Below are 112,298 nucleotides of genomic sequence, written 5' to 3' on the forward strand. Positions count from 1 at the left end.
GTCCGCGCGCGGACGACCCGCGCGCGGCAAATGGAGCCTCACGCAAGCTTTCCGTCCAGGACGGTCGGCCTGCCGCGCAGGAAGGTCGCCACGACGCGACCGGGCAGGGTCCTGCCCTCGTAGGGCGTGTTGCGGCTCTTCGACGCGTAGGCCGCCGGATCGACCTCGGCGCGCGCGGACGCGTCGTAGAGGGTGATGTTGGCCGGGGCGCCGACCTGGATCGGCTGCCCGTGGTCGGTGACCCGGCCGATCCTGGCCGGGGCGAAGGACATCCGCTCGGCGACGCCCGCCCAGTCGAGCAGCCCGGTCTCGACCATGGCCTCCTGCACGACCGAGAGCGCGGTCTCCAGGCCGATCATGCCCATGGCCGCGGCGCCCCACTCGGTCTCCTTGTCCTCGACCGGGTGCGGGGCGTGGTCGGTGGCGACACAGTCGATCGTGCCGTCGGCCAGGGCCGCGCGCAGCGCCTCCACGTCCGCGCGGGTGCGCAGCGGCGGGTTCACCTTGTAGATCGGGTTGTAGGAGCCGACCGGGGAGTCCTCGACGAGGTCGTCGGTCAGGAGCAGGTGGTGCGGGGTCACCTCGGCGGTGACGTCCCAGCCCTTCGACTTGGCCCAGCGGACGATCTCGACGGAGCCCGCGGTCGACAGGTGGCAGATGTGCAGGCGGGAGCCGACGTGCGCGGCGAGCAGGCAGTCGCGGGAGATGATCGCCTCCTCGGCGACCGCGGGCCAGCCGGTCAGGCCGAGCCTGCCGGAGACCGCCCCCTCGTTCATCTGCGCGTCCTTGGTCAGGCGCGGCTCCTGGGCGTGCTGGGCGACCACGCCGTCGAAGGCCTTGACGTACTCAAGGGCGCGGCGCATGAGCACCGCGTCCGAGACGCACTTGCCGTCGTCGGAGAAGACGCGGACCTGCGCCGCCGAGTCGGCCATCGCGCCCAGCTCGGCCAGGCGCTCGCCCTCCAGGCCGACGGTGACGGCGCCGACGGGGCGGACGTCGCAGTGGCCCGCCTCCTGACCGAGGCGCCAGACCTGCTCGACGACGCCCGCGGTGTCGGCGACCGGGTCGGTGTTGGCCATGGCGTGCACCGCGGTGTAGCCGCCGAGGGCGGCGGCGCGGGTGCCGGTCTCGACGGTCTCGGCGTCCTCGCGGCCCGGCTCGCGCAGGTGGGTGTGCAGGTCGACCAGGCCCGGCAGGGCGATGAGGCCATCGGCGTCGATCGTCTCGTCGCCGCTCAGCCCCTGGCCGATCTCGGCGAAGACGCCGTCGCGGATCAGGATGTCGACCGGCTCGCCGCCGAGGATCCTGGCGCCCTTGATGACGATGGTCTTCACTGGATCTCTCCTCCGAGGTCGGCGCCGCCGAGCAGTAGGTAAAGGACGGCCATGCGGGTGGTCACCCCGTTGGCGACCTGCTCGACGATCGTCGAGCGCGGCGAGTCGGCCACCTCGGCCGCGATCTCCATGCCCCGGTTCATCGGGCCCGGGTGCATCACGATGGCGTCGTCGTGCAGCTTGGCGACGCGGTCGCGGTCGAGACCGTAGCGGCGGCTGTACTCCCGCTCCGTGGGGAAGAACGCGGCGTTCATCCGCTCGCGCTGTACGCGCAGCATCATCACCACGTCGGACTTGGGCAGCACGGCGTCGAGGTCGTAGGAGACCTCGCACGGCCAGGAGTCGACGGTCACCGGCAGCAGGGTCGGCGGGGCGACCAGGGTCACCTCGGCGCCGAGCGTGGCCAGCAGCAGCACGTTGGAGCGGGCGACCCGGCTGTGCAGGATGTCGCCGACGATCGTGACCTTCCTGCCGTCGAGCGGGCCGAGGCGGCGGCGCATGGTGAAGGCGTCGAGCAGGGCCTGGGTCGGGTGCTCGTGGGTGCCGTCGCCGGCGTTGACGACGCTGCCCCGGACCCAGGTGGCCAGGCGGTGCGGCGCGCCCGAGGCGCCGTGCCTGATGACGACGGCGTCCGCGCCCATCGCCTCCAGGGTGAGCGCGGTGTCCTTCAGCGACTCGCCCTTGGAGACGCTCGAGCCCTTGGCGGAGAAGTTGATGACGTCGGCGGACAGGCGCTTGGCCGCGGCCTCGAAGGAGATGCGGGTGCGGGTCGAATCCTCGAAGAAGAGGTTGACCACCGTACGGCCGCGCAGGGTCGGCAGCTTCTTGATGGAACGTTCCGAGATCTTCGCCAGTTCGTCGGCGGTGTCCAGGATCAGCAGGGCGTCGTCGCGGCTCAGGTCGGCCGCCGAGAGCAGATGCCGCTTCACTTGTCGTCTTCCTTCAGCAGCAGGACGGCGTCGCGGCCGTCGTTCTCCTCCAGGTAGACCTTGACGATCTCGGACTTGGAGGTCGGGAGGTTCTTGCCGACGTAGTCGGCCCTGATGGGCAGCTCTCTGTGACCCCGGTCCACCAGGGCGGCGAGCTGGACGGCCTGCGGGCGGCCCAGGTCGTTGAGCGCGTCGAGCGCGGAGCGGACCGTGCGGCCCGAGTAGAGGACGTCGTCGACGAGGACGACGATCCTGCCGTCTATGCCGTCGGCGGGCAGCTCGGTGCGGCCGAGCGCGCGGGCCGGGCGCAGGCGCAGGTCGTCGCGGTACATCGTGACGTCGAGAGACCCGACGGGCACGGAACGGCCCTCGAACTGCTTGATGTAGGCGCCGAGACGGCGGGCCAGGTGGACCCCCCTGGTCGGGATCCCGAGCAGGACGATGTCCTCGGCACCCTTGGTGCGCTCGAGGATCTCGTGGGAGATGCGGATCAGCGCACGGTTGATGTCCGGTCCCTCGAGGACCGCGTGCGCGCTGCCGTGGGCATGCGAAACGGCATCAGCCAAAGAAAACACCACCTTTCCCGCCTCACAGGACGGGTCTTAAAGGAAGTCGACGTCCTCACGTTAGCAGCCGGACGACGATGCCCCAGAACCAGCCCCTTGGTTCCTTAACGGGAACAAAACATGACATAAGGAGCATAAGCCCCTAACTGTGTGTTAATGAGCAAAACCTGGCAGCTCTCCGGCCGTAGCGACAGGCTGTCCCGGGCAGGGCCGCGAAGAGGGCATCCCCGCCCGCAGGAACATCCGGGGGACAGCATGGGCGCAGAACTCCGCGCGATCCGCGCGCGCATCCGGTCCGTCACATCGACGGCCAAGATCACTCGGGCTCAGGAGCTCATCGCGTCCTCACGGATTCCCAAGGCCCGCCAGCGCCTGGAGGCCGCGAGGCCGTACGCCGCGGAGATCACCAGAGTGACCTCCATCCTGGTCAGCCACGGCATCCACATGAACCACGCACTGCTCAACCAGCGGCCGGACACCTCCCGCGTGGCCGTACTGGTGATGACCAGCGACCGGGGTTTCTGCGGCGCCTTCAACAACAACGCGCTGCGCCAGGGCGACGCCCTGGCCGCACTCCTGCGCGAGCAGGGCAAGGAGCCGACGTTCTACCTGTGCGGCCGCAAGGCGGTCGGCTTCTACGGCTTCAGGCACAGGAAGACCGAGCGCGAGTGGACCGGCCTGTCCGACCACCCGACCTACGAGGTGGCCGCGGAGATCGGGCAGACCCTGATCGAGGCCTTCGACATGCCGACCAGGGAGGGCGGGGTCGGCGAGGTGCATGTCGTGTTCACCGAGTTCGTGTCCATGCTGACCCAGCAGACCAGGGTGCACAGGATCCTGCCCATCGAGGTCGAGGAGCGGGAGGTCGGTGGTGGGGGTGCGAGCGAGGGCTCCCTGGAGCTCCCGCTGCCGCCATATGAGTTCGAGCCGTCTCCGGGGGACGCACTCGACCTGCTGCTGCGGCAGTACGTCAGGGGGCGGATCTGGCGCATGCTGCTGGAGTCCAGCGCCTCCGAACATGCCTCAAGGCGGCAGGCGATGATGTCGGCGACGGAGAACGCCCACGAGCTCATCGGGCAGCTCACCCGGAGGGCCAACTCCGCACGCCAGGGCGAGATCACCACCGAGCTCACCGAGATCACGGGCGGGGCCGAGGCGCTGGCCCACGGGAAAGCCGAGGACTAGCGGCGAAGATCTACCTCTCCGGCTTGGCAAAACCCGACAAAGTGGCATTAAAATCCTTCGCGTCATCGTCAGCCACCGGGGGATCGAAAACATGAGCCTGTCCGCTCGCGAAAAGCGCACCCTCGACGGGATCGCCGACCGGCTCTACACGGAGGACCCGCTCCTGGCGGAGTCCCTGTCGTCCTTCGCGACCGGCGCGGTCACCGCCGAGCCCCTGCCCGCCCGCCGCAGCCCGTTCCCCGCGGTCCTGATCCCCGTCGCGGTGCTGGCCGCGATCATGGCGATCATGGCCTTGGTGCTGCCCCCGATCTCGGGCACGCAGGCGGACCTGGCTCCCGTCTCCCACACGCTGACCCGCGGCTGACCCGCGACCTCCGCGACCGAAGCGCGTCCGAGGCACGTCCGAGGCGCCCCCGAAGCACGACTGAGGCGCGACTGAAGCGCGACCGAGGCGGGCATCTCAGGGTCTTCCCTTCACCTCGCCTCGACCAGCCGAGCATGGGACCCGTTCGCCCTGGCAGGGCGGGTTTCATTCTTTCTGTCCTTGGGGACCTCATTGGGTATTGCTCCTAAAAACGAGCGATACGGGGGATTTCTGCCGGGGGGCGTGAGATGGGAGATTCCTTTGGCGACCGTCCGCGAGGACGTACCGCCGCAGAAGAAGGAGTGATCCGCGACGAAGCCGCCGAGGCGATCGCCGAGGAACACGGCAAACTCGGCCTGCCCGCGGCGATCTCCCTGATCGTCGGCAACATCGTGGGCACGGGCGTGTTCCTGCTGCCCGCCTCGCTCGCCGCGTTCGGCACCATCAGCATCCTGGCCATGGCCCTGGTGTCGATCGGCGCCATCGCGCTCGCCATGGTGTTCGGCAGACTCGGCGCGCGCCTGCCCACCGGCGGCGGTCCCTACGCCTACGCGAAGGACGCATTCGGCGAGTTCCCCGGCTTCTGGAACGCCTGGTCGTTCTGGCTGACCGCCTGGATCGGCAACGCCGCCATCGCCGTCGTCTGGGTCAACTACGTCAACTACTTCCTCAACTGGCGCTCCCCCGCCGCCCAGATCGCGCTCGCGCTCGTCGCGCTGTGGATCCCGGCGCTGATCAACCTGAGCGGCGTGAAGAACATCGGCGTCTTCGCCCTTGTCACCGCGGTGCTGAAGTTCATCCCGCTGATCTTCGTCGCGGTGGTCGGCCTGTTCTTCGTCCAGGGCGGAAACTTCGGTCCGTTCGTCGCGACCGGCGGCAGCTGGATCGCCGCCCTGTCCACCGCGGGGGCGCTGGCGCTGTTCATCTACTCGGGCGTCGAGAGCGTCACCATCGTGGCCGAGAAGGTCAAGGACCCCGCGCGCAACATCGGCAGGGCCAGCGTCTACGGCGTGCTGATCTGCGCCGCGATGTACATGCTCAGCACGGTCGCCATCTTCGGCACCGTCCCGCACGACCAGCTCGTCAAGTCGACCGCCCCCTTCGCCGACGCGATCAACAACATGTTCGGCGGCGGCGTCGGCGGCGGCATCATGGCCGCCTGCGCGATCGTCTCCGGCATCGGCGCCATCAACGGCTGGACCATGCTGGTCGCGGAGATGCCGATGGCCGCGGCCAGGGACGGCCTGTTCCCGAGCGTCTTCGCCAAGGAGTCGCGCCGTGGCGTGCCCTGGGTCGGCATCGTCGCCGGCACCGCACTGACCTCTCTGGTCGCGGTCTACAACTACTTCGGCACCGAGAACGGGTTCAACAAGATCCTGCTGATCGCCACCTTCACCACGGTCATCCCCTACTTCTTCTCCGCGTGCGCCCAGCTCTTCTGGCTGGTCACCGGAGCCCGCAGGGTCAAGGGCGCCCGCCTGGGCCGCGACCTCGCCGTCACCGCGGTCGCGATCCTGTTCGCGTTCTGGATGACGTACGGCGCGGGCACCGAGGCGATCTTCGTCGGCTTCCTGATGCTCCTGGCGGGTATCCCCGTCTACATCTGGACCAAGGCCAAGCGCGGCGAGTACGGCCCGGGAGGTGAGATCCCCGCGTCGGCCCCCGGACGGCCCGGTCGGTGAAACCCCACAGCGAAAACCCCGTCAGCCACGACAAAGGAAGAGAAATGGCTTTTCACGTCGACTCCGAAGTTGGCCGGCTCCACCAGGTCCTGCTCCACAAGCCCGAACTGTCCCTGAAGCGGCTCACCCCGTCGAACAAGGACGAGTTCCTCTTCGACGACGTGCTGTGGGTACAGCGCGCGGTCGAGGAGCACGAGGAGTTCCAGCAGGTGCTGCGCGACCGCGGGATCACCGTCTACATGCTCGCCGACCTGCTGCGCGAGACGATCGACATCCCCGACGCCCGCAAGTACATCCTCGACAACGTCATCGACGAGCGGTTCTTCGGGCCGATGGCCGTCGACGCCCTGCGCAACGCGCTGGACGCGATGGACTCGGCCGACCTCCAGCTCTACCTCACCGGCGGGATCACCAAACAGGAACTCGTGGACAGGGGCACCGACCCCAAGGGCCTGGCCTTCCACACCCTCGCCCCCGACGACTTCGTCCTGCCGCCGCTGCCCAACCACCTGTTCACCCGCGACACCTCCTGCTGGATCTACGACGGCGTCTCCATCAACGCGATGAAGAAGAAGGCACGCCAGCGCGAGACCGTGAACTACGAGGCCATCTACCGGTTCCACCCGCTGTTCGCCCGAGGGTTCAACAGACCCGACGAGGGGGGCTTCAACCTGTGGATGCCGGGCATGGCCGCCGCGCCCGCGACCATCGAGGGCGGCGACGTGCTCGTGCTTGGCAGGGGGGCCGTACTGATCGGGATGAGCGAGCGCACCCAGCCCCAGGCCGTCGAGATGCTCGCCAGGAGCATGTTCTCCAAGGGCGCCGCGAAGAAGATCGTCGCCCTGAACATGCCGAAGGCACGGGCGTTCATGCACCTGGACACCGTCATGACCAACGTGGACGTCGGGGTGTTCACCAAGTTCGCCGGGCTCGGCATGCTGCCTTCGTACACCGTCGAGCCCGGTGAGACGGAGAAGGAACTCAAGATCACCGATCATGCCCCCGAGGACATGCACCGGGCCATCGCCTGGGCCATGGACATGGACGAGATCAGGATCCTCACCCCGACGCAGGACGTCTACGCGGCCGAGCGGGAGCAGTGGGACGACGGCTGCAACGTGCTGGCCATCAGCCCCGGCGTGGTCGTCGCGTACGAGCGCAACACCACCACGAACAACTACCTGCGCGACAACGGCATCGAGGTGATCACCATCAGGGGCAGCGAGCTGGGCAGAGGACGAGGCGGCCCTCGGTGCATGAGCTGCCCGCTTGAGCGCGACGGCATCTGATCCCATCTCACGAGGGACACGCACATGGCATTCAACCTGCGCAACCGCAGCTTCCTCAGGGAGCTCGACTTCACCCCGGACGAGTTCAAGTTCCTGATCAAGCTGTCGGCCGACCTCAAGACCGCCAAGTACGCCGGGAGCGAGGAGCCGCGCCTGAAGGGCAGGAACATCGCCCTGATCTTCGAGAAGACCTCGACCCGCACCCGGTGCGCCTTCGAGGTGGGCGCGCACGACCAGGGCGCCCACGTCACCTATCTCGACCCCAGCGGCTCCCAGATGGGCCACAAGGAGTCGGTGAAGGACACCGCGCGGGTGCTCGGCCGGATGTTCGACGGCATCGAGTACCGAGGCAGCAGGCAGGCCTACGTCGAGGAACTCGCCGCCTACGCCGGCGTCCCGGTCTGGAACGGTCTCACCGACGAGTGGCACCCGACGCAGATGCTCGCCGACATGCTCACCATGCAGGAGCACAGCGACAAACCCCTGCACGAGATCTCCTACGCCTACCTCGGCGACGCCCGCAACAACATGGGCCACTCGCTGCTGGTCACCGGCGCGATGATGGGGATGGACGTGCGGATCGTGGCCCCCAGGGAGCTGTGGCCCGACGAGAAGACGGTCGTCGAGCCCGCCGGGGACCTCGCGAAGGAGACCGGGGCCAGGATCACCATCACCGACGACGTGGCCGAGGGCGTCAGGGGCGTCGACTTCCTCTACACCGACGTGTGGGTGTCCATGGGCGAGCCGAAGGAGGTGTGGGACCAGCGCATCAAGCTGCTCATGCCGTACCAGGTGAACAGCGGGGTGGTCGAGGCCACCGGCAACCCGAGGGTGAAGTTCATGCACTGCCTGCCCGCCTTCCACAACCGGGAGACCAAGGTCGGCGAGGACCTGTTCGAGAAGACCGGCCACGAGGCGCTCGAGGTCACCGAGGAGGTCTTCGAGTCGCCGCGCTCGATCGTCTTCGACCAGGCGGAGAACCGGCTCCACACCATCAAGGCCATCATGGTCGCCACCCTGGGAGACTGAGCATGCGAGCAACCACACCTGCCGGGACATTCGCCCCCCACGCGGCCGGGGGAGGCTGAGAATGCGCGTCCTGGTCGCCCTGGGGGGCAACGCGCTGCTGCGCAGGGGACAGAAACCCGACGCGGACACCCAGCGGGAGAACGTCCGGATCGCCGCCGCGTCGCTGGCCCGACTGGCGGAGCGGCACGAGCTGATCATCACGCACGGAAACGGCCCGCAGGTGGGCGTGCTGGCGCTGGAGAGCACCAGCGACCCCAACCTGACCAGGCCGTACCCGCTCGACACGATCGGCGCGGAGACCCAGGGCATGATCGGCTACTGGATGCTGCAGGCCCTGCAGAACGCGCTGCCGGGACGGCAGATCGCCGCCACGGTCAACCAGACGCTCGTCTCCGCGGTCGACCCCGCCTTCGACAACCCGACGAAGTTCGTCGGCCAGGTCTACGACCAGGCGGAGGCGGAGAAACTGGCCGTGGAGTACGGCTGGACGGTCAAACCGGACGGGCAGTACTGGCGCAGGGTCGTGCCCTCGCCCGTCCCGCAACGCGTCGTCGAGACCCGGCTGCTACGCCGCCTTGTCCGTGACGGTGTCGTCACCGTCTGTGCGGGCGGTGGCGGAATACCGGTCATCCGTAACGACAAGGGTCAGCTCCAGGGAATCGAGGCGGTCATCGACAAGGATCTGACCGCCTCCGTGCTGGCCGAGGCGCTGGAGGCCGACGTCCTCATGGTCCTCACCGACGTGCCGCGGGTCGCCAGGAACTTCGGCACCCCGCAGCAGCAGGAGATCGCCCACACCACGCCCCACCAGCTCCGTGCCGAGCACTTCCCCGCCGGCTCCATGGGCCCCAAGGTCGAGGCCGTCTGCCGGTTCGTCGAGACCACCGGCGACATGGCCGCGATCGGCAAACTGGACGAGGCCGAGCTGATCCTGGAGGGCGAGGCGGGCACCATCGTCACCCCGAACGCGACCTGGCCGCTGGCCAGCACCCTGTAACCGGGGGGCTCCGCGCGCCTCGGCGGGCGGAGCCCGGCCAGGCCCCCCGACACAACGGATCATCGGCAGCACCGGCCCGTCGAGGGGGGACCACATGGTTTCGGTGGCACAGCGGCTCTTCCGCACCAAACCCGCCGAGCAGATCGTCGCGGAGGGAGGCCACGGCGAGGGCGGTGAGCTGCGCCGGACCATGACCCTGTGGCAGCTCACCCTCTTCAGCGTTGGCGCCACGCTCGGCACCGGCATCTTCGTCATCCTCGGCCAGGCCGTGCCGAAGGCGGGACCCGCCGTGATCGCCTCCTTCCTGCTGGCGGCGATCACGGCCCTGTTCTCCGCCCTGTCCTACGCCGAACTGGCCGGGACCATCCCGGTCTCCGGATCGTCCTACTCCTACGCCTACGCGACGCTGGGCGAGCTGGTTGCGTGGGTGTGCGGCTGGTGCCTGATGCTGGAGTACGCCGTCTCCGTCGCCGCGGTCGCGGTCGGCTGGGGCGAGTACCTCAACCACTTCTTCCGCGACCTGTTCGGCTGGCAGCTCCCCAACGCCATCACCCACTCCCCCGGTGTCCAGGGCGGGGTGATCAACCTCACCGCGATCCTGATCGTCCTGCTGGCCACCTGGCTGCTGCTGCGCGGCGCCTCGGAGAGCGCGACCGCGAACGCGATCTTCGTGCTGATCAAGATCGCGGTGCTGGCGTTCTTCTGCGTGGTGGCCTTCACCGCCTTCGAGAGCGGCAACCTGACGCCCTTCGCCCCGCTGGGCATCGCGGGCATCACCGCCGCCGCCTCGCAGGTCTTCTTCTCCTACATCGGTTTCGACGCGGCCTCGACCGCCGGTGAGGAGGCCAAGAACCCCAAGCGCGACCTGCCTCTGGCGATCATCTTCTCCCTGGCCATCGTCACGGTCATCTACGTGCTGGTCGCGCTGGCCGCCGTGGGCGCCATGCCGTGGCAGCAGTTCAACCCGGAGACCACCGAGGCCAGCCTCGCCCTGATCGCCGACCAGGCGACCGGATCGACCTGGGCAGGCGTGATCGTCTCCTTCGGCGCGGTCATCGCCATCGCCAGCGTCGTCCTCACCGTGCTGTACGGCCAGACCCGCATCCTGTTCGCGATGTCGCGCGACGGCCTGATCCCGAAGATCTTCGAGAAGGTCAACCCGCGTCGCCAGGTCCCGGTCGCCAACACCCTCATCGTCGCCACGTTCGTCTCCGTGCTCGCCGGGTTCATCCCGCTGGGCCAGCTCGCCGAGGCCACCAGCATCGGCACCCTGTTCGCCTTCGCCATCGTCAACGTCGGCGTGCTCGTGCTCCGCTACACCCAGCCCGGCCTGCCCCGCAGCTTCAGGACCCCGTTCTTCCCGGTGACGCCGATCCTTGGAGTGATCTTCTGCATCATCGTGATGCTGGGGCTCGCCGGGGTCACCTGGCTGGCCTTCGCGATCTGGCTGGCCGTCGGCCTGCTCGCCTACTTCCTGTACGGCTTCCGCCACTCGCGCCTCAACAGGAGCCTCTGATGAAGATCGAGCACATCCTCGCCGGGTTCGTCCCCGGGGCCCGCGGCCGGGACGGGCTGACGCTGGCCCTACTGGCCGCCAGGCAGGCGGGAGCCCGGCTGACGGTCGCGCACGTGCACGTGCCCGCGTGGCCGACACCGGGACCCGGCAAGATCGACGCCGAGTGGCAGGCCTACGTGGCCGAACAGACGGCCGCGACCCTGGAGCAGGCCCGCAGGCTCCTGACGGACGTGCGGGACGTGCCGATCGACTACGTCTCGCACGCCCACCGGGGCAGCGGGCGCGGCCTGGTCCAGCTCGCAGGCAAGGTCGAAGCCGACATGGTCGTCATCGGATCGGCCCCCGGAGGCGGCCGGGGCCGCATCCGCATCGGCAGCACCGCCGACCAGCTCCTGCACACCTCGCCCGTGCCGGTCGCCCTTGCTCCCCGTGGATACGGCGACGAGCCCCCACCGAGGCTCCAGAGGCTGACCGTGGCCTACCGGCGCGACCCCGCCTCGGACGAGGCCGTACGGCAGGCCTTCGAACTGGCCGCGCAGATGGGCACCCCGCTGCGCCTGATCACCCTCGTTCTGCGCGCCGGACGGCAGGTGAAGGTCGAGGAGGAGATGCTCGGCCGGATCAGGGAGAGGGTCACGGCCGACCTCGAGGCGATCACCCAGGAGCGCGGGCGCGTTCAGGTGGGCGTGGAGGTGCTCGAGGGTAAGGACGTGGCGACGGCACTGGCGCACACCGACTGCGAAGGTTCGATGCTCATCTGCGCCTCCAGCGAAACCGGGCCTCTGCGCCGGGTCTTCCTCGGCGACGTCTCGCTGAAGATCATACGCTCGGCCCCGTGCCCTGTGATGATGTTGCCCAGGAATCCCCCCAAGAAGTCAGGGACCGCTGGGAAGCACGAGAAACCGTGATGATTCACTATCCGCCATGGGACAAGCACGGCGTTTGAGGCGGACCACATCGGATCGGATTCGACATCTTTTTTCCAATCAGCTTGACCTTAGGCGCCCACAGCTTTACCGTCACTGTCCGTAACCACACCTCGCGGCGTTATCGGGTAAACCCTGACGCTTCAGTCACCGAAGGTGCCTGCCCCGGGCGCCAACCCGGTGGTTGGGGCATAAGTTGCGAGGGAGCACAATCAAGTGAAAGCAGTACATAACAGAGCCGGGGGGCCACACGATGCCGTCTGAATACGCCAAGTCGCTGGGTGCAAGACTCCGCGCGATTCGCACCCAGCAGGGCTTGTCCCTGCACGGAGTCGAAGAGAAGTCCCGCGGCCGCTGGAAGGCCGTCGTCGTCGGCTCCTACGAGCGAGGGGACCGCGCGGTCACGGTGCAGAAGCTGGCCGAACTGGCGGACTTCTACGGGGTTCCGGTCAATGAGCTTCTGCCGGGAGGCAGTGCCCCGAGCCCGTTGGGCCCGACACCGAAGCTTGTGATCGATCTTGAGCGTCTTGCCCAGCTCCCCAAGGAGAAGGCAGGTGCGCTCGCGCGCTACGCGGCCACCATCCAGAGCCAGCGTGGCGACTACAACGGCAAGGTGCTGTCCATCCGCCAGGAGGACCTGCGCTCCCTTGCCGTGATCTACGACAAGTCCCCCAGTGAGCTGACCGAGGAGCTCATCACCTGGGGCGTCCTGGACCCGGAGGCCCGCAGGGCCGTCGAGTCCTTCTGACGGGTTGCCCGGTCGTGGGCGCGCCGCGGTCAGGCGTGCCCGCGAGCCGGAAATCTTGCTCTCTCGTTAGAACATGACCTGCACGCCGCCACGGGTCCCGATCGCTGTGGTAGGAAAAGGCAAACATGGCATTTAACGAGATGTGGTGGACATGGCCCGGGGAGAGGATCGGCACGATCACTCTCAATCGCGCCCGAAAACCCGGCTGGACGCCGTCAAGGCGGCGCTCGGGTCGACCAAGACCCGTGCCTTCCTGCGGCTGCTGACCTCCGTCGGAGGCAGCAGGACCCAGGACACGCTCAAGCTGCTGCCCTTCGTCGTCATGGCCGTGGTCGCGTTGATCGACTTCGGCTCGGGGCCGACGTCGGGACTGCTGCCGCTGCTGGCCCTCGGGCCCGCCTTCGCCAGCGTGGCCTGCGGTCTGGCCAGGACCACGGTGGTCGGCGTGATCGCCCTGGCGCTGTGCGTCGCGCTCGGCCTCTACAACGACATCCTCTGGATGCCCCGCACCAACATCACCATGGCGGCCATCCTCGGCGTCACGGTGGCCAGCGTGCTGGCCAGCGCCGGACGACTCCGGCACGAACGCCAGCTCGCCGACGTCCGCTCGGTGGCGGAGGCCGCCCAGAGGGTTCTGCTGCGGCCGGTGCCGCGCAGGGCGGGCCCGGGGATCGGGGTGGCCGTCTCCTATACCTCGGCCACGGCCGAGGCCCGCATCGGCGGCGACCTGTACGAGGTGGTGACCACGCCGCACGGGGTGCGGATCATCGTGGGAGACGTCCAAGGCAAGGGCCTGGAGGCCGTTGAGACGGCCGCTGTGGTGCTCGGGGCCTTCAGGGAGGCTGCACACGACGAGGCCAAGCTGCAGGGCGTGGTGGCCCGTCTGGAGAACGCGCTGACCCGGGAGCTGTCCGGCGAGCAGTTCGTCACCGCCATCCTGGCCGAGATCACCGAGATGGCCGACCTCGCCGAGCTGACGGAGGGCACCTCCATCACCGTCATCAACTGCGGCCATCCGGCGCCGATGGTGCTGACCGCGGACGGCAGGCGCTGGTTCGCCGACCCCCCTGACGAGGCGCTCCCGCTGGGCATGGCGTCGCTGAAGGCGAGCGAGGCCGTGCCGTACCAGATTCCGTTCGAACCCGGCGACCAGGTCCTCTTCTACACCGACGGGGTCATCGAGGCGCGTAATGGAACGGGACAGTTCTACCCGCTGCCTGCCAGGGCGCACCTGCTGAACGGCACCGACCCGCAACTCGCCCTCGACGCCCTACGCGCCGACCTGCTGCGTCATGTGGGCAGGCCGCTGGGTGACGACGCCGCCATGCTCCTGCTTCGCCACCGCGCCGTCCGCCCGGCGGCCTCCTCTGCCGCCTGACCCGTGAGGGCCGGCCGGCCACGTCACACGCCCCGCGAGCCCCTCGACCACGCGACAGGGGAAGAGACATCCGGCTGACCGGACGAGGAGCAGCCGAACACACCACTCGACCAGGATCTTCCCCAGGCCGAGCGGTGGAAGGATCAGGTGAAGAGACGTCCACCTGACCGGACAAGGGGCAGCCGAACACACCACTCGGCCAGGACCTTCCCTGGCCGAGCGGTGGGACGAGGGTCATCCGGCCATGGGGACCCTGGTCGGCAGTGTGGGCTGGGCGGGCACGCCGAGCAGGTTCTCCACCGTGACGACGAACCGCTCCGCCTCGGAGATCAACTCCTCGGCATCCCTGGCCGAAACCATGCGGGTCATCCCCGCCTCGGCCGCCGCCCGCTTGGTCGCGCTGATCTCGAAGTAGGGGGCCCACTCGGCGAGCCTGGGCTCGGCCTCGGGCAGCAACTCCCAGGCACTGCGCAGGCGACGCCTGCGACCGTCCATGGGACGTGGCCGTGCGGCCAGGACGGCGGCGGCCGCCCTGAGCGCCGCCAGGTGGGCGGCGACGTATCGGGTGGCGGGGGTTCGGGCGGTGCCTGCCTCTTCGAGGCAGTCGCGTGCGTCGGTCAGATGCGCCCGCACCGTGGGTGAGAGCCGGGGCCCATCGGAATCGCTGAGCCGAGGGGTCATGTGCTTCAGCCTCCTTGGTCGCAAGCGGCTCCCGGCGTTTTCGCCGGTCAGGTCAACGATCGCAGACCCCACCGACAAATCCGCCGGGCGGTTGGACGAGGAGCTTCCCCTCTCCCCGTCCGCCCCGGCCTGGCCGATCGCCGTCGCCGACGATCCGAGCAAAGCCGACCACCCTGGACGTGAGCCGCGAGTCTCACGTCATTACATCGAACATAAATTCGACCACCCATAGTGTCAAGCAAACGCACGAACAAAAGTTCGATCTTTCACGAAACGCCAAAGACCAGGCAGTTCTCCTGCCCGGGTCGCCCCTTCCGGCCCCGACGACCACCCAGGGGTCCGGGACGCGTCCCGGACCCAACGAAGGGCCGCGACCTGCCAGAGGACAGCCCTTCTCACCACCTCGGGGCGAGGGAAGGCGCCTCCGGGACCCTGCGCGCGGGACCGGGGCGCGTCATACGGCCCTCAGGCGGGTCCGGCAGCGCGAGACGGATCGGAAAGGAGGCGAGACGGCCGGGAAGGAAACACACATGACGTTCGCCACAGCCCCGCCAGCCGCCAGCCGCACCGCCCCGCGTGTTCGACGACGGCATTCGACGGGTTTTCCGCCGACGAAGGCGATGCCGGGTGGGGCGAGTCTCACTGGAACGCTCCAGACACAGACAAGCGCGCGGCGGTGCCCTGCGGCTTTCCCCATTGCCCTGGAGGATTCATATATCTATGACCGCTTTAAATAGGCGACACACACTTTGAGCGCTGTGCGGTTTTCGGCGTAGAAAGCCGTTGGCCGTAGCCCGAGACGGCCTGCCCGCACCGGTCACGGGCGGCGGGATCCGCGCGCCGTTCCCCCTCTTTCCCCCTCTTTTCCACCTGGCCAGGCCGTCGGCACCTGGCATCGCCCTGGCCGGCTACCTCTGGGCGAAGAAGCTGTTCAACCGCGATCCCTCACGCTAACCGGCCCGCGGGCCGGCATCCGCCCCCGCGGATGCCGGTCGAGGTGATCGGGCGAAGCCGACGCCAGAGCCTCCGACGCCAAGGCCGCCGGTGGGGCAGAGCCTCGGTGGCAGAGCCTCGGTTTCAGGGCTCCGACGCCAGGGCCTCCGGTGGCAGGGACCTACCGGACGAACTTGCCGCGCACGTGCACCGGCACCCCGGTGCCCAGCAGTCCGGGCAGGATCGCCGCCACGTGCATCGGCAGCCGCACACAACCGTGGGAGGCCGGGGCCAGCGGCACCGACAGCGCCCCATGGAAGGCGATGCCGCCGTTGAAGAAGATCGGGTTGTACAGCTGGCCCAGGTAGGACTTGTGCCAGCCGCTCCTGCGCCAGGTCGTCTTGAAGTCGCCCGTCGGCGTGCGGGCGCTACCGCAGAACTTCTGGGTCTTGCCCTGCCAGGTGGCCGTCTCGCAGTACGGGATCCCGCTGCCCGACGAGGTGTGGCTGATCAGCTTCACCTGACCATCGACGTAGAGGACCATCACCTGCTGGGTGAGGTTGACCTCGACCCTGGTCGGCTTGCCGTTCGGCACCAGCACCTTCGGGGCGCGGGGAGCCTCTAGAGCGTTCCAGGTCCTCCTCGTCACGGTGCTGGTCGGCGAGATGCCGTTGACTTTCTGGAAGGCCCAGAGCGCGGTCAGGGTCGTCCCGCCGTACTGCCCGTCGAGCGTGCCGGGCTGATAGCCGAGTTCCTTCAACCTGGTCTGGAGCGTCTTGACCGCGCTGCCCTTCGCCCCGAGCCTGAGCGTCTGCCCCGGCGAGACGAACGCGGGTGCCGCCGCCTTCACCGCGGCGGCGGGCGCCGCAGCGGTGACGACCTGGGCGTTCGCGACGCCGAGAGACGACAGGAACACGGCCCCCGCCGTCGTCAGCGCGGCCACTCCAAGCTGCCGTCCAACCCCCACTAAAATCATCCCCTCATATCACTGAAGCCCAGACCACGGACCATAGCGCACCAACCTCTCACGCCCCGCCAACGGTTATGAAGCGGTAATCAATGGTCAACCTGTTTAGAGTGACCGCGTGCCAGAAAAGTTGCATCCAAACATCGAGAAGGTGGCCGCCGCCCTGAGAGAGCACGGCGTCACCGGCGAGATCGTCGTGTTCGCCGAGGCGGTCCCGACCGCGGCGGCCGCGGCCGCGCAGCTCGGCTGCGAGGTCGGCGCCATCGCCAACAGCCTGATCTTCAACGCGGACGGGGAACCGCTCCTCGTGCTCACCAGCGGCGACCACCGGGTGGACACCGGCCTGGTCGCGGAGACGATCGGCGCGGCGAAGGTGAAGCGGGCCACCCCCGACTTCGTCCGCGAGGCCACCGGCCAGGTCATCGGCGGAGTCGCCCCGCTGGGCCATCCCGCTCCGATCAGGACACTGGTCGACGTCTGGCTCGACAGGTACGAGGTGGTCTGGGCCGCCGCCGGTCACCCGCACACCGTCTTCCCGACCTCCTTCACCGAGCTCGTCCGCGTCACAGGCGGGATCCCGGCCAAGGTCGAGCGGTGAGCGTCGCCTGACAAGCCCGCGACAAACCCGCGACGGGGCCGCGCGGCCCGCGGCTCCGTCGGCGAGGGCGCAAGAAAACCCCGTCAACAGGCATGAAAAGTGCTAAACGTGTAAAAAATCCCGCAGGTCACTTCGGCACCTTTGGGCAGCCCTCACGATGTCGGCCCTGCTAGGGTGCGTTTCGTGATCGGACTGAGACGGGTGGGCCCCGCCGAGTTCACCGCGGGGCTCGACGCGGTCCTCGACATCTACACCGCGGCCATGCATCCGCCTGCCGATCAGCTCACGGGCCGGAAGGCGATCATGGGAAACCACGCCACCTACCCCGGGTTCACCTGCCTGTTCGCCGAGCGTGCCGACGGGAAGCCGGTTGGCGTCGCCTACGGCTTCCACGGCGAGCCCGGACAGTGGTGGCACGACGTCGTCCGCCGGGCCGTCACCGAACACAACGGGGTGCCCTGGGCGCGCGGCTGGCTCGGCGACGCCTTCGAGCTGGCCGAGATCCACGTCCATCCCGACTACCAGGACAAGGGCATCGGCCGGGCGATGGTCACCGGCCTGTGCGAGGGCCGCAGGGAGCGCACCGCCGTACTGTCGACTCGCGACCAGGCGACGGCGGCCCGCCACCTCTACCGCAGCGTCGGCTTCGTCGACCTGCTCACCCAGTTCGTCTTCCCCGGCGGCTACGAGCGCTATGCGATCGTCGGAGCCGTGCTCCCACTGGCGGGCGCCCCCGCCGCCGGGTAGAGCGGCGGATCAGGCCGTCAGCGAGGCCGCCCTCGGCGCGACGTCGAGGGCCTGGAAGACCTCGCGGGTCGCGCTGGAACGGTTGAAGGTGATGAAGTGGATGCCGGGCGCGCCCTCGTCGAGCAGGGTCTGGCAGAGCTCGGCGGCGTGCTCGATGCCCAGGCTGCGCACCGCGGCGGGATCGTCGGCGACGGCCTCGAACCTGGCCGCGACCTCTGGCGGGAACGGCGCACCCGACAGCTGCTCGGACCTGGCGATCGTGCTCATCTGGGTGACGGGCATGATGCCGGGGATGATCGGGGTCTCACAGCCCCTGGCGGCAACCCGGTCGCGCAGCCTGAGGTAGTCCTCGGCGCGGAAGAACATCTGCGTGATCGCGTAGTCGGCGCCCGCGCGGCACTTGCGCACGAAGTACTCGGTGTCGGCCTCGACCGAGATCGAGCGGGGATGCTTGTAGGGGAAGGCGGCGACGCCGACGCAGAAGTCACCGGACTGGCGGATGAGCCGGACCAGCTCCTCGGCGTAGAGCACGCCCTCGGGGTGGCGGACCCACTCCCCCATCACGTCGCCGGGCGGGTCGCCCCGCACGGCGAGGATGTTGCGCACACCCGCGCCGGCGAACCTACCGACCAGGTGGCGCAGCTCGCGCAGGGAGTGGTTGACGGCGGTGAAGTGGGCGACCGGGGTCAGCGTGGTCTCGTGGGCGAGCCGCTCGACGATCTCGACCGTGCGGTCACGGGTGCCGCCGCCCGCGCCGTAGGTGACCGAGACGAACGTGGGGCGCAGTGCCTCGAGCTCCCGGATGGCACGCCAGAGCTGCCGCTCTCCCTCGTCGGTCTTCGGGGGAAAGAACTCGAACGAGAACGACCGGCCACCGGCGGCGAGAAGCTCGCGGACGGTGGGCACGCGATCAGGAAAGATTGACGAGCGACCCAGAGCCATGTCCCTAGAGTACTGGCCGCTCCACGGAGCGCCACAACCGTGATCGACGTATTGTCGTCGCCTTCGGCATCCACGGGATCTCCGCGCGGCCTCCGCGGGACCTCCACTGGACCTCCACGAGGCCTCCACAGGCGGGTCCCTCTCGCCGGGCCGATAATCTCGGTGCATGACCGCTTCCGCAGCCGCCCTCGACACCATACGTTCCGAAGTGGATCGCTCTCTCAGGGAGTTCGTCGACCGGCAGCGTCCCCTGATCAGCGCGCCCGAGCTGGCCCCGCTGGTCGCCGCGGCCGAGGAGTTCCTCGCGGGCGGCAAACGGCTGCGGCCCGCGTTCTGCTACTGGGGCTGGCACGGCGCGGGCGGCGGCGACGACCCCGCCCTCTTCGCCGCCGCCGCCTCACTGGAGCTGCTTCAGGCCAGCGCCCTCGTGCACGACGACGTGATGGACGCCAGCGACCTGCGCAGGGGCATGCCGTCGGCGCACCGAAGGTTCCAGGCGATGCACGAGAAGGCGGGCTGGCGCGGCTCGGCGGAGCAGTTCGGGGAGGGGGCCGCCATCCTGCTGGGCAACCTGCTGCTCATCTGGTCAGGCGAGATGTGGCGCGGCAGCGGCCTGCCCCCCGCCTCGCTGGTCGCGGCCCAGCAGGTCCACGACCACATGCGCACCGAGCTGATGTGCGGGCAGTACCTCGACCTGCTGGAGCAGGCACACGGCGAGAACACCTTCGAGAGCGCGCTGCGGGTCGCCCTCTTCAAGAGCGGCAAGTACTCGGTCGAGCAGCCACTCAGGCTCGGCCTCGTGCTGGCGGCGCGGGCGCACGAGCCGTGGATCGACCGGCTCTGCGAGGAGTACGGCCGGTCCGTCGGCATCGCCTTCCAGCTCCGTGACGACATCCTCGGGGTGTTCGGCGACCCCGCGGAAACAGGGAAACCCGCGGGGGACGACCTTCGGGAGGGCAAGCGGACGATGCTCATCGCCCGCACGCTCGCTGCGGCCTCCCCCGTCCAGGCCAGGACGGTGAACGACACGCTCGGCGACCCCGACCTGAACGCGACCGGAGTCGACAGGCTGCGCCTGATCATCGAGGAGACCGGAGCGCTCACGGCGTGCGAGGACATGATCAAGAACTATGTCGACGACGCCCTGAGCTCACTGAGCGACGCCCCGATCACCCCGCAGGCCCGTACGGCCCTGGCCGAGCTGGCCGTGGCCGCGACGTCCCGCCGCACCTAGGTCCTGGCGGGACGTCCCGTCAGGACCTAGGTGCGGCCGGACCGGCCCGGCGGCCGGACATCGGTGCTCCGGCCACAGGCGAGAGGTCCGGCGACCGGCCGCCGGGGCCTCACCGCCCTGGTTGGACGGGCCCGGCGGCCAGGCGCCGCTTGAACTCCTCGGCCGCGGCCTTCGGGTCGTCGGCCTCGGTGATGGCCCGCACGACCACGACCCGGCGTACGCCGTACGACATGACCTCGTCCAGGTTGGACAGGTCGATGCCGCCGATGCCGAACCAGGGCCGCTCCGTGGCCAGCGCCGCCGCGTGCCTGAGCAGCGCGGGGCCGGGAGCGGTCCTGCCCGGTTTCGTGGGCGTCGGCCAGATGGGGCCGCAGCAGAAGTAGTCGACTCCCGGCTCGACGGCCGCGGCGGACGCCTCCTCGGGGGCGTGAGTGGAACGCCCGATGAGGATGTCGTCGCCGAGCATGTCGCGCGCGACCCGCACCGGCAGGTCGTCCTGGCCGAGGTGAAGCACGTCGGGGCGGGCGGCGTAGGCGATGTCGGCCCTGTCGTTGACCGCCAGCAGCCTGCCGTGGCGGTCGCACGCGTCGCGGAACACCTCGAGGAGGGCGAGCTCCTCCCGTGCCTCAAGACCCTTCTCGCGCAGCTGGACGATGTCAACGCCGCCCGCCAGGGCGGAGTCGAGGAAGTCCGCCAGGTCTCCCCGGTCGCGACGCCCGTCGGTGCAGAGGTAGAGACGTGCGTCAGAAACCGAGTGCCTGGGCACGTCTCTTGACCTCGGTGTGGCGGCCCGCGACGATCGCGTCCACCGGGGACCCGGGAAGGGTCTCGTCTGGAGTGAACAGCCAGCGGAGCGACTCGACGTCGTCATATCCGGCGTCGAGCAGCACGGTGAGCGTGCCCGGCAGCCCCTTGACGACGTCGTCCTTCGCGAGGAACGCGGCGGGAACCTGTGGCTCGCCCCCGCCCCTTCGCACTCCGATGAGCTTGCGGTCCTTGAGAAGTTGCTTTGCGCGACCGGCGCTGAGGTTGAGCCTTCTGGCCACCTCGGTCAGGGTGAGCCACTCGCCCACCAGCTGGTCGGTCTCCCGGTCGATCTGCGCAACAGAAAGCGTCACGAATCCACCACTACCACATCGTGCCCTTCGCCAAACACCTGGCGGCGAGGTTACGCCGCCGTGCAGTCGCGCAACGCTACCGCAGGGTCGGCCAGGCGATCGACGGCGAGGCGCTGACCGCCCTCGATGAGACGACGTCCCTGGAGCAGGTCGCGGGGGCGGTTCACCGCGAGCACGGCGGCCAGCCTGCCGTCCTCGCCCACCCAGCAGGCTCCCCACTTGGCGTCGGCGGCCGGGTCGCCGCGCAGGACGAGGCGCTCGCCCTCGTGGTGTCCGGCATACTGCACCATGTGCCCGAACTGCTCCGACCAGAAGTAGGGAACCGGGTCGTAGACCGCGTCGCCGCCCATGAGCGCGGCCGCGGCCACCTCGGGGGCGCCGAGCGCGGTGTCCCAGTGCTCGACGCGCAGGCGGCGGCCGTACCGGCGCGACCACCAGGCGGCGCAGTCGCCGACGGCGACCACGCCGGGTATCGAGGTGCGCAGGTGCTCGTCGGTGACGACTCCGTTGCCGAGTTCGATGCCGGAGCCCGCGAGCCACTCGACGGCGGGCCGCACGCCCACACCGGTGACGACCACGTCGGCCTCGATCCTGGATCCGTCGGCCATGGTGAGGCCGTCGTGGTCGACGGAGGCGACCGGGACACCCAGGCGCAGACCGACGCCCGCCTGGCCGTACCAGCAGGCGGTGTGCGCGCCGACGGGACCGAGGGCCGCCGACAGCGGCTGGCCCGCCGCCTCGACGACGGTCACCTCGCAGCCCGCCCTGCGGGCGGCGGTCGCGACCTCGGCACCGATCCAGCCCGCGCCGATGACGGCGACGCTGCTGCCCGCGACGAGCCGGGCACGGAGCTCGAGCGCGTCGTCGATGGTGCGCAGCACGTACTGCGCGCCGTCGCCACGCAACCGGATGGGGCGGGCACCGGTGGCGATGACCAGCCCGTCGTAGGCGATCTCGCCCTCCGTGGTCTCCACCACGCCGGGACGCAGCCCCTTTGCGGCCACACCCGCGTGGAAGTCGACCTCCAGGGCGTCGAGATCGGAGTCGACGATCGTGGAGTCGGTCTCGCCCAGCAGGACGGACTTCGACAGCGGAGGGCGGTCGTAGGGACGGTGCGCCTCCTCGCCCATCAACGTGATCGTGCCGGCGAACCCTCGGGCTCGTAACGCCTCGACACTGCGCACGCCGGCCAAGCCGGCGCCAACCACCACGACATGATTCACAACTCACGAGCCTAAGCGGCCAGGCCGATCCTCTGCCATTAGCTGTTTGATAACGAAAACGGTATTTAGCTCGCATCCAACGCAGTGAGGGTGTTCTCCCAGCCTTAAGGTAGGAGCGAACAGACGCGCGGGAGCCCGGAACGCATCGGGCTGAGAGGAGGGCTACGGAGCGACGAGGGTCGAAGCGAGCCAGTTGACGTGCGAGAACACCGTGCCGGATGGCACGGGAACAGCACGGATCCCGGCGGCGGCGATCCCAGGCGCGACCGTAAGCGGGCCCTCGACCGCCACGAACCTGATCCGGGTCATGCCGGCGAAGGGAGCGGAGCACGAATGTCACACCACTTCGACGTACTCGTCATCGGCGGGGGCGTCGCCGGGCTTTCCGTGGCGTGGCGCGCAGCCAGGCGGCACATGCGGGTCGCCGTGGTCGATCCCGCTCCGGGCTCCGGGGCCTCACACGCGGCCGCGGGCATGCTGGCGCCGGTCAGCGAGGCGACCTACACCGAGGAGCCCCTCCTGCGTCTCGGCCTCGCCTCCCTCGCGAGGTGGCCCGCCTTCGCCGCCGACCTCCGCGAGGACAGCGACCTCGACATCGACTACCGCGCCGACGGGACGCTCGACGTCGCCTTCGGCGCGGACGACCTGACCGCGCTGGACGAGCTGGCGGCGTTCCTCGACAAGCTCGGGCTGCCCGCGGAGCGCCTCACCGGGCGCGAGTGCCGCCGCCTTGAGCCGATGCTCGCGCCGTCGGTGCGCGGCGGCCTGCTGGCGGGCGAGGACGCCTGGGTCGACCCGAGAAGGGTCGTCAGGGCGCTGCTGGCCGCGCTGGCACGCCGGGGCGGCGCGCTGGTGCGCTCCCGCGTGGCCGGGCTCGAGACGGACGCGGGAACGGTCGGCGGAGTACGGCTGGCGACCGGCGAGACCATCGGCGCCTCCCGGGTCGTCCTGGCCGCCGGAGCCTGGTCGGGAACGCTGGAGGGGCTGCCGCCGGAGGCGGTTGTGCCGGTGCGGCCGGTCAAGGGGCAGATCATGCGGCTGCGTTCCCCCTCGCCGATCCTGCGGCGCTGCGTGCGCGGCGTGGTGCACGGCTCCTCCGTCTACCTGGTGCCGCGCGGCGACGGCGAGGTGGTCGTCGGGGCGACCCAGGAGGAGATGGGTTTCGACACCCGGGTGACGGCCGGGGGGCTGTGGGAGCTGCTGCGCGACGCGCGGGAGCTCGTCCCCGGCGTCACCGAGCTCGAGATGGCCGACGTGGTCGCGGGCCTGCGCCCTGGAACCCCGGACAACCTGCCGCTGGTCGGCCCCACGACCCTGCCGGGCCTCTCGCTGGCCACCGGCCACTACCGGGGCGGGGTCCTGCTCGCGCCGCTCACCGCCGACCTCTTCCTCGACGAGTTCCTCGACGAGGCGGACGGCGAGCTGTCGGCGATCTGCTCTCCACTGCGTTTCCAGGAGCATCGATGAACGTGACGATCAACGGCGCCGCTCACGAGCTGCCCCCAGGGGCGACCGTGACGCAGGCCGTGCAGAGGTTGACCGAGATCAGGAGCGGCGTGGCCGTCGCGGTGAACGACGAGGTCGTCTCGCGCGGCGCGTGGGACTCGACGCCGCTCGCCGAGGCGGACCGGGTCGAGGTGCTCACCGCGGTGCAGGGAGGGTGAAGGACATGAACGACGATCTGCTCCTCGGGGGGGAGAAGTTCTCCTCCCGGCTCATCATGGGCACCGGGGGTGCTCCCTCGCTGGACGTTCTGGAGCAGGCGCTGGCCGCCTCCGGCACCGAGCTGACCACGGTCGCGATGCGGCGCCTCGACCCGTCGGCGCGGGGTTCCGTGCTCGACGTGCTGAGCAGGCGCGGCATCAAGGTCCTGCCGAACACCGCGGGCTGCTTCACCTCGGGTGAGGCGGTGCTGACCGCGAGGCTGGCCAGGGAGGCACTGGAGACGAACTGGGTGAAGCTGGAGGTCATCTCCGACGAGCGCACCCTGCTGCCCGACCCCATCGAGACCTTCGACGCCGCGGAGCGGCTGGTCGCCGACGGCTTCGTGGTGCTGCCCTACATCGGCGACGACCCGGCCCTGGCCCGCAGGATGGAACAGGCGGGCTGCGCGGCGGTGATGCCGCTCGGCGCGCCGATCGGCTCGGGGCTGGGCATCAGGAACCCGCACAACATCGAGCTCATCGTGGAGTCGGCGAACGTGCCGGTGATCCTGGACGCCGGGATCGGCACCGCCAGTGACGCGGCGCTGGCGATGGAGCTCGGCTGCGACGCGGTGCTGCTGGCGACCGCGGTGACCAGGGCACACCGGCCCGACCTGATGGCCCAGGCCATGCGTTCCGCGGTCGTCGCGGGCCGCCTGGCCAGGTCCGCGGGACGAATCCCCCGCCGCCGCTACGCCGAGGCGTCCTCTCCCATGGTTCCGTAGAAAACAGCCAACTTCTCCGCATCGGTTTCGAACACGGCGACCCTGTGAGCGCCAAATCGCCCGTAAACTCTGCCGGGTGGACACGACGCTTACGGATCCCCTGGTCGGGAAACTCCTCGACGGGCGTTACCGCGTCGAGTCCCGGATCGCCCGGGGCGGGATGGCGACCGTATACCTGGCTCTGGACGTCCGGCTCGACCGCACGGTCGCCGTGAAGGTGATGCATCGCTCCCTCGCCGAGGACCCCACCTTCGTGCGCAGGTTCATCGGCGAGGCCAAGTCGGTGGCGAGCCTGTCGCACCCGAACGTGGTGCACGTCTTCGACCAGGGCACCGACGGAGGCAACGTCTACCTGTCGATGGAGTACGTGCCGGGACGCACCCTGCGCGACGTGCTCCGCTCACGGGGCAGGCTGCCGGCTCGCGAAGCCCTGGAGGTCATGATCCCGGTGCTCGCCGCGCTGGGCGCCGCCCACCAGGCCGGGCTGATCCACCGGGACGTCAAACCGGAGAACGTGCTGCTCGCCGACGACGGACGGATCAAGGTCGTCGACTTCGGCCTGGCCCGTGCGATCGAGGCGACGAACCAGACGCGCACGGGTGTCATGATCGGCACCATCGGCTACATGTCGCCGGAACAGGTGACCTCCGGTGCCGCGGACGCCCGCAGCGACGTCTACTCGGCCGGGATCATGCTGTTCGAGCTCGTCACGGGGCGCCAGCCGTACGAGGGCGAGACCCCGATGTCGGTGGCCTACCGGCACGTGCACGACACGGTGCCCGTGCCCTCCGCGCTGCTGCCGGGCACCCCGCCGCCGCTGGACGCGCTGGTGGCCCAGGCGACGGCGCGCGACCCCGCGATGCGCCCTGCGGACGCGACCGCGCTGCTGGTCGCCGCGGTCGAGGCGCACCGGACGCTGCCCAGGGACAGCGGTCCCGCGCCCGCCGCCCCCACCGGGCCTCAGCAGGGCCCCGCCGCCGCGCCCGCCGCGGTCAACGCCAACCACACCCTGATCCAGCCGCGCGGCGACCTGCTCACCGGCCCGGCCGCCGATCTGAACCCGCCCGTCCCCAAAGCGCGGAGCGGTTTCAGGCCGAACTGGTTCGTGGTCTCCCTGGCCGTGGTGATGGTGGTCGCGGTCGGGGTAACCGGCTGGCTGTTCTCCCAGAACACCTCGATCACGGTGCCCGTGCTCGTCGGCAAGAACATCAAGGTCGCCGAGAGCGAGGCCAGAGGGCTCGGGTTCCTCGTCGAGATCGGCAAGCCGGAGAACGACGAGAAGGCGCAGAAGGGCAACGTGATCCGGACCGAGCCGGTGGCGGGCACAGAGACGGACAAGCAGGCCAAGCTCGTCCTGATCGCCTCCGACGGCCCGAAGCGGATCGCCGTGCCCAACGTGGTCGGCATGAGCGAGGCCGAGGCCAGGTCGAAGCTGGCCGAGGCGGGACTGACCGTCGACGACGTCAAGAAGCAGCCCAGCGACACCGTGCCCCGCGGGCAGGTGATGCGGACCGTCCCCGCCGTGGGGAACCGGGTCAGGGAGGGCAGCAAGGTCGACCTGATGATGAGCGCGGGCCTCGTCGCGCCCGATGTCAGGGGCATGCCCCGCGACCAGGCCGACGCCTTCCTGCGCGGCGCGGGATTCCTGCCCGAGTTCGTCGAGCAGACCGACACCGCCCAGCCCTGCACGGTCATCGCCCAGGACCCGCAGCCGAACGCGGAGACCGACAAGGGGGCGGCCATCAGGCTGACCCTGTCGCTGTGCAACAACCCCCAGTGGCACTGGCCCTGGGAGATCAACAACAACACCGTGCCCGGTGACAACAGCCCAGGACAGACCCTCGTCATCGTCCCCAACGTGATGTTCAAGGACGTCAAGGCGGCCCGCGAGGAGTTGCGCGCCGCGGGGATGAAGGTGAGCGTGCGCAAGGGGATGGGCAGAGGCAGGGTCCTGGCCCAGCGCCCGCCCGGTGGCCAGCAGGTCCCGTCCGGCACCGAGGTGACCCTCTGGCACTGACCGGGAACCCGCGGCCCCCGGAGGTCAGGCGCCGCTGAGGAAACCGTGCAGGCGGACGCGGGCGAGGCCCCCGTCGGGGTGAATGTCCACCCTGACGTGGGTCGCCACGGGGGCGTCCTCGATGCGGAAGCGGTGCGGGGTGTCCGGCTGCAGGCGGGTCCTGGGCAGCAGTTCGAACCAGGTCTCCCCATCCGCGGTGCCACTGAGGGAGACCTCGGCAGGAGCGTTGAAGAGCAGGTTGGCCGTGTCGATCTCGGCGAGCTTGACGACGCCCGGGCCCGCGAGGCCTCGGTCCAGACGGCCGTCAGGCCGAGCTGGAGGGAGGAGATCCCGCCCCAGGCCGCGGCGAAGTCGGGCACCTTCAGCTCGGGGGGCGAAGGCGAGTGGTCGGAGACGACGCAGTTCAGGACGCCGTCCGTGAGCCCTCGCCAGAGTTCGTCGCGGTTGGCCGAGGAGCGGATCGCCGGGCAGCACGGTCCTGCGGGACCGGATGACCGGGTCCGCCATGTCCTGCTCCCGCATGTCTTCCTCCTTCGGTACCGGTAGGACCTTGGTGCCCGTCAGAACGCCCACGTCAGAACGCCCGGGTCAGAACGCCCGGGTCAGAGACGCGTCTGTGCGATGGTGCGTGCGAGCCGTTCGAGCAGCGGCCCGGCCTCGGACACGCACAGGGCCCGGTCCGGCTCGATGTCGGTGAGCGCGTACGCGGCGGTGATGCCCGCGGCGGCCAGCTCCTCCTCGCCGAGGGCGCGCAGCCCGCACACCGCGACGACCGGGACCCCCGCCTTCGCCGCGGCGGCCGCGACCCCGGCGGGGGCCTTGCCGCGCAGGGTCTGCTCGTCGAGCGCCCCCTCGCCGGTGATGACGAGGCGGGCGCCCTCAATCCGCTCGTGGAAGCCGAGCAGGTCGAGCATGTACTCGATGCCTGGCCTGAAGTCGGCCCGCAGGAAGGCCAGGGCGGCGAAGCCCGTTCCCCCCGCCGCGCCCGCGCCCGGCTGGGCCGCGACGCCCATGGGACGGACCACGCCGTCGTGCTCGATGGCGCCGAGCAGGCCGTGGGTGTGCGCGGCGACGGCGGCGAGCCTGGCCAGAGCCCGCTCCAGGAGCTCGACGTCCTCGGGGCTCGCGCCCTTCTGCGGGCCGTAGACGGCGGCGGCGCCGTACGGGCCGAGCAGGGGGTTGTCCACGTCGCCCGCCACGACGAATTCGACGTCGCCCACGGCGGCGAGCCCGGACTTGTCGATCTTCTCCAGGCCGCGCAGGGCCGCGCCACCGTCCGGCAGCTCCTGCCCGTCGGCGTCCAGGAAGCGAACGCCGAGGGCCCGCATCATGCCCGTGCCGCCGTCGGTCGAGGCGCTGCCGCCGAGGCCGAGCACGATCCGCCGCGCGCCGCGCCGTATGGCGTCGGCGATCAGCTCGCCGGTGCCGTACGTGGTCGCGGTGAGCGGCGCGAGCCCGGCGCCCCCTTCCCCGTCGGCCGGCAACCTTCGCAGGCCGGACGCCTCGGCCAGTTCGACGACCGCGGTCGGCCCGTGCTCGCCCGCCCCGGCGTCGCGCCAGGCGTACGCGGCACGGACCGGGTTCCCCGCGGGACCGGTGACGTCGGCCTCGACGCGGGTTAACCCGGCCGCGACGGCCGCCTCGACGGTGCCGTCACCGCCGTCCGCGACGGGCAGCTCGACCGTGGCGACGCCGGGGCCGAGCCCCCGCGCCACGTGCGCCGCGACCTCGGCCGCGGTCAGTGACCCCTTGAACTTGTCCGGGGCGATGACGACGTGGCCCGACGACTGAGACAACCCTGCTCCCTGATGTGAAAGGCACGCCCGCCCCTCCTACGGGCGGACGGCGGCGCGTGCCGGGGTCCGGCGAGATGAAGGACCATCATCACACCTGCCCCGAGGACGCCGCCTTGCGGGCGGCGGCGAGCCGTACGGCGTCGAGGATCTTCTCGTAGCCGGTACAGCGGCACAGGTTGCCCGCCAGGGCCTCGCGGATCTCGTCGTCGGAGGGCAGCGCGATCCGCTCGATCAGGTCGTGGGCCTGCACGAGGAGGCCGGGGGTGCAGAAGCCGCACTGTACGGCCCCGCACTCGATGAAGGCCTCCTGGAGCGGGTCGAGCCGGTCGCCCTCGGCGAGTCCCTCGACGGTGCGGGTGAGCAGTGCGGGGTCGAGCCCGGCGTCCCAGTCGAGCTCGGCCGCGAGGAACTCCTCGGCGGCCGTCGCCCTGCGCGGCGTCGGGGCGGCCGAGCCGATGCCGGTGCCGACCCGCCGCTCGCCGGGATGGAGCGCGATCGCGAACGAGCAGACGGCGATCACCATGGCGTTGCGGGTGCCCACCTTCGAGAAGTACTGCGGACCGCCCGCCGGTCGCATCCAGAACGCCCTGATCAGCTCGTCGGCTTCAAGGGCGCTCCGCTTGACGCCGAGGTAGAACTCGCCCGCCGGGATCATCCGCACGCCGCGGGCGGCGGACTCGACCTCGACGACGGCGTCCCCGGCGAGCAGCGGCGGATGGCTGTCGCCCGCGGGCGAGGCGGCGCCGAGGTTTCCGCCGACGGTGCCCCGGTTGCGGATCTGCGGTGAGCCGACCGTGCGCGCGGCCTGCGCCAGGCCGGGCAGCGCGTCCCCCAGCTCGGTGATCACCCGCGTGTACGAGACGCCCGCGCCGACCCGCAGCCTGCCGTCCTCCTCCAGGCTCCAGCGGCCGAGCTCGGCGACCCGGTTCAGGTCGAGCAGCGCGGCCGGGCGGCGGACGTCGAAGTTCAGCTCGACCATCATGTCGGTGCCGCCCTGGATGGGAGCCGCCTCCGGCCGCGAGGCCTTCGCCTCCAACGCCTCCGCCCACGTGGCGGGCCGCAGGAAGTCCATCGTCACTCCCAGGCGAAACCGGCGCCGGGGGCGGCGGCGTCGAGCACGGTGCCCTCGATCAGCCCGTACGGGCGGTCGGCCGCGTAGAACACCTCGTTCGGGTTGTCGAGCCCGAACGGCGTCAGGTCCACCAGGAAGTGGTGCTTGTTCGGCATCGCCAGTCGCACCTCGCAGATCTCCCCGCGGGTCTCCAGCACCCGCCTGCCCATCGCGTAGAGCGTCTGCTGCAGCGACAGGCTGTGAGTCCCGGCGAACGCCTCCAGGAGGCATCGCCGTACCTCACTGTATGACGTGCCGAAACACCCCTCCGCCGACAGGTGCCGCCACCGGGCGGAGACGGCGGTCGCCAGGACGCGGTCGTGGGTCGGCGCCAGGGTGGTGTACTCATCGCGGATGAATCCGGAGAACTCCGAGCCGGTCGAGTTGAGCACGACCAGGTCCTCCAGGCCCGAGGTCACGGTGGTCCCGCCGTCCCGGTCGTGGTGGACGACACAGGTGCGCACCTCCCCGCCGGAGCGGACGAAGGAGTGCCGCTCGCCGGGTGGCCTCGAGTCCTCTCCCTCCCCGATGCGGTCCCAGAAGTACTCCTCGATCTCCACGCGGGCATGGTGGATCGACGGCTGGGAGTCCACGTAGTGGCGGGCCAGCAGGAGCGCGAAGTCCTCGATCTGGTCGACGCCGTGCTTCCTGGCGAGGGCGTAGACGGTGTTCTTCTGCGTGTCCGTCGGCAGGACGGCGGCGTTGTCGCCGGTCAGGTGGGCCTCCTCCATGGCACCCGAAAGCGCGGAGCTGACGTTGACGTCCTTGATGTGGTGGACGCCGCCGTCCCTGACGACGCGGACGAGCCTGGTCTCCGCCTTGCCGTAGCGGTTGGGTCCGAGAACGACGGTCATGCCTAACTCCCCCGGTAGGTCGAATACGCGAACGGGCTCAGCAGCAACGGCACGTGACAGTGCTCGCCGGGGTCGCCGACCGAGAAGTCGACCGAGACCTCCGGATAGAAGGTCTCCGTGGCACGGGCCGCGAAATAGCCGCCGGTGTCGAAGACCAGCCGGTTGGCGCCCGCTCCCGGCGTCCATCCGCCGATCCGCCCCTCCGCGTCGGTGACTCCCTCGGCCAGCACCTGTCCCGCGTGCTCAAGCCGTACGGCGACGCCCGCGGCGGGCCTGCCGAGCGCGGCGTCCAGGACGTGTGTGGACAGACTCATGCGATCATCTCCAGCGCCTCCAGCAGCTTGGCCAGGCGCAGCCGGGTGATCCCGGCCAGCTCGGCGAGCACCGCCCGCCCCGCGCCCTCGACGCTCGACTGCTCGTTCATGGACCAGGACGATTCCCTGCCGGGTGTGCGGCCGGCGTTGGCCCCACGCTCTCCGATCCGGGGGTGGGCGGCCAGCGCCAGCCTCACGTCCGGCCAGGCCAGGCCGCGCACGACGGCGTCCGCGGTTGCGGCGAGCTCCGCGGGATCGCGGTAGGGGCGCCGCGCGGCGACGTCGCGGGCGAAGACCGGGCAGGCGCAGCACGCCAGCAGCTCGGTCTCGGCCGCGGCCGCGCCGAGCGCGTTGAAGACCGCCAGCCCCGCCTCCGCGGGGTTCACGTTGGGCATGTGAGCAGTACACACACCGGGGCCGCAAAGGATCCAGCAGCGAGAACTCCCAAGTGGGACAAAGGTTTTCCCCTCGTTTTCGTGTCATGCTCCAAAGCGGGCGCCGACGACCGGGGCTTGCGGGCGACGCCGGGCGGGCATGAGAGGGCGCAGGACGGCACGAGATGGGCCGAGAGGTGGCGGAACGGCCCGCGTGCGCCGGGTCGGGGCTGCGCCGTGGCCAGGCCGGTCGCAGGCCGTGACACCTAAACTGGTTCCACCATGACTTCTCTTTCCCTCATCGGCGGACACGTCTCCGTCACCGGTGGCCTGGCCAAGGGCGGTCTGCAGGCCGCCTCGGACATCGGCGCCGAGATGATCCAGGTGTTCGTCACCAACCCGCGTGGCTGGGCGCTCGCCGCGGGCGACCCCGTCCAGGACGTCAGGCTGCGCGAGTCGGGCATGCTCTCCTTCGTGCACACGCCGTACCTCGTCAACATGGGCTCCCCCAGCGTGGAGACGCTGGAGAGATCGGCGGCCACCGTACGGCACTGCCTGCTGCGCGCCCACGCGATCGGCGCCAGGGGGGTGGTCGTCCACACCGGGTCCGCGGTGACCCAGTCCCGCGACGACGCCCTGCGCCAGTTGCACGAGCACCTGCTCCCGCTGCTGGAGGAGATCCCCGAGGACGGCCCCGACCTGCTGCTCGAACCGATGGCGGGCCAGGGCGCGATGCTCTGCGCGACCGTCCAGGATCTGGAGCCCTATCTCGCGGCCCTCGACTGGCACCCGAAGGCGGGCGTCTGCCTGGACACCTGCCACGCCTTCGCGGCGGGTCACGACCTGTCGACCGCCGCGGGGGTCGGCGAGACCCTCGACGCCCTGCACGCGATCGCCCCGGGGCGGCTCAGGCTGATCCACGCGAACGACTCGAAGGACGTGTGCGGCTCCAAGAAGGACCGGCACGAGAACATCGGCGCCGGTCACATCGGCGCCCTGCCCTTCGGCGCCCTGATGCGCCACCCGGTGGCCGCCGGGCTGCCGCTCTGCATCGAGACCCCCGGCCCGGCGGCCAAGTACCGCGAGGACATCGAGACGCTGAAGAAGCTCCGCGACGCTCCTGCGGTGTGACGGGACGTCCGCCGCTCGCAATCCGGCCGCCCCCGTGTGGCCGGATCACGGTCAGACCCGCGGGTCAGCGCGGACGTCCCGTCACACCGGAGACCGCCGGGCCCCTCCCCCGGTGTTCAGGGGCCCGGCAACGGGTGACCACGCGTTCAGGTCACCCAGGGACTCCGCGCACCAGGTCTTTTCGAGCCTCTCGGCTCTGTCCCCCCCTGGTGCGGCGGGTTCGGCTCTCCGATGTACGGAACACTAGAGGGGCACTCCAGGAGCGACTCGCCCTTTTTCGACCAGCGCGCCTAACGGTCCGTAGCTGTCGATGTACGGAGAGTGCCGACGCGACGAGCGGCCGACCGCGGACGACGAGCGGTCGGCACCCACGGCGGGAAGGCCACCTACTCCTCGCCGGAGAACCTCTCCCAGGCGGACTGACGCGCCATGCCCAGGGCCGCGCCGATCCTGGCCCAGGTGACCCCACGCCGACGCAGCCGGTCGACCCAGGCCTGCAGGTCGGCCTCGACCCTGGCGCTCGCCGCCGCGACACGGGGCAGGTGGTCGAGGATCTCCTCGTCGGTCATGCCGTCCGGCCAGGGAATCTCGGGGACGTCCCCGCCCTCCTGGGCGGCCGGCGCCTCCGGTGCCTCCGGGGCCGCCCCCGGCTTCAACACCTCGGCGATGATGGTGTTGCAGAGGTCCACACAGTGGTTGCAGATGTACACGCCGGGACCGGCGATCACCTTCTCCACCTCCGACTTGGACTTGGCGCAGAAGGAGCAGTGAATTTCCTGCTCGGCGAGCGACGTCGCGGACATGCGACCCTCCAGACCAATGACTGTCAGGCCCACCCTGACAGATCTTGCCGTGAGCCTACGACGTCAGGCACAGCCTGACAAGTTCGCGACGCTCCGGAACGCCCGCCCTCGCAGGAGCGAGCAAACCCAAAAAAGGCATGGAGCAATAAAACGGTCACAGCCAAACAAGCGGAGCAGGTCACCGGCGGGCCCGTCCGCGGCCTCACGGAACGCGCGCGACCGCGCCGGTGACTGCCGGTAACCTCCAGTGACCTCCGGCGAGTGCGGCTACCTGAGCGCGCCCGAGGACGGCGGGCGATCCTGGAGCTGACGAACGAGCTGTTCGCGGACCCGCCGGGTGTGGCGGCGGCTGACCGGCAGCGTCTCCGCGCCCACCCGCAGCGTCACCCGCCCCCCGTCGAAGTTCAGCTCGCTCACGTGCCGCGCGGAGACCAGCGTGCTGCGGTGCACCCGGATGAAGCCTGAGGCCGCCCAGCGCCGCTCCAGCGCGGCCAGCGACATGCGCACCAGGTAGTTGCCGTCCACGGTGTGCAGCCGTACGTAGTCGCCCTTCGCCTTGGCGAACCTGACCGCCTGCTGGGCCACGAACCTGGTCCTGCCTCCCAGCTCGACCGGGATGACGTCGTCGATCTCGGGCTCGCCGGTCGCGGAGGCCGCGCACTCCAGGCGGCGTACGGCCTCCGCCAACCGGTCGGGCCTGACGGGCTTGAGCAGGTAGTCGACCGCCTCCAGCTCGAAGGCCTGGACGGCGCAGTCCTCGTGGGCGGTGACGAACACCAGCCGGGGAGGATTGGGGAAGCCGCCGATGAGGCGGGCCAGGTCGAGGCCGTCGAGGCCCGGCATCCTGATGTCGAGGAAGACGCCGTCGAGCCGCTCGCCCGCCCCGATCATCTGCACCAGGTCCTGCAGCGCGTTCACCCCGCCGGAGGCGGTGGAGACGTGCTCGATGCGGGGATCCTGGCGCAGAAGGTAGGCCAGCTCCTCCAGCGCGGGGACCTCGTCGTCAACCGCCAGGACTCGCAACATGGCCCCACGCTGCCCTCAAACCACGCCCGTCGCAAGAGGCGGGACGACTTCACGTAATGATATGACTACAAAGAGCTATGAGCGCGAGGAGAGCTTCGGCAGGCGCAGGCGCACCTTGGTGCCCGCGCCCGGCGCGGTCTCGACCACGAGGCCGTACCCCTCACCGTAGATGTGGCGCAGCCGCACATCCACGTTGGCCAGACCGATCCCGCCCTCGCCCCGCTCGCCGCGGGAGTCGTCGTCGAGCAGCAGCCTGACCCGTTCCGGATCCATGCCGAGCCCGTCGTCCTCGACACTGACGTGCGCCTCCGAGCCCGCGTCCGAGACCAGCACCCGCACCTCGCCACACCCGCCGGTGGTGGCCATGCCGTGCTTGATGGCGTTCTCGACGAGCGGCTGCAGGCACAGGAAGGGCACCGGCACGGACAGCACCTCGGGGGCGACCTTGACGGTGAAGCGGAGCCGCTCGCCGAACCTGGCCCGTTCCAGGAGCAGGTAGCGGTCGACGCAGTGCAGCTCGTCGGCCAGGGTGGTGAAGTCCCGCTCGCGGCGCAGCGCGTATCTGGTGAAGTCGGCGAAGTCCATCAGCAGCTCGCGGGCCCGCTCGGGGTCGGTGCGGACGAACGAGGCGATGGTCGTCAGCGAGTTGTAGATGAAGTGCGGGGAGATCTGCGCGCGCAGCGCCCTCGTCTCCGCCTCCATCGCGCGCCGCCTCGAGGAGTCGAGCTCTGCCAGCTCAAGCTGGCAGGAGACCCAGCGGGCCACCTCGGTGACGGTTCTGACCAGCGCCGGGCCGACCGAGGCGTCGTAGGCGGCCAGCGCGCCCACGACCCGCCCGTCGACGGTGAGCGGGACGACCACCGCGCCCCTGATCACGCACCCCGGCGTGCCGCAGGCGAGGGCGTGCCCGGTCACCACCCGCGGCCTGCCCGAGGACAGCACGGAGCGGGCATGGCCGGGAGCGTGGTCCCGCTGACAGTCCTCCTCACCGTCCCAGGCGAGCATGCCGTCCGCGTCCGTCACCGCGATGGCGCCCGCGCCCAGCAGTGCGCGCAGGTGACGGATCGCCTTGCGGGCGGAGTCGCGGGTCAGGCCCGCGCGCAGGGAAGGGGCCGCCAGCGCGGCGACGTGCAGGGTGGCGAAGGTGGCCTCGTCGGGCAGGCCGCCCAGATGGCGAGGGGAGACAGGGCGACGGCCCGACAGAACGAATCCCAGGAGAGTCCTGACGGCGCAGAGCAGCGCCCAGACACTGGTCGACATGCGGGAAACCGTAGTCAACCCCGCCTGTCAATCAGGCAAGAACGCCGATCACGGCGGCCCTTCACCCGGTTCCTCCTGATAGGAGTAGCGCTGCTCACGCCATGGGTCGGCGATGTTGTGATAGCCGCGTTCCTCCCAGAAGCCACGCCTGTCCTCGACGAGGTACTCGATGGCGCGCACCCACTTGACGCTCTTCCAGGCGTAGAGGTGGGGCACCACGACCCGGACGGGGAACCCCCGCTCGGGAGCGATCGGCTTGTCGTCCAGCTCGAGGGCGAACAACGTGTGCGGGCGGGCGAAGTCGCTCATCCGCACGTTGGCGCTGTAGCCGTACTCGGCCCAGATCATGACGTGCCTGACGTCGGGGGCGGGCGGGACCAGCTCCATCAGCGTGGCGGCCGAGACGCCGCTCCACTCGTTTCCCATGATCGAGAACTTGGTGACGCAGTGGAAGTCCGCGATGACCGCGGTGCGCGGCAGCTCGGAGAACTGCTGCCAGGTGAAGCTGCGCGGCTCTCCCGAGGCGGTCGCCCCCATGACCTGGAACTGCCACGTCGCAGGCCGGAACGTGGGCACCCGCCCGTAGTGGATCACCGGGCGTCCACGGGGAACGTACTGGCCTGGAGGCAGGCGAGTCTCCTCCCGCGGAGGTTCCGACCGCTCCACCATCACTCCCCTCACCGTCGCGCCCCGATCACACGGGGCAATCCTGCCATCGCACGTCCGGCGTCGTCGCGGCGGCCACCTGGTAAGGCCCCTCCGCCCCTCCCCGTCGCCCCCATCGGACCCCATCGGACCCCTGTCGCCCCTCCGCCGCCCCTCTGTCCGCCCCCTCCGACGCCCCGTGTCTCCGGCGCACCGAAACCGGGACGGTCCCGGGCCGATTCAACGGCGTGTCTCCGTGGTGCGCTACTATTTGCCGCGATGCGTACTGCGTTCTGGTTTTGGTATGGCGACGGACCCGTGGGTCGGACCGTTCGCCACCAGGTGCTGCGCTAAACACCAGGCGAATGAGAAGGCCCCGGGTCCGAAAAGGACCCGGGGCCTTCTCGTTTTCACGGATCTTTCACCGAACGATCAAAGGAGAGACATGGTCATCGTCATGGGCCCAGACGCCACACAGGGCGATATCGAGGCGATCGTGGAGATCATCGGCACGGCGGGCGGCGACGCGTTCGTCAGCCGGGGCGTGAGCCGCACGATCATCGGCCTGGTGGGCGACGTGGCCCAGTTCACTGCGCTCAACCTGAAGGCCATGCGCGGGGTCGCCGGGGTGATCCGGGTGACGGCCCCCTACAAGCTCGTGAGCCGGGACAACCATCCCGAGCGGTCCACGGTCAGAGTCGGCGGCGTGCCGATCGGCCCCGGCACGGTCACCCTGATCGCGGGACCGTGCGCGGTCGAGACACCGCAGCAGACGCTTGAGGCGGCGGAGATGGCCAAGGCCGCGGGGGCGACCCTGCTGCGCGGCGGCGCGTACAAGCCCCGCACCTCGCCCTACGCGTTCCAGGGCCTGGGCGAGGCGGGGCTGCGCATCCTCGCCGACGTACGCGAGCAGACCGGGCTTCCCGTCGTGACCGAGGTCGTGGACGCCCACGACGTCGAGTTGGTCGCCTCGTACGCGGACATGTTGCAGATCGGCACCCGCAACGCGCAGAACTTCGCGCTGCTGCAGGCGGTCGGCGGGATCGGCAAGCCGGTCATGCTCAAGCGGGGCATGAACGCCACCATCGAGGAGTGGCTGATGGCGGCCGAGTACATCGCCCAGCGCGGCAACCTCGACATCGTGCTGTGCGAGCGCGGTATCCGCACCTTCGAGACCGCGACCCGCAACACCCTCGACGTCTCCGCGGTCCCGGTGGCCCAGCGCCTGTCCCACCTGCCGGTCATCATCGACCCGTCCCACTCGGGCGGCCACCGCAACCTGGTGCTCCCCCTCACCCGCGCGGCCATCGCCGTCGGCGCGGACGGCGTGATCATCGACGTTCACCCGCAGCCGGAGCAGGCCCTCTGCGACGGCCCTCAGGCGCTGGTCGACGGCGACCTCGAGGAACTCGCCGACGTGATGCGCCGCTTCCCCGCGCTGCTCGGCAAGAGCATGACCGGCGACGCCCTGGCCTCCGCCTGACCTTCCCCGCACCAGACCCCGCCTTCCTGGCCCCGTCTCCTGGCCCCGCCCGCCGAGCGTCCGCACTCGGCGGGTACGGCCCGCCCCACGAACGGCGGGCCGTACTCGCCGACGAACCCTACTCGCAAGTAATACCGTACTCACCGGTAATTTAAGTACGAACACCCAGGCGCGGCGCCCGGCTGGCGGGGATCGTGGGGGGCATGACCAAAACGATCCAGCCACGGCACACCGGGGCCTTCTACGTCCAGTCGGTCCTGTCCTTCGGCGTCTCCGTCACCGCGGTCGCCGTCGGTCTCGTCTATCTCCCGGTCGAGACCTGGGTCCGCGCCTTCCTGGCCATCGGCGTCCTCTACGTCGTCACCTCGACGTTCACCCTGGCCAAGTGCGTGCGCGACCGCCAGGAGCTCTCCGACGTCACCACCCGCGTCGACCGGGCACGCCTGGACAAGCTCCTCACCGAGCACGACCCCTTCAAGGTCGACTGACTCCCGTCCCGCGGGCAACCCGCTCCGCGGGACGGGGCTCAGCTCAGCCCTCCAGCTTGTACTCCTGGAGGGATCCGGCGAGCTGTACGGCCAGCTCCTCGGCGTCGAGGCGCCTCTCGATCTGCTTCAGGTCGGCGATCTTCGCGGCGGTCTCCGCCCTGCGGGGGGCCAGGAGGGTGCAGCAGTCCTCGTCGGGGAGCTCGGAGATCTCCAGGGTGCCGATGCGGCGGGCCTCCGCCATGATCTCGGTCTTGTCGAGGCCGATGAGCGGGCGCAGGATCGGCAGGTCGACCGCGTCGTCCTGGGCGGTGATGTTCTGCAGGGTCTGGGAGGAGACCTGACCCAGGGAGTCACCGGTGATCAGCGCCCCGGCCCTGAGGCGGCGAGCGACCTCCTCGGCGGTCTTGAGCATCAGGCGCCGCTGGGAGATGACCGCGAGCCGCTCCTGGCCGGAGGCCTTGATGGACTGCTGGGCCTTGCCGAAGGGGACGACCCAGAGGCGGGACCTGCCCTGGAACTTGTCCAGCGCCCTGACCAGGGCGTAGGCCTTGTAGATCGACTCCGACGTGGTGAACGGGATGCCGGAGAAGTGCAGGAAGTCGACCCGCAGGCCGCGGCGCATCATCCGGTAGGCGGCCACCGGGGAGTCGATGCCGCCGGACATCAGCACCAGGCCCCTGCCGCTGGTGCCGACCGGCAGGCCGCCCTGGCCCGGCTGCCCTCCGGTGAAGACGAAGACCTCGTCGCGGTCGACCTCGATGGAGACCACCAGCTCGGGGTTCTTCAGGTTGACCGGCAGGCCGTAGATGTCGTTGAGCTCGCCGCCGACGGAGCGGTCGAGCTGCATCGAGGTCAGCGGGAAACGCTTGTCGCGGCGGCGCGAGCGGACCGCGAAGGAGACGCCGCGCTTGACGTCCTCCCGGTCGGCGAGCAGCTCGATCGCGGCCTTGGTGACCGCCGAGGGGTCCTTCTCGACCCGCCACGCCCGGTGGATCCAGACCAGGCCGGGAACGTGGCCGACGCGCTCGGCGACCGCGTCCGCGCGCTCGACGCCGGAACCCTCGGGCAGGAAGAGCGCGATGACGCCGTGACGCTGCCGCAGGTCAACCTTGAAGTCCAGGTCCTTGACTGCGGCCTTGATGTTGGCCTGCAGTCTGCGTTCGAAGAGCTCGCGGTTGTTTCCCTTGAGGACGACCTCGCCCAGTTTGAGCAGAACGCAGGGCTCGCCCAAGGCGGACATGGTCATGGTGCAACCTCCGGTGGAGCTTCGAGGGGGAACATGGGGCGTGCGGCACCGCCGTCGTTACGGCGAAGACCCACAGAACACGCCACAACGCCAAGTGTCGCGCGCGGGCGCGCAAAGACAATGCCGGACCTTGTCACTTTAGTCGGCCCTATGACTCGTCCAGGCCTCGCTCGATGGCGTATCGGACGAGCTCGACGCGGTTGTGGAGCTGGAGCTTGTTCAGCGTGTTCTGGACGTGGTTCTGCACGGTCCTGTGGGAGAGGACCAGGCGCTCGGCGATGTGCCGGTAGGACAGGCCCTTGGCGACCAGACGGAGCACCTCCGTCTCCCGCTCGGTCAGGCGGGGGCCGTCCGCCGGGGTCTGCTGGGCCGCCAGCCTGCGGTACTCCCCCAGCACGAGCCCGGCGAGGCCGGGGGTGAAGACCGCGTCACCCTCCGCGGTGCGCCTGACCGCGTCGAGGAACTCCGCCTTGCTCGCCGACTTCAGCAGATATCCGGAGGCGCCGGCCTTGACCGCCTCCAGCACGTCCTCCTGCTCGCCGCTGGCCGACAACACCAGCACCCGGGGCTGTGGCTCACAGGCGGCCAGCCGCCTGGCCACCTCGACCCCGGACAGGTCGGGCAGCCGCAGATCCAGGACGACCAACTCCGGCCTGACCGCGACGGCGACCCTGAGGGCCTGCCCGCCCTCGCCGACCGCCGCCACGACCTCGTATCCCGCCTCCGCCAGGTCCCTGGCCACGCCGTCCCGCCACATCGGGTGGTCGTCAACCACCATCACGCGCATCCGCCAAGCCTAGTCAGCGGCCCGGGGCGCCGGAACGGACATCTCGATCTCGGTGCCCTCTCCCTGGGCGGACAGAACCGTGACTGTGCCGCCCAGGTCCGCGATGCGGCCCTTGATGGACTGGGCGACGCCGAGCCGCCCGGTCGCGGCGGCCTCCTCAAGGCGCCCTTCGGGGATGCCCGGCCCCTCGTCCCTGACGGTGACGGTGATCACGCCGCCGTCGCTCTCGGCGAAGACCCAGGCGGGGGCGTGCGGGCCGCAGTGCCTGGCCACGTTGTCCAGGGCGGCGCCGACCGCGGCGGCCATCTCTCCCGCGGCGGCGGCGGGCAGCGTCAGCGGGGTCGCGGGGACCGAGACGGTGACCGAGGCCGAGCCGTACACCTGGAGCAGGGTGCGCAGGTCGGCGTCGCCCGCGGAGGGCGGCTCGGGGCGGAGTCTGACCAGCTCACGCAGCGCGGCCTCCTGCTCGCCCGCGAGCCTGCCCAGCTCCGCCGCCTCACCGCCGATCTCCTGGCCCCGGCGCTGGACCAGGGCCAGCACCTGGAGCACCGAGTCGTGGATGTCCCTGGCGATCCTGTCGCGTTCCCGCCCCGCGGCCTCGATCTCGATCGCCCGCTGCAGGCGCGTCTCCGCCTGTCTCGCGAGCCGGGCGACGTGCCCGACCAGCACTCCCGCGAGGAAGAGCAGGACGGTGCCGTTGATCGGCAGGGTCTCGAACTGGACGCCCGGCCCGCGCAGGTCGTGCAGCCACAGGTCGGCCAGCGAGACGATCAGGGCGGCGACGGCGCCGACCCGGCGGCCGCCGTACACGCCCCATGCCAGCACGGCGCCGCCCATCCAGGTGCCGGTGATCGGCAGACTGCCCGGCTGGTAGGCGCCCTGCACCAGCGGGGTCGCCAGCAGGCAGCCGAGCGTCACGAGCATGTCGGCGACAAGCAGCGGCCAGCCGCGGAACTCCCGGTAGGAGTAGGCGAAGATCATGGCCGCCGTCCACAGCGCCATGAAGCCGATCACCAGCCAGCCGGTCGCCGGATGGGCGTACCCGCCCGCGCGGAGCAGCAGGACGGCTGCGTACACCAGGGACGCGACGCGGAAAACCGCGATGACCCGCCAGAACGGACCCTCGATCCCCGTCACGCCCCGACTTTACCGTCATGCATGACACTCCCACCCCACGCGTAACAGTCTTTTTTTCCCTCCAACCACGACAAGCTGCCATAATCCAACAAATCACCCACTAACTCAGAAATTGGAACATGTCCCACGTAGACCACTTTTCGTATGGCTTGCTCACCCCTGTTCTGGCCTATCTCGTTTCGGCCATCGGGTGCATGCTGGGTCTGTCGCTCACCGCGAAAGCGCGGGTGACGACAGGCCAGGCACGGGTGCGCTGGCTGGTCGGCGGCGCGCTGTCCATCGGTGGCACCGGCATCTGGGTCATGCACTTCGTCGCCATGACGGGCTTCACCATCGGCGGCAACCCGATCCGCTACGACGTGCTCCTGACCACCGCCTCCATGCTGCTGGCGGTGGTCGTCGTCGGAGCCGGCCTCCTCATGGTCTCCTTCAGAGGCGAGAGGTTCGGCTGGCTCCTGCTCAGCGGCACGGTCACCGGCCTCGGGGTGGCCGGGATGCACTACCTCGGAGTGTTCGCGATGAACATGTCGGCGACCGTCCACTACGACACGACACTGATCGTGCTCTCGGTCGTCATCGCGATCGCCGCCTCGACCGTGGCGCTCTGGTTCAGCCTGCGGGCGAGCGGAGTGCTCGCCATGGGAGGCGCGGCCCTCATCATGGCGGTCGCGGTCTGCGGCATGCACTACGTCGGCATGTTCGCGATGGAGGTGCGCCCCCGCGTCTCCCTGACACCCGTCGACGGCGCGCGGGGCCTCGACTTCATGCTGCCGATACTGGCGGTGGTCAGCCTGCTGACGCTGGGCATGCTGCTGGCCGTCATCCTGTCGCCCTCAGAGCAGGAGATGCGCGTGGACGCCGAGCTGCTGGCCCGTCTGGAGAACCGCCGCGCCGCACAGTCCGGCGCGGCGGGCACGCCGGTCGGGCCGCCCGTCTCGGCCTCGCCGCCCGCGGAGGCCCAGCGGCGGCCCTCCCTGTTCGACGCCAAAGAGAAATAATGTACGGCTTGCGCCCGGGTGGGCCGCTTCTGCGAGGCGCAAGCCGCACATGGAGGGGGTCACGGATCGCTTCCGACCCATGACCCGACGTTATGGCCGGGGGGTTGCAGAACGCTTGCAAGACGATAGGGGCCGCACCGGCAGGCCCCCGGCACGAAACCTCCCCGCCCGGCGGCGCCCGGGACCGGCACCGAGCCGTCGGGCACCGGAGGTCAGCCGAAGAAGACCTCGGCCTCCTCGTAGCGGCCGACCGGCACGGTCTTGAGCTCCTTGGTCGCCTCATCGAGACCGACGGTGACCACGTCCGTCCCCTGCAGCGCGACCATGGTGCCGAAACGCCCCTCATGCACGGCGTCGATGGCGTGCAGGCCGAAGCGGGTCGCGAGCACCCGGTCGAAGGCCGTGGGCGTGCCGCCGCGCTGGATGTGGCCGAGGACGGTGGTGCGGGCCTCCTTGCCGGTCCGCTTCTCGATCTCCTTGGCGAGCATCTCGCCGATGCCGCCGAGGCGGACGTGCCCGAAGGAGTCGAGCTCGCCCGCCTGCAGGGCCATCTGGCCCTCGATCGGGTGCGCCCCCTCCGCGACCACGATGATCGGCGCGTAACGGGTCTTGAACCGGGACTCCACGTAGGCGCAGACCCGGTCGATGTCGAAGGGCTTCTCCGGGATGAGGATGACGTTCGCGCCGCCCGCCATGCCGGCGTGCAGGGCGATCCAGCCCGCGTGGCGGCCCATGACCTCGCAGATGAGGGCGCGATGATGGGACTCGGCGGTGGTGTGGAGCCGGTCGATCGCCTCGGTCGCGATGTTGACGGCGGTGTCGAAGCCGAAGGTGTAGTCGGTCGCGTTGAGGTCGTTGTCGATCGTCTTCGGCACGCCGACGACGTTCACGTCCTTGTCGAAGAGCTGCTTGGCGACGCCGAGGGTGTCCTCCCCGCCGATGGCGATCAGCGCGTCGACCCCGGTGGCGGCCAGGTTCTCCTTGATCCTCTCGACACCGCCGTCGATCTTGATCGGATTGGTCCGGGAGGAGCCCAGGATCGTTCCGCCGCGCGGCAGGATGCCTCGCACCGCCTGGATGTCGAGCGGCATGGTCTCGCCCTCGAGCGGCCCGCGCCAGCCGTCGCGGAATCCGACGAACTCGTGACCGTAGACGCCCACGCCCTTGCGCACGACGGCGCGGATAACGGCGTTCAGGCCGGGGCAGTCGCCGCCCCCGGTTAGCACTCCAATACGCATGGCATCCTCCGGTGGTGGTTCCGAGGCAAGACGGCCAGACTAAATGGGGTGACGCGGCCGGCGAGGGATTTCGGACGCCGACGCAACGCATTCTGCCCTCAGACCAGGCCAATGGTCTAGACCAAAATGGAGGAGTCTCTCATATGTCGGTTCTCGCCATCGACGCCGGGACGACCGGGGTCACCGCGCTTGTCGTGACCGAGGACGGCCGGATCGACTCCAGGGGTTACCAGGAGTTCGCCCAGTACTTTCCCGAACCGGGCTGGGTCGAACACGTTCCCGAGGAAATCTGGCAGGCGACGCTCGCCGCCTGCCGTACCGCGCTGGACGGGGCGGGCACCGCGCCGTCCTGCGTGGGGATCACCAACCAGCGCGAGACGGCCGTCGTGTGGGATTCGGCCACCCTCGCCGCGCCCCGTCCCGCGATCGTCTGGCAGGACCGCCGCACCTCGGGGATCTGCGCGAGACTGCGGGAGGCGGGACACGAGCCCAGGGTGGCCGCGCTGACCGGACTGAGGCTGGACCCGTACTTCACCGCGACCAAGCTCACCTGGCTTGGCGAGAACGACCCCCGCTGCTGGTCGGCGGTGACCTCGGGCGACGCCGTCGTGGGCACCGTCGACTCCTATCTGGTCGCGCGGCTGACCGGCGGCGCGCGGCACGTGACCGACGCCTCGAACGCCTCCCGCACGCTGCTGTACGACCTGGAGGCGAAGGGGTGGTCGGCGGAGCTGTGCGAGCTGTTCGGGGTGCCGAGGGCGGCCCTGCCGGAGATCGTGCCGAACCATGGGGAGATCGGCAGGACGGACCCTGCCGCCTTCCTCGGCCTCGACCTGCCGATCGGCGGCATGGCCGGTGACCAGCAGGCCGCGCTGTTCGGCCAGGCGTGTTTCTCCCCCGGCGACGTCAAGTGCACCTACGGCACGGGGTCGTTCGTCCTGATCAACACCGGGACCGAGCCGGTGCGCTCTGAGGCGGGACTGCTGACGACCGTGGCGTGGCAGACCCCCTCCGGGGAGGTCACCTACGCCCTGGAGGGCTCGATCTTCGTCACCGGCGCCGCCGTGCAGTGGCTCCGTGACGGGCTGGGGCTGATCCGCACCGCGCCGGAGTCCGAGGCGCTGGCCCGCACGGTCCCCGACAGCGGCGGCGTGGTCTTCGTGCCCGCGCTGACCGGTCTCGGCGCGCCGCACTGGGACCCGGACGCCCGCGGCACGATCCTCGGCATCACCCGGGGCACCACCGGCGCCCACCTGGCCAGGGCGACGCTCGAGGCGATCGCGTTCGAGGTGCGCGACGTCGTCGAGGTCATGACGGGCACCGCGGGCCTGCGGGTGCCCGCGCTGAAGGCGGACGGCGGAGCCAGCGGCAACGACCTGCTCATGCAGATTCAGGCCGACCAACTCGGCGCCCCGGTCGAACGGCCCGCGGTCCAGGAGACCACCGCGCTGGGAGCGGCCTTCCTCGCCGGGCTCGGCACCGGCGTCTGGTCCTCCCCCGACGAACTGCGCAAGACCTGGAGCCTGGAGCGGCGCTTCGAGCCCGGCGAGCGGGACGAGGAGGCCTACGCCCGCTGGCTCAAGGCCGTCGACCGCGCCCGTTCCTGGGCCTAGATCCCGCCCCCTGGATCTGGAGGGTCACCATCTCCTTCCCCGGGCGGCGCGGTCGCGATGATGTCCCGCCGGGCGGTTCCAGGCGTGCCGTCCCGCCCGGCTCCGGACATGACCGGACGAGCGGCCCTGGAGGCGGTCACCGGGGATGACGCGGCGCGGGCTGCCCAGACCGAGGGAGGCGAGGTTGTCCCTGGCCGGGTGCTCACGCCCGGCCGGGCCCGTGGCGAAGGCCCGCAGGACGTTCATCGTGGCCGCGCGGACGAAGAGCGCGGTCCGGTCGGTAACACCGTGACCGCAGTCCGAGCCCCGCATCGCGCAGACCCAGCGCATCGTGCCCGTGCTGAACACACCCGCGCCGCTCGGCGCGGTGTAGTAGGCGCTGTGCGCGGTGGTCGGCCTGCCGCTGCAGTCGACCGGGGAGACCGACAGGACCTCCATCGGGCGTGGCAGCGGCATACCGGACAGGACCTCGTCGGTCTCCACACCCGCCAGCCCGGGGAAGGACGTGCCGCGCCGTACGCCGGTCCCCTCGAAGATCCAGCTGTCCGGGCTGTGGACCACATAGGCCGCCTCCGCGGGGAAGCAGTTGTACATCGGGCCGGTCAGCGAGCTCTCCGGCTCGCTCACCCGCCATCGGTCGGTGCTCGGGTCCAGCCTGCCGTCCTTGTGGCAGACGACGAGGCGGTTGGGGCCCAGCGGCGTCGAGGCGAAGCGGATCCGCCAGTAGACGGCGTTCGCGCCGAGGAAGGCGAGGTTGACGCCCCGGCCGCGCGCGGCCTCCACGGTACGGCGCATGCGCACCGACCAGTACTCGTCGTGGCCGAGGGAGACCAGCCCCCTGGCGCCGTCGAGGATGTGCGGGTCGCTCTCGAGCTCCAGGTTCGTGATGTAGGCCAGCGGGACGCCGCTGTGCTCGGCGACCTCGATCGCGGCGCGTTCCAGATCGAGGAAGAGCCTGGCGCCCGAGGTGTCGTAGGGGCGGTCGAAGCTGACGGCCGTCGACCTGTCCTCGAAGCCACCGGGCCCCAGATAGAGGCTGCGTCCGCCCCAGAGGTTGTACGCCTGCCAGGTGGTCACCCCGTTGACCACGACCAGCCGCCCCTCGGTCGAGGCCGACCTGACGGTGAGCGGGACGAAGCGCCTGGCTCCGGTGGTGGCCTCGAGCCGGATCAGGTAGGAGCCCTCAGGCCAGCCCGTGGTGTCCACGGCCGGGCCCGGCTTCCAGTGGGCGGCGGTGACCGTGCGGGTCGCGGCGATCGTCCTGGGCGGCGCCTGCTTCGTCCCCGGCAGCTTCTCCGACTCCCAGACCTTCCTGGCACCGGCTCCGCCGTACCAGCCCATTCTGAAGGCGGTCGCGGTGTACCGGTCGGCCGTGGTCGAGACGCGGAGGTGGAACGCCTCTCCGGGCAGCACGCTCACCCGGTCGGCGAAACCCTCGATCTCGTGCTCGCCGCCTTGGTGGTTGGCCCGCCAGAGGGGGTCGCCCTGCTTGGCGTTCTCGGCCACGGTGACGTTCTCCGCCGTTTCCGGGCCCGCGGTCGGCCCTGTGCCCTCCGCCGGAGCCTGCGAGGTCCCCGGGGTGGGGGAGGACGCGGGAGAGGGGGCCGCGACGGCCGGTCCTGAGCTCCTGCCGACGCCCCTGAGGGCGTCGCCGACCTTGTCGCCTACGGTGTCGCCCACGGTGCCGGTCGCGGGAGCACACCCGGCGACCGCCGCGGCCAGGGCCACCGTGGTCGCCAGATGAGTGAACGCTCGAAACATGACATCAGCATGAACGCGCCGGATGTCATCCGCCGGGAACCCGACCGGGGACTTGGCCGGTTCTTGGCCTCAGGGCAGCGGCAGCACGCACGAGGGGGTGCCGACGGCGAACACCGCCGAGCCCGGCTGCGGGATCCCGTCCCTCATGGCCAGTACGGCGATGCCGTCGGAACGCTGGTTGGCCACGTACATCCGGTCGTCGGCGATGGCGAAGTGCCTCGGCCAGGCCCCGCCGCAGGTGACCTCGGCGACCGGGGCCAGGGTGAGCGAGGAGAGCACGGAGACGGTGTCCGGTCCCCGGTTGGCGACGTAGACGAAGCCGTTCGAGACCTCCAGGTGCGAGGGATGGTTCCTGCCCGCCGCGGCGCTGGCGGCGACGGCCCCGACCTCGTGCCAGCCGTCGTCGTAGGCGCGGACGGTACCGTCCAGCTCCCCCGCCACGTACCAGCGGTCGGCCGAGCGGGCCATGTGCCGGGGGCCCATGCCGGGCGCGAGCCGTACCGGGCCCTCCGGATGCGGCAACACCCGGCCCTCGCCGCCGTCCACCAGGTAACGGCGGACCTCGTCGGCGCCCAGGTCCGTCACATACAGCACACCGTCGGGCCCGAAGACGGCCTGATGGGCGTGGGCGCCGTCCCGGTAGGGGAAGGTCCACACGTCGGTCAGGAGACCCGAGTCGTCGATCCGGTGCACGCTTACCGTGCCGTCACCGTAGTTGGTCACCGCGAGCAGCGTGCCCGACGGGTCGACGGCCAGGTGGCAGGGGAACGACCCGCCGCTCGGGCGCTGGGCCATGGGCACGGGGGCGCCGCCGCCGACGGCGAAGACGCCGACCGTGCCGCGTTCGCTCTCCCCGGCCGCGTACAGGATCGGGAGCCGGGGATGGGCCGCGAGGAAGGAGGGCCCCGAGGCGGGCGTCGCCCCGAGCCGCGTGAGGCTCCCCAGCTCGACCACGGTGATCCCCGTGCCGGATCCCCCCGTGTCCGGGGTGTATCCGCCGATGTACGCGACCTCAGCCATCATGCTCCCGTCACTGGCGGACGGCCCTGCCGCCCGAAGATTGTCATCCGTTCTCGACCAATCTGCGAACTTAGCGCAGTCACTCGCCCCCTGGGCACCCGATCTTTTCGCGAGCCCGGCCCCTCCTCCTCCGCCCCTCCTCCGGTCCCCCTCCCTCCGATCCCCCTCCGGTCTCCCCCGGCGTGGTCCCGCCCGTCGCGCACCACCCGGCCCGCACCGCGCTCCGCGTGCCGGGGCCGTACCCCCCGACGTAATTCCTTCTTTGTAGATAGGTATTATGGGATTAATATCGGAGCACCCCCACTGCATGAGGCGGCGAAGATGCGGTTCCACTGGTTTCTCCCGACCACGGGCGACGGCCATCACGTCAGGCCCGCCACGACCACGGTCGCGGCGGGAGCCGCGGCGACCCGTCCGGCGACGCTCGACTACCTGACCCAGGTGGCCGGGGCCGCCGAGGCCTCCGGCTTCGACGCCGTGCTGACCCCGGTCGGGGCGGGCTGCCCCGACCCGCTGGTCGCCTGCAGCGCCATCGCCGCGCGGACCGAGCGGCTCAGGCTGCTGGTGGCCTTCAGGCCCGGGTTCACCCTGCCGACCCTGCTCGCCCAGCAGGCGCAGACCTTCCAGGAGATCAGCGGCGGACGACTGCTGCTCAACGTGGTGACCGGCGGCGACCCCCAGGAGCAGCGCGCCTACGGCGACTTCCTGGACCACGACGCCCGCTACGCGCGCACCGAGGAGTTCCTGACCGTGCTCCGCCGCACCTGGACCGGCGAGCCGTTCGACCACGAGGGCGCCCACTACCGGGTCTCCGGAGGCGGCCTGGCAACGCCGCTCACAGACATCCCGGAGATCTACTTCGGCGGGGCCTCCCCCGCCGCAGAGCGGGTGGCCGCCGCCGGGGCGGATGTGTACCTGATGTGGGGCGAGCCTCCGGCGATGATCGCCGAACGGATCGGCCGGATGCGGCGGCTCGCCGCCGAGGCGGGACGCGACCTGCGCTTCGGCATCAGGCTGCACGTCATCGCCCGCGACACCGCCGAGGAGGCCTGGGCACACGCCCTGCGCCTGCTCGACGGCATGGACCCCGAGCGGATCGCCGCCGCCCAGGCGCGATTCGCCCGGATGGACTCCGTGGGCCAGGGCCGTATGGCCGGGCTTCACGGGGGCTCCGCGGATGCGCTCGAGATATCACCCAACCTCTGGGCGGGGGTGGGACTGGTCCGCGAAGGTGCCGGCACAGCTCTGGTCGGCAGCTACGCAGAGGTCTCCGAGCGCATCCGCGAGTACGCCGAGCTCGGTCTGTCCGAGTTCATCCTGTCCGGCTGGCCGCACCTGGAGGAGGCCTGGCGGGTCGGCGACTTCGTCCTCCCGCGGCTGGCCACTCCCGCGCTCGCGTCGTGAGCGCGCTCGGCAGCCCGACCGGCGGCACTCCGGGCGCCGCCCAGGACAGCGCCGTCGCCCACAGCGCCGTTACCCAGGGCGGCGCCGTTGCCCAGGGCGGCGCCGTTGCCCAGGGCGGCGCCGTTGCCCAGGGCGGCGTGCCCGGCGCGGGCCCGGTTCCCGCCGTTCGCGGCCTCTGGCGGGCCCTGGCCCTGCGGGCCGGAGCGATCGTCGCGCTGGTCGCGATCTGGCAGGTCGCGGCGATGGCACGGATCTGGCCGCCGGTCTTCGTGCCGGAACCGCTGGCCGTGTGGGAGCAGTTCCTGCGGACGACCACCGAGGGCGTGAGCGGTTACACCCTCCAGGAGCACCTGCTCACCAGCCTGCGCCGCATCCTCCTCGGCTGCCTGTACGGCGTGACGGGCGGCATCGTCCTGGGCCTGCTGATCGGCATGGTCCCCACCCTGCGGGCGCTACTCGGCCCGCTGGTGACGTTCGTGCGGACCCTCCCGCCACTGGCCTACCTCAGCCTCCTGGTGATCTGGTTCGGCATCGACGAGGAGCCCAAGATCTGGCTCCTGCTGCTCGCCGCGCTGCCGCCCGTCGCGGTCGCGACCGCGGACGCGGTGCGGAGCGTGCACGAGGACTACCTGAACGCGGCCCGCTCGCTCGGCGCCAGACGGCACGAGCTGCCGCTCAGGGTGGTCCTGCCAAGCGCGCTGCCCGAGATCATCACGGGCGTCCGGGTCGCCGTCGGCGTCGCCTACACCACGGTGGTCGCCGCGGAGACCGTGAACGGCGTGCCCGGGATCGGCGGCATGGTCCGCGACGCCCAGCGCTACAACCAGACCGACGTCGTGGTGCTCGGCATCCTCGTCATCGGCCTGTCCGGCCTGCTCATCGATTTCCTGTTGCAGACACTCGACCGCCGCCTCGTGCCGTGGCGCGGCCGTACGTGAAAGAAAGTCCCGAGAGAGAGCACCCCCATGAAACGCACGACCCTGCTGCTCCCGCTGGCCCTGGCCGCCGCCCTGACGCTGACCGCGTGCGGGTCCGGCGCCCAGGAGGCCAAGCCTGCGGCGGACGGCTCCCCCGCGACACTACGCATCGGCTACCAGCTCATCCCGAACGGCGACCTGATCGTCAAGGACCAGAAGTGGCTTGAGGCGGCCCTGCCGAACACCAAGATCACCTGGAGCAAGTTCGACTCGGGCGGCGACGTCAACACCGCCATCATCGCCGGTTCGCTCGACATCGGCCTCGCGGGCAGCAGCCCGGTCACCCGCGGCCTCTCCGCCCCGCTGAACATCCCCTACAAGGTCCCGTGGATCTTCGACGTGATCGGGGACAACGAGGCGCTGGTCGCGCGCGGCGATGTGACCGACGTCAAGGGTCTGGCGGGCAAGCGCATCGCCACGCCGTTCAGCTCGACCTCGCACTACAGCCTGCTCGCCGCGCTGGCCGAGGCGGGGCTGTCCGAGTCCAGCGTGAAGATCCTCGACATGGAGCCGCCGGACATCCAGGCCGCCTGGCAGCGCGGCGACATCGACGCCGCGTACGTCTGGACGCCCAACCTGGCCGAGCTGCAGAAGAACGGCGGCAAGACGCTGGTGACCAGCAGGGAGCTGGCCCAGCGCGGCAAGCTCACCGCCGACCTCGCGGTGGTGCGCGATGAGTTCGCCCAGAAATACCCCAAAGCGCTGCAGGTCTGGCTCCAGCAGCAGGACCGCGCGGTCAAGCTCGCCAGGAGCGACAAGGCCACGGCGGCGGCGGCGATCGGCCGCCAGCTCAACCTGGACCCCACGGAGGCGGCTCGCCAGCTCGGGCAGCTCGTGCTGCTCGACGCCACAGAGCAGCGCTCGGCCGAGTACCTCGGCACGCCGTCGGCCCCGGGCAAGCTGGCCGAGAACCTGCACAGCGCGGCCGAGTTCCTCAAGACCCAGCAGAAGGTGGACGCGGTGCCCGAGCTGAGCGTGTTCCAGAAGGGCCTGGCCACCAAGGAACTCACCGACGCGTTCGCGGGCGGCTGAGAACGTGACAGGCCAACACTCCCTGAACGGCCGGGCCGCCGGGACCGGGAACGGCTCCGCGGAGGACCGCCCGGCGCTGACGCTCGCGGGCGTCTCGCACTCCTACCGGGGGCGCGGCGGGACGGTCGCGGCCCTCGGGCCGATCGACCTGGAGATCGCCGCGGGCGAGTTCGTCACGGTCGTCGGCCCGTCGGGATGCGGCAAGAGCACGCTGCTGCGGCTGGTCGCCGGGTTCACGGCGCCGTCGACCGGGAGCATCACCGCCTCGGGGCTGCCGGTCACCGGGCCCGACCCCGCCAGGGGGTACGTCTTCCAGCAGCACCGGCTCTTCCCCTGGCTCTCGGTCGCGGGGAACGTGGGTTTCGGGCTGCGGGGCGTGCCGAAGGCGGAGAGGCGGGCCAGGGTCGCCGAGCTGCTGGAGCTGACCGGTCTCGGCGACGTCGGGCGGGCCAGGCCGTACGAACTGTCAGGGGGGATGCAGCAGCGCGCGGCGATCGCCCGCGCGCTGGCCCCCGGCCCCGCGCTGCTGCTGATGGACGAGCCGTTCGCCGCACTGGACGCCTTCACCAGGGAGCGCATGCAGGAGGAGGTGCGCGAGCTGTGGCGGCGGGCCGGGACCACGGTGGTGTTCATCACGCACAGCGTGGACGAGGCGGTCTATCTGGGCACCCGGGTGCTCGCGCTGAGCGGCAGGCCGGGACAGGTCGTCTTCGACCGGGCCTCCGGCCTGCCGTACGAGGAGCAGCCGCGTGGCGGCCCGCGCTTCGCCGCGCTCCGCGAGGAACTGACGGAGGTCGTCCGCCTCGCCGCCTCCGCGGGCGGCGGGCCAGGCCGGTGACCCGTCCCTGGTGGAACGGGCCGACGGTCTCACGGGACGGCGGGCCGTGGCGGAACGGCCTCGCGACCCGGCTCGTCGTGGGACGGGTCAGCGGCGGAACGGGCCGGTGACCTCGTAGGTGACGCCGTCGGTTCCCGCGGCGTCACCGCGGGGACCACGCTGGGAGGAGAAGTACAGGTGGCTGCCGTCAGGGGAGAAAGCCGGGCCGGTGATCTCCGACCTGGAGTGCCCCTCGAGCCTCAGGAAGGGAGTGACCGTCCGGTCCGGGGTGATGAGGTTGAGCTCCATGTTCCCGCCGTCCTCGGCGACGTAGAGGTCGCCCAGGGGGGTGCCGGTGATGTTGTCCACGCCGTTCAGCGGGGCGCCGGCGTCGTAGACGACCTCCAGGCGCTCGTTCTCCGCGTCGTAGGCCCAGACCCGGTTGTCCCCCTTGCTGGTGAAGAAGCAGACGCCGTCAGAGTAGTGGCAGCCCTCTCCCCCGTTGAACCGGCGGGCCGTGTCCACCTGGTGGCGGGCCGCCTCAAGCAGCGCGGCGGGGTTGGGCACCCGTCGCCAGATCACCGCGCCGTCGTCCACACCGGCATCGGGGGAGGTGCACAGCACCTCGAGCCTGCCCGTCGTCAGGTCGCCCCAGTGCGCGGGGACGAACCGGTAGAAGCAGCCGTCCCGCTCGTCCTCCGTCATGTAGACCACCTGACGGACCGGGTCGCAGGCGGCGGCCTCGTGCTTGAACCTGCCCATGGCCAGGCGCGGCATCGCGGCGCGCACGCCGTACGGGTCGCACTCGAAGACCCGGCCGCGTGAGATCTCCTCGCACGAAAGCCAGGTGTTCCACGGGGTGACGCCACCGGCGCAGTTGAGGTTGGTGCCGGACAGGATGCGATAGGCGCCGCGCACGGCCGCGTCCCGGCCGAACCTGATCGCGGTCGCGCCGCCGAGCAGCGGGATCTCCGAGTTGGACACGTAGATCCAGCCCTCCCCGTCGGGGAAGCATCCGCCGCCGTCGGGGGCCGGGTGCCAGAGCACTCCGCCGACCCGATGACCGGTACGGGCGACGATTCTGCTGGAGAACCCCCAGGGCAGGGCGATCCCGTTGGCGTCCGGCACGCCCAGCGGGCCGTACGGACCCGAGAGAGCGGGGAGGTCATCACGACGTGGCGCCGTGGCACGGGCGGCGCCCTGCCAGAGCGATCCGGTGAAGGCCGTCCCCGCAGCCAGCCCCCCGGTGCGCACGAACGTTCGGCGAAGCATTGCTCCTCCTCGTCGCCTTCACGGTATGCGGCAAGTCGATCGGACCCATGTGAACAGGGCGACTCCCCGCACCCAAACTTTGCGGAAACCGGAGAGCAAGCGTTCCTCAAAACCGGTCGCCCTACAGCCAAGATCCCCGATCACCGCCGCACCGGCGTCCAGAGTGGAGATGACATCGTCGTCAGGCCGGGAGCACCGTTGAGCGAAGGACTCACGTTCGCCAATCCGATCCCCGACGCCGCCCCCGTCGTGGGCGGCCGCAGGGCCCTGGTCTTCCTCGACTCACCGTCCCCCGCCTCTCCCGAGAGCGCCCCCTCCGAGGCGGTCTCCCCCCGGACGGCCTCCACGGCTTCGCCGGGCGCGCAGGGGGTTCCTGGCGCGGTCCAGTCGGGTGCGCGGAGTGTTTCTTCGGGCACGGTCCAACCGGGCGCGGGGGGTGTTTCGGGCGCGGTCCGGCCGGACGCGCGCCTGGCGAGCGCGCTCCGCGCCGAGGGCTTCGCCGTCGACTCCGAGCACAGCCGGGGCGCGCGGGACGACGGCGAGCGGGTGTGGGAGTTCCTCGGGTCCGCGCGGGAGGGGGACCTGCTGGTGATCCGGCTGCCCTCGGACGACGGCTGGACCTCGGGGCAGCTCGGATCGATGATCGGCACCTTCGGCAGGCAGGTCGGCGAATCACTTGCGGCAGCCGTGCTGCTGATCGTCGACTTCGGCTGGAGCGCCCTGGACGACTCGGCGACCCCGGTCAGGCAGCTGGCCGTCGCCGGAGAACCCCAGGTGGCCGCGGCTGCCCTCACGCTGACGTTGAGGTTCGACGAGACGCTTCCCGGTCCCGTCCGCAGCCTGACCGACGTCATCGCGGAGGGCCTGGCGACCAGAGCCGCCGACCTCGACGGCGACGGGGTGATCACCGTCGGCGAGTTGCACTCGTACGCGCTCGACCACTACGCGGTCGCCTCCGCCGCCCGCACCCCCATCCTTATCACCTATGGCGCCGTCACGGGCGTCCCGCTGACCCTGGCCGGGGACCCCTCGGTCCCCTTCCCCGCCGCCCTCGCGCGGGCCGCGGCCGGGCTCGGCGATCCCGCCCCGCCCGCCTCCGGCATCGAGATCGTCAGGCGCGTCTACGAACTGCACCTGAGCGAGGCGGCCAAGGAACTGCTGCGCAAAGCCTCCCTCCTGGCCGAGGACGAGTCCGTCGAGGAGGTCTTCGGCGACGCCGCCGAGCTCAGGCGGTGGGGGTTGCTCGGCGAGAGCACCACGTTCGCCCATCCGGACGTGCGGGCCTTCGGCTACTCGCGGCTCTCCCCCGCGGAGAGCGCCAAGACCTCCGCGCTGCTGCGCCGCAGGCGGGCCGGGCTGCGGGCCGTACCGCCGCGGGCACGGCTCACCGCCGACCGGTGGACCACGGAGGACCAGCTCGGGCACCGGCTTTACGCGGAGGCCATCGCCGCGTTCGTCAGGCACCCGGAGAGCCGTCCTCCGCTCACCATCGGCGTCAAGGGACCGTGGGGTGCCGGCAAGACATCCCTGATGCGGATGATCCAGGACCTGCTGGACCCCGGGGCCGCGGGAAACGCTCCCGCCGACATCCATCTGCCCGGTACCCGCGCGGACAGGGCGCCGACGAACGCGGAGGTGCTGTCCCAGGTCAGGCAGCGCCCCGGAGAGGACGCGGAGCGCGCGGTGCCGGGCTCCCTCCCGGTACGGCGGGCCGACTGGCGCCCGACCGTCTGGTTCAACCCGTGGATGTACCAGAACGGCGAGCAGGTCTGGGCCGGACTCGCCCACGAGATCATCAGCCAGGTCACGGAACGGCTGCCGAGGGCGGAGCGGGAACGCTTCTGGCTGCGGCTCAACCTGGCCAGGGTCGACGGGGAGGCGGTCCGCCAGCGCGCCTACCAGCTGGCACTGACCCGCCTGGCTCCCCCGGCTCTCGGCCTGGTCGCCGGGCTGGTCCTCACCGGCGCGCTGCTGGCCGCCTCGGCGCTGCTGCCCGCCGTCGGCGACCTCATGCGCTACGCCGCCGCCGCGGTCGGCTCGGCGGGCTCGGTCGGCGCGCTCGGAGCGGGAGCCGTACGGCTGGCGAGGTTCTTCGGAGAGTCGGCGAACAGCGCCTTCTCCGACCTGGTGCGGCAGCCCGACCTGCTCGCGCGCGACGCGGCCGACGGACTGTCCGCCGAGGTCGCGAACGGTCCCGGCTACCGGTCGAGGACCGGGTTCCTGCATCTGGTGCAGACCGACATGCGGCACGTGCTCGACCTGATCGCCACCGAGGAGCGGCCGCTCGTGGTGTTCGTCGACGACCTGGACCGGTGCTCGCCGGGAACGGTCGCGCAGGTCATCGAGGCGATCAACCTGTTCCTCGCCGGTGAGTTCCCGAACTGCGTGTTCGTGCTGGCCATGGAGCCAGAGGTGGTCGTCGCGCACGTGGAGGCCGCCTATCGCGATCTGGTCGAGACACTGCCGGACGACGGGCGCTCCGGGCTGGGGTGGCGGTTCCTCGAGAAGATCGTGCAGTTGCCGCTGAGCGTGCCGCTGCTCGACGACGCCGACCGGCTGCCCGCCTTCGTGCGAGCCCTGCTGGGCATGCCCGAATTTCCCGAACCGGCCGAATTCACCGGCACTGCCGAGTCACCGGAGCCCTGTGGTGGGAGTGTGCCGGGGCAGCGGGATCAGTCGCGGAGCGGTCTCGTGTCTCAGCCGGCATCCTCCCCCACCCGGCCTCTCCAGGGGCGGGGTGAGGCGCAGCCGTACGAAAACGGATGGCGGCCGCGCGGATCGACCCGGCGGCCACCGCTGCCGGGAGCGGAGACACGCGCCGCGGGGACTCGGCCGCGCGGGCCGGTCGACGTTCCGATAGCCGATCCCCCGCCGCGTCCCGTCGAGCCGCCGGACCCGGTCCAGGTGAGCCGCCTCGAGGACGCGATCTGGGCGCTGCGTCCCACCTCCGCGACCCTGGACGAGGCGGCGAGACTGGCGCAGCAGGCCCTGGGCATCGAGAGCTCAGACATGATCGGCGGGCTGTCCGCGGCGGCACGCGAGGCCGCCGACCGGGTCTTCGACGACCTCTACAGCGACGAGAACGCCTACCGGGCGATCGAGTTCGTGCTGCCCGCGCTGACGTTCTTCAACCCACGCCAGATCAAGCGCTACGTGAACGTCTTCCGCTTCTACTCCTTCCTGACCTACCGCCGCACGCTCGCCGGGGCCGTGCCCGCCTCCGACGCCGAGGTCGCCAAGCTCGCGGCGCTGACCATCCACTGGCCGCACCTGCTGTCGCTGCTGGTCATGGAGGTCGAGGGGGCGACCGTGCTGCAGAGCCTCGAGCGCGCGGCGGCCACGGCCGACGACAAGGCTTGGGAGCGGGCCGTCCACGAGGCGGGCCTCGCGGGCCACGGCACCTGGGACGGCACCCACCTGGACACCCTGCGCGACCTGCTGTCCTGCCCCCACCCCATCGCGGGCCTCGCCCGCCACCTGCTCTGAGCGCTCTGAGTGCCCGTGTACAAACTGATCGTCAGAGCGGTTCGGGAGAGGCGGATCGCGCGAGCCGTCGTCCCATGAGGATGATCATCGCCCACAGGACCATGGCCTCCGTAGATGATGTTGAGCGGCCTTGAACGGCCCGATCGGCCCAGTCCGGCCGCGGGCGTCCGACCTGGCGCCGCAGCACCGCCACCTCATGACGCAACAACATGATCTCCGTGTCCTTCGACGCTTTCCTGCGGCCCAGCAACATCAGCCAGCCGAACACTCGAAGCGCGATCAGACAGAGCAGGCGGACAAGCACACGACGCGATCTTTCCTGCAGGGACGGACTCCGTCAAACCGCAGGTCAGAGCCATCGTGGCTGCGTTTTGACGCGGTACAGGTCAGCGCACTCGGCTCAGGAAGACGTCCACGAGCCCGTCGGTGAAGTCATCGCCGAGCGGCTCGGCCGTCACCAGGACGCGGTAGTAGAGGGGGCCCACGAGTCGGGCTGTCTCGGCCGCAATGTCGAGATCGGCCGGCAGTTCGCCCCGCCGTACGGCCTGCTCAAGGAGGAGTTGGTCACGGCGGCGCTGTTCGTCCAGGTATCTGCCACGGAAGTCGGCGGCGAAGGCCGGGTCGTGCTGGGCCTGCCCGATCAGCGCCCTGAAGACGGCTCCGGCGTCGGACTCGCTGGTCGTGGCCGACGACGTGGAGCTGTCCAGCCTCCAGCCCTACCTCGACTACGTACGCGCGCCGGAGAACGGCTATCAGAACGTCACCTTCCCGGTGGAGGACGGCATGGAGATCAGCTGCCGCCTCTGAGGAGCCGTCGAGCCGCGGTTGACACATGGTCGAAGCGGTACAGGCTTAGTGCCTGAGCACAAACTGATCCCTGGGCCCGCTGCGTGGGGCGATAAATGGGCGAAGTGGTGACGTAGCGCGAATCGTCGACAACGTGGAGCAACCTTCCTGCAGTAACGGCGGTTATCGATGCCCCGTCACCAACCGGAAGGTCTGCCGCCGTTGTACGCCACCGCTCTTGCCACTGTCCCCCGCAACGAAGAAACTGCCTGCTCATGTGTGGCCTGCCGCTACGGTCGCGGAGCGCGGCGCCCGGCCCGGACCCGCTGCTACACCACCGACATGACCGACACCGAATGGCAGGCCATCGAGCCGGTCACGCCCTGGCCGGCCTGGTTACACGGCAACGGCGGACGCCCCGAGAAGTACTGCCGTCGCCTGATCGTGGACGCCATCCGGTACGTGGTCGACAACGGCTGCAAGTGGCGCAATCTGCCCGCCGACTTCCCGCCCTGGCGCACCGTCCACGCGATCTTCACTCGCCGGTGGCAGGACGGCGATCTCTACGTCCCCCACAACGACCTGCGCGAACACGTCCGACTGGCCGAAGGACGCCAGGCCGAACCCAGCGCAGGGATCATCGATTCACAGTCGCTGCGGGCAGCCGAGACCGTCGCCACCGACTCCCGCGGATACGACGCGGCAAAGAAAGTTCGGGGCCGCAAGCGGCACGTCATCGTGGACACCCTGGGCCTGCTGCTGGTCGTCATCGTCACCGCCACCAGCATCCAGGACCGCGACGGCGCCAAGCCCGCGCTGGAACGCCTGGGCGACTGGCACGAGCGGATCTCGCTGATCTGGGCCGACAGCGCCTACGCGGGCAAGCTCGTCGCCTGGGCCAAGAAGCACGTCCGGCTCACCCTGGAGATCGTCAAACGCAGCGACGATGTCAGCGGCTTCGTGGTCCCGCCTCGCAGATGGGTGGTGGAAAGGACGCTGTCGTGGATCTCCCAGCGCAGGCGGTGCGTTCGTGACTATGAACGGTTATCCGAGCACCACGAGGCCATGCTCTGTGACATCTTCACCTGCACCCCGACCGACCTGATCGCCACCAAAGCTGAGAACGCCATCGTCCACAAGACCGCAACCGACGATGGGCCGGTCAACCTCAACGCCCGGCGGCCCAAGCGCGCCCGCCTCCGGCTCGAGGAGTGAGCAGGTCTGGCCCGACCTGCGACATCTGCGGGAAAGAAGGGCGCAGATATCGGCGTGGTCTTTGCGACCAGTGCGCCTTGACCCAAGACCTGCAAGCCGTGCAGGCCGGGCGAAGCATCTTCTTCTCAGCGAACCACCGGATCATCGCGACCCCGTGAATGAGGATTTAGTTAAGCACGCACGGCGCCATAATCATATTAGGGCATCCCTTACCCAAGAATCGGTTACGTAAAATTCTGCGGCCCCGACAAATAGTCGGCCTTGTCATTCAAGATAGAGACATGACACATGGTGGTTGCAACACAACTTACCGCCACTCGATGCAGGTAAACCCTGCTACCTAAATATTCAACTAGAGGCGCCAAGGTTAAGCATCTTCTTCGCATATGCAGAATGGTCATATCAGATGCAAACTCATTGCACAAGCCTTGTAAAATAATACACATCTTGCCACGATCCTTTCGAGGGCTTCCTCTTTCGCTCACCGTGAGCGCACTCTAGTCAGCGACTAACCAGAAGCGTCAGGAAAGGGACTCCAGTGACTTCTCTTCTCCATGCCATCGTCCGAAAGTCGACTCTAATGGCCGCCATCTGCGCGGCTGCAGTAATTGGCGCCAGCAGCTCCTCGCCCGCATTCGCAAACGATCCTACCTCTAGCAACTTGACGCCTGCCGCCGAAACCCCCACCCCAAACGACCCTGCATCTAATTTCGGTCAGTGCGGATCAAGCGAATCTCCAATTCTGTGGGGAGAGGGAAGAGCACATTGGGATCTCACTTGCAAGAACGGAAAAATCACCGCTAAGGGATGGGTCCTGGACGAAGACTCAGACTCTAGATGCCTTCAAGTGAAGGCGATCTTCCAGGACAACATCACGGAAGTTAGCCAGCCCGCATGCCCAGAAGGCGTAAGAAGAACCTTTAGCTGGACTCACACAGGAACGCTCGTAGATGTCTACCTGTACTCGTACGACGTATAAAGAGGCGAAGAGAGATATGCCATGAAACTCCATATATCGCGTGCCGCAATCCGCAATCTCACTATCGCAACACTAGTAACCATCACAGCATTAACAACATCACCAGGAACCGCCCTTGCGGGATCAAACGGCCAACAGCTCCGCCTATGCGATGACACACTACTCTATAATGCGGTAAAGATTACAGGAAAGAATAATCTGGGAAGGACTGTTAGCACATCTTCCCACCTCGACGCCCATGACAACTGCCATAGCTTTAACGGCTGGTGGTGGAAAGGCCCCGTAGTCCTTAAGTGGTTCCGCGAGGGAACCTCCAAGACTGTAACTACTTACGACTGCGATGTGCCAGAGGTGTTGGAAGGATGGGATTGGTTCTTCTGCGTCAACGACTAAAAAGCTTTCATTAGGCAACCGTCCTCCTCTGAATTCCTTGACACCCAAGCAAGGAGCTCAGGGGAGGTTCTTACACGAACCAGCATCGATCAGTCTGGAGTTGGTATAGTGGTCGTTCGGTTCTACACCTGCTTCCTGTGAGCTAGTGTCCCCGCCCGCCCTCGCCTAGGAGCATCAATGGATGCAGAAGACATCACGAGATTTAACGAATTAACTCTAGTCGCTAACGAGCGAGATGCTTTAGACGTGTCCGACCTGCTCGAGGTTGGACAACTGCTAGGCGAGGTGACCCGGGCCGCTGCTGCACTGGCCGATCATGCAAACGCCGAAGTCACCACCCTGCTAGATCGGTACATCTTGCATGATGACACGGGAGAGGAGCCACAAGCTCGCCTCGCTGAGGCCCGTCACCGTCTCACAAAGATGGCGAGTCTGTTGCAGGACGTCAGCAAGAACGCCGACCGTTACTACGCCGCGATGGGGCACATCGGCGTGCAGACGGTTCTTGAAGCTGATGAAAATCGCCCCTAATCACCAACACCCGAGCGCAATTAGATGCGAGAAAATAGAAAACCACTCGGAACTATCTCTCGCCTTCCACTGGAGTCAGACTGCCCCAACCACCGTGCCGTTCCGGGACCTGCGGAGCCGTCTGCTTCGGGGTTGAGGAACGATGGAGCAGCCATTGGCGGTACCCGCCGGTAACTGGCTTGACCGGGCAGATCTCGCGTTCTGTTCCCTTTGACTCAGGCTAGCCGGGGTCCCTGTAGCAAACAGCGAAAATCCAACGGATATAGCTCTGAACTGCGGGTCCTTAAAGTTCGTTGCAGGCAGATGCGACGCGGGTGGTGTACGTCCGGTGCGCCTTGCGCGCGGCTGGTCCGGCGGTTTGCTCGGCCAGGGCCGCGCTCTGCTGTAGCACCGCTCAGTGCAGTGTGAGTGGTGCGGTGATGCGGACCGATTGGCCCTGACCGCGGCGGATTGCCTTCCCTGCGGCGATGGCTTGACGGACGGCGCCGACCCTCTGGCCCGCTGACCGGAGCGGGCCGAGGGCCGGTCACGGCGGATCTCAGCCGCCGGACGCGGAGGGCCGAGGTGTCGCGGAAGGCTGAGGCGCGAGATAGCGGGTGACCAGTTCCTCGAACCGGGTGATCGCGGGCCGCCAGTCGGCGGGCAGGTTGTGGCAGCGGGTGGCGTGCCTGCCCCGGTAGCCCAGGGTGTAGGTGAAGTGGTCGGGGACGTCACAGCCCGCCGTGGAGGACGACCACGTCCGGATGTAGGCGAGCCTGCGCCGCAGGGAGCGGAACTCGGCCGGGGCGAGCTGGAAGTCGGCGCTCGTGGTGGTCGTCGTGCCGTGGGCCTTGCCGTACCGGTCGATGGTGATCGTCTCGTGGATTCCGGCGAAGCCCCCCGACTTCTCATAGACGATCACCGCCGCGGGGGCGCCGGTCGTGGAAGGCTTCGGAGTCTCGGCCCACGCCGTCGCCGGGCTCACCGTCGCCGATGCCAGGACCGCCGCGGCGACCATGTGTTTCACCATGACATGTTCCTTTCGTGAGCGTGGAGCGTTTCGGGGCTCGCCGGAGGGACCGCCCGGCGGTTCGGTGGCGAGGCGTTCCGGGTACGGCTCACGCCTGCGGCGCGAGAACCGGCCGCCCGAACGCCACAGTCACCGGAAGGCTCCTGCGCACTCACGATCGATGTGCCACCAAAGCGAACAAGCCCCCGAAAGCACGCACCACTGCATACGTGTTCCGCTGTTTCCGCGCATGCCGACACCACCGTCCCCTCCCCTTCTCCGGAGACGGCGAAGCGGGCCGGGGCGCACGTGACGCCGGACAGCGGAACCAGGCTCGCGGCGACGGCCACGGAAGGCCACCTGACGCGCCGACGACCCCTCGGATTCCTCAAACGCGGGGAACGACATGACCGGCGACGGTGCTCGGCGTGTCACGGGCCGCTCTGACGGCCAGCACAAGGGCGGTCACCAGGGCGGCGGCCACCGTCACCGAAAGGACGAGGGGGCCGGGCCGCTCCTGCGGCCCGGTGCTCGCCACGATCAGGTTGAGGATGAGGAGCTGTCCGGTGGCGAGCGCGTAGCCGAACACCATGGTCGCCCCGGCCTGGGGCGGTACCGCGCAGGCCCAGATCAGGACGACGACGGTGCCCAGGATCGCCAGCGTCTTCGGCAGCGCGCCCTGGAAACCGCTCGCCCCGATGACACAGGCCGCGACGGCGAGCAGGAGGGCGAACGAGGAGAGGGTCAGGTATCTGCCCGGCGGCGAGGCGCCACGGGCGACCCTTCCCGCGGCCAGCAGGGCGGTACCGGTGGCGCAGACGTACGCCGCCATCTCCCACCAGATGGCCGGAAGGCCGCGGGCGGCCTCCCAGCCGGTGGTGAGGACGATCGCGGAGTCACCCATCCACACGGGCAGCGCGCCGACGAGCAGTCGCGCCCAGGTGTCCGGGCGGACGCTGCCCAGCATGCCGAAGGAGGCCAGCAGAAGCGCGAAGAACGGCAGGTGGGTGACCGCGAGGAGCATCATGGCGAGGTCGTCGTCCCACAACTGCCCGCGGGTCAGCGTGGAGAGGCCCCCCTCGTCGAGAAGGCCGAACTCCATGATCCAGGTGTCGAACGGGGCGTCGCGCACGGCCAGGACGGCGGGACCGGCCGGGACGAGGTGGGCGGTGAGCCGCAGCCAGCCCATCGTCCACAGCGCGACCGCCAGGAGGCCGAGCAGCCCGGCGCCCCGGATCAGCAGCCCCGGCAGCTGGGCGGCGGCGTCCTGGGCGGGAGCCGCGGCCTCCTGGGCGGGAACCGGATCGGCCGTGCCGAGCATCGCCTGGCTCACGGTCGCCGGGGACCACGGTGCCCGATCGACGTGTACGGTTCCCGCGACCGGCGAGACCGGACCGGCGTGCACGGTTCCCGCGACCGGTGAGACCGCCGCGGGTGGCGGCGTAACCGGTGTCCCCGGCGTCCCCGGCGTCCCCGGCGTCCCCGGTGGAGGCGAGAGCGGGTGCGCCGCACCGGCCCCGGGAACCGGAGGTTCGGTGATCAGCCGGGTGACGTCGGCGGGCAGCCATCCGGTCGCCGGGACGGCGGTCTCCAGATCCGCGAGAAGGGCGCTCGCGGTAGGTCGCTCCCCGGGGTCCCTGTTCATGCAGGAGGCGACGACGTCTCGCAGGCCGTCCGGCAGGCCGTCCAGGTCAGGGTTCTGGTGGGCGATCCGGTACATCAGCGCGGCCTGCGGGCCCTCGCCGTACGGCTGGACGCCGTAGGCCTCGCACAGGACCGCGCCGAGCGCGAAGACGTCGGCCGCCGAGCTCACCGGAGAGCCGACGATCTGCTCGGGCGCCATGAATCCCGGCGTGCCGATCGACGCCCCCGCCCGGGTGAGCGCCGTGGCGTCCATCGCGCGGCTGATGCCGAAGTCGATGACACGGGGCCCGTCGTCCGCGAGCAGGATGTTGGCCGGTTTGAGGTCCCGGTGCACCAGCCCCGCCGAGTGGACGGCCTCAAGGGCCTCGGCCAGCCCGGCGCCGAGCACCCGGACCGAATACTCGGGAAGGGGCCCGTGGGTGCTGAGGACCGTCGCGAGCGAGGGGCCGGGAACGTAGGCGGTGACCACCCAGGGGGGATCGCCCTCGACGTCGGCGTCCACCACCTGGGCGGTGTGGAAGCCTCCGACCAGACGGGCGGCCTGCACCTCCTGCGCGAAACGCCTGCGGAACTCCAGGTCGGCGGCCAGCTCGCGCCGCACCACCTTCACCGCGACCGCCCGTCCCCCGGGGGAGTGCCCGAGGAACACCTCTCCCATGCCGCCCTGGCCCAGGCGACCCGAGAGGCGGTAGCGGCCGATCATCTGAGGGTCGGAGGGCTGGAGGGGGTCCATGGGCATTTCTCACTCCGTGGAGATGAGCGGTTCCTCAACGCCGTTATATAGCATTAAGGATGCATCGTTCCATAAAAGGTTTTTGATGGAGACTCAAACCAGCACGGAGAGCTTTATATGTCCGTTTGAGTGGCATATGGCAGTTTGCAGGAATTTCCCGCCCGACAGGCGCGGCGTCACCATCCCTCCGCCCCACGATCCCACGGCTCGCCACACGCCCCCCGGCGGAACCCGGACCCCGCAGAGCCTCAGAGCCGAGCAGCGGGCCCCGGGCACCCCGCCGGTACCGCCCCCCCGGTCCCGCGCTCTTGCACGGCGCTTGCGGGCCGTACGGCAAGCGGCGATCGAGCGGCTTGAAGCGGGTGCCCCTATCACTGGTCGAGGCCTGGGGAGGCCCCGCCGGGCGGCGCCGACGGACGACGAACCTCTGTCCGGGGCCGGCACCGCCCGGTTTCCCCCGCCTCCGGCGAGACCCGCGCCACCACCGGCTCGACCACGGACGGCTCACGCCCACCACCGCCCCGTCCGGTCTGGAGCGGCGCGCCGACGAGCGCTCCTCGCGACGGGGAAGACCTCACCCGGAACGGCAGAGCGCAAGCGGGACGGTCAGGGAAGGGGGAAGTCGAACTCGCCGTCCTTGACGCCGCCGACGAACGCCTCCCACTCGCCCCGGCTGTAGACGATCACCTCGGCCTCGGGACGACGGCTGTGCCGTACGGCCACCCGCCCACTCCCATCCCCCAACGGCCCCGCTTCCACACACTGGCCACCGGCGTCAGGGCTCCTCGTGCTGACATGCCAGGCGATGCTTGCCAGTTCCTCGCGGGTGACCATCACGTGCCCCTCCCATTTGCTTGCCTGACAGAATCGGCGGCGCTCCGGATAACGGTTGCGGACTCATCCGGAGTGAGCGCGGCGCTATGAATTGAATCGTACGCTCGTGCGAAGTTTTCGACACCCTCCGCCTCGGTGTAAACGGCGCCTCCTCTGGTCTCCACACATGTCACATCGGAATACGCCTCCGGCATGTCGAAAATCATGAAGGAACCTTCCAGACTGGCGTGCGCCCCGGCGGTGAACGGCAGAACCCGGACGGTCACATTCGGTCTGGCCGTTTTCTCGGCCAGGTGCTCCAACTGGGCACACATCACGTCCGGGCCACCGATCACACGGTGAAGCACCGCCTCGTCGAGGATGACCTGCAGTCGCAGCGCCGCCTCCACGTCGAGCACGCGCTGCCGGGACATCCGGAACTCCACCCAGCGTTCGATCTGGTCGGCGGAAGCCCCCATGCCGCTCGCGCCGATGACCGCCGAAGCGTAGTTCCGGGTCTGAAGGAGGCCGGGGACCAGCATCGCCGCATAAGCATGGATTCCCTCGGCACGGGTTTCGAGCCAGGCGTGATCGAGCATTCCGCCGAGAGAGTCTGCGGCATAGCCATCCCACCAGCCTTTGCGCCAAATATCACGGCTGAGCTGTTCGAGGCCGTCACGGACCTTCCGGTCGTCGACACCGTAGAGGTTGAGCAGCGCGAGCACGTCGGCGACTCTCGCCGGGATGATGCCGGACTCCACCCGGCTGATGCTTCCGGCGTCACGCTGGAGGTAGTCACCCGCCTGCCTGAGCGTCAGCCCAGCCGACTCGCGGTACTCCCTCAGGTGCTTGCCGAGCCACTGAGCACGCAGCGTCGGCCCTCGCTTCACCTTCATTGTCCGCCTCCTGGGAATTTCACCGTTGAACATCCGGCCCTATCGGACAAACTTGGACAATAACAATATTGATTTACTACAACCTTGCGTTTATTTAAATTCGATGTCACGCTACCAGGGCAGCGGCGATCACGCTGCGCATTGGCGTGAAAACGCAAAGGAATCACCCGGGGCAGGGTCGCCCGCCCGATCTCCGCCCGGATTCACCACCGGAAGGAATTACCCGACATGGAGCACCACAACGGCCCCAATCGGCCATCCGCCAATCAGGCGGCAAACTTCGGGGAAGGGCACCCGGACACGGAGCTTGGGCACGCGCACCAGAGCACGCACCCGCTGATCGGCGAACTGCCGCGCATGTTCGCCCTGGCCCAGGGGTTCGACGAGGGCGACGAGGAAGAGGAGAGCCCGACGGAGGTGGTGGCCTACGGGCTGGCGCTGCCGGGAGGGGCTACGACGACCGTCGGCGCGAACGGCCACGGATTCGGCCTGTGGAACAGCGCCAGCAGCGCCGCGCGGCGGCTCCACTCCGACCTCGCCTGGCTGGGCGAGGACGCCGTACGACCGGACGGCGCCGGAGGGTCCCCGTCGTAGCCGCGAGGAAGAGAAAGGCGTCCGGTTCACCGTGAACCGGACGCCCGGGGAGCGGCCGAGGCGGCAGCGCGACGGCGAAACTCACCCCGGGATCTGGCGCCCCTATTTCGGCCCGCAAAAATATTGATCTTGTTATATTTTGGAATAAGAGTGGTGCTCCACAGAGGCGAGCCACCTATCGACGGGAAAATATGACCAATCAGCTCGTACGATGGGAGATCGACGGCGGATCTGTAGTCGTCGAAACGGACGATAAGTACATTACGGACTGGGCTCCGGTGTCCACGGCCGGCGATCGCGTCATCTATGACGCGAAGCAACGATTCGAAGACGCCCTCAAACATGTCAGAGGTGCCGCGGAGGCGGCGCTGAAGACCTTCCGCGAGGGCGTGGTCGAGCCGGACGAGGTCGAAGTGGAGTTCGGCGTGAAGCTGGGCACCGAGGCGGGCGCCGTCATCGCCAAGGCGTCCGTCGAGGGGAACCTCATCGTCAGGATCAAGTGGTCGGGGACCGGAAGCCGCGAGCAAATCGAGTAGAGCGTGTTCACCATGTGGCGTGCCCGGATCACCGGGAGGAAAGATCGATCACTGGTCACCGGCGCTGGAATCCTGATAGACGCCAAACGCCTGCTGACCTGCGCACACCTCGTTAAGGACTGTTCGGATCTCACCGTCAGTTTTGTGCAGACGGGTCGGCGGGACCTTCAGGACCTCCCCGCCGACATTTCACACATGGGCCCCTGGCAGCGCCCCGGCGACCCCGGCGACGTGGCCGTTCTCGAACTGCCTCATGAAATCGATCTCGTTCCGGCCCGGTTGTCGCTTCGGCCGCTTCAGTCGAGCACCACGGTCGAGCTGAACGCCCACGGCTTTCCCAAGGATTCCGGCCTTTTCGGCTCAGCCCTCCGATTACGGGTGACCTCGTCGCACGGCATCGGCGAATGGCTGCACATCGAGGCCGCGACCGGCCACGCGGAGATTCCCCGTGGAGGATTCAGCGGTTCGGGTGCGTACGAGGAAATCAGCGGCGAGGTCCTCGGCATGATCTCGGACGCCTCGAACGACCAGAACCGCCGCACCGGCCGCATGATTCCCGTCGGCACGATTCGCCGGCACTGGGAGGAGATCGACGATCTACTCGACCTGCCCTGGATGCCGCGGGACGAAAGAATCCGCCTTCGCGCGATCGTCCGCGACGCCAGGACCGATGTCGACCTCGCGACACTGGTCGCGAACGAGTTTCCCGGGACGCCCCGCCCCCGGGACCTCGTCTCACCGTGGGACGCCATCAGGTTCGTCGCCGAGGAACTCCACGCGGACGGCCGTGTCGCCCGCGTCGTCAACGCCGTCGCGGCGCATCTGACGGATTCTCACACCGGGGCGAACCTGAAAGACTGGATTCGGCACGATCTGCGAACTCCCCCGGCGGCCGACACGACGAAGGCCGACGAAGACGCGGAACCCTCCTTTTTCATCTCGTACTCCCGTGATGACGCCGCATACGTGAACCGGCTGGCCGAGCACCTGCGCTCCCAGGGCCTTCCCGTATGGCTCGACGTCCACGCGAAATGGGGCAGCAATCCCATTCGGGAGGCCCACCGACGGATCTCCCAGGCGCTGGGCGTCATCGTGATCATGTCGCCCAGCGCGGAGCGGTCCGATCGGATGATCGGAGAGGTCCTTCAGGCCCAAGAGCATGACCGCAGGATCTTTCCCATTCTCCTGCGAGGGAAGGTCCCCTACTTCCTGGGCGCCACCCAGCCCTTCGACGCCCGCGACGGCGGGATGCCCGACGAGAGCTACATCCGCGTTCTGCGGAACATCCATGATGCGACCGCCGTAACGGGAACCCAAGGCCCGGTCTCGGCACAGCCGCCGCCGGCGCCCCCGCCGCCGCTCCCGGTGTCACTCATCTCCGGCACCGCCTCGACACGGAACCTCGTGTCCTTCCTGAAGGACGGCGACCTCGAGCACGCCGACATCTGGACGACGACGCTCCTCCTCGAGGCCGCGGGGCGGATCAGGAATGGCTGGATGCGCCAGGTCGACGGAGGGCGCCTGCCGTATGAGCTGCTGAGCGAGGTGGACACGCTCTGGTCACGCGCTTCGGACGGAACGCAGGGGTTCGGAGCGCAGCTGTCCCGCCACGCCGGGCCTGCGGCGGGCACGCCCGCCGGTTACGCGGGCGACTTCTTCGCACTGGCCGAGGCCCTGGGCTGGCGGGAGAGCCGCCAGGCGACGCCGAGATACGGGGAGTTCGTCCCGTCCGGGCCTCTCCCCACCGGTTTCTTTCCCACGCTGCGCAATCCGCAGCTCGAACACTATCGGGGCTGGCACGACCACTGGCGGCAGACCGTGATGGCGGTCCACCTGCAATTACGTAAATGGAGGGGGCGGCGATGAGTGCCATGTTCCTCGTCAAGATCCCGAAAGGCAAGGTCGGCATCGTCAGACGCAAGTTCGGCCGGGTGCATCCGGACGACGAGGGCCGCGAGATTCGCGTCAACGAGTCCTCCCCGGGAACCCGGGCCGCGACCCTTCAGGCGGACCGCTTCTACACGCTGCCGAGCTATCTCTACGAGGTGGAGATCGTCGAGCGGACCGAGGTGCCGCTGGGGACGATCGGTGTCGTCGTGGCGAAGGACGGGGCCCCTCCCTCCTCAACCCGGACGCTGTCGGCGCACGTCGAATGCCGGGACTTCCAGGACGGTGTGGCGTTCCTGCGGAACGGAGGGATGAAGGGCAGGCAGCCGGGCGTCCTTCAGGGGGGCGCCTCCTACGCCATCAACACGGAGCTCTTCGAGGTGGTCACCGTACGGACCCCCGAGGCGGGCAGATACGGCCTCACGACCGAGGATCTCGCGGAGGTCAGGATCCAGGAGGGCACCAGCGGGGTGGTGGTGGTCCACGAGGGCGAACCCGCGGGAGAGGAGGAGGGAGCGGTCGGCCGCCGGGTGCCGGGACACAACAGCTTCCAGCTCCCCCTGGTCTTCCTGAACGGCGGAGGGCAGCGGGGGCTGCAGGAGGAGCCCCTCGGCAGCGGCGTCTACCGGATCAACCCCTGGTTCGCCAGGGTCATCCACATCCCCACCCGCATCCTCGTCCTGGACTGGAAGAAACCGGGGAGCAAGCGGCAGAACAACCTGGACTCGTCGCTGGAGCAGATCCGGATCAACGTCGAGGGCCACTGGGTGCGGTTCGACATGACGCAGACCATCCAGATCCCGGCCAAGGCCGCCCCCGGGCTGGTCAGCCGCGTCGGCGAGCAGAAGAGCGACCAGGACGACCCTCCGGTACGGCGGTTCGTCGACAAGGTTCTGGCCCCCGCCGTCGAGGGCTACTTCCAGCGCGCGGCCGCGGGTCGTCCGATCCTCGACTTCCTCACCAACGCCGAGGCGATCCGGCTCGAGCTCGCCGAGCAGGTGCGCGAGGCGCTGAGCGCCTGGCAGGTCACCCCGGTCGACACCGTCCTCAACGAGTTCGAACCCGAGGGGACGAGCCTCGACGAGCTGCGGCAGTCCATCGTCAGCGAACGTGAAAAGCGGCAGTTGCTCCAGCACACCCGCGAGAACAAAAAGATCGAGAGGGAGCTCGAGATAGGGCAGATCGGGGTCGAGCGAGAACGCCGCAAGCTGGAGAGCGTCGCGCTCGCCGAGCAGGTCCGCCTCCTGAGCCGTGACCACGTCGCCATGGAGCGGTTCCTGGCCCAGCTCAAGGAAATCAACGTACCGACCTACGTCGGCGGCAACGCGGACGCGCTTTTGCAGCTCATGCCGATGCAGGCCGCCCAGGAGTTGATCAACAACGCGATGCGGGGGGCGTCGGCCGTCGACGCCCAGCGGCGGCGGGAGATCACTCCGGGCGCGTCCCAGGGCAGCGTCGAGGCCGCGCTGAAAAAGGCGCTGACCGACCAGCGATCGGCGCAGCTGAGCGGCGCCTCCCAGCGGGAGCAGACCGTCGTCGTCTACCTCAGCCGGGACGACGGCCACGCCGACGTGCAGGACGCCGTCGACCGGTTCGCCCAGGCCTTCGGATGGGCCGTAACCGGGGAGTCGGCCCCGACGACCGCCCCGTGGTTCCAGACGATCACGATCCAGGCGGACGAGGGGGGCACAGCCGCCACGCCCGAGGAGATGGAGGCCGAGTTGCGGCGCGCGGCGGCCCTGCAGGGCACCGATGACCCGTGGAGCAGGCCCGGCGCCGCGGTGAGGCTGCTGGAGTCTCTGAGCGGCACGCCGCTGGCCGTTCTTCTCATCGGCCCCCTCCTGCTCGTCGAGGTACACGGGGAGCACGCCCTGCTCTCCCTCGGGCACCGGCAGCTCAGCCACCTCATCCGCAGGCCGGGCAGGCTCCTCACCGAGCCGCTCGAGGTCGTCGCGGACCTCCGCAGGAGCATGGGAGAACTCCCGTGACCCTCGGCTCGCGAGAGGCGCGGCCGGGCACCCCCCTCTTCGGCGACCGGCCTGCGCGCGCGGCCGTCGTCATGCTCGGACAGGCGCGACGGAAAGGCGGGCGATGATGGCCGTGTACGGGATCGACCTCGGGACCACCTATTCGTGCATCGCCCGTGTGGACGAAACCGGCAGGCCCACGGTGCTCCGCAGCCTGGAGGGCACCGACACCGTCCCTTCCGTGGTGTTCTTCGAGTCGGCCGACAACGTGGTGGTCGGAGCCACCGCCAAGGACAGCTCCGCGCTCGAACCCGACCTGGTGGTCAGCCTGATCAAGCGGGAGATGGCGCACAGCACTCCCTGGAGGGGACACGGCAGGACGTACACCCCCGAGGAGATCTCCGCGCTCATCCTCAGAAAGCTGGCCGAGGACGCCCGCGTCGCCACCGGGGAGGTCGTGAGCGAAGTGGTGATCACCGTTCCGGCCTACTTCGGCGCGGCGGAGCGCGACGCCACGCGCAAGGCGGGCGAGATCGCGGGGCTCGACGTCATCGACGTCATCTCCGAGCCCGTCGCCGCGGCCATCACGTACGGCGTGCTGAACCCGGGGCAGGACCGGACGATCCTCGTCTACGACCTGGGCGGCGGGACCTTCGACACGACGGTGATCACGCTCAGGGACGGGAACATCGAGGTGGTCTGCACCGACGGCCATCACGAACTGGGCGGCACCGACTGGGACGACCGGATGATGGAACACCTCGTGGAGGAGTTCACGCGGGAGCATCCGGACGCCGGCAACCCACTGGACGACAAGCACACCGAACAGCAACTCCGCAGGGACGCCGAGGACCTGAGGAAGACCCTCTCCTCCAGGAACCAGCACGTCGTGCGAGTCGTGCACGCGGGCAGGGTCGCCAGGGTCGAACTCACCCGGGAGACGCTGGAGAACCTGACCAGGGACCTGCTCGACCGCACCGTTGAGATAACCAGGCGGACGATGGAGACGGCGGCGGCGAAGGGAGTGCGGGACTACGACCACTTCGTCCTCGTCGGCGGCTCCACCAAGATGCCGGCCGTCGCCCGGGCGCTGCAGGAGGCGTTCGGGATCAGCGCCCGGATTCAGGACCCCGACCTGGCGGTCGCGAAGGGAGCCGCGCTGTACGCGTTCGAGGAGACCTACCGGCGGCTGCTGCGCTCGGGCGATCGCGCCCGAGCGGAGGACCTTGTCTCCCGGGCCGGCCTGACGGCGGCGCAGCAGACGCGGATCGCGGCCCGGACGATAAGGACGGTGGCGTCGCGCGCCTTCGGGATCGTGATCGGGGACGAGGAGGGCTCGCACCTGCACGTGGACCACCTCGTGCACGCCAACGACCTCCTTCCCGCGTCCGTGACGAAGGAGTTCTGCACCGTCCAGCGCAACCAGAGCACCGTCAACGTAGAGGTCATGGAGCAGGCGGGAAGCACGGAGTCGGCGCGGATCGACGACAACAAGAAGATCGCCGGTGGGCATCTCTCGATTCCGGGCGGCAAACCGAAGGGCTGGCCGATCGAGGTCACCTTCGAGCTGGACACCTCGGGGCTGCTGAACGTGACCGCCAAGGAGCAGGAGACCGGCGAACGCCTCACCCTGCGCGTCCAGGTGGGAGGCATGTCCGAGGAAGACGTCGAGGCGTCCCGTACGACGCTGTCCCGGATGCAGGTCAGCTAGGCGGCCTTGAATGATCTTTGATGACGAGCGATACATCGAAGAGGTGCTCGAACCCGCCCGCCGTCCCGGTGGCGCGCTCCCCGACGACCTGCGCGTGCGCTACCAGGTGGACGAGACGATGAGCGCGGCCACGGTCGCCGAGACCGCCCGGCGGGTACGGCAGAGCTGGCGGCTGGCCAGAGGCCAGCTGAAGTTCAAAAGGCTCGTCAACCGGCTTGAGGCCGACGACCAGGGAAAGTACCGGGAGATCTTCGCCGCGGCGGAGGGCGGAGATCTCGGCCCGCTGCACACGGCCTTCGCGCAGACGACCGAGCACGCCGCCCGGCGGCGCGCGGACGCGGAGAGCCGGCTTCGCGCCGCCGCCGGGCCCCTGCGCCTGGTGGTTCCGGACGTCATGGAGCGCATCGCGGAGGACACCGGGCTCGGGACGGAGGAGACCCGGCGGATCTGCGAGACGCTCAGGATCGACGTGTGCGAGCCCGACCAGCTGCCGGAGGTCGCGCCGTACGTGCGCTACAGCGAGGTGCGCACGGCGCTCGACACGCTGGACAACCGGCATCTGGCGCACTTCGTGTTCGGCGTCACCTGCCGGGGGATGCGGGTGCTCGGCGGCTTCTCGATGCCGGGCGGGGCACCGCTCGACCGGGACGCCCTGGACAGGGTGCGGAGGAAGTGGACGGCCGAGCCTCAGGGGTCGCTGACGACCCGGGCGGAGACCGTGCTGACCGCGCTGCGAACCGTGCCGGATCCGGCCGAGTTGGTGCGCTACGACATCGTGGCCCGGTTACGCGAGCGGGCGCACGAGCACGCCAACGACGACACGCTGCTCCAGCACGCCACCGGCCACCTGGACCTGGCCCTCGACGAGGCACGCAGGCTGGTCTTCGCGGTCCGGCACGAGAGCCGCTACAAGGCCTCGTGGAGCGGTACGGCGAACCGGCTCAGGGAGCTGATCGACATCGGGGACATCGTGGGCGCGGTCGACCTCGCGCGGACGCTGAGTCAGGCGGCGCTCGCCGGTGAGGTGGCCGAGCTCGTAGCCGAGGCCCAGACCAGGCTGGACACGGCCGTGCGACTGAGGAACGAGGCCGTGCAGGACGGCACGGACCCCGACCAGGCCTGGCTGAAGCTGGAGGACGCGCTCAGAAACGTCCCTGACCTGCCCGAGGCCGGGGAACTCCAGGCCAGGCTGAGCCCGCATCCCGCCGGGCGGCCCGTGGCGGAGGCGCGGGACGGCGGTGTCCTGATTTCGTGGGACCGTTCCCCATCCAAGGTGGGTGAGATCCGCTACGAGGTGCGCAGAAACGGCGGGCCGCTCGCCACCGTCGCCGAGCCCCCCGTTCACGACGACGCGCCACCCGTCAACGTCGCGCTCCACTACGAGGTGGTGGCCCGTCGCGGCGAGGGCGCCGCTCCGCCCGTGAGCGCCGCGCCGATCATCCTGCGGCCGGAGCCGGAAGAGGTCCGGGTGACCGCCGGGGACGGCGTCGTGTCCGGCGGGTGGGCCGCTCCGGCGATGGCCTCCCGCGTCGTCGTGGTCAGGGACGGGACGCCGATCACGGCCGATCGCACCGGTTTCCGGGACCTCCGGGTGGTCAACGGGGAGGACTACACCTACGTGGTCTCCGCGGTGTACTTGGCGCCCGGCGGCGAGGTGGTCACGCCCGGCGTGAGCAGAACCGTCACGCCCGTGGGACGTCCGGAACCGGTCCGTGAGTTCGAGCTCCGCCCGGACCCGTCGGACCAGGGTGCGTTCCGCGCCCGCTACGACGAGCCCGCGACCGGCACGCTGGAGATCGTCGCCCTGCGGGGTGAGCCGCCGTGGCCGGTGGGAACGACGATCTCGGTGGCCGAACTCCGTGCCGCCAGCCGTACCGTGCCGTCCTCTCCTGAGCGCGACGGCCTGACGATCCGCCCCACCGGCGTCAGCATGGTCCTGCTCGCGGTGACCCTCATGGGCGATCTCGCCACGATCGGGGGGCATCGGGAGCACGTGAACCTGCCCTCCGTCACCGACCTCACCGCGGAACGCCGGGGCACCGCGGTGAACGTGGGGTTCACCTGGCCGCCGGAGACGAGTGAGGTGCGGGTGCGCTGGAGCGGGCAGGAGACGCTCGTCTCGTCCGCGCGCTACCGCGCGCAGGGCGGCATCCGGCTGACGTCACCCGAAAGCGAGGAGCTGACCGTCGAGGTGACCCCGGTCGTGCTCCTGCGAGGCGAACACGTCACCGGCCCGGCGACCGCCGTCCGATTACCGGCTCTGGTCCCGGTGCGGTACGACGTGGCGCGTGAGGGCCCGCCGTGGCGGCGGCACCTGGTGCTCACCCTGACCTGCGACCGTCCCGTACGGCTGACGCGCCTGTCACTCGTGCTCAGGCCGGGGTCCATCCTGCCCATGTCCGCCGCGGACGGCGTCACGCTGGCCGAGTGGGCGGGCCTGGAGGTCCCGGCCCGGCTGGAGAGGCCGCTCCCTGACCAGGCCGGGCCGTACTGGCTGCGCTGCTTCGCCGACAGCGGAGTCGAGCTCATCGATCCGCCGGTGCGGCGGCTGAGGACGAGGTGAGGAATGATCACCTGTCTCCACTGCTTCGCCGGCCTGCGGGCCGGCGAGATCGAGTTCCGTTGCGTCGGCAGGTCCGGGCGCGGCGTCGGCTGTGATCCGGAGCCGGACACGGTCCTGGCGGACCGTCTCGGCTCGGCGGCGGCCTCACTGCCCCCCGCCTTCGCGGTTCCCCGGCCTGGGCGCCAGGCCGAATGCCCCCGCTGCCACCGTTCGACCGGCCGCCGGGTCTGTCCACGGTGCCACAATGCCCTGCCCGCCGAGTACTGTCAGACCGCGGGCAGGATCATCGCCCTGGTGGGCGCGAAGGGCTCGGGGAAGAGCACCTACATCACGGTCCTGCTGCACGAGCTGGCCAACCGGGTCGGCGCCGAGTTGAACGCCTCCCTGGTGGCCTGCGACGAGCGGACGATCAAGCGCTACAAACAGGACTTCGTCCGCCCGCTGTACGGCGAGGGCCTGTTACTGGGCGCCACCCGGTCCGCGGAGACCGACCCCGGCGGACCGTTGGTCTACCTGCTCACCAGAACGATCCCGGGGCGCCTGCGGAAGCGGACGCGCTCACTGGCGCTGGTCCTCTTCGACACCGCGGGTGAGGATCTGCGTAGCCGTGACCGTACCGAACTGCACCTGTCCTACCTCAAGGCGGCCGATGCCGTCATCTTCCTGCTTGACCCGCTCGGACTGCCGGGTGCGAGAACGGTGGTGAGCGGCCCCACCTGGAGTACCGGCGAGGTGAACCGGAGCGACCCGGACAGCGATCCGATCGATGTGATCAGCAGGGTCACCGAACTGCTGCACGAGGGGCGCGGTTCGCACCGGCTCAAAACACCGGTCGCGGTGGCGCTCAGCAAGATCGACGTGCTGCGGCCTGAGCTGAGCCGCCAGTCGGCCCTGCACCGCGCACGGCTCCCCGCGGGTCACCTGGACCTCGACGACCGGGAGGCGGTGCACGAGCAGGTGCGTGCCCTGCTGGACCAGTGGCAGGCCGGCGTGGTGGACCGGTACCTGGGCCAGCACTACACCGACCACGCGCTGTTCGGGCTTTCGGCGCTCGGCGGGGTGCCCGACACGCGTGCCGGCAGAGTCGGCCCCGGGGGCATCCGCCCCTATCGCGTGGAGGATCCGCTGCTCTGGCTGCTGTACAGGTTCGGAATGCTGGCCGGGCGTGCGACGGTGCGGCGATGACCTGGCAGCTTCACTACACCTCCGTGGCATCCGGTCCAACGGGCCGGGCGGGGTTCCAGTTCGTCGCGGAGACGCCGGATCTGCCCTCGGGCATGCGGCCGCGGGTCGCCTCCCTGCTGACGTACAGGCCGCCGCCCGGCGCCCCCATCGCCCCCACCCCGGAGGAGATGTCACGCTTCCCCGTCGCGCTGACCTATGACTCCCTCGACACCCATCGGGTGCTGACCCGCTGCGTCTACCTCGGCCAGGACTACTCGGCACGCTACGGAAACTTCTTCGGACACGCGCTGGTGGTCACGCCCGGCGAGCTGACCGGCCTGAGGCCGGTCGAGCTCTGGTACGCCCCCCTCTGGGAGACCGCTCCCGCGCTCCCGAACACGGTTCTCCCCGGCCTGACCGAGATCGTCCCCGGAGACGCCGCCGATCCCGAATCCCTCGGAGAATGGCTGGCCTCCCAGGGTGACGGCGGGTACGCCCGGCTGGGTTTCCTGCTGGAGACAGTGGTGCGGATCCTGACCCGCGGGCACGGACGGCTGATCCTGATAGCCCGGGACGTCGAGGAGATCGTGCGGTGGATCACCGTGATCTCGTACTCGCTGCCGTGGGCCGTCGCCATGAGACTGTCCTTCGTCACCTACAGCGCCGATCCGGCGACGGCCTCGCAGATCATCGTGGGCACCACGCCGGACGTCTGGCTCCCCGCCGATCTGGAGGCCGAGGTGGTCGTCCTCACCGACCCCTCCGCGGGCTCGGGAACGAGCCGCCTCGCCCGCACGATCGTCGGCTGCTGGCGGCGGATGGACATGGCCGGCATAGACGGGATGGCCGAGCTCGGGAAGGCCGGTCCCGAGGCCGCCGCGGCGCTCGTGGCCTTCTGCCGTGGCGACACCACCGTCACCCGCGCCGAGCAACTGAACATCGCGCGTCTGCTGGACGAGGCTTTCCCCGGGTGGGTGTGGCGGGACCTGGCACAGGCGGCCGACCGGATGGAGTACGAGCTCGCCGCCGCCGCGAGCACGGTCGGCCCGCCGGACACGGCCGACCGCTGCGCCGCCCGGTGCGTCACGCTGGCCTTGCGGGACCCCGGGCTGCACCCGCTCCCCGTGACGCTCCGCGCGGCGACCGGACAGGCTCTCGGGCCGCGGGTCCGGGACGCGATCGCGGGTGCGCTCACCGGTCTGGAGGCGGCGACGGCGGAGACCGGCGCGCGCGTGCTGACCGACGACGTCTGCGACCTGCTCGTTCACGGCGATCTGACACGCGCGCCGCGCACCGGGGTGGCCGTCGTCCGCTCGCTGGCACGGCGGGGCAGGCTGGAGCGGACCGACGCGACGGAGCGGCTGGTACGGCTGGCCCCCGGCCCGGCCGCCGAAGCCGAACGCGACATGGCGTTGCGGGAGATCTGGGCCGAGCCGCCGTCACTCGCCGAATGCGGGCTGGTCGTGGAACGGCTGGGCACGTCGATGCGGGTCTCCCCCCTCCTGGCGGAACTGCCGGGGCGCGCGTTCCTCACCGGAAAGCTGCTGGAGGAGGAGACGGTGGATCTGGCGAGGCTGGTCAGGGCCCGCGTGCCCGGGCCGCCCGCCAAGGACGCCGAAACGGTGATCATCATCGCGGAGATCTCCAGGGCCGGTCGGCCCGATGTCTTGGCCGACCTGCTCGGGCGAATGCTCGAGACCGGTGAGGAGGTGAACGCGGAGCTGAGGAGGGCCGCGGGGAAGACGGTGGTGCGGATCCTGGACGCGCGAGGGCCGGAGTTCCGGGCGAAGGTCGTCATGACCGCGTCCCGGCGGGCCGCGTCGTGGCTGGTCGAGGTGTGGCTGAGGCGCAGGAGAACGCGAGAGGAACAGGTACGGCTGGTGGAGGTCGCGATCCGGTTGCGGCTGGGCGGGACCGTGAGCGGACCCGTCTTCGACCGGCTCGACGAGTGGGCGCGCGACCAGGTGAGCGGCAGATCACCGTTCAACTCCATGAAGGCCAGGTTCGCCCACGACAGCGAGCTGCTCAGGGGCTACCGGGAGCTGGTGCGCCCGCGACCCGGCTCGCGGCGCCCGCCGATCTGGAAGCGGGGCTGAGCACAGGTGGAGGAAACGGAGAGGCTCGTCAGCAGGCTCGTCATGCTCGCGTTCTCGACGGCGTGCCTGGTCGCCGGATCGCTCCTCTTTCCGGCCGTCGTCCTGCTGACGCTGATCGTCACGACGCTCGCGGCCGCCGGATACTACGCGTACCAGGCCGGCAAGGTGTTACTGCCCAGCGCGTCTGACGGCCTGTCCGTGCTCCCACCGGCCGGCGGCCCGGCCAAGGACCCGGCGTACCGGCACTATCTGCTGGGCCAGGTGTGGCGCGACTGGTCGGCGCTGGACCGGGCGACCCGTCCGGTCATCATCGGCAGGGTTCGGTCCGTACAGGCCTGGATCAGGCAGAGATGGAGGGATCGCCCGGCGATATATTTCCTCTTCACGTTGTGGCTCGGCATCGAGGCGGGTGTCGTGCTGGCCGTGGTCGCGCTGGCGATCGTCGCGGTCCTGCTGGCCGTCGAGTACGCGCTGGTCGTGAGCGTGGGCCTGCTCATGTGGCTGCCCTGCGTTCTGGTGCTGCGCGGCCTGGACCTGTCCTTCGCGCTTGTCCGACGCATTATGCAGATATGTCCTCATCCAGAGTGTTATGACCGGTTGACGCTGCCGGAGTACGCCTGCCCGTCCTGCGGAAAGCGCCACCGACGGCTGATTCCCAACGCGGACGGCGCGTTCCGCCATGTGTGCGTGTGCGGCTGCCGCCTCCCCACCACGATCCTCCTCGGCCGGCACCGGCTGCCGGCTTACTGTCCGGGATGCGACCGGCCGCTGCCGCCCAGGGTCGGGGTGGCCAGGATCGAGGCGCTGCCGTTCGTCGGCGGTCCCGACGCGGGCAAAACGACGTTCATGACACTGGTGATCGCCGCGTTGCACGGCACGGTCGAGGTGAACGGCGGGCGCGCGAGCTTCGTGACCAGGAGCGACGAGATCGCCTTCACCCGCCATCAGGAGGAGATGAGGCTGGGCAGGGTGTCCAAGACCCCCACTCCCCTGCCGACGGCCACGATGCTGGACCTCTCGCTTCCCGCCCCCGGGGGCCGGATCCTGTACCTGTTCGATCCCTCGGGCGAGCACTACACCGGGGCCACCAAGGTCGAGGCGATGAGCTACCTGGCGCACGGTGAGGCGATGGTCATCGTCATCGACCCGTTCGCGCTCCCGCTGGTACAGGACAGCCTGACGACGGCGGAACGCGACATGCTTTCCGCGGCCGGGATCTCGTTCTCCTCTGAGGATCCGGCCGACACCTTCCAGAGAGTGCGCAACGAGTTCGCCTCCCGGCCGGACGGCGGCAGGCAGAAGCGGGTGGCGGTCGTCGTCAGCAAGGCCGACCTACTGGAGAAGACGACCGTCGGCAGAGGGGTGAACGAGGTGCCCCGCTGGCTCGACGGGATGGGCATGGGGAACATGGTCAGGGACCTGTCCAACAGGATGGGCGAGATACGGTATCTGGCGTCGGGCCTTCCCCCGGACCTCCCGGCCGTTGCCCGGTTGGTCGAATGGCTGGTGGGACTGGTCGACCTGCCGCTCACCGCGTCGGCCGCCCTCCCGTACGGGCGGCCGACCACGGAGAACCCCCGAAAGGCCTGGAAGGCGTCCGCACGCCGAGCAGGCCTCATGCCGGTCAGCTACGTCGCCGCCCGCCGGACCGTCTTCGCCGCGTCGGTCCTCCTGCCCGGCGCCACGGTCGCCGTCGTGATCTCGGTCTTCGCGACCAGGTGAACGGCGCCGCCCCGCACCCGTCCGGCCAGGAACCGCGTCTTCAGGACCTGCCTCGGGCGATGAATTCCTCCGGATCAGCGTCCTGAACAGCGGATGAGACGCAACTCCCGGGGCCGGAGAACCAAGGGGCCGGGGCCGGACTCAGGCCACGCAGAACTCGTTGCCCTCCGGATCCTGCATGATCCACCAGTGCCCGGCCGGCCCTTCGCTCACCTCTCGGACGCGGACCGCCCCCAGGCCTTCCAGCCGGGCCACCAGCTTGTCGAGATCGCCGGGTTCGCTGTGGAGGTCGAGGTGCAAGCGGTTCTTGCCCGTCTTGCCTTCGGGCACGTCCTGGAAGAGCAGTCGTCGGCCGCGACCGATGCCGCTGGTTTCGTCGAACGGGTCCTCGGGGTGGCGGATCGCGGCATAGCCGCGGAAGGTCTTGCGGCCGCGGTGCTCGAACACCGCCTCCTCGCCGATGTGGCCGGCGGTCAGCAGTTGCTCGATGAGCGCGCCGGGGTCTTCCACCTCGTAGTCCAGGGCCGCGGCCCAGAAGTCCGCGAGGACGGGTGCGTTCGCGCTGTCGATGACCAGCTTCCAGCTCAGTGCCATGTAACCGGTTATACCGGTTGCATAAACTCCTCCGCAACCAAGAGGCTGACGCTGCCTGACAGCGGATGACGGCGGCCGCGTGGATGGCGAACCCGCCGGAGGCGGGGCGTCGCGGCGCCCGGTATCCGGCGGACCCCGGCACGTCAGGACAGGATCGGCCCGTAACGCACGATCACGATCATTGATGCCGCGATGACGGCGACCGGCAGGGCGGGGATGACCCACATCGCCACCCGCCGCGCCAGGGACAGCCTCCTGGGAGCCAGCCACACGAAGAGCGCCGCTGGCACCCAGCCCACAGGGACGGCCAGACACGCGTCGAAGACCTTGTGGGTCAAGGCCTCCAAGGAGGCACACTCGGCGACGTCGCTGCCGACCGGGGTGAGGCAGTCGTCGAAACCGATCGTTGCCACAAAGAACACCATGATGAACAACGCGACGCCCCACAGCAGGACGGCGACGCACGTCCACTTGAGGAACGACACCCCGGTCGGCAAGGTCTGTTCGGAGGGCATGGCTGACCTGAATGGGGCATCGTTCACGGCGCCAAGCCTAGGTTTTCCACGCCGACCGAGGAAGACCGTCGGCCGCGCCCTGCGTGCCTTCACCTCATCTGAGGGTCGAGCTTGGATCGAGGCCGGTCAGGTCGACGGTGGCGGCCCACAGGCGCGCCGCGAGCACGCTGTCGGCCGGGTGACCTTGGACGGCTTCGAGAACGGGCAGGCCGCGGATCCCGAACACCCGGGGCCCCCAAAGCTGGCCACCGCGCACGGACGGGTCGAGGACGGCCCGGACGGCGGGCCAGGCGGCGGCCTCCTTGCTTTGCAGGAGGAGGCCTGCGGGCAGGCCGCGCAGTCGTTCACCGCCGGTTCGGACGTGGACCGGTGGCCGCGAGGGGGTGAGGGAGTCGAGTGCGCCGCCGGGATGGGTGATCACGCTCAGCGTCGTGCTGCCTGCGGCGCGCAGGCGGCGGTCGAGTTCGAAGCCGAAGAGCATCTGCGCGAGTTTGGATCGTGCGTAGGTACGCTTCGGCCGGTAATCGCGTGTGCTTTGCAGATCGTCAAGGTCCAGGCTCTCGGACTTCGCCGTGAGGCTGCCGGTGGTGACGATGCGACTCGCGGACGTAGCCGTCAGCAGGGGCGCGAGCCACGAGATCAGCGCGAAGTGCCCCAGATGATTGGTGGCGAACATCAGCTCGTTGCCGTCCCCGGTCTCGCGCCGTGGCGGCTGGTCAAGCAGCACTCCGGCGTTGCAGACGACCGCGTCCAGTCTTTCCAGCCTCAGGGCGTCCGCGGAGGCTTTGAGCGAGGAGAGATCGGCGAGATTCAGGCGGATGTGACGGACGTGCGCGTCGGGGACGCGGGCGCGGATCGAGAGCTGCGCGGCCTCGGCCTTGGCGGGGTCACGGCCGGCGAGGACGACGGTGGCACCGGTACCGGCGAGTTGTTCGGCGACGAAGTATCCGATGCCCGCGTTGCCACCGGTGACGAGGAAGTTCTTGCCCTCGGCGTGCGGCAGGCGTCGTACGTCCCAGGGGGCTGGGCTGTGGAGAGAGGACATCATCCGGCTCCTCACAAATCTGAACTGACTCTGAAACTATAATCACTATAGATTCAGATGCGTTTCAGGTTGCGGTACGGTGAGGACATGCCGACGACGATGGGGCGCCGCGAGCGCAAGAAGGCACAGACCCGCCAGGCGTTGTCGGAGGCCGCGTTGCGACTGTTCTGTGAGCACGGATACGACGGCGTCACCGTCGCTCAGATCGCCGACGAGGCGGACGTCTCCATCGCCACCCTCTTCGCGCACGTGCCTGACGGCAAGGAAGCGCTGATCTTCGACGACGGCGCCGAACGACGCGTCTGGCTGGTCGCCGCGGTCCGCGATCGGCCCCCTGGCCAGTCAGTGCTGGAAGCCCTGCGCCGCTGCATGGCAGCCCGGGGGCCCTTCACCAACGATCTCCCACCCGAACTGCGCCACAAGCGCGACCTGATCGTCAGCACGCCCGCCCTGCGGGAATACTCACGCAAGCTCTGGATAGCCAGCGAGGGAGCCCTGGCCGAGGCGATCGCGGCCGAGAGCAGCCGCGCCCCCTCCGACATGACCGTCCGCGCTCTCGCCCGCTACGTCCTGGAGATCCCCGAACTCGCGGGCACGGAACCCGCCCCCCTGGCCGCACTGAACGCCATCTTCGACCTTCTCGAATCCGGCTGGCCCGGGTCGCCCGAAGAAGCCTGACCAAGCCCCCGCCGAGTCGGCTCGCCGAAGCCGGTGATGCGGTCGACGGCGGCACCGACGGCACCGACGACCTGGGGGATGCCGGTGGGAGTGCGTCTCTCAGGAGTGCGCTTCGGATTCGGGGGGCGGAAGGGCTTCACATCGACGACGAGCCGGACCTGGGTCGCGCCGAGGGTGCCGGTGATGTGCCAGCAGCCCTTGTACGGCACCGGCAGGCCGGTCGGCTGGAAACCGGGCGCCCGGTAGCCGCCGGGGACATCTCCTTCGACGGTCTCGCCCGTCCGCAGCGAGACCAGGCGGATGGTCAGCTTCTCGTCCCGCCCCGGCCACCACGGCATCTTGATCCGCAACGCGCCCTTCCCGTCCTGATAGGCGTAGCGCGCCGCCTCGGGAAACGTCCAGAGGCCGCCTCCGCCGTACCATCCGGAGCCGTCCTGCCGATCCGCCTGCTGGGCACGCAACCACGCCAGCAGCGCGTCGGACGGTTCGGCGGGCGGGTGGGCGACATCGGTCACCGGACACGAACGGCTCGCGCCGGAGGGAGGCGGTCGAGGGACAGGCCGAGCTCGGGTACCGGCTCCTGCGCCGCCACTGGCGTCAGGGACTGGCCGGTGAGGGAGCCCGGGAGCTTGTCAGGCACGGGTTCGAGGACCTCGGGCTGACCCGCGTCTTCGCCGAGACGATGGCGGTCAACACCGCCTCCCGCGCGACGATGGCCACGATCGGCATGCGGTACGTCCGCACGTTCCACATGGAATGGGACGAGCCTCTCCCCGGCAGCGATCTCGGCGAGGTCGAGTACGCGATCACACGACAGCAGCGGCTCGATCTGAAGACGAGCCGAACGCTTTCAGAACCGTGATCCGAGAGGTGGGTCGAATTCACCGTTCTCGACGCCGCGCATGAACGGCGGCAACGCCCGTACGGCCCAGCGACCCGCCTTGGCCCCCTACCCGTTCGAAGATCACCTGGATATCGGACTGGGCAGGACCGTGAAACCCGTAGCACATCGAGACACAGCGAGCTACATTGAATGCATGAGGACGATTACCCAGCGGGAGTTCCGCAACAACTCCGCGGCCGTCATGGACGCGGTGGAAGCAGGGGAGATCTACCACATCACGCGTAACGGCATCGAGGTCGCCGAACTACGACCTCTGGCCCGTAGACGGCGGTTGACCGCAGAGGAACTGGTGGCCCGACATCGGCGTCTCCCCCATGTGGACCACGCCCTGATGCGTCAGGAAGCCGATGAGTTCTTCGGCACGGATGACCGCGTCGACAGCGACGACGACCCCTGGGAGCGCGACCGTGCCTGATCGCGACGAGTCCGGAGTGCTCGACACGTGCACCTATATCGATCTCGATCTGATCGACCCGATGCGGCTGCCCGCCATCCCGGAGATCACCGCCATCACCCTCGCCGAGCTTCACCAGGGCGTCGCCATGGCCAAGGACGCCTTGAGCAGGGCCGCACGCGTGGAGAAGCTGGGGGCGGCGGTCACTGATTTCGATCCTCTGCCCTTCGACGGCGATGCCGCGACCCGCTACGGAACACTGGTCGCTCTCACCCTGGCAGCCAAGCGCGACCCTCGCCCCCGCAGAATGGACCTGATGATCGCGGCGGTGGCGTCCACACGGGGCCTACCGCTCTACACGCGCAATCATGCCGACTTCAAGGGCCTTGAAAGCGTGGTGACGGTAGTTCCCGTGTAGTGAGCGGCCCAACACTCCGACGGCATCCCGGGAGCGCCCCCTCCGCCCTCGCGCTCCCCGATGCGCCGTCCAGGCATCACGTCGGGTGGTCAGCCGAAACAGGAAGCGGGAGTGGTCAGGGGGTGGAGAAGTCGAACTCACCGTCCTTGACGCCGCCGACGAACGCCTCCCACTCAGCCCGGCTGTAAACGATCACCTCGGCCTCAGGACGACGACTGTGCCGTACGGCCACCCGCCCACTCCCATCAGCCAACGGCCCCGCCTCCACACACTGCCCGCCCCCATTCGCACTTCTTGTGCTGATGCGCCAGGTGACGCCCGCCAGTTCCTCGGGGGTAACCATCACGTGCTCTTCCCTCTCGGTTGTTTGACACGATCGATTGCATTCCGGACGACGATCGCAGACTCATTTCGGGTAAGCGCGGCACTTTTGATGGAATCGTACGCTTTGGCAAAGACCTCCACACCTTCCGCTTCGGTATAGACAGCACCTCCCCGGGTTTCCACATACGTCACGTCGGAGTAGGGCTCCGGCATGTCGAAGACCGTGAAAGGACCCTCCGGGCTGGCGTGCGCCCCGGCTGCGAACGGCAGGATCCGGACGGTCACATTCGGTCGCGCTGCCACCTCGGACAAGTGCTCCAGCTGGGCACACATCACGCCCGGACCACCGATCAGGCGGTGAAGCACTGCCTCGTCAAGAATGACCACCAGGTTCGGAGCCGTTTCGGCGTCGAGCACACGCTGCCGCGCCATCCGAAAGTCCACCCAGCGCTCGATCTGCTCCGAAGGAGCGTCCGCGTCACCCGCCGCGATAACCGCCAAGGCGTACTCCCGAGTCTGGAGGAGACCGGGGACGACCATCGCCTCGTAGGAGCGGATTTCCTGCGCGCGGGTCTCGAGCCAGGCATGGTCGAGCATCCCGCCGAGAGCGTCGGCGGCATAGCCGTCCCACCAGCCCTTCCGCCAGATGTCCCGGCTGAGCTGCTCCAGCCCGTCGCGGACCTTCTGGTCGCCGACATCGTAGAGATTGAGCAGCGCCAGCACGTCGGACACCCTCGCCGGGATGATGCCGGACTCCAGACGACTGATGGTGGCCGCGTCACGTTGCAGGTAGTCACCCGCCTGCCGGAGAGTCAGCTTGGCCGACTCACGAAACTCCTTCAGGTGCTTACCGAGCCACTGCGCCCTCAGTGTCGGCCCTCGTCTCGCGCCCATCGCCGTCTCCTTCGACTCTCGCTTTTCTCGGTCGCTAATAATGTGTAAAACTGGACAATTTCAATGAGTTGATTTCGTAAGCTTGCGCACTCGTAAATTCAATGTCACGCTACCGAAGCATCGACGGTCACGCTCGGCATTCGCCAGAAAACACAGAGGAATCAGGGCAGGGCAGAGCCGTCCACCAGATCCCACGCAGGCCCCGGTATCGAAAGGGAGTACCCGGCATGGAGCTTCACCCCGAGTCCCCCATCCGTCATGACCCGAACGTGGACGAGCGGCCCTCTCGGAGCACCGCCCCGGGCTCCTCGCCCGAGGACGCACTCCGCGACCTCCCCCGCATGTTCGCCCTGGTCCAGGGCGGCGACGATGAGGAGACCGTCGCGGAGGTCGTCGCCTATGGGCTGGCGCTGCCGGGCGGGATGGCGACGACCGTCGGCACGAACGGCCACGGCTTCGGCCTGTGGCTGAGCGCGGACAGCGCCGCCTGGCGGCTCCGCTCCGACCTCATCCGGCTCGGCGAGGACGCGGACGAGGCCCGGCCGAGCGGCACGGAAAGACCCCTGTCGTAGAGCGCGAGCAGCGGGAAGGCGCCCGGCCCGCGACGAGACCGGGCGCTCACTCCAGCGCCGGGACCGGAACCCACACCCCACGATCCCGGGGAATCGACAGCCACAAGACGTGAGGAATCACATACCCACCACCGCTTACCTGCGACTTTTCGACCTGTAAAGCAATAACTTTACGGAATGTCGGAAATGATGCACAATCACTGCCCGGGGGCACAGGCCGACGCGATTCGATAGGGACATCATGCACATCGCTAAACGCCCCCTGGGGGCGCTTCTCCTCACCGTCGGACTCTCCACCCTGGCGTTACTCATCGCCACACTGGTGATCGGCCCGGGCGGAGAGGCGGCCCTGGCCGACGTTCCGGCACGGGATACGGCGCACGCGGCCGTCGCGGCGGGGACGGCCGACGACACCAGAGCGCCGACACGTCCCGCCGGATTGCGGCCCTGCCCGGTGCCACTCGTCCCCACCCAGACCGGCTACGCCTCCATCTGCTGGAACGCCTCGTCGGACGACACGGGAGTCGTCGGCTATGACCTGTACCGCCTGGACGTCGGCGGCTTCGTCTTCGCCACCACCACGACCGGCACGGTCGGCGGCTTCTCGGGCGAGCTGAACCGCCTGTACACGATGTACGTCGTGGCCAGGGACGCGGCGGGAAACGTCAGCCCGCCCTCCAGCCTGATCACGGTGTCCGCCGTGACCGGGATGACCCCGACCGCCTCACCGAGCCCGCTCCCGGGCGACCACGTGCCTCCGTCCAAGCCGACCGGCCTGCGCGACGCCTGTCTGCAGGACTACCGGGGCGTCACGTTCTGCTGGCAGCCGTCGAGTGACAACGTGGCGGTGACGGCGTACGACGTCTACCGCGAGACCGCGACGACCTACACCAAGGTCGGCACGATCCCCTCTTCCGGGGTCCTGAACTTCGCCGAACCCGGCCTGGTCACCGGGCAGCGCTACACCTACGTCGTGGTCGCCAGGGACGCCGCCGACAACCTCAGCGTGCCGTCCGACCCGCTGTCCGCCCTCGCCAGGGAAGGACTCCCCTCCCCGAGCCCGTCGCCGACGACCCGCCCATCGTGCACGGTTTCCTACCGCGCGGCGACGTGGAGTTCGAGCCTGAACGCGGAGATCACCGTGCGCAACACCGGCACGACCGCGATCGACGGCTGGACGCTGACGGTCGACTACCCGGCGTCGGCCGTACGCCTCACCTCGGGCTGGTCCGCGGACTGGACCCAGACCGGCTCACGGCTCACCGGCACGAACAGGCAGTGGAACAAGGTCATCCCCGCAGGCTCGGCGACCCAGGTCGGGTTCACCGCCTCCTACAGCGGCTCCCTGCCCGCTCCCGTGAGCTTCGGCCTCAACGGAGAGACCTGCGCCACCGGCTGACCATGTCTGAGCGGTACCGCCGCGGCGGTACCGCTCAGCCCAACGGCACCGATGGCCGGGGCACGGTGACACGGGCCGGACAGACCGCGGGCTGACGCGAGCCAGGCTACGGTGTGACCCGCTGAACGGGGACGAGGCTTTTGGCGGCGGCCGTGACGAACGCCGCGACCGCGGCTTCGAACTCCGCCTCGCGGGTCTTGAGTTCGGCCCGGTCGGTCGCGTCGCGCAGCGCGTCCATATGCGCGAACGCGGCATCGGCAAGGGGTTCGGGCTGCCCGGAGACCAGCAGCAGCCGGAACCGCGCGGCTTCGGCCAGGGCCCCCAGACGATCGGCCTCGGCGAGCGCCTGGGCGAGCCCGGCCTGGTCCGAACGCCGCAGCCACGCGGTCACGACGGCGCGCTTGAGCTCGCTCACCGCGGCGGCGAACTCGCTGTAGGCGGTCAGGCGTTCCTGGCGCAGCCGCTCCTCACGCGCGACCCTCTCGGCGCGCGCGGCGGTCCGCTGCTGGAACAGGTAGGTGCTCAAGGACCCCAGCAGGGTCCCGAGGACGGCGATCAGACTCCCAAGGACAGCGCTCACCGCAAGAGTGGATCACACCCGTCACCCACCCCCAAGCCGGAGATGACGAACGCGAGGAGGATTGACAGGTCGACGGATCGTCCGCGGCCGGGGTGCTCAGCTCGCAGACGCTCGGAGAAACCCGGCCGGATCATGCGGAGAAGGCGCCCCGCCCTGGTGGGCGGAGCGCCTTCCTGTGGTGGGGACGATCTAGCGCTGGGCCTCCACCATCCAGTGGTACTTCTCCAGGTCCTGGGTGATCTCGATGAGGATGTCCTGGGTCACCGGGTCGGGCTTTTCCGTGGCCCCAATGCGCTCGCGCATCCGGCGGATGACGGATCCGAGGATGTCCGTCATGGCGGCGACGACCTTGCCGTCGTTGAGGTAGCCCGCCTCCACCTCCGGCACCTCACTGGTCTTCGAGAGCGTGGTCGCCCGCCCGTCGGGGTTGGCCCCGAGGGCGACCGCCCGTTCTGCGACGGTGTCGGCGTGCAGCCTGGCCGCCGCGACGATCTCGTCGAGCTGCAGGTGCAGTGAGCGGAAGTTGTGGCCGATCACGTTCCAGTGGGCCTGCTTGCCCAGAAGTGAGAGCTCGAGGAGGTCGACGAGCGCTCCCTGGAGAGCGGTGGTGACGACCTTCTTGTCATCACCCTTGAGCGGACTGGTGATCGCGGACATATGGTGTCCTCCCCTTTTTCAGGATCGATTTCCTATTTGTCCTGAATCGTCCCTACCCAGCTATCCTCTCCTTATGTTGACAGTGTCACTGTGACAGTGTCACTATCGAAGACATGGAGTGGACCATCGGCGAACTGGCGGAGCGGGCCTCCGCGGCGTTGTCCCCGACCGCCCAGCTCAACGGGCGGGTCAGGGACGTGCCCAACGAGCGCCTCATCCGGTGGTATGCCACGATCGGCCTGCTGGACCCGCCGTCGGCCCGCAGGGGCCGCGTCGCCCTGTACGGCAGGCGCCACCTGCTGCAGCTCATCGCCGTCAAGCGCCGCCAGGCCGAGGGCCTGACCATCGCCGAGATCCAGGCCGAGCTGACCGGGGCGACCGACCAGACCCTGGAGTCGATCGCCGATCTCCGCGACCCCGCCGAAGGGAACGGACGGCCGGAGAGAGCCGCCCCCCGGGCCTCGCGCCCCAGGTTCTGGGCCGAACCGCTCGCGGCGGCGGAGACACCAGGGCCGGGCCCGACACGACAGCCCGGCGCCCCGGCCTCCCGGCCTCGACCACCGGCCCCGTCGGCCATGTCATCCGCGCCGCCCATGCCACCGCCCGCGCCACCCGCATCTTCCGCGCCGTCCGTCCCGGCTGCCGTCGTCGTCCACGGCGTACGGCTGGCGCCCGGGGTGACGCTGCTGCTCGACGGCGGCGGCCGTACGCCGTCAGCCGGAGAACTCGCCGAGATCGGCGCCGCCGCGCAGGCGCTCCTCGCGGTCCTCCGCGAACACGACCTCGTCCCCAGAGACCCGCAGGACCAGGAAGGGAACCAGCCATGATCACCGAGATCACGACGCTACGCCCCGAGGAGTGCGAGCCGGTCCCGGACGCCGGGCTGGGGGCACTCGTCACCGAGCGCGGCAACCTGCCGCTGGAGAGCGTGGACGTGACCGCCGACGTCTCCGGCCTCGTCGCCGGGGTCGAGGTCGTCCAGGGGTTCCGCAACCCGCACGACGTGGCGCTCGAGGCGACCTACGTCTTCCCGCTGCCCGACCGTGCCGCCGTCACCTCCTTCAGGATGGAGGCGGACGGGCGGGTCGTCGAGGGCGTCCTCAAGGAACGCGGGCAGGCCAGGGCCGACTACGACCAGGCGATCTCGGAGGGCAGGCGGGCGGCGATCGCCGAGGAGGACCGCCCCGACGTCTTCACCATCAGGGTCGGCAACATCGTGCCCGGCGAGCGGGTCACCGTACATCTCACGCTCAACCAGCCGCTCCCCTACGAGGACGGCGCCGCGACCTTCCGCTTCCCGCTGGTCGTGGCCCCCCGCTACATCCCCGGCACCCCGCTCGACGGCGAGCAGGCGGGCGACGGCTGGGCCGCGGACACCGACGCGGTGCCCGACGCCTCCCGGATCACTCCCCCGGTGCTGCTGCCCGGCTTCCCCAGCCCGGTGCGCCTTTCGCTGGCGGTCTCCGTCGACCCCGCCGGGCTCGAGCTGCGCGAGGTCCGCTCCAGCCTGCACGTGGTGCGGGAGGAGGGGAACACCGTACGGCTGCAGCCGGGCGAGCGTCTCGACCGGGACTTCATCCTGCGCCTGTCCTTCGACGCCTCGACCTCGCTGACCCTGGTCCCCGACGAGGAGTCCGACGGGCGGGAGCCGGAGGGAACGTTCACGCTGACCGTCGTCCCCGGCCCGGCGGAGGCCACGGCCAGGGCGAAGGACGTCGTGCTGGTGCTGGACCGCTCGGGCAGCATGACCGGCTGGAAGATGGTCGCCGCCAGGCGCGCGGCGGCCCGCATCGTCGACACGCTGGTCGGCGGCGACCGGTTCGCCGTGCTCTCCTTCGACACCGTGGTCGAGCACCCTGAGGGGCTCGGTGAGGGACTGTCCGAGGCGTCCGACCGCAACCGCTACCGCGCGGTCGAGCATCTGGCCCGCCTCGAGGCGCGCGGCGGCACCGAGATGCTGGACCCGCTGGAGCGGGCCGTCACGCTGCTCGGCGGCTCCACCGACGACGCCGACAGTGTCAGGGACCGCGTCCTGGTGCTCGTCACGGACGGCCAGGTCGGCAACGAGGACCAGATCCTGGAGCGGCTCGGCGCGCGGCTCGCCGGGGTACGGGTGCACACGGTCGGCATCGACAGGGCGGTCAACGCCGGGTTCCTCGGCAGGCTGGCCGGGCTGGGCGCGGGCCGGTGCGAGCTGGTCGAGTCGGAGGACAGGCTCGACGAGGCGATGGAGCACATCCACCGCAGGATCGGCTCCCCCCTGGTCACCGACCTGTCCCTGAAGGCGGACGGGCTCGACCTGGTCCCCGGGACCGTCAGCCGTCTCGGCTCGATCTACCCGGACGTTCCGCTCACCGTCCAGGGACGGTACCGGGGGGTTTGTGGCGGGGCGCTGGCCGTACGAGGGCTGGACTCGACGGGGCAGCCGTGGGAGCGGCGGATCGCCGGAACGCGGGTGGAGAACCCGGCGGTGCGGGCGATCTGGGCGCGGGCCCGGCTTCGGACGCTGGAGGACCGCTACGCCGCGGGCGACCGCTCGCTGGAGGCGGAGATCGTCGAGGTCTCGCTCAGGCACGGTGTGCTCTGCCGGTTCACCGCGTTCGTCGCGGTCGACAGCCGGGTGGTCGCCGAGGGCGGCCCGGGGCACCGCGTGATCCAGCCGGTCGAGCTGCCGAGCGGCTGGGAGAACCCGGTCGTTGCGGCGCCGATGATGCTGACCGGGATGGCCTCGCCCGCCCCCATGAGCGCCCCCGGAGCGCCTCCGGCCGCGGCGCCGAAGTTCGCGGCGGCGGCGGGCGGCGCGCCGGAGGGCTTCGCGGGAGGCCCAGTGGGAGGGGTCCCCGCGAGAAGCGCGCGCGGCCGGGGCGGTTTCGCGCCGCGTGCCGCCATGCCTTCCCGTCCCGCGCCGGTCGGAGCGCCCCAGGTTCAGCGGGCAGAGGTGCCCAGGGCCCAGCTCGGCGAGGAGTTGCGGCGGCTGCGGGCCGCCGAGTCACTGCCCGCCGCGGAACGGCTGCGCTACCTCGAGGACCTGGGCAGCAGGCTCGCGGCCCTGGCCGTCTATCTGGGCGGTCACGCCGAGCTCGCGGCCCTGGCCGCGGAGCTGCAGGCGGGCGGTGACCTGGACATCCTGTGGCGTAGGGCCGCCGAGGGGCTGGAGTCCCTCAGCCGGTCGGAAAAGCGCCGCCCGTTCTGGAAGAGATAACTTCTTACTATAAAAGTCGGGAAACTTCACATTAAGGGTTGCTTTGCAGGTCAGGTTGGCTACAGTTCCCGCGTGACCAGTCCGATTTTTACCCTTTGTGATGAATACGTCTCGCGCTCGGCGGCGCTCGACCCGATCGCCGCCGGAGGGGCGGGCATCGCCGTCGAGTTCGCCCCCGCCACAGACTATGGCCCCGACGGCTACGCCGCGAGGGCCGCTCTGATCAGCGAGACGCTGAGCAGGCTCGCCCGGCTGGAGCCCCTGGGCGAGGAAGATGTGCGGGCGGCCGCCCATCTGCGCGAACGTCTTGAGGCCGAGCTCGCCTGGCACGAGAACGGCGAACCGCTCCGCACGGTACAGGCGCCGTTCGGGCTCATCGCCGAGCTGCGTGACAGCGTGGACCTGCTGCCGCACGGCACCGACGACGAGTGGCGCGACGTGGCGGCCAGGCTGGCCGCGGTGCCCGGGATGCTGGAGGGCTGGCGCGCGAGCCTGGAGACCGGCCTGGACCGGGACCTGCGGGCGGCTCGCCGCCAGGCGCTGGAGACGGCGGCCCAGGCAGGCCTCATGGCGAGCGGCGGCACCCACGAGGCCCTCGTCGCCCGGTACGGCGAAGGCCCGGTGCGAGGCGAGCTGGCCAGGGGCGCCGCGGCGGCGCACGCCGCCTACGCGGAGATCGCCCGTTATCTGCGGGAGGAGTACGCCCCCAGGGCGGCGGAGGCCGACGCGGTGGGCGCGGAGCGCTACGCGGTCGCCGCCCGGCTCAGCCTGGGCGCCGACATCGACCTGGTCGACGCCTACGAGTGGGGCTGGGCCGAGCTTGAGCGCATCGAGGCCGAGCTGGCCGTCGAGGCGGACCGGGTGAAGAAGGGCGCCTCGGTCGACGAGGCGACGGAGATCCTCAACGAGACCCACTACGTTGAGGGGCTGGACACCTACCGGGGCTGGTTGCAGGAACGCCACGACGAGGCGATCGAGCGGCTGCACGGCACCCACTTCGACATCGCGGAGCCGCTGCGCCGGGTGGACGTCACGCTGGCCATCGGCTCGACCTCGGGTGCTCCCTACTACACCTCGCCGAGCGAGGACCTGTCCCGCCCCGGCCGCACCTGGTGGCCGGTCGGCAACGGCAGGGAGCGGTTCGAGACCTGGCCGGAGCTGACCGCGATCTTCCACGAGGGCGTTCCCGGGCACCACCTCCAGTTCGGCGCGGCCCGGGTGGCCGGGGACAGCCTGTCGCGCTTCGGCAGGAACTCCTGGGTGAGCGGGCACGCGGAGGGCTGGGCCCTGTACGCGGAGCGGCTGGCCGACGAACTCGGCTGGTTCACCGAGCCGGGCACCCGGCTCGGCACGCTCGGCTGGTCGGCGCTGCGGGCGGCCAGGGTGGTCATCGACATCGGGGTCCACCTGGACCTTCCGCTCCCCGACGGCTCCAGGTGGACCTTCGAGAAGGCGTGCGAGGTGTTGCGCGAGCGGGGCAGGTGCGAGCCGCACCGGGTCCATTCCGAGATCGTCCGCTACTTCGGCTGGCCGGGGCAGGCGATCTCCTACAAGCTCGGCGAGCGGGCCTGGCTGGCCGCGCGGGACGAGGCGAGGGCGCGCCAGGGGGCGGACTTCGACCTGCGCCGCTGGCACACCGCGGCCCTGGAGCTCGGCCCGGTCGGCCTGTCCTGCCTGGCCGACGCCCTGCGCCGGATCGGCTGACCCGGGAGCCGGGAGGCCAGGTCCTATCGACGTCGCCCGGGCCGGCCGGTTCACCGGCTCGCCCGGGCGACGCCCGTACGAACCACACCGGAAAACAACGGAAAGCGCCGAAGGCCTCCGGACACCGGACGCGGAAGACCATAGAAGGATCCGGTCCCGACGCCGCGTATGGTGACGGCATGGTGATTCTGGACGGCGGGCTGGCCACGCATCTGGAGGCGCTCGGCGCGGACCTCCGCGACGAGCTCTGGTCGGCGAAACTCCTGCTGGAGAACCCGTCGGTGATCCGTCAGGCGCATCTCGACTACTTCGCCGCCGGGGCCGACGTCGCGACCACGGCCAGCTACCAGGCGAGCATCCCGGCGTTCACCCGGCGGGGACTGGACGTGGACGAGGCCGAGGAGCTGATCCTGCTGTCGGTCCGCCTGGCCGTTGAGGCGCGGGACTCCCACGGCGAGGGCACGGTCGCCGCCAGTGTCGGGCCCTACGGCGCCTACCTGGCCAACGGCGCCGAGTACACCGGCGACTACGACCTCGACGAGGACGGCCTGACCGCCTGGCACCGGGACCGCTGGCACATCCTGGCGGGCAGCGGGGCCGACCTGCTGGCCTGCGAGACCATCCCGTCCCGCGCGGAGGCGAAGGCGCTGAGGCGGCTGCTCGCCGAGACGCCCGGGACGCGGGCGTGGGTGAGTTTCTCCTGTCGCGACGGGGAACGGATCAACGACGGGACCCCGCTCAGCGAGGCCGCCGCGTTGTTCGCCGACCATCCACAGGTGATCGCGGTCGGCGTCAACTGCACCGCGCCACGCCACATCCCCGACCTCATCGGCCGGATCGAGGGCAAGCCCGTGGTGGTCTACCCCAACTCCGGCGAGGCCTGGAACGCGGCCGAGCGTCGCTGGGAGGGCCTGGCCGACCCCGTCGAGTACGGCGCGGCGGCGGCCGAATGGTGCGCGGCCGGTGCCGCCCTCGTCGGCGGCTGCTGCCGTACCACCCCCGAGCACATCCGCCAGATCCGCGAGCACCTGCTCGCAGGCTGAGCGGGAACGCCCATCGGGTCACGCACCGCGCGCCGGCACGGCTCCGGATCACCGTGGCGTCCGGTCCGTGACGGTGCCACGGATACCGACCGCGACGGTGCCACGGGGGCCGAGGTGTACGGAGAACGGGGTCAGCCGTCGCGTGTCGTCAGGTAGCTCAGCCGCGGGCTCACCCGGTACAGCACGTTGAGCAGCTTGGCCTTGCCGACGTAGACCTCGTCGCGGTTCCCCTCGATGCCCCGGACGATGGCTCGGGCGGCCTCCGCCGGGCTGATCTTTCCGCTGCCCCGGCCCGCGGTCATGGCGGTGTCGACGAGCGGCAGCACCGCCTCGGTGACCGCGACCCCCGACGCCGCGGCCTGTTCCTGGTAGCGCAGGCTCCTGGTGAAGGTGCGCAGGGCCGCCTTGGTCGCACAGTAGACCGCGGCGCGGCGCTTTGGCGCGATGGCCAGCCCGGAGGTCACGTTGACGATCCGGGAACCCGGCCGGGCCCGCAGCAGCGGCAGGCAGTGGGCGGTCAGCTGCAGGGTGCCGGTCAGGTTGATCGCGATCTCCCTGCCGATGCGGTCGCAGCCCTCGTCCGGTGTCAGGTCGCCGAGTTCGTAGACGTCCTGCACGGCGGCGTTGTTGACCAGCAGCGACAGCTCGCCGAGACGGGCCGACTCCTCGGCGAGGAGGCGCAGCTGGGCCGCGTCCGCGAGGTCGCACGGGACCGCGGTCGCCTGCGGCAGGGCTGAGGCGACACGGTCCAGGGCCTCGGTGTCCCGGCCGCACAGCAGCAACCGGTATCCGCGCCCCGCCAGCTCGTGCGCCAGCGCGGCGCCGACTCCGCGCGACCCTCCCGTGATCAACGCCAGGGGCATGACACGCTCCTCTCGCTCAGTTTCTTTACGTTCCTGTATCGTAACGTATCTAGGTGAGAAGATGACCCCATGCGTGACATCGACCGGCCCCGCGGCGGCAGGCCCCGCGACAGCGACGCCTCCCAGCGCATCCTGCGCGCCACGCTCGAAATCGTCGCGGAGAACGGGCCGGCGAGGACGACCATCGAGGCCGTCGCCCGCCGCGCGGGCGTCGGCCGTCCCACCGTGTACCGCCGCTGGCCCGACATCGCTCCGCTGGTCTCGGACGCGGTGGACATGGCCTTCGCCCAGGTGGGCGAGACCGCCGGGGAGGACGACGACGTCGCCACCGCCCTGGAGACCCTGCTCCGCGAAAAGATCACCGTGCTGACGACGACCCTCGCCGGAGAGCTGATCAGACAGCTCGCACCGCACATCGCGGCCGAGGACGACCTCGGGAAGGCCCTGTCACAGGCCCATAGCCACCAGCACGCCACCCTGGCCCCCCTCCTGGAGCGGGCTCGGCGGGAGGGCCGGCTGAACCTCCCGAGCGTCGCACTGGCCGGTGAAGCCGTGCTGGGCGTCATCTACCTGCGTCTGCTCACCGAGATGCCTCCGCTCGACCCTGGTCAGGCGGCGGAGCTGGCCGCGATGGCCGTCCGCCCGAGGAGCGGCGAGGAGCCCGGTCAGGAGCACCCCTGCCGCCCGTGACCCACCGACGCCCGTGACCCGTCGACGCCGGTGATCAGGGCCTGCGGCGGGCGGGGACGGGGGCTCCGATGAGGAGGCGGCGGACGGCGTCCCACACGCCGCGGAGCGCGGCCTCGACCTCGGGCGACTCCTCCCCCAGGATGCGGACCCACGCGCCGCAGTCCCTCGGGAGCACACTGGCTCCGGCGCGCAGGCTCGGCGACGCCCGCGAGACGTGCCCGGCCAGCGCCTCGTGCAGGGTGTCGGCGACCACGGGGGCGGGGACCGCGCCGGTCACCACGAACAGCGTCGCCATCACCCCGAAGCCGTCGAGGACGGCGGGACCCGTCACGCCGCCTTCCGACGGCACCAGCCGTACGGTGTCGGCGAAGAGCGTCTCCCCGCCGGGGCGGCTCGCCTCCAGGTCGGCGCAGTAGGCGTCGTAGTCGTTGCGCTCTCCCCTGGCGAGACGGCCGACGAGCAGGCTCTCGCCGAGCACCACCGTGGCCGACGGGTCGGCCACGAGCCGGACGCGCTGGTAGAACCGGGAGCGCGCGAACGGGATCGTCGCGTGCGGGACGTACTCCACGTAGCTCCCGGGACCCGCGGTGACGGTGACGAGCTGGGTGGCGTAGTCCTGCTCCATCTTGTAGATCTTCGTGGCGGCCTGGGTGGTCAGGTTGACCTCGGTGCCGGGGCCGCAGGTGAAGTCCATGCGGTAGCGGTCCCCCTGGACGACGCCGCCGCCCGCGGTCATCAGCATGACGTAGGCCATCTCGGGACGGCGCTCGTCGTAGTAGAGGGGCCGCATGATCTGCAACGGGGTCTTCTGGTAGTGGCCGGTCAGCTCGGTCCGCCGCTCCGTCCTGCCGAACTCCAGCTCCAGCACCCCGACCTTGCCCGGGCTGCCCACCGGCAGCGTGTCCGGGACGGCGGCGTACCCGGCGACGGCATCCGGGATCCGGTCGATCGTGTAGCGTGCGGGAGCCAGCCGGTCGACGGGGATGACGCGGGCCGTCCCGTTCACGGGACCAGCCCCGTTCACGCGATCACCCCCGTTCACGGGACCGGCTCCGTTCACGCGATCCCCCTCGTTCACGGGACCAGCCACGTTCACGCGATCGGCCCCGTTCACGCGATCGGCCCCGTTCACGCGGCCCCTCCGGCTCACGGGAGTCTCGCGTGCCCCTATCGTGCCGGGGAACACGCCACGGCCCCGCGTACCTCGATGAAGTCGGCGACCTCGGCCACCCCCGCGCCGGTCAGGCAGTCGGTGAGCAGGACCGGCCGGTCACCGCGTACGGCGTGGGCGTCGCGTTCCATCACCGACAGATCGGTACGGACGTACCGGGCGATGTCGATCTTGTTGATCACGAGCAGGTCGGAGTCGGTGATCCCCGGGCCGCGTTTGCGCGGCATCTTCTCACCCTCCGCGGTGTCGAGCACGAAGATGTACACGTCGGCCAGCGCGGGGCTGAAGGTGAGCGTCAGGTTGTCCCCGCCGCTCTCGAACAGCAGGATGTCGATGTCGGGGAAGCGGTCGAGCATCTCGGCCCCCGCAGCGAGGTTCATCGTGGGGTCGTCCCTGACCGCGGTGTGCGGGCAGGCCCCGGTCTCCACGCCGACCACGCGCCGCGGGTCGAGGATCCCTGCCAGCGAGCGGCGGACGTGCTGGGCGTCCTCCTGGGTGTAGATGTCGTTGGTGATGACGCCCGGCGTGTGCCCCCGCTCGATCAGCAGCGGCACCACGGCCTCGATCAGGGCCGTCTTGCCCGATCCGACGGGGCCGCCGATGCCCACCTTCAGTGTGTTGTCCATGGGTCTCCCTCCGATGCGGTGACGAGGTCAGGTTGTGAAGAGGCGGGCGGGCGCCCGCTCGTGCGCGGCGGAGACGGTGTCGGCGAGGGGCACGGAGCCGTGGATGTCGTCCGGGCTCCGGGCCGCGAGAGCGGTCGCCGCGGCGCGGGCGATCTCGGGGTGCGCGCCGTACAGGATCTCCTGGGCCTGGCGGAAGTCCACCCTGCCCAGACGGACGGCGGCACCGGTCCAGCTTGAGGCGAAGGCGAACAGGTCCCCCGTGACCGCCTGCGCCTCGGGCACTCCGAGGACGGCGTGGACCGCGCCGACCACCACGGCGTGGTTGCCCGGCGTGACCCTGTCTCGCACCAGGGACGCCAGCTTCTCCAGGGAGGCACGCCTGCCCGGGGCGACGGGCCTTCCCGGGGAGAGGAACCGCCCCGGGACGGCGGACCGGCCGTCCGGGCCCGGCCTGCCGAAGACCCGGACGGCGGTTTCCAGTACCTGACGCCCCGTCCGGGTCGCCGCGACCCGCAGCTCGCGGTTGAGCTTGATCGCGTGCAGCCGCCGGTCCGCCGCGACCAGCAGGTCCCAGTCCTCCTCGGTCACCGCGCGGTGCGCGAGCACGAGCGCCGTCGCGTCGCCCGGCCCGACGGAGTGGCGGAGCAGGTCGGCCAGCAGGCCCGGCAGGTCGGCGGGACCGGCCAGGCCTGACTGGACGTAGCCCTCCAGCCCGTGCGACAGCGTGTACAGCCCGCTCGGGAAGGCCGAGTCGGTGAGCTGGAGCTGGGCGAGCAGCGAGGCGAGGTTCACCCGGGCCTCAGGCGATGAAGTAGAGCTGGGTCAGCGGCAGCCTGGCCGCCGGTTCGATGACGGCGTGCTCGCCGTCGACCATGACCTTGTAGGTCTCGGGGTCGACGCTGATCTGCGGAAGGGCGCTGTTGCGGATCATGTCCTGCTTGCCGATCGTGCGGCAGCCCCGCACCGGGTGGATCATCCGTTCGAGGCCGAGCTTGCCCGGCACCCCGGCGGCGATTCCCGCCTGGGACATGAAGGTGATGTTCGTCGCGGGCAGCGCCTTGCCGAACGCGCCGAACATCGGCCGGTAGTAGACGGGCTGGGGTGTCGGCAGCGAGGCGTTCGGGTCGCCCATCTGCACCCAGCTGATCTGGCCGCCCTTGACGACCACGTACGGCTTCGCGCCGAACCCGTGCATCTTCCAGAGCACGATGTCGGCGAGCTTGCCCGCCTCCAGGGAGCCGATCACGTCGGAGATGCCCGTGGTGCGGGCCGGGTTGATCGTCAGCTTGGCCAGGTAGCGCAGGACCCTGAAGTTGTCGTTGCGGTCGGAGTCCTCCGGCAGCCTGCCCCGCTGTTCCTTGCAGTGGTGGGCGATCTGGAAGGCCCTGGTGAAGGACTCGCCGATCCGGCCCATCGCCTGCGAGTCGGAGGAGATCATGCTGAGCACGCCCAGGTCGTGCATGACGGTCTCGGCCGAGATTGTCTCGGCGCGGACCCGGCTGTCGGCGAAGGCGAGGTCCTCGGGGTTGTCGTGGCTGAGGTGGTGGCAGACCATCACCATGTCCAGGAGCTCGTCCATGGAGTTGACGGTGTAGGGCAGCGTCGGGTTGGTCGAGGACGGCATCACGTTCGGCTCGCCCGAGATCCTGAGCAGGTCGGGGGCGTGGCCGCCGCCCGCGCCCTCGGTGTGGAAGGTGTGGATCGCGCGCCCGTTGATGGCGCTGATGGTGTCCTCGAGGAAGCCGCTCTCGTTCATGGTGTCGGTGTGGATGGCGACCTGGACGTCGTACTCGTCGGCGACCGTCAGCGAGTTGTCGATCACGGCGGGGGTCGAGCCCCAGTCCTCGTGGACCTTCAACGCGCACGCCCCCGCGAGGAGCTGCTCGCTCAGCGGTTCCGGTCTGCTGCCGTTGCCCTTGGCCATCAGGCCGATGTTGATCGGCAGGCCCTCGAACGACTGGAGCATCCGGCTGATCCCCCACGGCCCCGGCGTGCAGGTGGTGCCCCTCGTGCCGTCGGAGGGGCCGACGCCACCGCCGATCAGCGTGGTGATGCCGTTGCTCAGCGCGGCCTCGACCTGCTGCGGGGAGATGAGGTGGACGTGGCTGTCGATGGCTCCCGGGGTCGCGATCGTGTGCTCACCGGACAGCACCTCGGTGCCGGGGCCGACGACGAGCCTCGGGTCGACGCCGTCCTCGGTGTTCGGGTTGCCCGACTTGCCGATTCCGGCGATCATTCCGTCCCTGATGCCGATGTCCCCCTTGACGATGCCGAGGATCGGGTCGACGACGACGACGTTGGTGATCACCATGTCGAGCGCGCCGCTGTGGTTGGTCGCGCCGGGCGCGGACCCCATGCCGTCGCGGGCGGTCTTGCCGCCGCCGTAGACGGTCTCGTCCCCGTAGATGCCGGCGTTGTAGTCCTTCTCCACCTCGATCACGAGGTTGGTGTCGGCGAGCTTGACCCGGTCTCCGACGGTGGGGCCGAACATGTCGGTGTACTGCCTGCGGCTCATGGTGACCATCGGACGTCAGCCTTTCTTCCTCGAGGTCGTCGTGGCGGAGGCCGTCCTGCTCGACGCCGCCTTTCCGGAGGCCGTCGTGGTCTTCTTGGCGGCGGTCGCGGTCTTCCTGGGGGTCGTCGTGGTCTTCCTGGCCGCGGGCGCGGCCTTCTTCGCGGGTGCCTTCCCCGCCGCTCCGTTCCCGGTCTTGCGCTTGTCCTCCGGCACGTCGAGGAAGCCGAGGATGTCCATGCGTTCCAACGCGACCCGATGGGTCTTGCCCGCCCTGACGCTGCCGTCGACCAGCCCGCTGAAGCCGTAGACACGCAGGCCGCCGCCGTACTCGACGAGGTCGACCTCGCGGGTGTCCCCCGGTTCGATCCGGATGGCGTTGCCCGCCGGGAGGTCCAGGTGCATGCCGTAGGCGGCGTCCCGGTCGAAGGAGATCGCCGGGTTGACCTCGAAGAAGTGGTAATGGGAACAGATCTGGACGGCCCGGTCGCCGGTGTTGCGGATGGTCAGGCTGGTCTTCCTCCGTCCCTGGTTGATCTCGATGTCGCCCTCGCCGTATATGTAGCGCTCGTGGTGCGGCAGGCCCTCATGCGGTCTGGTCTTGCGTGCCATGACTTCCCCTTCGATAACGGTGATCGTTCAGTGACTGTGGTCGTGATGGTGGTGGCCCGCGGAAACGGCGGCGAGGCCGTCGTCGGCGTACCGGGTCCACCGGTCGCGCGCGGTCTCGACCCTCCGCCCGACCAGCTCGCGCAGGGCGGCGGGGGCGAGCAGCGGGCCCGCCCAGCTCACGCCCTCCGGCAGGTCGGGGCGGACGAACGACGCGGGGACGACCCTGACGTGCCGCGCGCCGAGCAGGTGGCACCTGGCCACCGCCTCCGCGACGTCCGGCTGCCCGCCCATGAGGGCGACCTCGACCCAGCGCAGCCCGCTGTTCCTGCGGACCAGGTGGGCGACGCGGTACAGCTCCGCGTCCTCCTGTGCCGACGCGGAGGGCGCGGCCACCAGCACCGCCAGCACCGCCCACGGCCCGGCGGCGGTGGGGTCGCGGGCGGGACCGCCCGTGGATTCGATGGTGGAGCCGGTGACGGAAGGTGCCGGGGAGTCCGGTACGGCCGGGCGTCCGGCGGCGGCCCGTAGCCAGCCGACCAGGTGGGCGGTCGTGCCGAGCGGCGGGGCGAGGAGCAGCTCGCCCGGCTCGCGGCCCCGGCCGTTCCAGCGAAGGACCTGCGCGATCTGGGAGGCGAGTTCCGCGTCGCGCCCGAACGTCATCGGGACGACCACCGCGGGGCGCCGGGTGAGGGCGTACAGCTCACGCCCGACGGCGGTGACCCTCGCCCCCCGCAAGCCGCCGATCGCGCGACCGTCGTGGCTCTCGTGCCCGCCGACCAGCACCGTCTCCCAGGCCGCCGGCGACCGGCGTGCCGTCGCGGGTTCCCGTGTCACCGCCGGTGACTCCGCGTGCTGGAGCGCGGGCACGGTCAGGCGCCGACGGGATCGTGGCAGGAGACGAGCTTGGAACCGTCCGGGAAGGTCGCCTCGACCTGCATGAGCGGCAGCATCTCCCTGACCCCGTCCATGACGTCCGCGGGCCCGACGACCTTCTTGCCGAGTGCCATGCAGTCGGCGACCGACTTGCCCTCGCGGGCGGCCTCGAGGACGGCGGCGCTGACGAGCGCGACCGTCTCGCTGTAGTTGAGTTTCAGGCCGCGGTCCTTCCGCTTGGTCGCCAGGTCGGCCACGACGTAGATCATCAGCTTGTCGAGTTCTCGCGGTGTGAGGTTCATGGTCAGTCCTTTTTCTCGATGTTCGGGTGAGCCGTCGGATTTGAGTGAGCCGTCCGCCGGGCCGGGAGCGGGGACGCGGATCGCCCCGGACCGCTCATCCGGCCCGCCTGATCAGGGCGTACGCCGGGACGGCCGCGAGGAAGGCCCAGGTCACCAGGACGAACGGCCAGGTGAGGGTGTGGCCGCCGAACGGGGTGAAGAAGGTCGTCAGCGCGGCGGTCAGACCGGTCGCCGCGAGCGCCCCGAGGAAGGCGTAGAGACCGCCGGGCGGGGTCAGCGCGACGAAGATCCCGGCGAGCGCCATCCCCGTCAGGACCGCGTTGTAGCCGTAGAGGCCCGCGGCGATGTCGGCGGCGGGGGCGCCAAGCACCCAGGCGATCCCCATCCCGACCAGGCTGGAGAGCACCGCGGCGACGGCGGCGACCCGGCTGCCGACCACCAGGCCGACCAGGAAGATGAGCCCGACGTACCACTTGTTCTGGAAGAAGACCTGGCCGATCCCGTTGAACATGCCCTGCCAGACGTCGTTCCAGGTGAGGGCGGTACGGCCGGTGGCCGCCGAGGGGAGCGCGGGGCCGATCTTCCCCTGCTTGATCCGCTCGAAGGCCGGGGCCGCCAGCAGCGTCGCGCTGGTGACGATGCAGAACGGCGCGGTGAAGGTCGGCAGGTTGAACGGTTTGAGCAGGGTGACCAGCGCCGAGGTGATCACGCTGCCCGCGACGCATCCCAGGATGACCAGGAGGGTGGTCGTCCAGCTCACGCCGAAGTAGAGGGCGAACGCGACGCCGATGAGGGTGCCGCTGAACCCTTCGAGGCCCAGCGCGACCCGGTCGCGGGCCGCGCCGAGGGCGTCGGCGGTGAGGGTGGCGACCGCCGAGCCCAGCAGGCCGTACAGGCCGTAGCGCCAGCCGCCGACGAAGAGCGCGACGAGGAAGATCAGGCCGGTCCACGGGCTGGCCATGAAGTCGACCTGCCCGACCCCGCGGACCACGGCGACGAGCAGGTCCGGCAGCCTCAGCCACCGCATGGGCTGAGTCTTGTCCGCCGGGGTCGTCGATGTCACGTCGGCCCCTCCGAATTCTTCTCGCTCGGCGTTCGCTGATCGCCTTGAGCCGCATCGGTCGTCCTTCCCGGGACCGGTCAGCGACCCACCAGACATCACACCTTTTAATACGATCAATACCTATTTCTTACCGATTTTTACCTATCTCTCTTTATTGGCGCCAAAATCAATAAATCAGGTGTTTCGATGTTATTGATCCAGATCATTAAGAGATCATGGGAAAGAGGAGCTAAGCGAGGTTCGACGATGCCAACCGGACTGAATACCGGCGATTCCGCCTGGGTGCTGGTAAGCACCGCCATGGTCTTGCTGATGACCCCGGGCCTCGCGTTCTTCTACGGCGGCATGGTCCGTTCCAAGAATGTCTTCAGCATGCTCTTCATGAGCTTCGTCTCGATCAGTCTGGTAACCATCCTGTGGTTCGCGTACGGCTACGGGTTCGTCTTCGGCCCCGACGTGGGCGGGCTCGGCCTGATCGGCTTCGGCGACTTCCGCTTCACGAACATCAAGCCGACCGACCTGACGGGCTCGATCCCCACCTACGCCTACGCGCTCTTCCAACTCACCTTCGCCATCATCACCGTCGCGCTGATCACCGGCTCGGTCGCCGGGCGCATCCGGGTGGGACCGTGGATGATCTTCTCCGTCCTCTGGGTGACCCTGGTGTACTTCCCGATCGCGCACTGGGTCTTCGCGCCGTCGGGCTGGATCCACAAATGGGGGACGCTCGACTTCGCGGGCGGGCTGGTGGTCGAGCTCAACTCCGGCATGGCGGGCTTCGCGCTGGCGGTGGCACTGGGGCCCGGCGTGCGGTTCCGGCGGGGCGAGCCGCCCCAGCCCAGTAACATCCCGCTGGTCATGCTCGGCCTGGCCCTGCTGTGGTTCGGCTGGTTCGGCTTCAACGGAGGGTCGGCGCTGAACGACGGCCCGACCGCGGTCACGGCGTTCCTGAGCACCATGATCGCCGGATGCGCGGGCATGCTGACCTGGATGTTCATGGAATGGCTGCGCGCCCGCAGGCTCAGCAAGCTGGGCTCGGGCACCGGGGCCGTCGCGGGCCTGGTGGCCATCACCCCGTCGTGCGCCTTCGTCAACGCCGAGGGCGCCCTGCTGATCGGCATCGTGGCCGCCGTGCTGTGCTCCTTCGCCGTCGAGTGGAAGTTCGTGCTCGGCTACGACGACACCCTGGACGTGGTGGGCATCCACGGCATGGGCGGCATCGTGGGCACGCTGCTGATCGGGCTCCTGTCGACCGGCGTGATCAAAACCGCGGGCCTGTTCTACGGCGGCGGCGCCGCGCTCCTCGGCAAGCAGGCGGTGTCCATCGTGGTGGTCGCCGTCTACTCCTTCGTGGTCAGCTACCTGATCGGCAAGGTGGTCGACCGGCTCTTCCGGCTCAAGGCGACTCCGGCCGAGCAGCTCGCGGGCTCGGACCTGCAGTTCGGCCAGGGCTGAACCCGCCGTGCCAGGGACCGGTCAGCCCGCTCTGCCGAGAGCCGCGCCGACGATGGCCGCCACGAGGCCGCACAGCACGTTGATCACCAGGTTGAGCGCCGCCAGACGGCGCTCCCCCCTCTCCGCCAGCTTCAGGGTGTCGTTGGCGAAGGAGCTGTAGGTGCTGAGCGCCCCGCAGAAACCGGTGCCGACCAGGGCCAGCGTCCAGGCGGGCAGCCGCCCCGTGGAAACCGCCGCCCCGACCAGGCCGAGCAGGAACGAGGCGGAAACGTTCGCGGCGAAGATCCCCCAGGGGAAGCGGGTGGAGAGCCGCTTGTCCAGGAGGGCGCGGACCGGGGCTCCGACGACGCCGCCGAGCAGCACCAGGACGGCGGCGATCACATCGTCCTCCTGGCGAGGGCCGTCCCGGCGAACACCGCGAGCATCGCCAGCGCGGGCGTGAGAATCAGGTGGGCTGTGGCCACCCCGGGCTGGCCGTAGTGGAACCTCTGCTCCACGTTCACCGCGTAGGAGGAGAAGGTGGTGAAACCGCCGAGGAAACCGGTCGAGACGAACGGGCCGACGAGCGGGTGGCCCGGATGCCTCTCGTTCCAGACCGTGACCAGCCCGATCAGGAAACAGCCGGAGACACTGACCCACAGGAGGGTCCACTGGAAGCCGTGCGGCGGGTTGGGGAAGGCCAGATGCACCAGGTGGCGGGCCAGCGCGCCGAGGGCTCCTCCGCAGGCCACCGCGGCCAGTTCGGACCTAGAGATCTTCATGTCGGCAGGCTAGGCCCGAGGCGCCCCGGTGACGCTCCGCGACACCCCGCGACACTCCGCGACACTCCAGGGCCGCAGACGGCGGCGACCGGGGACCACCGCGCTAAACTGGAGATGAGGACATCTCGCCACCTGGCGGACGTCCGCGGCGGTGGGGCCCGCCGTACCCGAACCGCGGCACTTCGCTGCCGCCAACGGTCCCTACCCGTGACATCCCGTGCCCGTGTCCGCGGGCACCCGCCACGTGTAGGGGGAGACATGAGTTCGGACCAGGTGAGGTTGGCGACAGTGGCCGAGCCCGTCGACCCCGGCGTCCCTTTCCCGGACACGCGCAGGCGCCGGGAGGCGCGCCGCTCGCACCACCGGGTGGTCGCGGCGGTCGCGGCCGGTGGCGCGATCGGGGCGGGCGCCCGCTACGGGGCGGCCCTGCTCTGGCCGACCGAGCCGACCTCCTTCCCGTGGACCACCCTGTGCGTCAACGTGTCGGGGTGCCTGGTGATCGGGATCTTCCTGGTGACGCTGACCGAGGCGTGGACGGCGCCCTCCTGGGTGCGGCCGTTCTTCGCCACCGGGGTGCTCGGCGGATTCACCACCTTCTCCACCTACTGCGTGGACATCGAACGCCTGGTGTCCGGGGGCCGCCCCGGCGTCGCGCTCGGTTACCTGGCCGTGACGGCCCTGGCCGCCCTGGTCGCGGTGACGGCCGGCGCGCGGGGCACCCGCCGCCTCCTGGCGACGAGGACGGCGAGGAGAATGAAATGATCATGTCCGGACGTGCTCTGCGTCTGACGGTCTTCGTCGACGACACCGACACCTGGCACCACCGCCCCATGTACACCGAGATCGTGCACCGCGCCCACGCCGCCGGGCTGGCCGGGGCCTCGGTCTTCCGCGGCCTCGAGGGGTTCGGCGCGACCTCGGTCGTGCACACCACCCGGCTGCTGTCGATGGCCGACGACCTGCCGGTGGCCGTCATGATCATCGATACCGAGGAGCGGATCCGCGCCTTCCTGCCCTGTCTGGACGACCTCCTCATCGAGGGGCTGGCCGTACTCGACGAGGTGGAGGTCGTCCACCACAGCGACGGGCGGGCAGCGGATTGAACTGGCTGCTGGTGCTGCTCGGCGGTGCCGTCGGCGCGCCGTTGCGCTATCTGACCGACCGGGCCGTGCAGGCCCGTCACGACACCGTCTTCCCCTGGGGCACCTTCACCGTCAACGTGGCCGGCTCGCTGGTCCTCGGCACGCTGACCGGGGCCGCCCTGTCCGGCGCGGTGGGGACCGGCGTGCAGCTGTTGCTGGGCACCGGCCTCTGCGGAGCGCTGACCACGTACTCGACGTTCTCGTACGAGACGCTGCGGCTGGCGGAGACCGGGGCGGTGTTCCTCGCCGTCACCAACGTGGCCGCCTCGATCGTCGCGGGGCTCGGCGCGGTCTTCGTCGGCCTCACGCTCGCCCAGGCGATGTTCGGATGACGGACGTACGGCGCCGCCCGTCAGGCCCGCTTCTGGGCCTCCCTGGCGGCGCGGGCGGCCTCGACCTTGGCGCTGGCGGCGTACTTGTCGACGTACTCCTGGCCGGAGAGCTCCATCAGGGCGTACATGATCTCGTCGGTGACCGCGCGCAGGACCAGGCGGTCCTCCTCCATCCCGTAGTAGCGGGTGAAGTCCAGCGGCTTGCCGAACTTCACCCCGGGACGGATGCCGAGCTTGGGGAGGGGACGGCCGGGCGGCATCATCTCGAAGGTGTTGACCATCGCCCACGGGACGACCGGGACGCGCGCCTCCAGTGCCAGCCTGGCCACACCGGTCTTACCCTTGTAGAGGCGCCCGTCGTGGGAGCGGGTTCCCTCGGGGTAGATGGCGAGCACCTGCCCCTCGGACAGGATGCGCTTGCCGGTGCGCAGCGCCGCCTCACTGGCCTTGCCGCCGGAACGGTCGATCGGGACGGTGCCCACACCGCTGAAGAAGGCCCGGCTGAGCACGCCCTTGACCCCGCGCCCCGTGAAGTAATCGGACTTGCCGAGCGAGATCACCTTGCGCGGCAGGAAGAGCGCTCCGAAGAAGTGATCGGCGAACGACAGATGGTTGCCGGCCAGAATCACCGGCCCTTCCTTCGGCACGTTGTCCACGCCCTCCGACCACGGGCGGAAGATGAAATGGAGGAAGGGCCAGAGGATGGCCTTCACCACCCAGTAGAACACGCGAGGCTCCTTCGGTCGTCGGGCGGGGACCTGGAGTCATCCTCCCATCTCCCGAGCGGACCACCTACATCGCCAAACCTCCCAAATCGACCTCTCGCAAAACACGCCCCAGTCGTGCGACGATCGGGCGAACATTACAAGGAGCTGCGATGCCAGTCATGCCCGGCGCGGAGCCGTACCACCATAAAGGCGGGCGGATCGGGGTGCTGCTCTGCCACGGATTCACGGGATCCCCACAGTCGCTGCGCCCCTGGGCGGAATATCTGGCAGATGCGGGCCTGAGCGTCGCGCTGCCCCGGCTGCCCGGCCACGGCACCACCTGGCAGGAGATGAACCGCACCCGCTGGGAGGACTGGTACGCCGAGTTGGACAAGGCGCTGGCCGACCTGCAGGGCCGCTGCGACGAGGTCTTCGTCGCGGGCCTGTCACTGGGCGGCTGCATGGCGCTGCGGCTGGCCCAGGTGCACGGCCGGGGCATCAGAGGCGTGGTGATCGTCAACCCGTCGATCGCCAGCGACGTCCCACTACTGGCGCTGGCACCTCTGCTAGGGCTGTTCATCTCCTCGGTGCCGGGTGTGGCCGGGGACATCAAGAAGGAGGGGGCGACCGAGCTGGGCTACACACGCACCCCGGTCAAGGCTGCCGCCACCCTTCCCCGACTGTGGGCATTGACCCAGTCGGAGCTGTACAAGGTCACCCAACCGGTGCTGGTCTTTCACAGCCCGCAGGACCATGTAGTGAAACCGACCAGTTTGCGTATTTTGCGTGAGAGGCTGACCGGGGGGAATCTTAATGTTGTGGAGCTCAACGACAGTTATCACGTCGCGACTCTCGACAACGATGCGGATCGGATCTTTGCGGGGAGCCTGGAGTTCATCAACACGAACGCCTCTGTACCCTTGCAGGGAGACTGAACGCGAACGGGGCATGCGCGGTCTCCGGGAGGGACGGGCCAGCTAAGTGACACCCCAAAGCGATGAGGACGAGGTCTGGCGTCAGATCGTCGCCTCCTTCAACGACACCGCCGAGCTCGACGCGGCCGACCAGCCATGGCCGGACAGCGAGAACCTCCCCGCGGAGCCTCCCCGGAGAGTGATCAAGCAGTCGGACGAGGCACATCGCCCGCGGCCCGAGGAGCCCCTCGCCGAGGCCGGTGACGACGCCGACGAGGACGACGACGACGACGAGGGTCACTACGTTCCCCCGCCCCCGCCCCCGCTGCCCAAGACCGACACCGCCACCAAGATCGCTTGGCTGGCCCTGTTCGGCGGCCCCGCCTACCTGTTGCTGAGCGCCGCCCTGAACTGGCGGCTCCAGGGATGGATGTTGTTCACCGCGGTCGCGGCCTTCATCGGCGGCTTCGTGGCGCTGGTGGTGCGGATGGGTGACGGCCCGCCGAACGACTCGGGATGGGACGACGGCGCGGTCATTTGAGGGGCCCGGGACCGCCGGACCCGGCGCGGCGGTCACGCTCGCCCGGCGAGCCGGTCACCGGGGCGGCCGGACGGCCCGCGGCCCCGCTATGCCGGGCCGAGCACTCTCGGTGTGACCAGAGCGAGCGCGACGTCGACGAAGTACTCCTCTGAGCTGTCCTGGACACCGAGGATGACGCTCTGCCCGAGACCGGACATCGTCGCCTTCAGCGCGCGGGCCAACCGCAGGGCCTGGCTCAGAGTGAGCGTGGATCCGCCGCTCACCCGGCCGGCGAACAGCGCGGCGAAGGGCGTCTCCGAGGCGTGCACCGCATCACCGAGCCCGGTCCGCAGTTCTGCGTCGTTCAACATGAGGTCCACCAGGCGCCACTCGAAGAGGAGTTGCCCGACGGTCGCGGGGTCGTTCGCCATGCGCCAGAAGTAGCGGGCCACCTCGGCCACGACCGCCTCCAACGGCAGGCCCGGAGAGGCGGCGTCCGCCAGGCTCGGGCCGAACCGGCCCACATAGTCGGTCACCATGGCGACCAGCAGCCCGTTCTTGCCGCCGAACAGCGAGTAGACCGCGCCTGTCGTCAGACCGGCCCGCTCGACGATCTCCTCCAGCTTCGCCCGTGAGCCCTCCCGCCCGACCACCTCGCGGGCGGCGTCGATCAGGGCGCGCTTGTTGGCCTCCTTGCTCTGCGCCCTCGTCATCCTCATGAACTCCTCCTCCGCCTGTTGCCGAAACGATAAATGGATTATTAGAGTAATTCAGACTACTAGGAACGTGTGGAGACCAGATGGACGTCGACAAGCACATCAGCCGGATCCCCGACTACACCGCGTTCCCGACCGTGGACCAGATGCACGCCGAGCTCGACGAGCTCGCCGCCGCCCATCCGGACCTGGTACGGCTGCGCCGCATCGGCACCTCGCGCCTGGGCGAGCCGCTCCGCGTGGTCACGATCGGCTCCGGCCCCCGCGACGCGGTGATCATCGGCGGCCCCCACCCCAACGAGCCGATCGGCTCGCTCACCGTCAGCGCGCTGATGCACCGGCTCGTCGAGGACGCCTGGCTGCGGGAGGAGTTCGGCTTTCGCTGGCACCTGATCCCGTGCGTCGACCCCGACGGCGCCAGGCTGAACGAGGGCTGGTACGTCAGGCCCGGCGACCGGCGCGCCTACGCCGAGCACTTCTACCGGCCCGCCGAGGCCGACCAGGTCGAGTGGACCTTCCCGCTGACCGAGGGCGAGCACTTCTTCGACCGCACACTGCCCGAGACCGAGGCCCTGATGCGGCTGATGGACGAGGTCAAACCGGCCTTCGTCTACTCCCTGCACAACGGCGAACTCCAGGGCGCCTTCTACTACCTCAACAGGAACGAGCCCGAGCTCGCCGTCCGCCTGGCCCGCCTCGCGACCGGCCAGGGACTGCCCCTGCACATGGGGGCCTCGGAGGTGCCGGGCGCGGTCCCGTTCGGCCCCGGTGTCTACCCGACGCCGCTCGGCGCCGAACTGGCCGGGCTCTACAACATCGGCGGCGGAAGCGTCGACTACGCGGCCCGCTCCGGCGCACTGCACCTGGTCACCGAGCTGCCCTACTGGGCCGACCCGCGTTTCGCCGACGAAACCCCCACCGGCCGCAAGCACGGCGACCTCCTCGCGACCGGCCTCGCCGAGCAGCGTGACCTGCTCACCGAGCTGAAACGATCCCTGGCCGCGGTCGAGCGCGACCTGACCGTGCCCTCGCCGTACCGCCGCTCCCTGATGGGTTTCCTCGACCTCTACGGCGATCTCCTCGAGGCATGGGAAACTCTGCCGGACGCCGACAGGCCCGCGACGGTCGCCGAGGTCGTCGACATCCGGCAGCGCACGCACACCATGCGGCTCAGGTACGGCGGGACCTACCTGCGCATGCTGGACGCCGAACTCGGCGCGGGCAACCAGACCCCGGCCATCCGGGCGGAGCGGGCCACGCTGGGCGCCCGCTTCGACGCGTGGTTCGCCGAGGCGCAGGCCGAAACCGCCGCCACGCCCATCCCGATCCGCACTCTGGTCGCCGTGCAGCTCGGCGCCGCGCTCCTCGCCGCGGACGCCCTGACCGGGTGACATGGTCGCGCGGCCCGGGCCGCGCGGCCACACCCCGGAGCGGCGCTCCTGACAGGGCCGGACGGATCGATCGGACCACGGCAGGCCTGTCGATCACCCCCGGGAGAGCGGCATGCCCGGCGGAGCGTCGTCAGGGGTCGGTCCGCCCGGATGCGCCGAACCGCTCGATCACGTCGGTGTAGCGGCCCGTGGCGTCCACCACGTGGCCGACGGTCCACACGGTCTCCGTGGCCGCCACGTAGGCCACCGACTGGAGCCTGATGGTCCGCGGGGTCGCGCTGTCGGCACCGCGCAGCACCTTGACCGTGTGACCGTCGTAGTTGAGCAGGAAGGCCTCTCCCGGCCGTTCCATGTCCACACCGGAGATCCAGAAGTGGCCCTTGCGGTCACCGGTCACGCCGTACAGACGCACGTCGGCGCCCGGAGCGGCCACCCGCGACCACTTCTTGCCGTTCCAGGACAGGATCAGCGGGCTGACCTTGCCCGACTTCTGATAGACACCGCCGACCGCCAGCGCCCGCTTCGGCGTTTCGAGATAGACGTCCCGCAGGTAGCCGCCCGGGACGTCCGGAGCTCCGGTGGTCTTCCAGCGACCACCGGACA

General features: G+C 69.9%; 111 protein-coding genes and 3 pseudogenes (1 of these 114 running past the window's edge). 58 read left to right on the top strand and 56 right to left on the bottom strand.

Translation table 11 applies throughout. The annotated features are described in order from the left end of the window. Positions 1 to 38 precede the first annotated feature (38 nt). The 3 genes from AB0395_RS08770 to pyrR are packed head-to-tail and all read right to left on the bottom strand — an operon-like array spanning position 39 to position 2,829. The gene (locus tag AB0395_RS08770; RefSeq protein ID WP_366278402.1) at positions 39 to 1,334 is read right to left on the bottom strand and encodes a dihydroorotase; all 1,296 of its coding nucleotides are present in this window, start codon (positions 1,332 to 1,334) and stop codon (positions 39 to 41) included. Continuing rightward, complete coding sequence (locus tag AB0395_RS08775; protein ID WP_366278404.1) at positions 1,331 to 2,263, bottom strand: aspartate carbamoyltransferase catalytic subunit; 933 nt, start codon at positions 2,261 to 2,263, stop codon at positions 1,331 to 1,333. Before AB0395_RS08775 ends, AB0395_RS08770 begins: the two co-directional genes overlap by 4 nt. Next, complete coding sequence (gene pyrR / locus AB0395_RS08780) at positions 2,260 to 2,829, bottom strand: bifunctional pyr operon transcriptional regulator/uracil phosphoribosyltransferase PyrR (protein WP_366278406.1); 570 nt, start codon at positions 2,827 to 2,829, stop codon at positions 2,260 to 2,262. The genes AB0395_RS08775 and pyrR overlap by 4 nt, the downstream gene beginning before the upstream one ends. A gap of 255 nt (positions 2,830 to 3,084) precedes the next feature. On the opposite strand from pyrR, the gene AB0395_RS08785 reads away from it, so the two are divergent. From AB0395_RS08785 to AB0395_RS08830, 10 genes are all read left to right on the top strand, one after another. Continuing rightward, positions 3,085 to 4,014 carry a F0F1 ATP synthase subunit gamma gene (locus AB0395_RS08785; RefSeq protein ID WP_366278408.1) on the top strand — a complete coding sequence of 310 codons (930 nt, stop codon included), beginning with the start codon at positions 3,085 to 3,087 and terminating at the stop codon, positions 4,012 to 4,014. Between the two features lie 91 nt (positions 4,015 to 4,105). Further along, positions 4,106 to 4,378, top strand: coding sequence for a DUF3040 domain-containing protein (locus AB0395_RS08790; RefSeq protein WP_366278410.1), 273 nt, complete (start codon positions 4,106 to 4,108; stop codon positions 4,376 to 4,378). Between the two features lie 302 nt (positions 4,379 to 4,680). Further along, a complete protein-coding gene (locus AB0395_RS08795) occupies positions 4,681 to 6,060 on the top strand; it encodes an amino acid permease (protein WP_366278412.1) in 1,380 nt (459 codons plus the stop codon). Between the two features lie 44 nt (positions 6,061 to 6,104). Beyond that, the gene (locus tag AB0395_RS08800; RefSeq protein ID WP_366278414.1) at positions 6,105 to 7,349 is read left to right on the top strand and encodes an arginine deiminase; all 1,245 of its coding nucleotides are present in this window, start codon (positions 6,105 to 6,107) and stop codon (positions 7,347 to 7,349) included. Between the two features lie 24 nt (positions 7,350 to 7,373). After that, positions 7,374 to 8,378, top strand: coding sequence for an ornithine carbamoyltransferase (gene argF, locus AB0395_RS08805; protein ID WP_366278416.1), 1,005 nt, complete (start codon positions 7,374 to 7,376; stop codon positions 8,376 to 8,378). A 61-nt stretch (positions 8,379 to 8,439) separates the two neighbouring features. After that, positions 8,440 to 9,375, top strand: coding sequence for a carbamate kinase (arcC, locus tag AB0395_RS08810; protein WP_366278418.1), 936 nt, complete (start codon positions 8,440 to 8,442; stop codon positions 9,373 to 9,375). 94 nt (positions 9,376 to 9,469) lie between these two features. Next, positions 9,470 to 10,891: an amino acid permease gene (locus AB0395_RS08815; RefSeq protein ID WP_366278420.1), complete on the top strand. Its 1,422-nt coding sequence runs from the start codon at positions 9,470 to 9,472 to the stop codon at positions 10,889 to 10,891. Continuing rightward, positions 10,891 to 11,799 (top strand): universal stress protein, encoded by a 909-nt coding sequence (locus AB0395_RS08820; RefSeq protein ID WP_366278422.1) that lies wholly within the window; start codon positions 10,891 to 10,893, stop codon positions 11,797 to 11,799. The genes AB0395_RS08815 and AB0395_RS08820 overlap by 1 nt, the downstream gene beginning before the upstream one ends. A gap of 271 nt (positions 11,800 to 12,070) precedes the next feature. Further along, entirely contained in the window at positions 12,071 to 12,565 is a 495-nt protein-coding gene (locus AB0395_RS08825) for a transcriptional regulator (RefSeq protein ID WP_271219163.1), read from the top strand. A 151-nt stretch (positions 12,566 to 12,716) separates the two neighbouring features. Continuing rightward, positions 12,717 to 13,943 carry a PP2C family protein-serine/threonine phosphatase gene (locus AB0395_RS08830; RefSeq protein WP_366278425.1) on the top strand — a complete coding sequence of 409 codons (1,227 nt, stop codon included), beginning with the start codon at positions 12,717 to 12,719 and terminating at the stop codon, positions 13,941 to 13,943. 234 nt (positions 13,944 to 14,177) lie between these two features. Here AB0395_RS08830 and AB0395_RS08835 read toward each other — a convergent pair whose 3' ends face one another. Beyond that, positions 14,178 to 14,624, bottom strand: a complete 447-nt coding sequence (locus AB0395_RS08835) for an SAV_6107 family HEPN domain-containing protein (protein WP_366278427.1) — start codon at positions 14,622 to 14,624, stop codon at positions 14,178 to 14,180. Between the two features lie 783 nt (positions 14,625 to 15,407). Between AB0395_RS08835 and AB0395_RS08840 the strand changes: the two genes are divergently transcribed. After that, complete coding sequence (locus AB0395_RS08840) at positions 15,408 to 15,578, top strand: hypothetical protein (RefSeq protein WP_366278429.1); 171 nt, start codon at positions 15,408 to 15,410, stop codon at positions 15,576 to 15,578. 160 nt (positions 15,579 to 15,738) lie between these two features. Here the strand turns inward: AB0395_RS08840 and AB0395_RS08845 are convergent, their stop codons facing one another. Further along, a complete protein-coding gene (locus AB0395_RS08845; protein ID WP_366278430.1) occupies positions 15,739 to 16,524 on the bottom strand; it encodes a L,D-transpeptidase family protein in 786 nt (261 codons plus the stop codon). A 118-nt stretch (positions 16,525 to 16,642) separates the two neighbouring features. Here AB0395_RS08845 and AB0395_RS08850 point away from each other — a divergent pair, with 118 nt between their 5' ends. Together AB0395_RS08850 and AB0395_RS08855 are read left to right on the top strand one after the other, a co-directional pair. After that, entirely contained in the window at positions 16,643 to 17,122 is a 480-nt protein-coding gene (locus AB0395_RS08850; protein ID WP_366278431.1) for a YbaK/EbsC family protein, read from the top strand. 183 nt (positions 17,123 to 17,305) lie between these two features. After that, positions 17,306 to 17,869 (top strand): GNAT family N-acetyltransferase, encoded by a 564-nt coding sequence (locus AB0395_RS08855; protein WP_366278432.1) that lies wholly within the window; start codon positions 17,306 to 17,308, stop codon positions 17,867 to 17,869. 9 nt (positions 17,870 to 17,878) lie between these two features. Here AB0395_RS08855 and metF read toward each other — a convergent pair whose 3' ends face one another. Then, on the bottom strand, positions 17,879 to 18,811 hold the full coding sequence (gene metF / locus AB0395_RS08860; protein ID WP_366278433.1) for a methylenetetrahydrofolate reductase [NAD(P)H]: 933 nt from the start codon (positions 18,809 to 18,811) through the stop codon (positions 17,879 to 17,881). 166 nt (positions 18,812 to 18,977) lie between these two features. Here metF and AB0395_RS08865 point away from each other — a divergent pair, with 166 nt between their 5' ends. Next, on the top strand, positions 18,978 to 20,045 hold the full coding sequence (locus AB0395_RS08865; RefSeq protein WP_366278434.1) for a polyprenyl synthetase family protein: 1,068 nt from the start codon (positions 18,978 to 18,980) through the stop codon (positions 20,043 to 20,045). Positions 20,046 to 20,154: 109 nt separating this feature from the next. Here AB0395_RS08865 and thiE read toward each other — a convergent pair whose 3' ends face one another. The 4 genes from thiE to AB0395_RS08885 form a co-directional block, all read right to left on the bottom strand. Continuing rightward, on the bottom strand, positions 20,155 to 20,811 hold the full coding sequence (gene thiE, locus AB0395_RS08870; protein ID WP_366278436.1) for a thiamine phosphate synthase: 657 nt from the start codon (positions 20,809 to 20,811) through the stop codon (positions 20,155 to 20,157). Next, positions 20,789 to 21,163, bottom strand: a complete 375-nt coding sequence (locus tag AB0395_RS08875; protein WP_271218493.1) for an Rv2175c family DNA-binding protein — start codon at positions 21,161 to 21,163, stop codon at positions 20,789 to 20,791. Before AB0395_RS08875 ends, thiE begins: the two co-directional genes overlap by 23 nt. A 50-nt stretch (positions 21,164 to 21,213) precedes the next feature. Next, positions 21,214 to 22,386, bottom strand: a complete 1,173-nt coding sequence (locus tag AB0395_RS08880; protein WP_366278439.1) for an FAD-dependent oxidoreductase — start codon at positions 22,384 to 22,386, stop codon at positions 21,214 to 21,216. Positions 22,387 to 22,548: 162 nt separating this feature from the next. Then, the gene (locus AB0395_RS08885) at positions 22,549 to 22,695 is read right to left on the bottom strand and encodes a hypothetical protein (protein ID WP_366278441.1); all 147 of its coding nucleotides are present in this window, start codon (positions 22,693 to 22,695) and stop codon (positions 22,549 to 22,551) included. Positions 22,696 to 22,719: 24 nt separating this feature from the next. Between AB0395_RS08885 and thiO the strand changes: the two genes are divergently transcribed. The 4 genes from thiO (at position 22,720) to pknB (ending at position 26,831) form a co-directional block, all read left to right on the top strand. Then, positions 22,720 to 23,853: a glycine oxidase ThiO gene (thiO, locus tag AB0395_RS08890; RefSeq protein ID WP_366278443.1), complete on the top strand. Its 1,134-nt coding sequence runs from the start codon at positions 22,720 to 22,722 to the stop codon at positions 23,851 to 23,853. Further along, entirely contained in the window at positions 23,850 to 24,050 is a 201-nt protein-coding gene (gene thiS / locus AB0395_RS08895) for a sulfur carrier protein ThiS (protein ID WP_366278445.1), read from the top strand. The genes thiO and thiS overlap by 4 nt, the downstream gene beginning before the upstream one ends. 5 nt (positions 24,051 to 24,055) lie before the next feature. Further along, a complete protein-coding gene (locus AB0395_RS08900) occupies positions 24,056 to 24,814 on the top strand; it encodes a thiazole synthase (RefSeq protein ID WP_366278447.1) in 759 nt (252 codons plus the stop codon). A gap of 76 nt (positions 24,815 to 24,890) precedes the next feature. After that, a complete protein-coding gene (gene pknB, locus AB0395_RS08905) occupies positions 24,891 to 26,831 on the top strand; it encodes a Stk1 family PASTA domain-containing Ser/Thr kinase (RefSeq protein WP_366278449.1) in 1,941 nt (646 codons plus the stop codon). A gap of 24 nt (positions 26,832 to 26,855) precedes the next feature. Here the strand turns inward: pknB and AB0395_RS08910 are convergent, their stop codons facing one another. The 7 genes and pseudogenes from AB0395_RS08910 to AB0395_RS08940 form a co-directional block, all read right to left on the bottom strand. Beyond that, complete coding sequence (locus tag AB0395_RS08910; protein ID WP_366278685.1) at positions 26,856 to 27,170, bottom strand: hypothetical protein; 315 nt, start codon at positions 27,168 to 27,170, stop codon at positions 26,856 to 26,858. Next, positions 27,110 to 27,304, bottom strand: a pseudogene (locus tag AB0395_RS08915) (allantoinase); the annotation flags it as partial. The pseudogene AB0395_RS08915 and the gene AB0395_RS08910, both read right to left, overlap by 61 nt. Positions 27,305 to 27,433: 129 nt before the next feature. Continuing rightward, entirely contained in the window at positions 27,434 to 28,627 is a 1,194-nt protein-coding gene (locus tag AB0395_RS08920; RefSeq protein WP_366278450.1) for a glycerate kinase, read from the bottom strand. Between the two features lie 88 nt (positions 28,628 to 28,715). Beyond that, positions 28,716 to 29,699, bottom strand: coding sequence for an FAD binding domain-containing protein (locus AB0395_RS08925; protein WP_366278452.1), 984 nt, complete (start codon positions 29,697 to 29,699; stop codon positions 28,716 to 28,718). A 2-nt stretch (positions 29,700 to 29,701) separates the two neighbouring features. Continuing rightward, positions 29,702 to 30,592, bottom strand: coding sequence for a factor-independent urate hydroxylase (gene pucL, locus AB0395_RS08930; RefSeq protein ID WP_366278453.1), 891 nt, complete (start codon positions 30,590 to 30,592; stop codon positions 29,702 to 29,704). 2 nt (positions 30,593 to 30,594) lie between these two features. Beyond that, a complete protein-coding gene (uraH, locus tag AB0395_RS08935) occupies positions 30,595 to 30,906 on the bottom strand; it encodes a hydroxyisourate hydrolase (protein ID WP_366278455.1) in 312 nt (103 codons plus the stop codon). Then, entirely contained in the window at positions 30,903 to 31,301 is a 399-nt protein-coding gene (locus AB0395_RS08940) for a 2-oxo-4-hydroxy-4-carboxy-5-ureidoimidazoline decarboxylase (protein WP_366278457.1), read from the bottom strand. The genes uraH and AB0395_RS08940 overlap by 4 nt, the downstream gene beginning before the upstream one ends. 261 nt (positions 31,302 to 31,562) lie before the next feature. Here AB0395_RS08940 and AB0395_RS08945 point away from each other — a divergent pair, with 261 nt between their 5' ends. Next, positions 31,563 to 32,411, top strand: a complete 849-nt coding sequence (locus AB0395_RS08945) for a deoxyribonuclease IV (RefSeq protein ID WP_366278459.1) — start codon at positions 31,563 to 31,565, stop codon at positions 32,409 to 32,411. Positions 32,412 to 33,064: 653 nt separating this feature from the next. Here the strand turns inward: AB0395_RS08945 and AB0395_RS08950 are convergent. The 4 genes and pseudogenes from AB0395_RS08950 to AB0395_RS08965 all read right to left on the bottom strand — a co-directional run. After that, positions 33,065 to 33,214 (bottom strand): annotated as a pseudogene (locus AB0395_RS08950) (ClpX C4-type zinc finger protein); the annotation flags it as partial. Between the two features lie 267 nt (positions 33,215 to 33,481). Beyond that, entirely contained in the window at positions 33,482 to 34,240 is a 759-nt protein-coding gene (locus AB0395_RS08955) for a LytTR family DNA-binding domain-containing protein (protein ID WP_366278460.1), read from the bottom strand. Positions 34,241 to 34,315: 75 nt separating this feature from the next. Next, positions 34,316 to 35,500, bottom strand: coding sequence for a histidine kinase (locus AB0395_RS08960; protein ID WP_366278462.1), 1,185 nt, complete (start codon positions 35,498 to 35,500; stop codon positions 34,316 to 34,318). A 48-nt stretch (positions 35,501 to 35,548) separates the two neighbouring features. Then, positions 35,549 to 36,169 carry a sulfite oxidase-like oxidoreductase gene (locus AB0395_RS08965; protein WP_366278464.1) on the bottom strand — a complete coding sequence of 207 codons (621 nt, stop codon included), beginning with the start codon at positions 36,167 to 36,169 and terminating at the stop codon, positions 35,549 to 35,551. 421 nt (positions 36,170 to 36,590) lie between these two features. Here AB0395_RS08965 and aroF point away from each other — a divergent pair, with 421 nt between their 5' ends. Then, entirely contained in the window at positions 36,591 to 37,628 is a 1,038-nt protein-coding gene (gene aroF / locus AB0395_RS08970) for a 3-deoxy-7-phosphoheptulonate synthase (RefSeq protein WP_366278466.1), read from the top strand. Between the two features lie 203 nt (positions 37,629 to 37,831). Further along, positions 37,832 to 38,116, top strand: coding sequence for a YiaA/YiaB family inner membrane protein (locus AB0395_RS08975; RefSeq protein WP_366278468.1), 285 nt, complete (start codon positions 37,832 to 37,834; stop codon positions 38,114 to 38,116). Positions 38,117 to 38,159: 43 nt separating this feature from the next. Here AB0395_RS08975 and thiI read toward each other — a convergent pair whose 3' ends face one another. The 3 genes from thiI to AB0395_RS08990 all read right to left on the bottom strand — a co-directional run bounded on the left by thiI (position 38,160) and on the right by AB0395_RS08990 (position 41,286). After that, on the bottom strand, positions 38,160 to 39,362 hold the full coding sequence (gene thiI / locus AB0395_RS08980; RefSeq protein WP_366278470.1) for a tRNA uracil 4-sulfurtransferase ThiI: 1,203 nt from the start codon (positions 39,360 to 39,362) through the stop codon (positions 38,160 to 38,162). Positions 39,363 to 39,510: 148 nt separating this feature from the next. Further along, positions 39,511 to 40,140: a response regulator transcription factor gene (locus tag AB0395_RS08985; protein ID WP_366278687.1), complete on the bottom strand. Its 630-nt coding sequence runs from the start codon at positions 40,138 to 40,140 to the stop codon at positions 39,511 to 39,513. 18 nt (positions 40,141 to 40,158) lie between these two features. Then, entirely contained in the window at positions 40,159 to 41,286 is a 1,128-nt protein-coding gene (locus AB0395_RS08990; RefSeq protein WP_366278472.1) for a DUF5931 domain-containing protein, read from the bottom strand. Positions 41,287 to 41,435: 149 nt separating this feature from the next. Between AB0395_RS08990 and AB0395_RS08995 the strand changes: the two genes are divergently transcribed. Further along, the gene (locus AB0395_RS08995; RefSeq protein WP_366278474.1) at positions 41,436 to 42,284 is read left to right on the top strand and encodes an MHYT domain-containing protein; all 849 of its coding nucleotides are present in this window, start codon (positions 41,436 to 41,438) and stop codon (positions 42,282 to 42,284) included. Between the two features lie 212 nt (positions 42,285 to 42,496). Here AB0395_RS08995 and AB0395_RS09000 read toward each other — a convergent pair whose 3' ends face one another. Continuing rightward, positions 42,497 to 43,522, bottom strand: coding sequence for a 6-phosphofructokinase (locus tag AB0395_RS09000; protein WP_366278476.1), 1,026 nt, complete (start codon positions 43,520 to 43,522; stop codon positions 42,497 to 42,499). Between the two features lie 143 nt (positions 43,523 to 43,665). Here AB0395_RS09000 and glpK point away from each other — a divergent pair, with 143 nt between their 5' ends. Then, the gene (gene glpK / locus AB0395_RS09005) at positions 43,666 to 45,135 is read left to right on the top strand and encodes a glycerol kinase GlpK (protein WP_366278478.1); all 1,470 of its coding nucleotides are present in this window, start codon (positions 43,666 to 43,668) and stop codon (positions 45,133 to 45,135) included. A 24-nt stretch (positions 45,136 to 45,159) separates the two neighbouring features. Here glpK and AB0395_RS09010 read toward each other — a convergent pair whose 3' ends face one another. Next, positions 45,160 to 46,896: a N,N-dimethylformamidase beta subunit family domain-containing protein gene (locus AB0395_RS09010; RefSeq protein WP_366278480.1), complete on the bottom strand. Its 1,737-nt coding sequence runs from the start codon at positions 46,894 to 46,896 to the stop codon at positions 45,160 to 45,162. Positions 46,897 to 46,965: 69 nt separating this feature from the next. Beyond that, on the bottom strand, positions 46,966 to 47,916 hold the full coding sequence (locus tag AB0395_RS09015; RefSeq protein ID WP_366278482.1) for a beta-propeller fold lactonase family protein: 951 nt from the start codon (positions 47,914 to 47,916) through the stop codon (positions 46,966 to 46,968). A gap of 321 nt (positions 47,917 to 48,237) precedes the next feature. On the opposite strand from AB0395_RS09015, the gene AB0395_RS09020 reads away from it, so the two are divergent. The 4 genes from AB0395_RS09020 to AB0395_RS09035 are packed head-to-tail and all read left to right on the top strand — an operon-like array spanning position 48,238 to position 52,167. Beyond that, positions 48,238 to 49,320 carry an LLM class flavin-dependent oxidoreductase gene (locus tag AB0395_RS09020; protein ID WP_366278483.1) on the top strand — a complete coding sequence of 361 codons (1,083 nt, stop codon included), beginning with the start codon at positions 48,238 to 48,240 and terminating at the stop codon, positions 49,318 to 49,320. Further along, entirely contained in the window at positions 49,317 to 50,258 is a 942-nt protein-coding gene (locus tag AB0395_RS09025) for an ABC transporter permease (RefSeq protein ID WP_366278485.1), read from the top strand. Before AB0395_RS09020 ends, AB0395_RS09025 begins: the two co-directional genes overlap by 4 nt. 27 nt (positions 50,259 to 50,285) lie before the next feature. Further along, a complete protein-coding gene (locus AB0395_RS09030; protein ID WP_366278487.1) occupies positions 50,286 to 51,329 on the top strand; it encodes an ABC transporter substrate-binding protein in 1,044 nt (347 codons plus the stop codon). 4 nt (positions 51,330 to 51,333) lie between these two features. Beyond that, positions 51,334 to 52,167 (top strand): ABC transporter ATP-binding protein, encoded by an 834-nt coding sequence (locus AB0395_RS09035; RefSeq protein ID WP_366278489.1) that lies wholly within the window; start codon positions 51,334 to 51,336, stop codon positions 52,165 to 52,167. A gap of 87 nt (positions 52,168 to 52,254) precedes the next feature. Here AB0395_RS09035 and AB0395_RS09040 read toward each other — a convergent pair whose 3' ends face one another. After that, on the bottom strand, positions 52,255 to 53,418 hold the full coding sequence (locus AB0395_RS09040; protein WP_366278491.1) for an alkaline phosphatase PhoX: 1,164 nt from the start codon (positions 53,416 to 53,418) through the stop codon (positions 52,255 to 52,257). Between the two features lie 198 nt (positions 53,419 to 53,616). Between AB0395_RS09040 and AB0395_RS09045 the strand changes: the two genes are divergently transcribed. Next, complete coding sequence (locus AB0395_RS09045; RefSeq protein ID WP_366278493.1) at positions 53,617 to 56,904, top strand: P-loop NTPase fold protein; 3,288 nt, start codon at positions 53,617 to 53,619, stop codon at positions 56,902 to 56,904. 31 nt (positions 56,905 to 56,935) lie between these two features. Here the strand turns inward: AB0395_RS09045 and AB0395_RS09050 are convergent, their stop codons facing one another. Then, positions 56,936 to 57,208, bottom strand: a complete 273-nt coding sequence (locus AB0395_RS09050) for a hypothetical protein (protein ID WP_366278495.1) — start codon at positions 57,206 to 57,208, stop codon at positions 56,936 to 56,938. A gap of 82 nt (positions 57,209 to 57,290) precedes the next feature. Beyond that, positions 57,291 to 57,611 carry a TetR-like C-terminal domain-containing protein gene (locus AB0395_RS09055; protein ID WP_366278689.1) on the bottom strand — a complete coding sequence of 107 codons (321 nt, stop codon included), beginning with the start codon at positions 57,609 to 57,611 and terminating at the stop codon, positions 57,291 to 57,293. Between AB0395_RS09055 and AB0395_RS09060 the strand changes: the two genes are divergently transcribed. The 3 genes from AB0395_RS09060 (at position 57,586) to AB0395_RS09070 (ending at position 60,808) form a co-directional block, all read left to right on the top strand. Beyond that, a complete protein-coding gene (locus AB0395_RS09060) occupies positions 57,586 to 57,711 on the top strand; it encodes a hypothetical protein (RefSeq protein ID WP_366278497.1) in 126 nt (41 codons plus the stop codon). The genes AB0395_RS09055 and AB0395_RS09060 overlap by 26 nt on opposite strands. A gap of 321 nt (positions 57,712 to 58,032) precedes the next feature. After that, complete coding sequence (locus AB0395_RS09065) at positions 58,033 to 58,905, top strand: IS5 family transposase (protein ID WP_366278499.1); 873 nt, start codon at positions 58,033 to 58,035, stop codon at positions 58,903 to 58,905. A gap of 1,549 nt (positions 58,906 to 60,454) precedes the next feature. Continuing rightward, entirely contained in the window at positions 60,455 to 60,808 is a 354-nt protein-coding gene (locus tag AB0395_RS09070) for a hypothetical protein (RefSeq protein WP_366278501.1), read from the top strand. 538 nt (positions 60,809 to 61,346) lie between these two features. Here AB0395_RS09070 and AB0395_RS09075 read toward each other — a convergent pair. The 4 genes from AB0395_RS09075 to AB0395_RS09090 all read right to left on the bottom strand — a co-directional run bounded on the left by AB0395_RS09075 (position 61,347) and on the right by AB0395_RS09090 (position 65,882). Continuing rightward, on the bottom strand, positions 61,347 to 61,817 hold the full coding sequence (locus tag AB0395_RS09075) for a hypothetical protein (RefSeq protein ID WP_366278503.1): 471 nt from the start codon (positions 61,815 to 61,817) through the stop codon (positions 61,347 to 61,349). 367 nt (positions 61,818 to 62,184) lie between these two features. Next, positions 62,185 to 64,179, bottom strand: a complete 1,995-nt coding sequence (locus tag AB0395_RS09080; protein ID WP_366278505.1) for a serine/threonine-protein kinase — start codon at positions 64,177 to 64,179, stop codon at positions 62,185 to 62,187. A gap of 600 nt (positions 64,180 to 64,779) precedes the next feature. Then, positions 64,780 to 65,007 carry a DUF397 domain-containing protein gene (locus AB0395_RS09085; protein WP_366278690.1) on the bottom strand — a complete coding sequence of 76 codons (228 nt, stop codon included), beginning with the start codon at positions 65,005 to 65,007 and terminating at the stop codon, positions 64,780 to 64,782. Next, positions 65,007 to 65,882, bottom strand: a complete 876-nt coding sequence (locus AB0395_RS09090; protein ID WP_366278507.1) for a helix-turn-helix transcriptional regulator — start codon at positions 65,880 to 65,882, stop codon at positions 65,007 to 65,009. Before AB0395_RS09090 ends, AB0395_RS09085 begins: the two co-directional genes overlap by 1 nt. 228 nt (positions 65,883 to 66,110) lie before the next feature. On the opposite strand from AB0395_RS09090, the gene AB0395_RS09095 reads away from it, so the two are divergent. The 9 genes from AB0395_RS09095 (at position 66,111) to AB0395_RS09135 (ending at position 80,122) form a co-directional block, all read left to right on the top strand. Next, the gene (locus tag AB0395_RS09095) at positions 66,111 to 66,476 is read left to right on the top strand and encodes a hypothetical protein (protein WP_366278509.1); all 366 of its coding nucleotides are present in this window, start codon (positions 66,111 to 66,113) and stop codon (positions 66,474 to 66,476) included. A 191-nt stretch (positions 66,477 to 66,667) separates the two neighbouring features. After that, positions 66,668 to 67,012, top strand: coding sequence for a CU044_2847 family protein (locus AB0395_RS09100; protein ID WP_366278510.1), 345 nt, complete (start codon positions 66,668 to 66,670; stop codon positions 67,010 to 67,012). A 12-nt stretch (positions 67,013 to 67,024) separates the two neighbouring features. Continuing rightward, a complete protein-coding gene (locus AB0395_RS09105) occupies positions 67,025 to 68,878 on the top strand; it encodes a TIR domain-containing protein (RefSeq protein ID WP_366278691.1) in 1,854 nt (617 codons plus the stop codon). Then, positions 68,875 to 70,887, top strand: a complete 2,013-nt coding sequence (locus AB0395_RS09110) for an SPFH domain-containing protein (protein ID WP_366278511.1) — start codon at positions 68,875 to 68,877, stop codon at positions 70,885 to 70,887. The genes AB0395_RS09105 and AB0395_RS09110 overlap by 4 nt, the downstream gene beginning before the upstream one ends. Positions 70,888 to 70,990: 103 nt before the next feature. Further along, complete coding sequence (locus AB0395_RS09115; protein ID WP_366278513.1) at positions 70,991 to 72,577, top strand: Hsp70 family protein; 1,587 nt, start codon at positions 70,991 to 70,993, stop codon at positions 72,575 to 72,577. Between the two features lie 10 nt (positions 72,578 to 72,587). Continuing rightward, positions 72,588 to 75,140, top strand: a complete 2,553-nt coding sequence (locus AB0395_RS09120) for a hypothetical protein (RefSeq protein ID WP_366278515.1) — start codon at positions 72,588 to 72,590, stop codon at positions 75,138 to 75,140. Between the two features lie 3 nt (positions 75,141 to 75,143). Beyond that, positions 75,144 to 76,325, top strand: coding sequence for a hypothetical protein (locus tag AB0395_RS09125; protein WP_366278516.1), 1,182 nt, complete (start codon positions 75,144 to 75,146; stop codon positions 76,323 to 76,325). Next, complete coding sequence (locus tag AB0395_RS09130) at positions 76,322 to 78,400, top strand: hypothetical protein (RefSeq protein WP_366278518.1); 2,079 nt, start codon at positions 76,322 to 76,324, stop codon at positions 78,398 to 78,400. The genes AB0395_RS09125 and AB0395_RS09130 overlap by 4 nt, the downstream gene beginning before the upstream one ends. A gap of 6 nt (positions 78,401 to 78,406) precedes the next feature. Beyond that, positions 78,407 to 80,122, top strand: a complete 1,716-nt coding sequence (locus AB0395_RS09135; RefSeq protein ID WP_366278519.1) for a hypothetical protein — start codon at positions 78,407 to 78,409, stop codon at positions 80,120 to 80,122. Between the two features lie 141 nt (positions 80,123 to 80,263). Here the strand turns inward: AB0395_RS09135 and AB0395_RS09140 are convergent, their stop codons facing one another. The 3 genes from AB0395_RS09140 to AB0395_RS09150 all read right to left on the bottom strand — a co-directional run bounded on the left by AB0395_RS09140 (position 80,264) and on the right by AB0395_RS09150 (position 82,279). Beyond that, positions 80,264 to 80,716 (bottom strand): VOC family protein, encoded by a 453-nt coding sequence (locus AB0395_RS09140; protein ID WP_366278520.1) that lies wholly within the window; start codon positions 80,714 to 80,716, stop codon positions 80,264 to 80,266. 143 nt (positions 80,717 to 80,859) lie between these two features. Next, positions 80,860 to 81,258: a hypothetical protein gene (locus AB0395_RS09145; RefSeq protein ID WP_366278522.1), complete on the bottom strand. Its 399-nt coding sequence runs from the start codon at positions 81,256 to 81,258 to the stop codon at positions 80,860 to 80,862. Between the two features lie 67 nt (positions 81,259 to 81,325). Further along, positions 81,326 to 82,279 (bottom strand): SDR family NAD(P)-dependent oxidoreductase, encoded by a 954-nt coding sequence (locus AB0395_RS09150; protein WP_366278523.1) that lies wholly within the window; start codon positions 82,277 to 82,279, stop codon positions 81,326 to 81,328. Positions 82,280 to 82,363: 84 nt separating this feature from the next. Here AB0395_RS09150 and AB0395_RS09155 point away from each other — a divergent pair, with 84 nt between their 5' ends. Beyond that, a complete protein-coding gene (locus tag AB0395_RS09155) occupies positions 82,364 to 82,954 on the top strand; it encodes a TetR/AcrR family transcriptional regulator (RefSeq protein ID WP_366278525.1) in 591 nt (196 codons plus the stop codon). Here AB0395_RS09155 and AB0395_RS09160 read toward each other — a convergent pair. Continuing rightward, entirely contained in the window at positions 82,840 to 83,469 is a 630-nt protein-coding gene (locus tag AB0395_RS09160) for a hypothetical protein (RefSeq protein WP_366278527.1), read from the bottom strand. The two genes, AB0395_RS09155 and AB0395_RS09160, sit on opposite strands and share 115 nt — an antisense overlap. On the opposite strand from AB0395_RS09160, the gene AB0395_RS09165 reads away from it, so the two are divergent. The 3 genes from AB0395_RS09165 (at position 83,376) to AB0395_RS09175 (ending at position 84,670) form a co-directional block, all read left to right on the top strand. Beyond that, positions 83,376 to 83,816 (top strand): GNAT family N-acetyltransferase, encoded by a 441-nt coding sequence (locus AB0395_RS09165; RefSeq protein ID WP_366278692.1) that lies wholly within the window; start codon positions 83,376 to 83,378, stop codon positions 83,814 to 83,816. The genes AB0395_RS09160 and AB0395_RS09165 overlap by 94 nt on opposite strands. A gap of 175 nt (positions 83,817 to 83,991) precedes the next feature. Continuing rightward, on the top strand, positions 83,992 to 84,273 hold the full coding sequence (locus tag AB0395_RS09170; protein WP_366278529.1) for a type II toxin-antitoxin system prevent-host-death family antitoxin: 282 nt from the start codon (positions 83,992 to 83,994) through the stop codon (positions 84,271 to 84,273). After that, the gene (locus AB0395_RS09175) at positions 84,266 to 84,670 is read left to right on the top strand and encodes a type II toxin-antitoxin system VapC family toxin (RefSeq protein WP_366278531.1); all 405 of its coding nucleotides are present in this window, start codon (positions 84,266 to 84,268) and stop codon (positions 84,668 to 84,670) included. The genes AB0395_RS09170 and AB0395_RS09175 overlap by 8 nt, the downstream gene beginning before the upstream one ends. A gap of 115 nt (positions 84,671 to 84,785) precedes the next feature. Here the strand turns inward: AB0395_RS09175 and AB0395_RS09180 are convergent, their stop codons facing one another. Next, positions 84,786 to 85,013, bottom strand: a complete 228-nt coding sequence (locus AB0395_RS09180; protein ID WP_366278533.1) for a DUF397 domain-containing protein — start codon at positions 85,011 to 85,013, stop codon at positions 84,786 to 84,788. Next, positions 85,013 to 85,888, bottom strand: a complete 876-nt coding sequence (locus tag AB0395_RS09185) for a helix-turn-helix transcriptional regulator (RefSeq protein WP_366278536.1) — start codon at positions 85,886 to 85,888, stop codon at positions 85,013 to 85,015. The genes AB0395_RS09180 and AB0395_RS09185 overlap by 1 nt, the downstream gene beginning before the upstream one ends. A 227-nt stretch (positions 85,889 to 86,115) precedes the next feature. Between AB0395_RS09185 and AB0395_RS09190 the strand changes: the two genes are divergently transcribed. Both AB0395_RS09190 and AB0395_RS09195 read left to right on the top strand, forming a co-directional pair. Next, positions 86,116 to 86,460: a hypothetical protein gene (locus tag AB0395_RS09190; protein WP_366278538.1), complete on the top strand. Its 345-nt coding sequence runs from the start codon at positions 86,116 to 86,118 to the stop codon at positions 86,458 to 86,460. Between the two features lie 241 nt (positions 86,461 to 86,701). Beyond that, positions 86,702 to 87,859: a cellulose binding domain-containing protein gene (locus AB0395_RS09195; protein ID WP_366278540.1), complete on the top strand. Its 1,158-nt coding sequence runs from the start codon at positions 86,702 to 86,704 to the stop codon at positions 87,857 to 87,859. Positions 87,860 to 87,965: 106 nt separating this feature from the next. On the opposite strand, the gene AB0395_RS09200 is transcribed toward AB0395_RS09195, so the two are convergent. Then, entirely contained in the window at positions 87,966 to 88,439 is a 474-nt protein-coding gene (locus tag AB0395_RS09200; protein ID WP_366278542.1) for a hypothetical protein, read from the bottom strand. A gap of 189 nt (positions 88,440 to 88,628) precedes the next feature. Next, the gene (locus AB0395_RS09205) at positions 88,629 to 89,096 is read right to left on the bottom strand and encodes a DNA starvation/stationary phase protection protein (RefSeq protein ID WP_366278544.1); all 468 of its coding nucleotides are present in this window, start codon (positions 89,094 to 89,096) and stop codon (positions 88,629 to 88,631) included. 113 nt (positions 89,097 to 89,209) lie between these two features. Between AB0395_RS09205 and AB0395_RS09210 the strand changes: the two genes are divergently transcribed. The 4 genes from AB0395_RS09210 to mmuM all read left to right on the top strand — a co-directional run bounded on the left by AB0395_RS09210 (position 89,210) and on the right by mmuM (position 95,045). Then, positions 89,210 to 89,923: a MerR family transcriptional regulator gene (locus AB0395_RS09210; protein WP_366278546.1), complete on the top strand. Its 714-nt coding sequence runs from the start codon at positions 89,210 to 89,212 to the stop codon at positions 89,921 to 89,923. Next, complete coding sequence (locus tag AB0395_RS09215) at positions 89,920 to 92,298, top strand: VIT domain-containing protein (RefSeq protein ID WP_366278548.1); 2,379 nt, start codon at positions 89,920 to 89,922, stop codon at positions 92,296 to 92,298. Before AB0395_RS09210 ends, AB0395_RS09215 begins: the two co-directional genes overlap by 4 nt. A 72-nt stretch (positions 92,299 to 92,370) precedes the next feature. Further along, the gene (locus AB0395_RS09220) at positions 92,371 to 94,002 is read left to right on the top strand and encodes a DUF885 domain-containing protein (protein ID WP_366278550.1); all 1,632 of its coding nucleotides are present in this window, start codon (positions 92,371 to 92,373) and stop codon (positions 94,000 to 94,002) included. Positions 94,003 to 94,181: 179 nt separating this feature from the next. Continuing rightward, a complete protein-coding gene (gene mmuM, locus AB0395_RS09225) occupies positions 94,182 to 95,045 on the top strand; it encodes a homocysteine S-methyltransferase (protein ID WP_366278552.1) in 864 nt (287 codons plus the stop codon). 131 nt (positions 95,046 to 95,176) lie between these two features. On the opposite strand, the gene AB0395_RS09230 is transcribed toward mmuM, so the two are convergent. After that, positions 95,177 to 95,908, bottom strand: coding sequence for an SDR family NAD(P)-dependent oxidoreductase (locus AB0395_RS09230; RefSeq protein ID WP_366278554.1), 732 nt, complete (start codon positions 95,906 to 95,908; stop codon positions 95,177 to 95,179). A 69-nt stretch (positions 95,909 to 95,977) separates the two neighbouring features. On the opposite strand from AB0395_RS09230, the gene AB0395_RS09235 reads away from it, so the two are divergent. Then, complete coding sequence (locus AB0395_RS09235; protein WP_366278555.1) at positions 95,978 to 96,598, top strand: TetR/AcrR family transcriptional regulator; 621 nt, start codon at positions 95,978 to 95,980, stop codon at positions 96,596 to 96,598. Positions 96,599 to 96,632: 34 nt separating this feature from the next. Here the strand turns inward: AB0395_RS09235 and AB0395_RS09240 are convergent, their stop codons facing one another. The 8 genes and pseudogenes from AB0395_RS09240 to AB0395_RS09275 all read right to left on the bottom strand — a co-directional run bounded on the left by AB0395_RS09240 (position 96,633) and on the right by AB0395_RS09275 (position 103,757). Further along, complete coding sequence (locus AB0395_RS09240) at positions 96,633 to 97,622, bottom strand: urease accessory protein UreD (protein ID WP_366278557.1); 990 nt, start codon at positions 97,620 to 97,622, stop codon at positions 96,633 to 96,635. A 143-nt stretch (positions 97,623 to 97,765) separates the two neighbouring features. Continuing rightward, positions 97,766 to 98,395 (bottom strand): urease accessory protein UreG, encoded by a 630-nt coding sequence (gene ureG, locus AB0395_RS09245; RefSeq protein WP_366278559.1) that lies wholly within the window; start codon positions 98,393 to 98,395, stop codon positions 97,766 to 97,768. 27 nt (positions 98,396 to 98,422) lie between these two features. After that, positions 98,423 to 99,187 (bottom strand): urease accessory UreF family protein, encoded by a 765-nt coding sequence (locus tag AB0395_RS09250; RefSeq protein WP_366278561.1) that lies wholly within the window; start codon positions 99,185 to 99,187, stop codon positions 98,423 to 98,425. A gap of 7 nt (positions 99,188 to 99,194) precedes the next feature. Then, a complete protein-coding gene (gene ureC / locus AB0395_RS09255) occupies positions 99,195 to 100,919 on the bottom strand; it encodes an urease subunit alpha (protein WP_366278562.1) in 1,725 nt (574 codons plus the stop codon). 264 nt (positions 100,920 to 101,183) lie between these two features. Further along, positions 101,184 to 101,519 (bottom strand): annotated as a pseudogene (locus AB0395_RS09260) (urease subunit beta); the annotation flags it as partial. 27 nt (positions 101,520 to 101,546) lie between these two features. Beyond that, a complete protein-coding gene (locus tag AB0395_RS09265) occupies positions 101,547 to 102,353 on the bottom strand; it encodes a hypothetical protein (protein WP_366278564.1) in 807 nt (268 codons plus the stop codon). Positions 102,354 to 102,388: 35 nt separating this feature from the next. Next, positions 102,389 to 102,694 carry an urease subunit gamma gene (locus AB0395_RS09270; protein ID WP_366278566.1) on the bottom strand — a complete coding sequence of 102 codons (306 nt, stop codon included), beginning with the start codon at positions 102,692 to 102,694 and terminating at the stop codon, positions 102,389 to 102,391. A 94-nt stretch (positions 102,695 to 102,788) separates the two neighbouring features. Then, positions 102,789 to 103,757 carry an urea transporter gene (locus tag AB0395_RS09275; RefSeq protein WP_366278568.1) on the bottom strand — a complete coding sequence of 323 codons (969 nt, stop codon included), beginning with the start codon at positions 103,755 to 103,757 and terminating at the stop codon, positions 102,789 to 102,791. Positions 103,758 to 104,003: 246 nt separating this feature from the next. Here AB0395_RS09275 and AB0395_RS09280 point away from each other — a divergent pair, with 246 nt between their 5' ends. After that, complete coding sequence (locus AB0395_RS09280) at positions 104,004 to 105,212, top strand: ammonium transporter (RefSeq protein WP_366278570.1); 1,209 nt, start codon at positions 104,004 to 104,006, stop codon at positions 105,210 to 105,212. A gap of 21 nt (positions 105,213 to 105,233) precedes the next feature. Here AB0395_RS09280 and AB0395_RS09285 read toward each other — a convergent pair whose 3' ends face one another. Further along, positions 105,234 to 105,593 carry a CrcB family protein gene (locus AB0395_RS09285; protein ID WP_366278572.1) on the bottom strand — a complete coding sequence of 120 codons (360 nt, stop codon included), beginning with the start codon at positions 105,591 to 105,593 and terminating at the stop codon, positions 105,234 to 105,236. After that, positions 105,590 to 105,973, bottom strand: a complete 384-nt coding sequence (locus tag AB0395_RS09290) for a CrcB family protein (protein ID WP_366278574.1) — start codon at positions 105,971 to 105,973, stop codon at positions 105,590 to 105,592. The genes AB0395_RS09285 and AB0395_RS09290 overlap by 4 nt, the downstream gene beginning before the upstream one ends. A 258-nt stretch (positions 105,974 to 106,231) precedes the next feature. Here AB0395_RS09290 and AB0395_RS09295 point away from each other — a divergent pair, with 258 nt between their 5' ends. From AB0395_RS09295 to crcB, 3 genes are read left to right on the top strand one after another with little or no spacing between them, the layout of a single operon-like run. Then, the gene (locus AB0395_RS09295) at positions 106,232 to 106,735 is read left to right on the top strand and encodes a CrcB family protein (protein ID WP_366278576.1); all 504 of its coding nucleotides are present in this window, start codon (positions 106,232 to 106,234) and stop codon (positions 106,733 to 106,735) included. Beyond that, on the top strand, positions 106,732 to 107,076 hold the full coding sequence (locus AB0395_RS09300; protein ID WP_366278578.1) for a DUF190 domain-containing protein: 345 nt from the start codon (positions 106,732 to 106,734) through the stop codon (positions 107,074 to 107,076). The genes AB0395_RS09295 and AB0395_RS09300 overlap by 4 nt, the downstream gene beginning before the upstream one ends. After that, a complete protein-coding gene (gene crcB, locus AB0395_RS09305; protein ID WP_366278580.1) occupies positions 107,073 to 107,447 on the top strand; it encodes a fluoride efflux transporter CrcB in 375 nt (124 codons plus the stop codon). The genes AB0395_RS09300 and crcB overlap by 4 nt, the downstream gene beginning before the upstream one ends. A gap of 20 nt (positions 107,448 to 107,467) precedes the next feature. Here crcB and AB0395_RS09310 read toward each other — a convergent pair whose 3' ends face one another. Beyond that, a complete protein-coding gene (locus tag AB0395_RS09310) occupies positions 107,468 to 108,175 on the bottom strand; it encodes a lysophospholipid acyltransferase family protein (RefSeq protein ID WP_366278582.1) in 708 nt (235 codons plus the stop codon). Positions 108,176 to 108,324: 149 nt separating this feature from the next. Here AB0395_RS09310 and AB0395_RS09315 point away from each other — a divergent pair, with 149 nt between their 5' ends. Next, entirely contained in the window at positions 108,325 to 109,089 is a 765-nt protein-coding gene (locus AB0395_RS09315; RefSeq protein ID WP_366278584.1) for an alpha/beta fold hydrolase, read from the top strand. Between the two features lie 46 nt (positions 109,090 to 109,135). Continuing rightward, positions 109,136 to 109,609, top strand: a complete 474-nt coding sequence (locus AB0395_RS09320) for a hypothetical protein (RefSeq protein ID WP_366278585.1) — start codon at positions 109,136 to 109,138, stop codon at positions 109,607 to 109,609. An 86-nt stretch (positions 109,610 to 109,695) separates the two neighbouring features. Here AB0395_RS09320 and AB0395_RS09325 read toward each other — a convergent pair whose 3' ends face one another. Beyond that, entirely contained in the window at positions 109,696 to 110,307 is a 612-nt protein-coding gene (locus AB0395_RS09325; RefSeq protein ID WP_366278587.1) for a TetR/AcrR family transcriptional regulator, read from the bottom strand. Positions 110,308 to 110,387: 80 nt separating this feature from the next. On the opposite strand from AB0395_RS09325, the gene AB0395_RS09330 reads away from it, so the two are divergent. Further along, positions 110,388 to 111,695, top strand: coding sequence for a M14 family zinc carboxypeptidase (locus tag AB0395_RS09330; protein WP_366278589.1), 1,308 nt, complete (start codon positions 110,388 to 110,390; stop codon positions 111,693 to 111,695). Between the two features lie 130 nt (positions 111,696 to 111,825). Here the strand turns inward: AB0395_RS09330 and AB0395_RS09335 are convergent, their stop codons facing one another. Next, positions 111,826 to 112,298, bottom strand: the 3' end of a protein-coding gene (locus AB0395_RS09335; RefSeq protein ID WP_366278591.1) for a hypothetical protein. It continues 655 nt past the right edge of the window; 473 of the gene's 1,128 nt are visible here — the last part of the coding sequence; its start codon lies off the right edge, out of view; the stop codon is at positions 111,826 to 111,828.

The organism is Streptosporangium sp. NPDC051023, from assembly GCF_040689595.1.
Taxonomy (GTDB): domain Bacteria; phylum Actinomycetota; class Actinomycetes; order Streptosporangiales; family Streptosporangiaceae; genus Streptosporangium.

Coding starts and splice junctions, on each gene's coding strand:
- AB0395_RS08820 (WP_366278422.1), top strand. CDS start 10,891: ATGAAGATCGAGCACATCCTCGCCGGGTTCGTCCCCGGGGCCCGCGGC.
- pucL (WP_366278453.1), bottom strand. CDS start 30,592: ATGACCGTCGTTCTCGGACCCAACCGCTACGGCAAGGCGGAGACCAGG.
- AB0395_RS08830 (WP_366278425.1), top strand. CDS start 12,717: ATGGCCCGGGGAGAGGATCGGCACGATCACTCTCAATCGCGCCCGAAA.
- AB0395_RS09040 (WP_366278491.1), bottom strand. CDS start 53,418: ATGCTTCGCCGAACGTTCGTGCGCACCGGGGGGCTGGCTGCGGGGACG.
- AB0395_RS09205 (WP_366278544.1), bottom strand. CDS start 89,096: ATGTCCGCGATCACCAGTCCGCTCAAGGGTGATGACAAGAAGGTCGTC.
- AB0395_RS09070 (WP_366278501.1), top strand. CDS start 60,455: ATGGATGCAGAAGACATCACGAGATTTAACGAATTAACTCTAGTCGCT.
- AB0395_RS08885 (WP_366278441.1), bottom strand. CDS start 22,695: ATGACCCGGATCAGGTTCGTGGCGGTCGAGGGCCCGCTTACGGTCGCG.
- AB0395_RS08985 (WP_366278687.1), bottom strand. CDS start 40,140: ATGGTGGTTGACGACCACCCGATGTGGCGGGACGGCGTGGCCAGGGAC.
- AB0395_RS09300 (WP_366278578.1), top strand. CDS start 106,732: ATGATCATGTCCGGACGTGCTCTGCGTCTGACGGTCTTCGTCGACGAC.
- AB0395_RS09190 (WP_366278538.1), top strand. CDS start 86,116: ATGGAGCTTCACCCCGAGTCCCCCATCCGTCATGACCCGAACGTGGAC.
- AB0395_RS09115 (WP_366278513.1), top strand. CDS start 70,991: ATGATGGCCGTGTACGGGATCGACCTCGGGACCACCTATTCGTGCATC.
- AB0395_RS09230 (WP_366278554.1), bottom strand. CDS start 95,908: ATGCCCCTGGCGTTGATCACGGGAGGGTCGCGCGGAGTCGGCGCCGCG.
- AB0395_RS09210 (WP_366278546.1), top strand. CDS start 89,210: ATGGAGTGGACCATCGGCGAACTGGCGGAGCGGGCCTCCGCGGCGTTG.
- thiS (WP_366278445.1), top strand. CDS start 23,850: ATGAACGTGACGATCAACGGCGCCGCTCACGAGCTGCCCCCAGGGGCG.
- AB0395_RS09155 (WP_366278525.1), top strand. CDS start 82,364: ATGCCGACGACGATGGGGCGCCGCGAGCGCAAGAAGGCACAGACCCGC.
- mmuM (WP_366278552.1), top strand. CDS start 94,182: ATGGTGATTCTGGACGGCGGGCTGGCCACGCATCTGGAGGCGCTCGGC.
- AB0395_RS09075 (WP_366278503.1), bottom strand. CDS start 61,817: ATGGTGAAACACATGGTCGCCGCGGCGGTCCTGGCATCGGCGACGGTG.
- uraH (WP_366278455.1), bottom strand. CDS start 30,906: ATGAGTCTGTCCACACACGTCCTGGACGCCGCGCTCGGCAGGCCCGCC.
- AB0395_RS09215 (WP_366278548.1), top strand. CDS start 89,920: ATGATCACCGAGATCACGACGCTACGCCCCGAGGAGTGCGAGCCGGTC.
- AB0395_RS09180 (WP_366278533.1), bottom strand. CDS start 85,013: ATGGTTACCCCCGAGGAACTGGCGGGCGTCACCTGGCGCATCAGCACA.
- AB0395_RS09235 (WP_366278555.1), top strand. CDS start 95,978: ATGCGTGACATCGACCGGCCCCGCGGCGGCAGGCCCCGCGACAGCGAC.
- AB0395_RS08785 (WP_366278408.1), top strand. CDS start 3,085: ATGGGCGCAGAACTCCGCGCGATCCGCGCGCGCATCCGGTCCGTCACA.
- AB0395_RS09030 (WP_366278487.1), top strand. CDS start 50,286: ATGAAACGCACGACCCTGCTGCTCCCGCTGGCCCTGGCCGCCGCCCTG.
- AB0395_RS09330 (WP_366278589.1), top strand. CDS start 110,388: ATGGACGTCGACAAGCACATCAGCCGGATCCCCGACTACACCGCGTTC.
- AB0395_RS09290 (WP_366278574.1), bottom strand. CDS start 105,973: ATGAAGATCTCTAGGTCCGAACTGGCCGCGGTGGCCTGCGGAGGAGCC.
- AB0395_RS09120 (WP_366278515.1), top strand. CDS start 72,588: ATGATCTTTGATGACGAGCGATACATCGAAGAGGTGCTCGAACCCGCC.
- AB0395_RS08800 (WP_366278414.1), top strand. CDS start 6,105: ATGGCTTTTCACGTCGACTCCGAAGTTGGCCGGCTCCACCAGGTCCTG.
- AB0395_RS08940 (WP_366278457.1), bottom strand. CDS start 31,301: ATGCCCAACGTGAACCCCGCGGAGGCGGGGCTGGCGGTCTTCAACGCG.
- AB0395_RS09000 (WP_366278476.1), bottom strand. CDS start 43,522: ATGCGTATTGGAGTGCTAACCGGGGGCGGCGACTGCCCCGGCCTGAAC.
- AB0395_RS09125 (WP_366278516.1), top strand. CDS start 75,144: ATGATCACCTGTCTCCACTGCTTCGCCGGCCTGCGGGCCGGCGAGATC.
- AB0395_RS08960 (WP_366278462.1), bottom strand. CDS start 35,500: ATGTCGACCAGTGTCTGGGCGCTGCTCTGCGCCGTCAGGACTCTCCTG.
- AB0395_RS09295 (WP_366278576.1), top strand. CDS start 106,232: ATGAGTTCGGACCAGGTGAGGTTGGCGACAGTGGCCGAGCCCGTCGAC.
- AB0395_RS08865 (WP_366278434.1), top strand. CDS start 18,978: ATGACCGCTTCCGCAGCCGCCCTCGACACCATACGTTCCGAAGTGGAT.
- AB0395_RS09315 (WP_366278584.1), top strand. CDS start 108,325: ATGCCAGTCATGCCCGGCGCGGAGCCGTACCACCATAAAGGCGGGCGG.
- AB0395_RS09010 (WP_366278480.1), bottom strand. CDS start 46,896: ATGTTTCGAGCGTTCACTCATCTGGCGACCACGGTGGCCCTGGCCGCG.
- AB0395_RS08815 (WP_366278420.1), top strand. CDS start 9,470: ATGGTTTCGGTGGCACAGCGGCTCTTCCGCACCAAACCCGCCGAGCAG.
- AB0395_RS09270 (WP_366278566.1), bottom strand. CDS start 102,694: ATGAACCTCACACCGCGAGAACTCGACAAGCTGATGATCTACGTCGTG.
- AB0395_RS09015 (WP_366278482.1), bottom strand. CDS start 47,916: ATGGCTGAGGTCGCGTACATCGGCGGATACACCCCGGACACGGGGGGA.
- AB0395_RS09100 (WP_366278510.1), top strand. CDS start 66,668: ATGACCAATCAGCTCGTACGATGGGAGATCGACGGCGGATCTGTAGTC.
- glpK (WP_366278478.1), top strand. CDS start 43,666: ATGTCGGTTCTCGCCATCGACGCCGGGACGACCGGGGTCACCGCGCTT.
- AB0395_RS09280 (WP_366278570.1), top strand. CDS start 104,004: ATGCCAACCGGACTGAATACCGGCGATTCCGCCTGGGTGCTGGTAAGC.
- AB0395_RS09065 (WP_366278499.1), top strand. CDS start 58,033: ATGACCGACACCGAATGGCAGGCCATCGAGCCGGTCACGCCCTGGCCG.
- AB0395_RS09150 (WP_366278523.1), bottom strand. CDS start 82,279: ATGATGTCCTCTCTCCACAGCCCAGCCCCCTGGGACGTACGACGCCTG.
- AB0395_RS08945 (WP_366278459.1), top strand. CDS start 31,563: ATGACTTCTCTTTCCCTCATCGGCGGACACGTCTCCGTCACCGGTGGC.
- ureC (WP_366278562.1), bottom strand. CDS start 100,919: ATGGTCACCATGAGCCGCAGGCAGTACACCGACATGTTCGGCCCCACC.
- ureG (WP_366278559.1), bottom strand. CDS start 98,395: ATGGACAACACACTGAAGGTGGGCATCGGCGGCCCCGTCGGATCGGGC.
- AB0395_RS08790 (WP_366278410.1), top strand. CDS start 4,106: ATGAGCCTGTCCGCTCGCGAAAAGCGCACCCTCGACGGGATCGCCGAC.
- AB0395_RS09140 (WP_366278520.1), bottom strand. CDS start 80,716: ATGGCACTGAGCTGGAAGCTGGTCATCGACAGCGCGAACGCACCCGTC.
- AB0395_RS09095 (WP_366278509.1), top strand. CDS start 66,111: ATGGAGCACCACAACGGCCCCAATCGGCCATCCGCCAATCAGGCGGCA.
- thiO (WP_366278443.1), top strand. CDS start 22,720: ATGTCACACCACTTCGACGTACTCGTCATCGGCGGGGGCGTCGCCGGG.
- AB0395_RS08835 (WP_366278427.1), bottom strand. CDS start 14,624: ATGACCCCTCGGCTCAGCGATTCCGATGGGCCCCGGCTCTCACCCACG.
- AB0395_RS09325 (WP_366278587.1), bottom strand. CDS start 110,307: ATGAGGATGACGAGGGCGCAGAGCAAGGAGGCCAACAAGCGCGCCCTG.
- AB0395_RS08955 (WP_366278460.1), bottom strand. CDS start 34,240: ATGTTGCGAGTCCTGGCGGTTGACGACGAGGTCCCCGCGCTGGAGGAG.
- AB0395_RS09195 (WP_366278540.1), top strand. CDS start 86,702: ATGCACATCGCTAAACGCCCCCTGGGGGCGCTTCTCCTCACCGTCGGA.
- aroF (WP_366278466.1), top strand. CDS start 36,591: ATGGTCATCGTCATGGGCCCAGACGCCACACAGGGCGATATCGAGGCG.
- AB0395_RS09130 (WP_366278518.1), top strand. CDS start 76,322: ATGACCTGGCAGCTTCACTACACCTCCGTGGCATCCGGTCCAACGGGC.
- AB0395_RS09020 (WP_366278483.1), top strand. CDS start 48,238: ATGCGGTTCCACTGGTTTCTCCCGACCACGGGCGACGGCCATCACGTC.
- AB0395_RS08975 (WP_366278468.1), top strand. CDS start 37,832: ATGACCAAAACGATCCAGCCACGGCACACCGGGGCCTTCTACGTCCAG.
- AB0395_RS08965 (WP_366278464.1), bottom strand. CDS start 36,169: ATGGTGGAGCGGTCGGAACCTCCGCGGGAGGAGACTCGCCTGCCTCCA.
- AB0395_RS09110 (WP_366278511.1), top strand. CDS start 68,875: ATGAGTGCCATGTTCCTCGTCAAGATCCCGAAAGGCAAGGTCGGCATC.
- AB0395_RS09185 (WP_366278536.1), bottom strand. CDS start 85,888: ATGGGCGCGAGACGAGGGCCGACACTGAGGGCGCAGTGGCTCGGTAAG.
- AB0395_RS09170 (WP_366278529.1), top strand. CDS start 83,992: ATGAGGACGATTACCCAGCGGGAGTTCCGCAACAACTCCGCGGCCGTC.
- thiI (WP_366278470.1), bottom strand. CDS start 39,362: ATGACCATGTCCGCCTTGGGCGAGCCCTGCGTTCTGCTCAAACTGGGC.
- AB0395_RS08925 (WP_366278452.1), bottom strand. CDS start 29,699: ATGGACTTCCTGCGGCCCGCCACGTGGGCGGAGGCGTTGGAGGCGAAG.
- arcC (WP_366278418.1), top strand. CDS start 8,440: ATGCGCGTCCTGGTCGCCCTGGGGGGCAACGCGCTGCTGCGCAGGGGA.
- AB0395_RS09085 (WP_366278690.1), bottom strand. CDS start 65,007: ATGGTCACCCGCGAGGAACTGGCAAGCATCGCCTGGCATGTCAGCACG.
- metF (WP_366278433.1), bottom strand. CDS start 18,811: ATGGCTCTGGGTCGCTCGTCAATCTTTCCTGATCGCGTGCCCACCGTC.
- argF (WP_366278416.1), top strand. CDS start 7,374: ATGGCATTCAACCTGCGCAACCGCAGCTTCCTCAGGGAGCTCGACTTC.
- AB0395_RS09080 (WP_366278505.1), bottom strand. CDS start 64,179: ATGCCCATGGACCCCCTCCAGCCCTCCGACCCTCAGATGATCGGCCGC.
- AB0395_RS08825 (WP_271219163.1), top strand. CDS start 12,071: ATGCCGTCTGAATACGCCAAGTCGCTGGGTGCAAGACTCCGCGCGATT.
- AB0395_RS09090 (WP_366278507.1), bottom strand. CDS start 65,882: ATGAAGGTGAAGCGAGGGCCGACGCTGCGTGCTCAGTGGCTCGGCAAG.
- AB0395_RS08900 (WP_366278447.1), top strand. CDS start 24,056: ATGAACGACGATCTGCTCCTCGGGGGGGAGAAGTTCTCCTCCCGGCTC.
- AB0395_RS09105 (WP_366278691.1), top strand. CDS start 67,025: ATGTGGCGTGCCCGGATCACCGGGAGGAAAGATCGATCACTGGTCACC.